This window comes from Hymenobacter sp. UYP22 (genome assembly GCF_040547285.1).
In the GTDB taxonomy this organism is placed as follows: domain Bacteria; phylum Bacteroidota; class Bacteroidia; order Cytophagales; family Hymenobacteraceae; genus Hymenobacter.
Genome location: NZ_JBEPPK010000014.1, coordinates 1 through 115,343, shown reverse-complemented (window position 1 = coordinate 115,343; position 115,343 = coordinate 1). Strand labels below are relative to the sequence as shown.

82 protein-coding genes and 3 pseudogenes (1 of these 85 running past the window's edge) are annotated in these 115,343 nt (G+C 58.0%); 44 read left to right on the top strand and 41 right to left on the bottom strand.

Going from position 1 to position 115,343, the window contains the following annotated elements; genetic code table 11:
* On the top strand, window positions 1–690 hold the 3' portion of the coding sequence (locus tag ABIB60_RS18385; RefSeq protein ID WP_354581941.1) for an erythromycin esterase family protein. Its footprint begins 603 nt before the window's first position; the window shows 690 of its 1,293 coding nt (coding positions 604–1,293); its start codon lies beyond the left edge, outside the window; the stop codon is at window positions 688–690.
* A 219-nt stretch (window positions 691–909) separates the two neighbouring features.
* Here ABIB60_RS18385 and ABIB60_RS18380 read toward each other — a convergent pair whose 3' ends face one another.
* Entirely contained in the window at window positions 910–4,527 is a 3,618-nt protein-coding gene (locus ABIB60_RS18380) for an ABC transporter permease/M1 family aminopeptidase (RefSeq protein WP_354581940.1), read from the bottom strand.
* Window positions 4,524–5,450: an ABC transporter ATP-binding protein gene (locus ABIB60_RS18375; protein WP_354581939.1), complete on the bottom strand. Its 927-nt coding sequence runs from the start codon at window positions 5,448–5,450 to the stop codon at window positions 4,524–4,526. Before ABIB60_RS18375 ends, ABIB60_RS18380 begins: the two co-directional genes overlap by 4 nt.
* A gap of 495 nt (window positions 5,451–5,945) precedes the next feature.
* Between ABIB60_RS18375 and ABIB60_RS18370 the strand changes: the two genes are divergently transcribed.
* The 3 genes and pseudogenes from ABIB60_RS18370 to ABIB60_RS18360 all read left to right on the top strand — a co-directional run.
* Window positions 5,946–6,725, top strand: a complete 780-nt coding sequence (locus ABIB60_RS18370) for a sensor histidine kinase (RefSeq protein WP_354581938.1) — start codon at window positions 5,946–5,948, stop codon at window positions 6,723–6,725.
* Window positions 6,694–7,422: a LytR/AlgR family response regulator transcription factor gene (locus ABIB60_RS18365; protein WP_354581937.1), complete on the top strand. Its 729-nt coding sequence runs from the start codon at window positions 6,694–6,696 to the stop codon at window positions 7,420–7,422. Before ABIB60_RS18370 ends, ABIB60_RS18365 begins: the two co-directional genes overlap by 32 nt.
* A 211-nt stretch (window positions 7,423–7,633) precedes the next feature.
* A pseudogene (locus ABIB60_RS18360) lies at window positions 7,634–7,927 on the top strand (DUF4172 domain-containing protein); the annotation flags it as partial.
* 189 nt (window positions 7,928–8,116) lie between these two features.
* On the opposite strand, the gene ABIB60_RS18355 reads toward ABIB60_RS18360, so the two are convergent.
* Together ABIB60_RS18355 and ABIB60_RS18350 are read right to left on the bottom strand one after the other, a co-directional pair.
* Window positions 8,117–10,720, bottom strand: a complete 2,604-nt coding sequence (locus ABIB60_RS18355; protein WP_354581936.1) for a DUF4132 domain-containing protein — start codon at window positions 10,718–10,720, stop codon at window positions 8,117–8,119.
* A gap of 18 nt (window positions 10,721–10,738) precedes the next feature.
* The gene (locus ABIB60_RS18350) at window positions 10,739–11,035 is read right to left on the bottom strand and encodes a hypothetical protein (RefSeq protein ID WP_354581935.1); all 297 of its coding nucleotides are present in this window, start codon (window positions 11,033–11,035) and stop codon (window positions 10,739–10,741) included.
* A 194-nt stretch (window positions 11,036–11,229) separates the two neighbouring features.
* On the opposite strand from ABIB60_RS18350, the gene ABIB60_RS18345 reads away from it, so the two are divergent.
* From ABIB60_RS18345 to ABIB60_RS18335, 3 genes are all read left to right on the top strand, one after another.
* A complete protein-coding gene (locus tag ABIB60_RS18345) occupies window positions 11,230–11,808 on the top strand; it encodes a hypothetical protein (RefSeq protein WP_354581934.1) in 579 nt (192 codons plus the stop codon).
* A gap of 10 nt (window positions 11,809–11,818) precedes the next feature.
* Window positions 11,819–12,604: a hypothetical protein gene (locus ABIB60_RS18340; RefSeq protein ID WP_354581933.1), complete on the top strand. Its 786-nt coding sequence runs from the start codon at window positions 11,819–11,821 to the stop codon at window positions 12,602–12,604.
* A gap of 103 nt (window positions 12,605–12,707) precedes the next feature.
* Window positions 12,708–13,442, top strand: a complete 735-nt coding sequence (locus tag ABIB60_RS18335; protein ID WP_354581932.1) for a DUF1963 domain-containing protein — start codon at window positions 12,708–12,710, stop codon at window positions 13,440–13,442.
* A 370-nt stretch (window positions 13,443–13,812) separates the two neighbouring features.
* On the opposite strand, the gene ABIB60_RS18330 is transcribed toward ABIB60_RS18335, so the two are convergent.
* The 3 genes and pseudogenes from ABIB60_RS18330 to ABIB60_RS18320 all read right to left on the bottom strand — a co-directional run bounded on the left by ABIB60_RS18330 (window position 13,813) and on the right by ABIB60_RS18320 (window position 14,871).
* Complete coding sequence (locus tag ABIB60_RS18330) at window positions 13,813–14,058, bottom strand: winged helix-turn-helix domain-containing protein (protein ID WP_354581968.1); 246 nt, start codon at window positions 14,056–14,058, stop codon at window positions 13,813–13,815.
* 207 nt (window positions 14,059–14,265) lie between these two features.
* Window positions 14,266–14,541: pseudogene (locus ABIB60_RS18325) on the bottom strand (Fic family protein); the annotation flags it as partial.
* Between the two features lie 24 nt (window positions 14,542–14,565).
* Window positions 14,566–14,871, bottom strand: a complete 306-nt coding sequence (locus tag ABIB60_RS18320; protein WP_354581931.1) for a Fic/DOC family N-terminal domain-containing protein — start codon at window positions 14,869–14,871, stop codon at window positions 14,566–14,568.
* Between the two features lie 348 nt (window positions 14,872–15,219).
* Here ABIB60_RS18320 and ABIB60_RS18315 point away from each other — a divergent pair, with 348 nt between their 5' ends.
* Window positions 15,220–16,383 (top strand): DUF8808 domain-containing protein, encoded by a 1,164-nt coding sequence (locus ABIB60_RS18315; RefSeq protein WP_354581930.1) that lies wholly within the window; start codon window positions 15,220–15,222, stop codon window positions 16,381–16,383.
* 855 nt (window positions 16,384–17,238) lie between these two features.
* Here the strand turns inward: ABIB60_RS18315 and ABIB60_RS18310 are convergent.
* Window positions 17,239–17,430 (bottom strand): hypothetical protein, encoded by a 192-nt coding sequence (locus tag ABIB60_RS18310; RefSeq protein ID WP_354581929.1) that lies wholly within the window; start codon window positions 17,428–17,430, stop codon window positions 17,239–17,241.
* A gap of 247 nt (window positions 17,431–17,677) precedes the next feature.
* Window positions 17,678–18,449, bottom strand: a pseudogene (locus ABIB60_RS18305) (IS5 family transposase).
* 89 nt (window positions 18,450–18,538) lie between these two features.
* On the opposite strand from ABIB60_RS18305, the gene ABIB60_RS18300 reads away from it, so the two are divergent.
* The 11 genes from ABIB60_RS18300 (at window position 18,539) to ABIB60_RS18250 (ending at window position 39,166) form a co-directional block, all read left to right on the top strand.
* Window positions 18,539–19,753, top strand: a complete 1,215-nt coding sequence (locus ABIB60_RS18300) for an MBL fold metallo-hydrolase (protein WP_354581928.1) — start codon at window positions 18,539–18,541, stop codon at window positions 19,751–19,753.
* Window position 19,754: 1 nt separating this feature from the next.
* Window positions 19,755–23,582, top strand: a complete 3,828-nt coding sequence (locus ABIB60_RS18295) for a S1 family peptidase (protein ID WP_354581927.1) — start codon at window positions 19,755–19,757, stop codon at window positions 23,580–23,582.
* 1,151 nt (window positions 23,583–24,733) lie between these two features.
* On the top strand, window positions 24,734–25,213 hold the full coding sequence (locus tag ABIB60_RS18290) for a very short patch repair endonuclease (protein WP_354581926.1): 480 nt from the start codon (window positions 24,734–24,736) through the stop codon (window positions 25,211–25,213).
* 141 nt (window positions 25,214–25,354) lie between these two features.
* Window positions 25,355–26,788 (top strand): DNA cytosine methyltransferase, encoded by a 1,434-nt coding sequence (locus ABIB60_RS18285; protein ID WP_354581925.1) that lies wholly within the window; start codon window positions 25,355–25,357, stop codon window positions 26,786–26,788.
* Window positions 26,700–28,901, top strand: a complete 2,202-nt coding sequence (locus ABIB60_RS18280; RefSeq protein WP_354581924.1) for an ATP-binding protein — start codon at window positions 26,700–26,702, stop codon at window positions 28,899–28,901. Before ABIB60_RS18285 ends, ABIB60_RS18280 begins: the two co-directional genes overlap by 89 nt.
* Window positions 28,902–28,920: 19 nt before the next feature.
* A complete protein-coding gene (locus ABIB60_RS18275; RefSeq protein WP_354581923.1) occupies window positions 28,921–31,941 on the top strand; it encodes a Z1 domain-containing protein in 3,021 nt (1,006 codons plus the stop codon).
* A 160-nt stretch (window positions 31,942–32,101) separates the two neighbouring features.
* Window positions 32,102–32,932 (top strand): PD-(D/E)XK motif protein, encoded by an 831-nt coding sequence (locus ABIB60_RS18270; protein ID WP_354581922.1) that lies wholly within the window; start codon window positions 32,102–32,104, stop codon window positions 32,930–32,932.
* Window positions 32,933–32,940: 8 nt separating this feature from the next.
* A complete protein-coding gene (locus tag ABIB60_RS18265; protein WP_354581921.1) occupies window positions 32,941–34,815 on the top strand; it encodes an AIPR family protein in 1,875 nt (624 codons plus the stop codon).
* Between the two features lie 1,294 nt (window positions 34,816–36,109).
* A complete protein-coding gene (locus tag ABIB60_RS18260; protein ID WP_354581920.1) occupies window positions 36,110–37,168 on the top strand; it encodes a DUF262 domain-containing protein in 1,059 nt (352 codons plus the stop codon).
* On the top strand, window positions 37,165–38,295 hold the full coding sequence (locus ABIB60_RS18255) for an AAA family ATPase (RefSeq protein ID WP_354581919.1): 1,131 nt from the start codon (window positions 37,165–37,167) through the stop codon (window positions 38,293–38,295). The genes ABIB60_RS18260 and ABIB60_RS18255 overlap by 4 nt, the downstream gene beginning before the upstream one ends.
* A 4-nt stretch (window positions 38,296–38,299) precedes the next feature.
* Window positions 38,300–39,166 carry a hypothetical protein gene (locus ABIB60_RS18250; protein ID WP_354581918.1) on the top strand — a complete coding sequence of 289 codons (867 nt, stop codon included), beginning with the start codon at window positions 38,300–38,302 and terminating at the stop codon, window positions 39,164–39,166.
* A gap of 178 nt (window positions 39,167–39,344) precedes the next feature.
* Here ABIB60_RS18250 and ABIB60_RS18245 read toward each other — a convergent pair whose 3' ends face one another.
* Window positions 39,345–40,325, bottom strand: coding sequence for a tyrosine-type recombinase/integrase (locus tag ABIB60_RS18245; protein ID WP_354581917.1), 981 nt, complete (start codon window positions 40,323–40,325; stop codon window positions 39,345–39,347).
* Window positions 40,326–40,666: 341 nt separating this feature from the next.
* Window positions 40,667–41,926 (bottom strand): Fic family protein, encoded by a 1,260-nt coding sequence (locus ABIB60_RS18240; RefSeq protein WP_354581916.1) that lies wholly within the window; start codon window positions 41,924–41,926, stop codon window positions 40,667–40,669.
* 476 nt (window positions 41,927–42,402) lie between these two features.
* Between ABIB60_RS18240 and ABIB60_RS18235 the strand changes: the two genes are divergently transcribed.
* The 3 genes from ABIB60_RS18235 (at window position 42,403) to ABIB60_RS18225 (ending at window position 45,207) form a co-directional block, all read left to right on the top strand.
* A complete protein-coding gene (locus ABIB60_RS18235; RefSeq protein ID WP_354581915.1) occupies window positions 42,403–43,170 on the top strand; it encodes a hypothetical protein in 768 nt (255 codons plus the stop codon).
* 387 nt (window positions 43,171–43,557) lie between these two features.
* Window positions 43,558–44,373: an oxidoreductase gene (locus ABIB60_RS18230; protein WP_354581914.1), complete on the top strand. Its 816-nt coding sequence runs from the start codon at window positions 43,558–43,560 to the stop codon at window positions 44,371–44,373.
* 6 nt (window positions 44,374–44,379) lie between these two features.
* The gene (locus tag ABIB60_RS18225) at window positions 44,380–45,207 is read left to right on the top strand and encodes a helix-turn-helix domain-containing protein (protein ID WP_354581913.1); all 828 of its coding nucleotides are present in this window, start codon (window positions 44,380–44,382) and stop codon (window positions 45,205–45,207) included.
* A 343-nt stretch (window positions 45,208–45,550) separates the two neighbouring features.
* On the opposite strand, the gene ABIB60_RS18220 is transcribed toward ABIB60_RS18225, so the two are convergent.
* On the bottom strand, window positions 45,551–45,931 hold the full coding sequence (locus tag ABIB60_RS18220) for a hypothetical protein (protein ID WP_354581912.1): 381 nt from the start codon (window positions 45,929–45,931) through the stop codon (window positions 45,551–45,553).
* 219 nt (window positions 45,932–46,150) lie between these two features.
* Window positions 46,151–46,471 (bottom strand): thioredoxin, encoded by a 321-nt coding sequence (locus ABIB60_RS18215; RefSeq protein ID WP_354581911.1) that lies wholly within the window; start codon window positions 46,469–46,471, stop codon window positions 46,151–46,153.
* A gap of 185 nt (window positions 46,472–46,656) precedes the next feature.
* Here ABIB60_RS18215 and ABIB60_RS18210 point away from each other — a divergent pair, with 185 nt between their 5' ends.
* Together ABIB60_RS18210 and ABIB60_RS18205 are read left to right on the top strand one after the other, a co-directional pair.
* Entirely contained in the window at window positions 46,657–48,270 is a 1,614-nt protein-coding gene (locus ABIB60_RS18210; RefSeq protein ID WP_354581910.1) for a sensor histidine kinase, read from the top strand.
* Entirely contained in the window at window positions 48,248–49,303 is a 1,056-nt protein-coding gene (locus ABIB60_RS18205; RefSeq protein ID WP_354581909.1) for a response regulator, read from the top strand. The genes ABIB60_RS18210 and ABIB60_RS18205 overlap by 23 nt, the downstream gene beginning before the upstream one ends.
* Window positions 49,304–49,462: 159 nt before the next feature.
* Here the strand turns inward: ABIB60_RS18205 and ABIB60_RS18200 are convergent, their stop codons facing one another.
* On the bottom strand, window positions 49,463–49,957 hold the full coding sequence (locus ABIB60_RS18200) for a hypothetical protein (RefSeq protein WP_354581908.1): 495 nt from the start codon (window positions 49,955–49,957) through the stop codon (window positions 49,463–49,465).
* A 173-nt stretch (window positions 49,958–50,130) separates the two neighbouring features.
* On the opposite strand from ABIB60_RS18200, the gene ABIB60_RS18195 reads away from it, so the two are divergent.
* From ABIB60_RS18195 to ABIB60_RS18140, 12 genes are all read left to right on the top strand, one after another.
* Window positions 50,131–52,593, top strand: coding sequence for a heavy metal translocating P-type ATPase (locus ABIB60_RS18195; RefSeq protein WP_354581907.1), 2,463 nt, complete (start codon window positions 50,131–50,133; stop codon window positions 52,591–52,593).
* Between the two features lie 12 nt (window positions 52,594–52,605).
* Entirely contained in the window at window positions 52,606–52,755 is a 150-nt protein-coding gene (gene ccoS, locus ABIB60_RS18190; protein ID WP_354581906.1) for a cbb3-type cytochrome oxidase assembly protein CcoS, read from the top strand.
* Window positions 52,756–52,910: 155 nt separating this feature from the next.
* Window positions 52,911–55,121, top strand: coding sequence for a cytochrome-c oxidase, cbb3-type subunit I (ccoN, locus tag ABIB60_RS18185; RefSeq protein WP_354581905.1), 2,211 nt, complete (start codon window positions 52,911–52,913; stop codon window positions 55,119–55,121).
* Between the two features lie 23 nt (window positions 55,122–55,144).
* Window positions 55,145–55,363 (top strand): hypothetical protein, encoded by a 219-nt coding sequence (locus tag ABIB60_RS18180; RefSeq protein ID WP_354581904.1) that lies wholly within the window; start codon window positions 55,145–55,147, stop codon window positions 55,361–55,363.
* Window positions 55,357–55,689, top strand: a complete 333-nt coding sequence (locus tag ABIB60_RS18175; protein ID WP_354581903.1) for a hypothetical protein — start codon at window positions 55,357–55,359, stop codon at window positions 55,687–55,689. The genes ABIB60_RS18180 and ABIB60_RS18175 overlap by 7 nt, the downstream gene beginning before the upstream one ends.
* A complete protein-coding gene (locus tag ABIB60_RS18170; protein WP_354581902.1) occupies window positions 55,686–56,558 on the top strand; it encodes a cbb3-type cytochrome c oxidase N-terminal domain-containing protein in 873 nt (290 codons plus the stop codon). Before ABIB60_RS18175 ends, ABIB60_RS18170 begins: the two co-directional genes overlap by 4 nt.
* 212 nt (window positions 56,559–56,770) lie before the next feature.
* Window positions 56,771–58,180, top strand: a complete 1,410-nt coding sequence (gene ccoG / locus ABIB60_RS18165) for a cytochrome c oxidase accessory protein CcoG (protein WP_354581901.1) — start codon at window positions 56,771–56,773, stop codon at window positions 58,178–58,180.
* 27 nt (window positions 58,181–58,207) lie between these two features.
* On the top strand, window positions 58,208–58,687 hold the full coding sequence (locus tag ABIB60_RS18160) for a FixH family protein (protein WP_354581900.1): 480 nt from the start codon (window positions 58,208–58,210) through the stop codon (window positions 58,685–58,687).
* A 73-nt stretch (window positions 58,688–58,760) separates the two neighbouring features.
* Window positions 58,761–59,495, top strand: a complete 735-nt coding sequence (locus ABIB60_RS18155) for a sulfite exporter TauE/SafE family protein (protein ID WP_354581899.1) — start codon at window positions 58,761–58,763, stop codon at window positions 59,493–59,495.
* A gap of 25 nt (window positions 59,496–59,520) precedes the next feature.
* Complete coding sequence (locus ABIB60_RS18150) at window positions 59,521–60,432, top strand: universal stress protein (RefSeq protein WP_354581898.1); 912 nt, start codon at window positions 59,521–59,523, stop codon at window positions 60,430–60,432.
* Window positions 60,433–60,494: 62 nt separating this feature from the next.
* Complete coding sequence (gene hemF, locus ABIB60_RS18145) at window positions 60,495–61,442, top strand: oxygen-dependent coproporphyrinogen oxidase (RefSeq protein WP_354581897.1); 948 nt, start codon at window positions 60,495–60,497, stop codon at window positions 61,440–61,442.
* Window positions 61,443–62,289: 847 nt separating this feature from the next.
* Complete coding sequence (locus ABIB60_RS18140; protein ID WP_354581896.1) at window positions 62,290–62,625, top strand: Dabb family protein; 336 nt, start codon at window positions 62,290–62,292, stop codon at window positions 62,623–62,625.
* Between the two features lie 148 nt (window positions 62,626–62,773).
* On the opposite strand, the gene ABIB60_RS18135 is transcribed toward ABIB60_RS18140, so the two are convergent.
* The 5 genes from ABIB60_RS18135 to ABIB60_RS18115 all read right to left on the bottom strand — a co-directional run bounded on the left by ABIB60_RS18135 (window position 62,774) and on the right by ABIB60_RS18115 (window position 67,186).
* Window positions 62,774–64,540, bottom strand: coding sequence for an ArnT family glycosyltransferase (locus ABIB60_RS18135; protein ID WP_354581895.1), 1,767 nt, complete (start codon window positions 64,538–64,540; stop codon window positions 62,774–62,776).
* Between the two features lie 47 nt (window positions 64,541–64,587).
* Window positions 64,588–65,625, bottom strand: coding sequence for a UbiA family prenyltransferase (locus ABIB60_RS18130; RefSeq protein ID WP_354581894.1), 1,038 nt, complete (start codon window positions 65,623–65,625; stop codon window positions 64,588–64,590).
* Window positions 65,600–66,325 carry an HAD family hydrolase gene (locus ABIB60_RS18125; RefSeq protein ID WP_354581893.1) on the bottom strand — a complete coding sequence of 242 codons (726 nt, stop codon included), beginning with the start codon at window positions 66,323–66,325 and terminating at the stop codon, window positions 65,600–65,602. Before ABIB60_RS18125 ends, ABIB60_RS18130 begins: the two co-directional genes overlap by 26 nt.
* A gap of 414 nt (window positions 66,326–66,739) precedes the next feature.
* On the bottom strand, window positions 66,740–66,856 hold the full coding sequence (locus ABIB60_RS18120; protein ID WP_354581967.1) for a hypothetical protein: 117 nt from the start codon (window positions 66,854–66,856) through the stop codon (window positions 66,740–66,742).
* Between the two features lie 9 nt (window positions 66,857–66,865).
* Window positions 66,866–67,186, bottom strand: coding sequence for a recombinase family protein (locus ABIB60_RS18115; RefSeq protein ID WP_502915137.1), 321 nt, complete (start codon window positions 67,184–67,186; stop codon window positions 66,866–66,868).
* A 1,575-nt stretch (window positions 67,187–68,761) separates the two neighbouring features.
* Here ABIB60_RS18115 and ABIB60_RS18110 point away from each other — a divergent pair.
* The 3 genes from ABIB60_RS18110 to ABIB60_RS18100 all read left to right on the top strand — a co-directional run bounded on the left by ABIB60_RS18110 (window position 68,762) and on the right by ABIB60_RS18100 (window position 73,885).
* Complete coding sequence (locus tag ABIB60_RS18110) at window positions 68,762–71,629, top strand: FG-GAP-like repeat-containing protein (RefSeq protein ID WP_354581892.1); 2,868 nt, start codon at window positions 68,762–68,764, stop codon at window positions 71,627–71,629.
* Window positions 71,630–72,109: 480 nt separating this feature from the next.
* Window positions 72,110–72,910 carry a helix-turn-helix domain-containing protein gene (locus ABIB60_RS18105; RefSeq protein ID WP_354581891.1) on the top strand — a complete coding sequence of 267 codons (801 nt, stop codon included), beginning with the start codon at window positions 72,110–72,112 and terminating at the stop codon, window positions 72,908–72,910.
* A 237-nt stretch (window positions 72,911–73,147) separates the two neighbouring features.
* Window positions 73,148–73,885, top strand: a complete 738-nt coding sequence (locus ABIB60_RS18100; RefSeq protein WP_354581890.1) for an SDR family oxidoreductase — start codon at window positions 73,148–73,150, stop codon at window positions 73,883–73,885.
* A gap of 393 nt (window positions 73,886–74,278) precedes the next feature.
* On the opposite strand, the gene ABIB60_RS18095 is transcribed toward ABIB60_RS18100, so the two are convergent.
* From ABIB60_RS18095 to ABIB60_RS18055, 9 genes are all read right to left on the bottom strand, one after another.
* On the bottom strand, window positions 74,279–74,956 hold the full coding sequence (locus ABIB60_RS18095; RefSeq protein ID WP_354581889.1) for a Rossmann-fold NAD(P)-binding domain-containing protein: 678 nt from the start codon (window positions 74,954–74,956) through the stop codon (window positions 74,279–74,281).
* The gene (locus ABIB60_RS18090) at window positions 74,957–75,247 is read right to left on the bottom strand and encodes a hypothetical protein (protein ID WP_354581888.1); all 291 of its coding nucleotides are present in this window, start codon (window positions 75,245–75,247) and stop codon (window positions 74,957–74,959) included.
* 115 nt (window positions 75,248–75,362) lie between these two features.
* Window positions 75,363–75,722 carry a hypothetical protein gene (locus tag ABIB60_RS18085; RefSeq protein WP_354581887.1) on the bottom strand — a complete coding sequence of 120 codons (360 nt, stop codon included), beginning with the start codon at window positions 75,720–75,722 and terminating at the stop codon, window positions 75,363–75,365.
* A gap of 3 nt (window positions 75,723–75,725) precedes the next feature.
* Window positions 75,726–77,708 carry a zinc ribbon domain-containing protein gene (locus ABIB60_RS18080; RefSeq protein ID WP_354581886.1) on the bottom strand — a complete coding sequence of 661 codons (1,983 nt, stop codon included), beginning with the start codon at window positions 77,706–77,708 and terminating at the stop codon, window positions 75,726–75,728.
* 141 nt (window positions 77,709–77,849) lie between these two features.
* Entirely contained in the window at window positions 77,850–78,425 is a 576-nt protein-coding gene (locus tag ABIB60_RS18075; protein ID WP_354581885.1) for a hypothetical protein, read from the bottom strand.
* A 79-nt stretch (window positions 78,426–78,504) separates the two neighbouring features.
* The gene (locus ABIB60_RS18070; RefSeq protein WP_354581884.1) at window positions 78,505–78,696 is read right to left on the bottom strand and encodes a hypothetical protein; all 192 of its coding nucleotides are present in this window, start codon (window positions 78,694–78,696) and stop codon (window positions 78,505–78,507) included.
* A 21-nt stretch (window positions 78,697–78,717) separates the two neighbouring features.
* The gene (locus ABIB60_RS18065; RefSeq protein WP_354581883.1) at window positions 78,718–79,719 is read right to left on the bottom strand and encodes an SPFH domain-containing protein; all 1,002 of its coding nucleotides are present in this window, start codon (window positions 79,717–79,719) and stop codon (window positions 78,718–78,720) included.
* A gap of 2 nt (window positions 79,720–79,721) precedes the next feature.
* Window positions 79,722–81,095, bottom strand: a complete 1,374-nt coding sequence (locus ABIB60_RS18060; protein ID WP_354581882.1) for a hypothetical protein — start codon at window positions 81,093–81,095, stop codon at window positions 79,722–79,724.
* Between the two features lie 119 nt (window positions 81,096–81,214).
* Window positions 81,215–82,393, bottom strand: coding sequence for a DUF4272 domain-containing protein (locus ABIB60_RS18055; protein WP_354581881.1), 1,179 nt, complete (start codon window positions 82,391–82,393; stop codon window positions 81,215–81,217).
* Window positions 82,394–82,620: 227 nt separating this feature from the next.
* Between ABIB60_RS18055 and ABIB60_RS18050 the strand changes: the two genes are divergently transcribed.
* The 4 genes from ABIB60_RS18050 (at window position 82,621) to ABIB60_RS18035 (ending at window position 92,613) form a co-directional block, all read left to right on the top strand.
* Window positions 82,621–83,961, top strand: coding sequence for an SWIM zinc finger family protein (locus ABIB60_RS18050; protein WP_354581880.1), 1,341 nt, complete (start codon window positions 82,621–82,623; stop codon window positions 83,959–83,961).
* Between the two features lie 127 nt (window positions 83,962–84,088).
* Window positions 84,089–87,091, top strand: a complete 3,003-nt coding sequence (locus ABIB60_RS18045; protein ID WP_354581879.1) for a DUF6493 family protein — start codon at window positions 84,089–84,091, stop codon at window positions 87,089–87,091.
* A 21-nt stretch (window positions 87,092–87,112) separates the two neighbouring features.
* Complete coding sequence (locus tag ABIB60_RS18040; protein ID WP_354581878.1) at window positions 87,113–90,118, top strand: DUF6493 family protein; 3,006 nt, start codon at window positions 87,113–87,115, stop codon at window positions 90,116–90,118.
* Window positions 90,119–90,891: 773 nt separating this feature from the next.
* Window positions 90,892–92,613 (top strand): M14 family metallopeptidase, encoded by a 1,722-nt coding sequence (locus ABIB60_RS18035; RefSeq protein WP_354581877.1) that lies wholly within the window; start codon window positions 90,892–90,894, stop codon window positions 92,611–92,613.
* A gap of 270 nt (window positions 92,614–92,883) precedes the next feature.
* On the opposite strand, the gene ABIB60_RS18030 is transcribed toward ABIB60_RS18035, so the two are convergent.
* The 13 genes from ABIB60_RS18030 to ABIB60_RS17970 form a co-directional block, all read right to left on the bottom strand.
* On the bottom strand, window positions 92,884–93,156 hold the full coding sequence (locus tag ABIB60_RS18030) for a hypothetical protein (RefSeq protein WP_354581876.1): 273 nt from the start codon (window positions 93,154–93,156) through the stop codon (window positions 92,884–92,886).
* A 281-nt stretch (window positions 93,157–93,437) separates the two neighbouring features.
* Entirely contained in the window at window positions 93,438–95,084 is a 1,647-nt protein-coding gene (locus tag ABIB60_RS18025) for a glycosyl hydrolase (RefSeq protein WP_354581875.1), read from the bottom strand.
* A 73-nt stretch (window positions 95,085–95,157) separates the two neighbouring features.
* The gene (locus tag ABIB60_RS18020) at window positions 95,158–95,664 is read right to left on the bottom strand and encodes a cupin domain-containing protein (RefSeq protein ID WP_354581874.1); all 507 of its coding nucleotides are present in this window, start codon (window positions 95,662–95,664) and stop codon (window positions 95,158–95,160) included.
* Window positions 95,665–95,696: 32 nt separating this feature from the next.
* Window positions 95,697–97,490 (bottom strand): carboxylesterase/lipase family protein, encoded by a 1,794-nt coding sequence (locus ABIB60_RS18015; RefSeq protein WP_354581873.1) that lies wholly within the window; start codon window positions 97,488–97,490, stop codon window positions 95,697–95,699.
* Between the two features lies 1 nt (window position 97,491).
* A complete protein-coding gene (locus ABIB60_RS18010) occupies window positions 97,492–100,356 on the bottom strand; it encodes a glycoside hydrolase family 2 protein (RefSeq protein ID WP_354581872.1) in 2,865 nt (954 codons plus the stop codon).
* Window positions 100,356–102,182, bottom strand: coding sequence for a DUF5060 domain-containing protein (locus ABIB60_RS18005; RefSeq protein WP_354581871.1), 1,827 nt, complete (start codon window positions 102,180–102,182; stop codon window positions 100,356–100,358). Before ABIB60_RS18005 ends, ABIB60_RS18010 begins: the two co-directional genes overlap by 1 nt.
* Window positions 102,183–102,194: 12 nt before the next feature.
* Entirely contained in the window at window positions 102,195–103,157 is a 963-nt protein-coding gene (locus ABIB60_RS18000) for a glycoside hydrolase family 26 protein (protein WP_354581870.1), read from the bottom strand.
* Window positions 103,158–103,245: 88 nt separating this feature from the next.
* A complete protein-coding gene (locus ABIB60_RS17995) occupies window positions 103,246–104,121 on the bottom strand; it encodes an SGBP N-terminal domain-containing protein (RefSeq protein WP_354581869.1) in 876 nt (291 codons plus the stop codon).
* Between the two features lie 13 nt (window positions 104,122–104,134).
* Window positions 104,135–105,610: a RagB/SusD family nutrient uptake outer membrane protein gene (locus ABIB60_RS17990; RefSeq protein ID WP_354581868.1), complete on the bottom strand. Its 1,476-nt coding sequence runs from the start codon at window positions 105,608–105,610 to the stop codon at window positions 104,135–104,137.
* Window positions 105,611–105,635: 25 nt separating this feature from the next.
* The gene (locus ABIB60_RS17985) at window positions 105,636–108,656 is read right to left on the bottom strand and encodes a SusC/RagA family TonB-linked outer membrane protein (protein WP_354581867.1); all 3,021 of its coding nucleotides are present in this window, start codon (window positions 108,654–108,656) and stop codon (window positions 105,636–105,638) included.
* 366 nt (window positions 108,657–109,022) lie between these two features.
* Window positions 109,023–110,249 carry an AGE family epimerase/isomerase gene (locus ABIB60_RS17980; protein ID WP_354581866.1) on the bottom strand — a complete coding sequence of 409 codons (1,227 nt, stop codon included), beginning with the start codon at window positions 110,247–110,249 and terminating at the stop codon, window positions 109,023–109,025.
* An 18-nt stretch (window positions 110,250–110,267) separates the two neighbouring features.
* A complete protein-coding gene (locus ABIB60_RS17975; RefSeq protein ID WP_354581865.1) occupies window positions 110,268–111,485 on the bottom strand; it encodes a glycoside hydrolase family 130 protein in 1,218 nt (405 codons plus the stop codon).
* 193 nt (window positions 111,486–111,678) lie between these two features.
* The gene (locus ABIB60_RS17970; RefSeq protein WP_354581864.1) at window positions 111,679–113,514 is read right to left on the bottom strand and encodes a sodium:solute symporter family protein; all 1,836 of its coding nucleotides are present in this window, start codon (window positions 113,512–113,514) and stop codon (window positions 111,679–111,681) included.
* 301 nt (window positions 113,515–113,815) lie between these two features.
* On the opposite strand from ABIB60_RS17970, the gene ABIB60_RS17965 reads away from it, so the two are divergent.
* Window positions 113,816–114,691, top strand: a complete 876-nt coding sequence (locus tag ABIB60_RS17965) for a helix-turn-helix domain-containing protein (protein ID WP_354581863.1) — start codon at window positions 113,816–113,818, stop codon at window positions 114,689–114,691.
* The last annotated feature ends 652 nt before the right edge of the window (window positions 114,692–115,343 follow it).

Genomic DNA, 115,343 nt, shown 5'->3' with positions numbered 1-115,343 from the left:
ATACATACCTCGGACTATTTCTCCAAACCAAGCCCCGCGGACACGCTGGTGTTAACTACCGGTCTGAAAGATATTCTGGCAGACCGGCACGCGGGGGCAGCCGGTACCACCAGGCCGCAGGAGGAGCTCTTTTGGCAACAGTTCTGCCGGAGCTCACTTGCCGAAGTCACCCGAAAGTTTTCCCAGACCCAGGTACGGGACCGGCAAATGGGTGAAAACCTTGCTGCCCTGCAGAAAGAGCTGTACCCCGGGGCCAAAATCATGGTGTGGGCCGCCGCTTCCCACCTAACGTACCAGGGAGTAAATATTGACCGGAAGTTTTACCACCAAAACCTGCGGTTAGGAGATTACATCAAGCAGGGATACGGGAAGAGCTACTACAACATCGGGTTTACGGGCTACCAGGGCAAATTCGGGAAGCTCTTGTTCTTCCACATACTTACCCTGAAAAAACACAAGCGAAATAGCATAGAGTATGTGTTAGGGCAGACTGAGAAGCCCTATCTGTTTGTTGATCTGACCAAACCTGATCTGCCACAGTGGTTGCAGCAGCCCTTGGTATCGAAAGTATTCGGGTACAAAAGCACGCTCATGCGCTTGCCCTTGGTTATGGATGGCCTATTCTTTACGCGGGACGTTTTTCAAAATCACTGGATTCCGCCAGTGGCAACGCCCGACCAAAAACGCTGAGTACAGGTAACCGTTCGGGCCGCTAAGCACGGTATCTCTGACAGGGAAACGGCTATTCTTAGTAGGTTGAAGACATCCAGCGACCTGACGTGGACTAGGATGTAATGACGTTCAGGTATAGCGCATTCGTCTGACCGCTAACAATTTCCTTAGGCAGGAAAACAGGCTAGATTCCCGGCCCAAAGCCAATTAGCTGCCACACCAACGGCTGAGTGCTCGCTAATTCGCCGCATGTACTGTTCGAATGTTATCCGTTGGTTTCCAATCCACTAGCAAAAGTCGGGGGTCCACCCCGGCAAGGGCTGGCTTACCGGGTACTGTCACCACGATGGTTTGCTGCCCGGTCCTGAGCCGGTGTCGTTGGCGGTAAAGCGTCCGGCCAACTGCGGAGCCCGGGCCGGTTGGGCCAAACACGCCAACTTCCACCCAATCCTGCAGGGGCAGCGGCGTTTCCGTGCCCGCACTATCTACCTTCAGTTTACGGGCTTGCACCGTGAGCTGTACCTGCCAGGCGCCGCCAGCCAGCGGGCGGGCGGTGGCGTTCTGCGTTGCCAGTTCCCAAAAGGTATTCGTCTTGAACAGGTCCCGGAGCAGGGGTTGGAGGGAGTCAGGGGTAGCCGTCTGCAGTTCCCGATACAAATCCAGGGACGTAGGGTAGGGGAGGGTGCCGGGGCGGTGATGCGCCAGCAGGTTTTGCAGGGCGCCGTTTACTCGGTTGCGGCCCGCGTATTGGCTGAGAGCATACAGCGCCAAAGGGCCCTTGCGGTAGTTCTGGTACCAGTCATTGGCCTGCAGCAAGGGCTGAGCAGCCCGGGTGCGCGGGGTCTCGTTTTCTTCGCGCAGAAAATCCAGGAGTCGCCGTAAATGCTCCGGGCCGTAGTTATCCTCCACTACCCCCATGGCCGAGTACCAGGCCAGGCTCTCCGTAATCAGACCCGCTCCCTCCACGTAGGCCTGCTTGAGCTGATTGCCCCACCACTGGTGCGCTACTTCGTGCGCCACGACGGCCGTGACCAGGTCAAAGCCTCGTTTGTCGGCCTTGGGGTTCAGCAGGAAAAATCCTTCTTCCGCCGTAATGTCGATGGGAGCCGCGTGGTGACCAAAACTGTAGCCCGGGTGCGTTACGAAGCGGAGTTGCCGGTGCGGATAGGGACCAAACTGCTGGCTGTAGAAATCCAGCGAAGCCCGGGCGCTGCGGATCATCCGCCCAGGATTGCCGGTAACGCCCGGCGGGTAGAAAACTTGAATGGCAACCTCCTGCCCCAGGCTGGCCGCCGGATTGCGCCAGCGGCCTTCCTGCAGTGCGTACCGAGCCGAGAAGATGGCGTACTCATTCCGGATGGGTGACTCCGTTGCGTATTGGAAGTACCGGCGGCCCGCCCGGGCCCAGGTGCGGCGCAGGGTGCCCGGGGCTACGGCCGTCTGGTCGGCGTCCGTGCCGATTGTGGCCTCGAAGGCAATCTGCTCGGCGAAGGGGGCGTACCGCCGGGCGGCTACGTCATAGAGTGAGTTGGTAACGGGGCGGGGGGCGAGGCCATAGGCTTTGCGTAGGCCGGCCTCATCCAGCTCCCGGTAGGGCTGGTAGCCCAGCACCGGCAGCCACTCCAGGTTGCGGAAGCTGCTGCCGTTTGCCTGCATTTGCTGATCGGCGCCGTCGTTGGAAAAACCGCGGACTTGGTGCCGTACCTCGAAGCTCAGCTGCAGCGAGTCGCCGGGGCGGAGCGGCTCGGTCAAGGCGTACATATGGTAACCCTGTTCCGCATCCACAAGTAGAGCTCTGGCCGGCCGGTCGAAAGCCAGGGCCGCAGTTTCCGCGCCCGTTCCCGTGGCCAGGTGAACCGAGTCGATGGGCGCGCCACTCTTGTTGACCAGCTGGTAGGTGCCCCGTATCGTTGCCGACTGCTGCTGGGGGTATATCTCCACCTGCAGCTTTACACCCGTCAGCCGCGGTTGAACGGCATTCCGATAACGGCCGTAGCGCTGTTCGTAGGCTGCCCGCTGCGCCGCCGAGGTAGCCGCGGACAGGTACTCGTGCCGCACGTTGGTGTTGTAGAACACATACCCACCGAACACTAGCACTCCCCCAACTGCGGTTGCCGCTACCCGGGGCACCGCACCCGTAAAGCGGCCACGGGCCAGTTTAAGCCGAGCGGCTGGGCCGTTTTCCCGGTTTCGCACCCAGAACAGTACCGCGACTACCGCCAGCAGCAGGGCCCACGCCACCCAGTACGCCTTAAACCACAGCCAGGGTACCAGCGTCGGGCCAAAGCCCGCCATGTCAGTATACGTCCAGCCCGGACTGGCCGTGAAGATGAGCAGCTTGTGCTCAACACCCAGGCTAGTGCCGAAGGCTATGAAGCCGTAAGCCAGCAGGGCTACGAGATGCCCCACAAATTTCTGGTTCACGAGCCCGTGCACCGTCAAAGTCAGCAGCGCGAAGAGGAGGTAATCTGCTAGCTGCAGCCCAAAGAAAGCGTGCAGATAGAGACCTATTTCCGGCGGCGGACCGCCCAAGGCTGCCTGCCCTACTAGGCCGGCCACCATGAGAAAGGCCACCCAGCTAACTATCATCAGGCCCAGCACCAGCAGACAACTCGTGAATAGGACCCATTCCGGGACTGGCGTGGCGTCAGCTATGTCGCTCAGGCCCGCCTCCCGCTCCCGCCACACCAATTCCCCGGCATAGAAAATGATGAGCACAGCAATAAGAACCCCGAAGAATTTCGGTTCGGTCAGGGGGGCCGTTAGCTGGTGCAGCACGACATCAGTTCGGGGCAGCAAAGGCGTTCCGCGGCCTTTCAGGTTGCCAGGCAGGGTAAAGCCCGTGAGCAGGGCCAGCAGGGCCAGTAGCGGCAGCCCGGATTTGCTTGTTGCCAGGTGCCGGAAGCCTTCCCCCGTGAGGAAGCGCAACTGCCGTACCTGCGTGGCAACCCCGTACATACCCAGAATGGGTGGCTGGGTTTGCGCTGTACCCCAGCTGGAGTAGTTTCGGGGCAGAGTATCGGTTACTGGCGGCTGATCAGGCCGCGGTTTCCGGCCCGTTTCCGGCAGCACAAGCTGAAACCGCGCGTAAGTGAGGGCCAGCAGGCCCAGTGACGCCCCGAACCAGAGGAGGCGGTTGAGTAGAAACAAGTTCTCGGATAAGACCAGGCGGGTAGTACGTTCCAGCGGGCTCCACTTGGTCTGGTAGCTCATCACCGCCGAAAAGCCCATCGGATCCACCAAATGCTGCCACTCACCGGTTTGGTGCAGCGCAAAGCTCAGCAGGTATACTATAGCCAGGAGGGCAGTTGCGCCCAGATAGCTGGCAATGGCCCGGCGGCTGAGCGTTGCTGCCGAGAACTGCGTGGCCGTGGCAAAAAATGCGTTGGGCAGCAGGATACAGCCAAAGGTGCTCAAATAAGCCGCTGCCCGAAACGGACCCAGCAGCTCAGCCTCGACCCCGGCGCCGTACATGCCAAGCAGGATGCCCAGCGGTACGGCCGATAAGATCAGGCCATTGAGCAGCAGGGCGGCCCCAAACCGTCCACCCAGGTAGACGGCCTTGCTGGTAGGAGTGGGGTAGGTGAGCAGGTACATGCGCGTCTGCACATCGCGGGCCGCCGCCTCACCCGCCACCGAGGCCCCGATAACCAGCCAGAAGTTGCTGCTGACTACCGCCACCGAAGCCAGAACGATGGGCGCATTCAGCAGGAAGTAGCCCTCCTGCGCATCGGAGAGAAAGTTAGCCGTTACAATCAGAAATGCGAGTACCAGCAGGGCTCCGAAGTAAAGCCAAGTGGGGGCCTGGCGTAATTGGTAGCGGAATTCCAGCGCAAAAATGGTTCGGAGCATCATGGCGCAACCGTCGATTGGGGCCGCTGATTGGCCGGGTGGAAGCAGCCGGTCAGGGCGCTGAAATACACGTCCTCCAAGTCCGGCTCCACTGCTTCAAACCCCGGAGCGGGTTGTGCCGGGCTATACACGCGCACCAGGCTGCGGCCACCCAGCAGCTTAGTTGAAATAACGCGGTGCTCCTGCTCCAGCGCCGGCAGGGCCTGTTTAGTGGTCAGCGTGCGCCAGATGCGGCCCTGCAGGGCGGCCGCGGCCTCCAGCGGGGCGGCCTCCAGCAAAATCTGCCCCTGGTTGATAATGGCCATGTTTGAACACAGCTCCGCCACGTCCTCCACGATGTGGGTGGAAAGGATGACCACGCTGTGCTCCCCCAACTCGCTGAGTAGGTTGAGGAAGCGCACCCGCTCGGCCGGGTCCAGCCCCGCCGTGGGCTCATCAACGATGAGCAGCTGCGGGTTGCCCAGCAGGGCCACTGCCACCCCGAAGCGCTGACGCATGCCCCCGGAATAGCCGCCCAGCTTCTGCTTGCGCTTATCCCACAGGTTCGTCTTCCTGAGCAGATCCTCAGTGGTTGCCCGCCGCGCGGCCCGGCTGGTAATACCCTTGAGCACGGCAAAGTAGTCGAGCATTTCCTCGGCGCTGGCTTTGGGGTACACCCCAAATTCCTGGGGTAAGTAGCCCAGCGTCTGGCGCACGGCGGCCTTTTGGGTGATTACGTCAATGTCGCCCAAGAGTATTTGTCCCGCATCCGGCTCCTGCAGCGTAGCCAGGGTGCGCATTAGGGTCGATTTGCCCGCGCCATTGGGCCCCAGCAGCCCGTACATGCCCGGCGGAATGGCCAGCGACACATTGTGCAAGGCCTGCACGCCATTCGCATACTTTTTGGAGACGCCTCGGATGGAGAGGCCCGCTGGGTTCTTTCCCATGTTATCGGTTCTGCTTCGGTTAATCGGGTAAGAGGAGCCACGCGTATAAGGTGCTTTCTCTGGTGCAAAACGAAGCAACGCCCGCCCAGCCGGAGCGCAAAACCGGATAGGCGACTGCGCCAAAGCAATCGACCAAGTGGCCGATTGCCGCCGCCAAACGGCTGGCCGATTGCTTTTCTCCGCCCGTAGATTAAAATCCGTAACTGGTAGAAGGGGCTGGGCCGGCTTGGCGGGAAGCAACACCTTTGCAGTATGGAGCGCGTCAAGAGAATCTTTCGGCTGATCCATCTGGTCGTCTGGGTCTTGTTCACCTTTTTGGTGAGCGTACAACTCAGAACCGATGACAGTGTCCACTGGGCAAGCACCACAACCGGGTTTGTTGCTACCTGCCTGTACGTTTTTTACAGCTACTTCCGTGTGTTGACCCGGTATGCTGGCCAGAAAAGGAACCGGGCCTACTGGCTCCGACTGGCGGCAATAGCGCTGACTGGGCCGTTGCCGTTTTTACTGTTTCACTACCAGCCGCTCAGCTTTAGCTACTACACCGCGCATTTGCTTACGACAGCCATTTTTTTGTTCCTGGGCTGGCTGGCCCGAATTACCGAAACCCTGGTGCTCAATACCATCCGCAAGGAGCAGTTGGAAAAGCAGGCGGCTGAAGCCGAGCTGCAGTATCTCAAATCTCAGATTAACCCCCACTTCTTATTCAATACCCTGAATAATATCCATACGCTGGTTTACAAACAGGCCGCTAGCGCCCCGGAGGCCGTGATGCAGCTGGCCTCATTGATGCGCTATATGCTGTATGAGTCCAATGCGGCTACCGTACCGCTGGCTCGAGAACTGGACTACGTGCGGGATTACGTGAGCTTGCAGCAGCTCCGTTACCGCAACAGCCCCGTAGTGGATATGCAGGTAGCCGGCGACCCTAACTCCTGTTACCTTGCTCCCCTGCTGTTCGTGCACCTGCTCGAAAATGCCTACAAGCACAGCCCGGCCCGACTGGAGCCCGGTGACCTGAAGGTTCGGGTGGAAGTGCTGGGCGACCGGCTAACCTTCAGCGTGCAAAATCCTACTGCTAAAAGGCCCGCCAATCTACTGGAAGGGCCGGGGGGCATTGGGCTGCCCAACGTCCGAAAACGCTTGGCCTTACTGTATCCTGGTCAGCATACGCTCTCCACGCAGAGTGCCAACGAGACATTTACCGTCGTGCTTACCATCCACGGCCTACACCACCCGGCGCATGAAAGCAACGCTCAGCTGCTGCATCATTGAAGACGAATACCTGGCCCAGGAAATACTGGAAGAGTACATCCGCAAAGTGCCTTTCCTGGAATTGAAAGGCGTGTTCTCGAGTCCCCTGGAAGCTACAGCTCAGCTACAGACTGAGCAGCCGGACGTGCTGTTCCTGGACATTAACATGCCGGACCTGGACGGGCTCAGCTTCATTCCGATGCTCAGCCCTAAACCCATGATCATCCTTACCACGGCCTATGATCAGTATGCGCTGAAAGCGTACGAGTTAGAGGTACGGGACTATTTAGTGAAGCCCTTTACATTCGAGCGGTTTTATAAGTCGGTGCTGCGCCTCTACCAGCAGCAGAGCCCCGAGCGGGACGTCCAGGCGCAAGTAGAACGAGCAGCGCCAAGTGGCGAGGCGGACTATATATTTCTGAAAGTGGGTCACCGCATCCAAAAGGTTGCGGTCCGTAACATCCTCTTCGTGGAGGGAATGAAGGACTACCTGCGCATTCATACCACGCAGGAAAAGCTGATGACCCTGCTCAGCTTTGCCCAACTGGAGGAGTTGCTGCCTGCCCGGGAGTTTGCCCGCGTGCACCGGTCCTTTCTGGTGGCCATCGCTAAGATTGAGCACATCGAGAAAAACCGGATTCAGATTGCCGATCAGCTTATTCCCATTAGTGACACCTACGCGGAGGCCTTTTACCGACGGCTAAGAGGTTTGCAATAGGGCTGCTTGGGCTAATGGCTAAACTACAGGACCAACCTGGACCTCATCCTCACAGTGCGTAGTGTAAACAGCAGCACAATGTGCCATTGCACTACACTGGTTTACTCGTAGCGTAGAGAACAGTGCGGAGAATAAGGGTTGTATTCACCGCAAATTATGCGGAGAATAAACTTACTATATATACTAGCGTCGGGAATGACCACATTTCCACTGGAATCATGCCACGTTGGAAACTATTCTGGGCGCTGTACGCCACCAGCAAGGGCATTTACTGGGTCTTTTGGAAACGCTTGGCTTGGCGTTACGTGTAGAAGCTGCCGTTGAACCACTGACCCTGGAGGTACTCAAATCCAGTGAGATTGCCTTGTCAGCCTCAGGGGTATCTACTAAATCTAGGTGCAGCGCCTGTGACTTCACCGTTAGCAACTGGCCGGCAGTGAGCTTGTTCGCTAGCTTGCGTAGCAGCATCCGCACACTGGCTGAGTCCAGGTTCTGCACGAGTTAGCCCTGAGCGGGCATCTCTAGCCAGATAATTTCACGCTGTGCCCCCTCCAGCACGCCAAACACGAGGCTTTTGGTTAGGCTGCCATTGACGCGCGCCTTCTGCATCACGGCCCAGGCGCCCTAGGTCACTCCCTAGGCCAACACGACGTCGGCGGACAGGTCGGCGAGGGTTTGTGGGGCAGGCTCGTATTCACAGCTGGCGCAGGATGGTTTCGTCGGTTATTTTATCGTCGTCCATCAGCAACAGCGCCTTGCTCAGGATGATGGACAGCACGGCGTCGCCCTCGAAGGGCAGAAACACGTCGGTGGAGCCGAGCTGCTTACTGGAGCGGTCCGGCACAATGCACAGGTACTGGTCGTTGGGCTCCATGAGGATGTTGCCCGAGCCCAGGTGGATCTTGTAGACGTGGCGGTGGCCCTTCACTACCAGAAAGTTGCCTTTGATTTCGCTCACCCTACCAATTTTCAGGCGGGGAACCAACCGCTCCAGGGCCAGCTTGCGGGTTTTGGCCACTTCACTCAAGTCACCAAAGGAGTAGCTTTCCCAGTAGGTACGGAACTGGGCCAGCCCGCCGTTGTCGCGCCATTGCGGGTCGTTGCCCACCGAGGCCACGCCCACAAACAGGTCCACATCGCGCATCACCTCCGAGAAAACCAGGGCCGGTATTTCCGGCAGCGGCACCGGCTCGTTGGCCCGGGTGAAGCGCACCTGGTCGGTGCTCACGTAGTTGTAAATGCCCGTATCGTTCCATTCTCCGTCGGCGTACACTTCGCTCACCCAAAACTCGGCCGTCAGGTCATGTATGGGCAGGGGTAAGCTCGCCGTTTCGGAGTCGTAGCCTTTGTCGTAAGCCCCGAGCAGGCGGTAGCGCCAGCCGCGCAGCTTGGCCAGGCTGTTGAACTGGTGCTGCTTGAGAATGTGGGCCGCCATGCGGTTGGAGTAGGTGCGGGTGCGCTCCTCGGGGGGCGTGAGCAGGTACACCTCCCGGAATGCCTGCTTGAGCGGCTGCCGTATCTGCCTGGTGTCCAGCATCCGCCGCCAAGCCAGCACCTCATCCGCCGAAGTCAGCACGGGGTGCCAGAGCTGGAGCTCCGTGCCGGGCGTAGGGGCGGGCACCACTTGGCCCAGGGCATCCTGCCAGGCATCTTCCTGAAAAATGGCATCCTGAAATGCGCCATCAGGGCGGTGCAGGCGCCAGATGAGCGGGCGGGCCAGCAGACTCAGCAGGCCGTGCCGGAAGTAATACTGCGCAAACCAGGGCCAGGGAATACGGCGCTGATCCACGAAGCTGCGGTCGAGCCGATCGCGCTGGGTGGTGTAGGTTTGCTGGGCCTGGGTCTGGGCGGCTTTCAGCTCTTTCAGCTCGTCGGGGTGGGTGGCTTTGAGGGCCGCGGGGGCGCTTTTCAGGGCTTTATCGGCCTTGAGCCACTGCACTTCCGCCTTGCCCTCGTGCAGGGTAAGCGTGGCAGTATAGTCGCCGAAGGTCTCATCTAAACGCCCATTCTCAAGCCCGGAATCCGGCACGGCCATATCCTCAATTTCAGCCGGGCTCACGCCCAGCTTCTGCGACTCCTGGGCGATATAGCGGGCAATGAGCTCCTGGGTGTTGGTCTGGCGAATGTTGGAGCGCACCCGCGCCAGAGCCGCCACGCCGGGCAGGCCGTTTTGCGAGAGAGCCAGCAAGCAGGCATTGCCCAAGCCCGCCGCCAGTGGGCCTTTCCCCGGAATCTTGCGGAAGCACTTGGCTGCGTAGCTGGTCAGCAGCGCTAGCAGCCGCTCGTTGGCCAGCGGGGCCAGGGTCCAGATCAGGCCCTTGGCCACGTTTTGGCTGGGTTCGAGCAGGTAGCGAATTTCGGTGCGGGCGACGCTATACCCTTGTGGGGTGATGGTGGCCGCAGCCCCATACATAGAGGCTAGCTGCTGAATCGTAAATGTTCCTGGATGTTCCGTTACCGTGGTTATTTCCTCAGGGTTTAGCGCGGCCAGTGTAGCCAACAGCGCCCCGCCCTGCGTGCGCACGTCTTCGGGGCCTACGGCGGCCACTGCGGCGGTCAGTTCCTGGCGATACTTGGCCGTAGGCTGGCCGCCGCTGGCGCGCTGCCACAGTTGCAACAGGTGCAGCCAAGGCATGGTCGTGGGCGCCTCCTCGGGCAAGCTACCCACAAACTGCGTCAGGTTCCGCCCAAAGGCATCGCCTTCGGGAAAGGATAGCACGGGCCTCACCGCCGCAGGCTGCTGGCTAAGAAGCGCTTGCAACCGGCGTTGTAGCTTAGCCACGTCGCTGGAGAGCCAGCCCGTCAGTTCTAGGTGGGTACCGGCCAAAAACTGCGTGAGGTAAGTGGCCAACGCCGCTGGTACTCCGTTTTTTCTGACAAATTTCTCGACCTGCCCCAGCGTCAGTGCCACCGGATAAATGCCTAGCGCATTGCGAACCGTCTCCGCGTTAGGCGTTTCGAACCGCAGGCCGTAGCCCTGAAAAAGGGTGATAAAATCGGCTTCGCCCAGGTCTACCGTGCTGCGCATCAACGCTCCCAACAGCTTCACCATGGTAGTAGCTACCCGACCGCTATTAGCCCGAATGGCCGCCAGGGCCGCTAAGGCTAACTGGCCCCGGTAGGCAGCGTCCTGCGTGCGAACGGCCTGGTAGGTCGGCAAGTCGCTGATGTTGCTGTGCCAGTTGGCCACCGCCGCGTCTTCCCGAATGAGTTGTTGCAGCACGGCCTGCTGGGCTAGCGCTTCCGGGCTGGTTTCGGCGGGTAAGGGAGCTAAAGTAAATTTCTCAGACGTTGCCATCTTGTTGCTGTTAAACTATTATTTCAGTGGAAGCTGTGTCAGACTGCAACCACCAACCAGCGGGGTAAGCTTCAGAAAGCTGGCCGTAGCTCCGCTGCCGAGCCATACTTCCTCGTCCAGACTTTCCACCTGCCGGTCATTCACGAGCACGAAGAAGCCGTTTTGCTGAAACGCCTCCAGCGCGTGGTACACCTGCTGCTCGGCGTCAATAAGCTCCTGGGGCCGTAACCGGTAGCAGTTAAGCACTTTCTCCAACTCGGTAGGCTGCACCAGCAGCTCTTGCTCGGTCTGGGCGGGCGGGAAGTAGGTGGCCATAAGCATGCAGGAAGAGGGACCTTTGGCCCCGAAGGGATGCAGGAAATAGGAGATGCTTGCTGGGCTTTACTTAGTGGCAGCCGGCAGGGTTGCTGGTAAGCCAACGCGGGTGGGGACGGGCCCGTACCTACTGGGGCGGGCGGCCAATCCAATGGCTATAGCCGAGTAGGCCGCCGTTATGTATTCTGTTAGTTATGCTGCTTGCTTACCTATTGAGCCTGCTGGTATCGGTCCGCCCGCCTCAAGCTGGGCGCGACCCAGCGCCGGCTTTGCCCGCCGCCCTTCGCCGGGCCCTACCGGCGGGTTATGCCGTGCTCGAGGCCGCGCAGGGCGACCTGAACCGCGACGCGCTGCCGGACTGGCTGGTGGTGGTGCACCGGCCCGATGAGGCCAAGGCCTCCGACGTGGTAAGCCACCCCACCAAGCGCCCGCTGCTGGTGTTCGTGGGCGGGGCTGGCGGCACTTTTGCCCTGGCTGCCCGCACCGACAACGCCGTGTACTGCGTAGATTGCGGCGGCCTGATGGGCGACCCGTTCACTGGCCTGGCCATTAAAAACGGCTACTTCACGGTAGAGCACTCCGGGGGCAGCGCCCAGCGCTGGACGCGCCACGTGACCTTCCGCTACGAGGCGGCCACCGGCAGCTGGCTGCTGCACCGCGACGGCCGGGAGCGGTTGCACGCCCTCGACCCCGAGCACGGCACAGCCACGGCCGCCACCAGCAAGAATTTTGGCCGGGTACCCTTTACCCGGTTTGACATCTACAAAGAGTAAATTAAGCTCCATGTCCTTGCTGCATTCCTGCCTGAAAAACCTGGCAATTGGCGCATTACTAACCAGTGCCGCCTGCCGGCCCGATGGTGCCCCAACCCAGCAGGCGCCCCCTGCCAATAGTGTGGCCGACACCGGCCCGCCGGCCCGCCCAGGCGACACCCTGCACCTGCCCGGCAACCAGGTGATACCGCTTCGCCCCAGCACCGCCGAGGCCTTCAACCAACAGCCCGGCAACGGTTTGCCGGAGATGGTGAACCAGCCCGATACTGAGCCGCTACCCTCTACCCAGGGCAAGGTGCGGCGCCAGGGGCTCGATTTGTTCTTGCGCCCCCTGCGCGGTAACGAAGTCAAGCTTTCCTCGTCGCCCGACGAGCAGTTCTTGCTGCAAAATTCGGGGGCAGTGCGGTATATATACTGGGGCAGCTTGCCGGCGGCCCACCAGTGGGTGGTGCGGGCCTGGTACCACGAGTCGGACGGCACGGTGCTCGTGGACCAGCGCACCGGCCAGCAATTGGAGGTGGTGGGCACCCCGGCTACTTCCGCCGACGGCCGTTTCGTGCTGCTGACCAGCCCCGGCCTGGGCGGCGGCGACCAAGTAAATGCCCTGTCCTTTGTAGAGATTGAAGACGCCGGCCCCCGCCTGGTCTGGATGCGCGAGCCCACCACCTGGGAGCCACAGGAAGCGCGCTGGGCCAATCCCGGCATCGCAGTGCTCAAGCTGCGCCACCTCAATGCCCAGGGCGAAATGCCCGACGATGCGCCCTCAGAATACGTGCAATTGCCGCTGCCGCGCTAAGCCGCGGCGGGCAGAGAAGCAGCGCATCAACGGTGGCTGTGGGGCCAGTATCGCTGCAGCCTGATGCGGCTGATGCATACCAAAGGCTTGCTAAAATCCGATTATGAGTACTAGACTAACCCTAGCCGAGGAGCTCCGCACCCGGCTGCAGGCGCTACTACGCACCAAACAGCAATTGCTTATTGCGCCGGCCGAGCGGCCGACTGAGTCGCAGCTGCGCTCGCACATCGGCGGCGACCCGTATTTCGAGCAGGGCGAAACCTGGCCCACCCACCCCGACACCGGCCAGCCGCTGGAGCTGATTTTTCAGCTCGTGAACGACGACGACCGTATGCCCTGGCCCTTCGAGGCGCAGGTGGTGCAGTTTTACCAGAACTACCACTGGGGCGAACTGCCCTATGATGACGGCGACCCGCGCGATTTTCGCCTAAAAATCTACCCGCGCATTCGCCCCGAACAGTTGGCCCGGGTGCCGCGGCCCACTGAACTGCCGCCCATCGGGTTTAGCTCCATTCGCCCGCAAGCCGCGCCCTCGTTGCCTGATGATGACGAGCTGGGTGACATTGCCCCCGAGCTACAAGCCCTCTGCGAGCAGTTGCGCCCCAAAAACTGGCGCAAAGCCTATAATGCGGCCGTCACGGAGCTGGCCGGTGAGCCCGACCTGGGCTCCTGGGTAGGCGGCTACGCGCAGTGGCTGCAAGGGGCTTACCCCACGGGCACGTTCTGGCTGCAATTCGACAGCACTGAGGAGTTTGCCTGGGGCGACTCCGGTCTGCTCTATTTCTGCGTCGATGGCAACGACCCAGCCACCATTTCCTTTCAATTGCAGAGCTGCTGATGAGTAAGCTTCTGTCACTTTTTGGCGGACTTTGCAGCGGTTTTCTGCCCAGCCTACATAAGAATGTCGCGCAGCGCTATGGGTACCAAGTGGCCGACAAAACCTACTTAAAAATTATCACTTGCTTCGTTGTCACTACTAGCGCGCTCAGGCCCCGGCTCAACCAGCATTTAACCTAGAATCTCCGCATTCCAGAGAAGGTGAGCTGACCTGCCAGATGAAGTTGGCCGTTCACTGCGATCAGCTTGCACTTCCAGCGCAAGTTCTGATAGCTTGCAATCGGAACCCACTCAACTATGATGATCCTTACTGCAGCAGCGATTTTACGCCAGCCTCCCTTGCTTGTCCAACTCAAGTAAGGACTCAAACTTTAACCTAGACGCGCAAGAAGTTCAAATAGCGGCTGATTCACGTAGTAATTCGAGTTTACCTGCTTATGCTTAACCAAGATGCCGTCTTCGGCTAGTTTATTTAAGTAGCTGGCAGCGGTAGGCCGGCTCACATTAAGTTCCTGCTGTAAGAATTCGATGCGGGTATAGGGGTGTCGGTATAAATTATTGAGAAGATCCTGGCTATAAAATTTATAGGTGCGCAGTTGTTGTTTAGTTTGCTGCATCAGACTGCGCATTTCAGTGATCAGTATGATACTTTCGCGAGCTGTTTGCTCAATGCCCTCGAGCATATAAAGCAACCACGGCTCCCAGGCACCGGTATCGCGCACCGCCTGTAGATAGTTGTAATAATCAGCTTTGTTATGCGTGATGAACCGACTCAAGTAAAGCACTGGAATATCCAGCAGTCCTTTAAGTACTAGGTATAGGATGTTGAGAATGCGCCCGGTACGTCCGTTGCCATCATAAAACGGGTGGATACTCTCAAACTGAAAATGCAGCACGGCCATCTTGACCAGTGGGTCGACGTCGTGTAAGGAATCATCGTTGAGATACTGCTCCAAATTCCCCATCAGGTCCAGGATGGTTGTGGGGTCTTGTGGTGGAGTATACACCACCTCCCCACGTTGATTTTTGAGTGTTGTACCAGGTAGTTTGCGGTAGCCCCCGTTATCGCGCTTCAATTCTTCCTGTATTTGGGCAATGTGATTAGCACTTAGAAACCCGAACTGCTATACCAGGCGCGTACCTAGGCGTAGGGCCGCCGCGTAGCGTTGCACCTCCTTGGCCGCCTGTGATACTCCTAGATTAAGCTCAGCATTAAAGAGTTCGTCGTGCGTAGTGACGATGTTTTCAATAGCTGAACTGTCCTTTGCCTCTTGCAACGGCAGTGTATCTAGCAGAATGCTCTCATTGGGGATTGCGGCGACCAAGCCCTTGAGCTCTGCCAAAGCACGGTGTGCAGCTGGTAGTTTTTTAAGTACAGCTCGTGTTTCCAGTTCTATCGCAGGCGGAAGAGCGGATAGTTGCCAGTTCATTTGCACGTCGGATGAGAACTAGCCAGGAGGGTATATAAGCTAGCTATGTAAAGAAACCTGATTTTTCTTTACATAGAATCGTGACCTATATAAAAGAACTGAGGGTTTTCTTGCCATAGGTAATACAAGCGTTCTTGCTTGAGGGATACGCTTATAAGCCCGAGCAAAAATCATAGGTTCACCCGTGAGTTCCAATAGATTGACACTCTAACCTGAATCAACCGCATCGGGGGTTAAGAAATAATGGGCAGTAATAAGTTGGTATTTAGCTAAGGTTCGTTGCTTCGGGGCACGGCTAAAAAGCATGATGAGTTTGACGCAGAGTAATCCAGCAAGCGCAGCGCTAGCATGAAAGCGTCTCACGGGGAGCAAATTATTGCTGCTATCCTCAAGCACGATAGCAAGACGACAAGCTACAAAATAGCGCTTCTTCGCTCTATCAACGATGTGGTGCTTATGTACCCTGATATGGCGCGTGGCGATTTGGCTATAGCCATCCCATTACGTCGGTTAGCAGAATTGTGGGTGGCCTATTATTGGCCTTTCGCGGATGAGTTCGCTCCAATTTACCAAGGAGCTCGCGCTGTTGTTTCCGGCAGTTTGCGCAATGATCTGGCGTTCCGTCCAGCCCTTACCGCACTGCAGCTTGAGTGGAAACGCACGGTGCAGTTAAGTGCTCAAGCAGGCGATGGATTCTTTTTGCAGGCCGAGATGCGTACTCCGCGTCGGAGAAAATCCTACAGCCAATCGCTTCAATCAGCCTACGATACAGCAGTTGCCGCCGCGGGCAAAGCCTTGCTTATGCCCATCAAATTTGCCGGGCCGGGGCACTGGTCCATCTTTGCTCAGCCTATCCGCTGTGATCAACTTCCGGGCTCCGTTCACGCTCTGCCCGGTACCCAGTTGAATGAACTCTGCCTGGTCGTACCAGGCGAATTGTGGGCCGCGTTTCACCGGCTTTCACTTTACGTCGAGGCCCTGTGCATCCACGAATGGTGTTTGTTCACTGAAGGGGTAACGCAAGATCCAGGCCGTAACGTTACCCGGGGTGAAGTTTACACGATGCTTACTACTCGCCCCGATAACCGTCGTCCGTTGTCCTGGGAACGCAACCAAATTGACATTTTGCTGCACGAAAATGTCCAGTTCACGTGCCCTTGGACGCAAAAGATCCTTTCCAGCCCCCAGCAGTACGATCTCGACCATTTACTACCGCTTACCATTTACCCCATCAATGAGCTGTGGAATTTATTGCCCGTTGATCGACAATACAATCAGCATACCAAGCGCGACCGGATACCCGATGCACCTAAACTAGCAGCAGCAGAGCCGTGGTTGAGGAAAGCTTACGCTAATTACCGGAAGCTAGCCACGCTACACAGCGCGGTGCAGGAGGATGCACTGCTACGCTTTAGTGGACTTGAGATGATAGACTTTGAAGCGCAATTGGCTAGGCGCGCAGTTCGCTTTATCGAAGAAGTTGCGACAGCTCGATTTGCTCAGCGGTTTTAATTCAGTAGTCAGCGTGGATCAGTCCACGGCGGTGGCATCGGTAATGGTCACTCCAACACTTTTGACTTCGCTGGGAACCTGCGTTTTCAATGTATCAATAAAGGCAGACAAATTGCTACATGCCGCCGTGCAGTTGAAGCAGCAGCCAGGAGTGGAGAAATGAGGAGTTGACGCACTAATAGTAAAGGCAATAAATGAAGCGGCGAAATGTATAAGTTCGCTGCGCCACACCCTATCGCCAATTCCACTTAATACAATAGTAAGCTGTGATGACTTCCGACTTAAGACAAGCTGCTAAGTTTTGATAGTAAGAACTGATAAAATGCTTACTTATCAGTCACCATCATAGGTTCCGATAACTTTTAATTATCGGAACCTACTCAACTTTGGTTGTCCTTGCAGCGGCAATTCCAGTTCTATTGCAGGCGGAAGGGCCTCAGGTAATTTGTACGCGGGAGGAAAATAGTTAGGAAGAATTCAACCTAGCTTCGAAAAAGAAACTTGGTTTTTCTTCACAAAGTATACAACCAATATAAAAGAAGGGTAGATTTTCTTTCTAAAGGTACTGTCATTGCTTTCGTTGGTGGACAGGTGTAAGCAATGCGAAAGCAAAATTATAAGGTCTACTTATTGGTCTCAATCTACTCAAGCAAAAAGAAATGCACTAAAACCAGTTTGTTTTTCGCTACTGTCATAGTGCAAGATATTCATCGAAGTTCGAAACTCGACCTAATGATGAATATAGCCTTGGGTGACATATATGCATTGTCCGTACGGTTTGGTGTTAAAAAAGAGAACGGCTAATAGTCGTCCTTTTTTTGGCCATAAACGAGCTAAAACGCACTTATTGAACAATCAGCCAAGAGTAAAGGGTACCGTGAGCGGCAAAACTTGGTAGGCGCCCAGGTCGGCATAGATGTGGGCAGAGCCGCGCTCCATGTCGATGCAAGCGACCTTGGTGCTGTCACTGGCTACTATCTGGTAGACGAGCAGCAGCGCACTTATGGTTCTGCTGGTTCCGCTGCCGCCCTGCTGTAGCAGGTGCATACGGCACTACTGACTACAGGCCGGATGAAGGGGGCATAACTCTGCAGCAGCCAAATGTCAATGATGTGACTCGCCAAGGTTTAAACAAGGCTGCAAATAGTGGGGGGGCCAAGTTGAGGTGAAGTACCGGGAGGTATCCTGTATTGTAGTTGTGCTCTCACTCATTAAATGCTCAAGTACTTTTTTGTATTTTTCTCCAGGCGGCTCCTTTTCCTAACTAAAATGCATCAGAAAGCAATCAAAGGTTCTAGGCTGTGTCTGAAAAGTGATGTTGTAGCATACGGCGAATGCACGCCAGCAGCGCCATGCTGAGGAAGTGTGCGTCGTGTTTGTCGTAGCGAGTGGCCACGCGGCGGTGCTCCTTGAGCGAACCGAAAAAGCGCTCCACGGCGTTGCGGCGGGCATATCGGTGCGGCTCCATGCGCGGTGGACGGCCACGTCGGCGGCAGCGCTGGCCTGATGCAGGACGGCGCCGCGGAATGACCGCAGGAATGCGGCGCCGACGCAGCCAGCGGCGGATGTGCTGAGCGTCGTAGCCGCTGTCGGCAGTCGGCAATCAGCTGGCGCGGCCGGCGGCGAGTGCTCACCTGCTCGCACAAGGGTTCGAACTGAGGTGCGTCGTGCCGCTGCCCGGCCGAGAGCAGCAGGGCCAGCGGCGTGCCCGCCCCGTCGCACACCACGTGCAGCTTGGTGGTCAGCCCACCGCGGCTACGCCCGAGGCACTGGGCTTTTTTTTCGTGCCGCCCGCCGCGCTTTTCGAGGCGCGCACCGTGGTCGAATCTACCAACCATGTGTCCAGGTCGAGCAAGCCGTCCTGATCAAGGCGTAGGCGCAAGGCGGCTAGCAAGCACCCGCCCGAACGTGCCGTCAGCGGACCAGCGCCGGAACCGTTCGTAAGCCGTTTGCCACGGGCCGTCGCGTGCCGGCAAGTCCCGCCACGCCGCACCGGTGCACTGCGGCGGCAATTCGGCGGCTACCACCGCCCATTGGGCATCATTTAACTCATATCGGGCTGCCATGCCCTAAGTTACATCCCCGAACTTTTCAGACACAGCCTAATCATTAGAGGACGTTATCACCGTTATTGCGTCTGAAAATTATCCCGCGTGTGAAAACTTCTATTACAATGTTTCCGGCCATGAACGGGGACTGCTTTCTAATTGAGATTGGCGATAAAATGCGAATGCTGGTAGATACTGGGTATGTGCATACATATAGGCACCACCTTAAACCATATCTAACTAAGATTGCCGCTGCTGGTGGACAGATTGATCTATGCTTGATCACCCACATTGATGCAGATCATATTAAGGGAGGGAGCAATGGGTTATTTATTGATAACAAAGCGAGCGATAATCCTCAGATCATCGGAATCAATCAGGTCTGGTTCAATGCTTACAGACACCTGCCTCAAAAAACAGCAAGCAGCGAAACGGAGCTCTCAGCAGTGGATGTAGCTTTACTTGCAACGATGTCAGCTCCAGAGATCGAGAATACTGATGAATTTGCTGACTCAGTGATTGGTGCACAGATGGGAATGTCTCTGGCCAAGCAACTTGACCTTTATTGTTACCTATGGAATACCTCTTTTGACGGCAATGCGGTAACAGCACCAGCTACGATAAATCTGACTAGTGAGATAACATGCCATGTACTTTCACCTTCACCAGACAAGCTGGAGGATCTTATAAAGAACTGGAAAAGAGATTTACGCCAGTACGGTTTCAAATCTGACGCAACCGATCCACTACTTTTTGAAGCCGCTTATCAGAACTGGTTAGACAGTAAAAAGGAAGTAGCCGAGGTCTTAGCAGATATTAGTCAACCTGGAGGCGATACGTTAGACGATTTCTTACGGCAACCATATGTACCAGATGATTCTGCCGCAAATGTGAGTTCAATCGCTTTTATCCTAGAGTATGCTGATAAAAGGTTGCTCTTTCTTGCCGATGCTGCAGCGGAAGTGGTTTTAGAACATCTTATACGTCTCTTCCCTGAAGCAAATAACACAGATCCGGTATGGTTCGATTGTATTAAAGTTTCGCATCACGGGAGCTTTAAAAACAATAGCCCTGACCTTATGCGTCTCACTGATTCCGACACCTATCTAATTTCTACTAACGGTCGCATTCATGATCACCCAGATGCGGAAACGATAGCCTGGATCGTATCCCGCCCCCGTCGTGATGGCACCATCCGCAAATTGTATTTTAACTACCACACTGCTACATCCGCCGCATTCGACCGACCAGATTGGAAGGCCGAAAAGGGCTATGAGGTTATCCATGCAACACCTGAAAGCTCTATCGAGATAAATATTTAATATGTCGTTTTCACAAACACAGCAAGCCACAGGCATAGTGACCGCAACACGGTCTAAACATTCTGAGGTATTAGCGCGCATATCCAAGGGTACTGCATTTTTCATCTCATCCCGTCATTTACTTACCGCATATCATGTGGTAGCCGAGGCAGAGCATCTTACTGTATCTTTCAACCGAGATAGCTTTCTCGGCGTTAGCGAGGAATTTGCTGTAAGGTGCGTAGAATATGATGGGGGTGAGGATGCTGCTGTTCTCGAAGTAATAGGTGAGCTCCCATTTCAAGTTCAGCCTTTGCCTTTAACTACTCAGATACTGAAGCCAGGTGACACGTGGCAGACGTTTGGTTTTCCAGTTGGCCGGCAGATGGGACAGACCATCCGAGGTCAAGTCTTGCAGTATGATGGTTCGCCCGCTCGAACCTGGGTCTTGGGTGCGGATGGTATTTCACCAAACGCACAATTGACTGGGTTATCAGGTGGGAGTTGCGTACACAACGGGTTCGTGCACGGAATAGCTCGGCGGCAAGAAGCACAAACCATCGTTGCTGTGTCCATTGCCAACATAGCCGTCATGCTGGCCAGGGTAGATATCGAAGTGTACCCTAACCCGATGGCAGTTGGTGATAGAGCTATCAAGAATGCCATACGGGTGCAGGAACAACCGCCATACGTAGACACGAATTATACAGATCGCGCAGAGTTTGGCGACCTGCTTAACGAGCTGAATGGTTCTTCATTTCTGCTGCTTAGCGGGGACTCCTTCTGCGGCAAGTCAACACTGGCAAAACGGCTGATGTATGAGTTTTGGGACCACGGATACAGCCATTTAACTACCAATGATCCACAGGCAGCTCGTCGCTTCCTCAGTGAACGGCCTTACTCCATCTGTCTGTTGGAAGACCCATTTGGACATAACATGCTTAATGAGGGCTATGTTGACTGGAGGCTAGTTGGAGAAGTATGCCGGGATATTCAGGGAAACAATAAGCTGCTGGTAACCTCTAAACGCGACGCAGTTCTTCAAGCGGCTAAAGCTTTCAAGCTTGAGGATTGTAAAATACAAGGCCGGGCTTGGCGTGATCTGACAGTCAACGACAGGAGCTTTCTGCTGGAGCTATGGGAGAAAATCCAGAACCAAGATCTCAGTCTTGATTCAGACGTAGTGATGAAAGTCAGAGATCATTTGGAGAGAGGCGACGGTGACTTACTACAACCAGGTCACTTAGCGCACTTGATTCATGAGGATCGTGAGCGGTTGTCGGGTAAAAGCTTTGGCCAGCTGCGCCACCTAGCGATGGCAGACGCACGAACTCTTAGCGCCGGATTCAAAGAGCGAGGAGATGAGTTTTGGATGGTAGCTGTGTGCTTAGCATTATCCTGCAGTACAACCAAAACTGTCAATGAGGATGATCTGAAATATATCCTTGGGCAGAGCGAAGTTTCACCCGATGTGAGCTTTATAGAAGAGAATATTATGTCAATTACTCCCCTGTTCGGAAGACATGATCAGGAGGAAGATCCCATCCGCTTACCCAGATATGGTAATTTACCTGATCTGTCTAAAGAGGCAATAGCAGCATTGCGCTTCTTTGAAGATAGATCATACGTGAGGAACAGAAGAGGAAGCCGGCAGTTTGCACATCCTCAGTACTATGAGGCAGCAACGTATGCTATGGAGGGCCTACGCCGGTTAGACCAAGTGGACGATCTGCTGGTTTACGTAAGAGGCTCCATCTCTTGTCTCAATGCAGATGCGGCTTATCAGTGTGCAGAAAAACTACCGTACCTGTACCATATCTTGTCTGACAGTGATCACAGAGATAAGCTAATCACCATTGCTGAGGCAGCTTTCTCGCAGAGCATCTTCTTTAAGGTGCGTACGAAAGCGCTCGTGTTCCTGCTCTCCATTTTTCCTGATCTGGACTCACAAGTTAAACGTAAAGTAGAAAACAGGCTCAGAACGGATACACTAAGTACTTCCAGTATCTTTTGGGATGAAGGTACCCCCTTCCTGACAGAAAAACTCAGATTCTGGTGGGATACACCAGAGATGGATGATGCCGCCCGGTCTGCATTAAGCAGCAAAATTGAAAACAATGAGGAAGTAGATGACGAGTCCACTTGGCAACTGCTGCAGTCAGGAGCATCCCTATCGCTGAGAGTGATCCGGCATGCGCTCAACTCGAACGAGGGATTCATTAGATCTCAGGCAGCAATCAGATTTTTCAGTGAATACCACCGTTTTGAGCGGACAGAACGTGAAACTACAGCCCGCATCATCTTCGATGATGAATACCCTTCTGTTGTAGTGGAAGCCATCAAAGCTGTTTTTGAGTTTGCGCTAAGATCCGCTGATGCTCATGATTCTGCATTGTTTACAGACTTGATCCGCAACAGCTTGACAAGCCAGTTTGTCGTCTTAAGATTACAGACGTTTCTGATGACATTCGGGATTGATTACGGTTCTGAGAGTATGGATTGGAAGCGTATAGTCGGACACGAGAAAGCCGCTTGGTCACTTTGGGGGGAGGTCTTCGCTGATTTTATGAATGTGTGCTCTACAGCGCAACTCCGCTTTACAACAGGAAGGTACTTGAGTACGCTTCGGGAGGCTGCTCCATTTGTAACCCCTGATCAGTGTCTTCGCATCAGTGTTTCTATCTGGGAATGGATTACGAGAACACTGGCCGTTCGTGGAATGGATGGGTACGAATTAAGCTGCCTAGACTTCCTTCTTTCAGCCTGTCCCACTAGTAAACGGCTACCACAGTTTCAGAAGTTCTTTACGCACCAAGACACTAACCTGACATGCTACAATCTCCGGCAGGCATTAGATTCGTGGGGCACTCTCTCGCTGAGAGAACAGCAAGTAGTCATTGGCCTACTCCAGTCTCAGCGGGATGATGTACGCTGGTTAAAAGCGTCTGCTGCCACCTACGACGGAGAACTACCAGCCCAGATACAACAGGTTTTTTATGGTGCCCCTGACTATTTGAGTCAGACAGCGGTGGAGATTGTACGACAATACCCACCAGAGTTCTTGCGGGATTGTTTACGTATGTACTGCGGAAGCCCCGGATTTCTGTCAGCGCATGGTAGAATGCAAAGCCGCGTTTGGTTCGCTATCAAAATGGTTATCCTGCAGGATCAACTGCCCGGTTTTGATATCTGCGTACCTGATCTGTTATTCAACGTAGTAAACGGTCCAGATCGTGACTGGGCTGGCTGGGTATCTATATGGACGAAGGCTTGTAATAACGCTTCGCTCAGAGACGGGCTGTTGATTCAACTGATCATTCAGACCGGCCAATCCACTGTAAATACAAGCTATACTAAAAAACTGTGGACAATCATCTGCGACGCATATGCGGCAGATGAGAGTCAAAAACGGTTCGCCAAGATAGTGGCCGAACACATGGACATTCTGGAACACACCGGAGATCCGGAAGACCTAGTGCAGATTATCGCGCCCAAGGTTTGGCGCGATCACATCCTCCAAGAGTTTCCAGAGGATTCATTGGTACTCAATTTTCTTGTGTTTCTAAGACTCAGGGAGACCAGCTTTTCAATAGAACTAACGGAAGCGGTTAACGAAATTGTTAAGAACCTAAAAGGTACCCCTGCAAAATTGTACTATACATGGTTTTGTGGAGGGCGGCTCATTGCTGACATAGGTATCCCGGAGCTTAAGCTAGAATCTTTACTTCCTGTATATAATCGCACGTTACAAATTGAAAGTAGTAAGCTCAACGAAATTGAGCGTAAGGAGATAGAATCAGTGGAGAACTGGGTGTTTACAACAGATCACGAAAAATACGAGCATGATTAAGTAAACCCCATTCCAGCTGGTAAGGCGGCTGTCATGAATCATCCACAAGAGTATTCGCGAGCTGTATCCTGCATATTTATTAAAGGCAAAGGAACTGGTTACTTAACCCAGAATTTGGGTTTCCCATGACCACTTGTTCACATGAAATTAACTATGTTGCAAAACATCGGTTCTTTCGCTAGAATGAGTTAGCTATATAGTGCACTTGAATGAGGAGGCACCTGAGGGATATAATCCGATTCCATACATTTACCCGCATTACTCAGCCTTCAAGCATGTTCTATCAAACAAAATATGAGGATGTAAAGACCCAACTTATGGAGTTAGTTATTTAGTGATCTTACACCCAATAAGTCGTCGTCAGATAGATGAAGTCCTTCTTCCTACCTACCCCAAGGAGTAAGTGCCCGCTTGAGCAAACGCACAATCACCTATTGTTTTGAGTGGCAGAGACTCTCTCACCTACTCGCGTTTAGTAACCTTTAGAAGAAACCTGTAGATGAACCACCATCTATGTTCTCCCATCAGTTTTTTCTAGAATATCTCTGCACGCTCAAAACCGTTCGTCTCTCCACTCGTTCCCATCAAGATACCACGTTGTTCTGTGGCCCGAGAATTTTAGCTCACATGCAAATGCGGCACGCTCGTACGCATCCTGATTTGAACACCCCACTACCATGAACTCCTCTTCCAGGTAAGGAAGAGGTCTGAACTCAGCAGGCAAATGGGGACCGTCTTCCCCTATAACCAGTACACGGTAAGGACGGTAGCCATCAGGTAGACTAGTGGTTGTGTGAACAAGGTGGTTGCCACAACTGCGACAGCGCAATTCGATGCGCATGTTTAAGTTATCATTAAGCACTAAGCGCCCTGCCGAATGAGGTGCAAGACCATTCTGACACCTGCAGTACAGCTGTAAAAATGTTCTGGGAGGATAACCAGAGCCAGTGATAGCGGGCAGAATCATGTCACATTAATGTTTAGCAGCAAATATATCGTAATACGCTCATTAGACCTGTGCAGGATTCAGTCTTCTGTTACACAAAGGGGTCCGTTGCCGTATTAGTACTGTTGCGGTGGAGAAGGCAGCCTGACATGCCTGATGAGCAATATAAGAGACTTGCCACGAGCTACTTTCATAATTCCTGCTGATGGAATTTGGTACACGATATGCGTGTTTGGAAAGCATGGCTGACGTCCACAGTGCCGCTACCCGTAGTTACAACATGTCCCGTATCAAGGGAAAGGACACCAAGCCTGAACTGGTGGTCCGTCGATACCTTCATGGGCAGGGATTTAGGTTTCGGCTTCACCAAAAGGAGCTGCCGGGTAAGCCGGACATAGTGCTGCCCAGGTATCGTACTGCCGTATTCGTTCACGGGTGTTTCTGGCATGGGCACGAAGGGTGCCGCTACTTTGTGACCCCAAAGACGCGTACAGACTTTTGGATGAACAAAATCGGACGTAATGTTGCTAACGACTTGAAGCAGCACGGAGAACTGGCAGCACATGGATGGAGAGTGATAACCGTCTGGGAATGCGAACTTAAGGCGCATGCAAGACAGGAGACTTTAGCTTCATTAGTAGATAATATCACAGGACCACCCGATTCAGCTGACCTTGCTACCTGATCTTACATTTTGCTACTTTGTAGACTTGGGGAGGAACGGTAAGTAGCTGCAGTCTGCATTTACTCCGATTTACCGCTCCATAGTTTACTGTTGGCGTTTGTTGAGAAGTTAAATCGATTTCGGGAAGGGGCTCCCCTTCGTGTGCTTGACCTGTTTTCGGGATGTGGGGGTATATCCCTGGGTTTTCACCGGGCTGGATTCACTATTGCCGGCGCAGTGGAGATGGACCCACATGCGGCACTTACTCATGCCCGCAATTTTCATAATGAGTCTCCTGAAGAAATGGAGGTTCATGGCCGCTCCCGTGATATTACCAAGGTTGATCCAGACCACTTATTGGATGAGTTAGGAATTGAAGGTCCTATTGACGAAGCTATTGATATCATAGTAGGTGGTCCTCCGTGTCAGGCTTACACCCGGATAGGGCGGGCAAAACTCAGGGCGCTTGCTGAGCACCCGGAAGCGTACCTGCAGGATACGCGTGGTAACCTATATCTACGTTACCTGGAGTACGTTGCCCTATTTAAGCCACTTGCGCTGGTCATGGAGAATGTGCCGGATGCGTTGAATTATGGTGGGATTAATGTAGCTGAAGCGACCTGTGAGGAACTGGAGAGTTTTGGCTATACGTGCCAGTACACGTTGTTGAACTCAGCATTTTATGGAGTCCCGCAGATGCGTGAGCGGATGGTCTTGATTGCCTACCGGACAGAGCTTGGAGTAGGGGTGACATTTCCCGAAGCTACTCACTCTATTCAACTTCCACGTGGTTATTTAAGTGCACGTAACGCCGCTCTTAAGCACGTTAGGGTAGACCTGTTCTCACGCCACTATGTGGAAGTGGGACGTTATAATCCAGCGTTGCCCCCAGCTGTTACTGCACAGGATGCTCTCCGTGATTTGCCGACTATTACTGAGCATCTGAGTGGCAAAATGAAGCGTGGAACTAAGACCCTAGAAGCCATTTGTCCTTATAGACCAGAGGTTGAGCCGGGAGCTTACGGAGCTATAATGCGGGAATGGGTTGGATTTGAGAGTACAGATGGTGTTAATGCCCATGTAATTCGCCGTCTGCCACGTGACTACAAGATATTTCAGCGTATGGCTGCGGGCGACCAGTATCCTCAGGCGTATATGTACGCCAATCAGATGTTCCAGGAGGAGCTTAGAAGACGTTACAAGCGGCCGCTTTCTGTAGATAGTGCACGCTACAAGAAGCTGCACAAGGAATATGTGCCACCCTACGATCCGGATAAGTTTCCCAATAAGTGGAGAAAGATGGAGCCGGACCAACCTGCCCGTACGCTGATGGCACACTTGGGTAAGGACAGTTACTCTCATATCCACTATGACAGCACACAGGCGCGTACCATATCGGTACGTGAGGCTGCCCGTCTACAATCATTCCCGGACGGATTCGTCTTCTGTGGTACAATGAATCCGGCGTTTAAACAGATCGGCAACGCCGTCCCTCCTCTACTTTCTTATGCAGTTGCCAGTGCTATATCCACTACTCTCGCCGGAGCTCGCGCCGCCGTCACGCAAGATTGCGCTAAAGTGCCTCAAGCACTCTGATCTGACGATATTCAAACGTTACTTCGACACTACCCCCCGCTCCAGCAAGCAGAAGGCCATTAATCTGGATGCAGCAGTACTGGTTCACCTGTTCTTCCCTGCATTACGTGGGGCCGATGCTTCCATACCGGTGCAGCTGAATGTACAGGGGCCTGGCGTAACGTCTGTTCACCAAGTGCTGCGTTATATCAGGAAGCAGTCGAAGAACTGGAGGCTTGAAGGTACTTTGATTGACGATCCTCAGAGTGGAGATTCTTCGCGCTATGGTCTGCTAAAACCTGACGATTTAGCTCTGATAGAGTTTGTTGACGGCCCGGATGGTATGCCTGTTCGTGTCGATCTCATACTTCTGAGTGCGACACATGACGATGATAAAGCGGTACATGCTGCATTGCGCGAACTTCTGATAAGCGGGGGTGTACGTGGAAGTATGGTGGGTGTAAGTCCAGAGACTTTAACTAAAAAGCTGGAGGGTACTCTTCCGGAAATCCATCCGGTTTGCTTGTTTTTATCGGGTAGCATTCCGGATGTGAATGATGAAAAACCCACAGAGGAGAAGCGCCAGCCGACCATCGGGCATTCCCTTGACGTAATGCAGCCTCACACACCGCCCTTTGTCGGGCATGTGAAGTCAGGAACATTTGCCGGCGTGGCTTATGAAGAAGTACGACCAGAAGCAGCAGCATTCGTTGAAACACTTCGTGCTATCGGATACTCGCCGGAAACAGCCGTTGCCGACCTGATTGATAACAGCATCACTGCCGGAGCATCGACAATTTCGGTTGACTTTCAGTGGGCAGGAGCTGATTCAGTTGTTCTGATTTCAGATGACGGACACGGGATGACGGAGCGCGGCTTGGTCAATGCCATGCGGCCTGGTTCCAAGAACCCGCTTCAGGAACGCAGCAGCAATGACCTGGGACGTTTTGGGCTAGGGCTTAAAACAGCGTCTTTTTCGCAGTGTCGTCGGTTAACAGTACTGTCCAAATCTGCTGAGGACGACAAGGTTAATTACAGATGCTGGGATCTGAACCACATTGCGGCAACTGACGACTGGCATCTGCTTACATGGGTATCAGATGATACGCTCGTCGCCCGGCTTGAAAGTCAGCTGCGTGGAACGATTGTCGTGTGGGAACTGGCAGACCGGCTGGCAGGCCGCATGCACTCCGACAAAGGCAAGGACCTGAACAAGTTTAATCAAATCATCGAGCGGGTACAATGGCACCTTGAGATGACTTTCCACCGGTATCTTCAGCAAGGCTTAATTATCAAGATCAATGGTGCCAAGCTTACACCATGGGACCCTTTTCTAGCTGGCCGGAAAGGTACTCAGCGCTTACCTGATGAAGAATTGGACGAGGAAGTGACTGTAACTCCTTACGTACTACCTCATCACAGAATGTTCGAGAATGATGAGGAGTGTGCCAGAGCTGGTCGTGTAAAAGGGTGGAACGGACACCAGGGGTTTTATATCTACCGTAATGACAGGTTGTTGGTGGCCGGTGATTGGTTAGGGATGTTTCCGCGCGACGAACACCACCGCTTAGCCCGTATTGCTATCTCTTTGCCTGCGAGTCTGGATCAGGACTGGCAGATTGATATCCGGAAGGCACGTGCGAGACCGCCGTTCTGGTTGCGCGAGCGGCTGCAGGCTGTTGCAAAAGTAACCCGTACACGGGCAGCTGACGTTTACCGCTCACGTGGACCGCGACTACAAAAACTCACCGGAACAAGCGATGATGTTTCTCCGGTGTGGATGTTGGAGGTCAAAGAAGGGCGTACGCGCTACCGGATAAACAGGGAGCACCTGCTTATTCAGTCTGTGCTGAATGAGCTTAACGGTTCTCCCGAGGCTAAAAAGCTGAAGGACATTCTGCGCTTGGTTGAAGAATCCATCCCGACTTCGCAGATAGCTATGACCGTATCAGAAGCTAATGGTGCGGAAGTGTACCCGTTTGACGATGATGAAGGAGAGGCTTTTGAAATGATGCTGCGAATTTATAAGCGCAAAAGAGCTGCTGGTCATACGCCAAGCGAGGCTCGGCAGTATGTATCTTGTATCGACCCATTCCATCGCAAGCCACACTTGTTGGAGCAACTTGCAGATTAGAACAGTTAACTGACTTTCTATGAATAGTAATGTCTACGAACAGGTTCGTAAAAGCGTCATAGGTGCTCTATCCGGAGAAACAGGACTTAGCGAGGAGTATATTCGTGAAGAAGTAGCATACGCAGCTTCCCGTAAGAATCTTTCGAGTGCAGACCAAGAGCGTATTATCGAGGAGCTTATGGCTAACTCGGTCGTCAGCAATCAGGATTACAAAATCCTTGACGGGGAAGACCAGCAACAGAGAACGTGGTTGTATGGTCGTAAAAACAGTATTGAATGGCGCTTCTGGCGGCGTTACCGGGATTTTCTAGAACAGGTTGTCGAGTTACCAACCGACACCATCAACAAGATGGACAACCTGACTGACGATGTACTTGATCGTCTGACAAACCCTGCTCAGCCGAACAGGTGGGACAGACGCGGTATGGTCGTAGGACATGTTCAATCTGGTAAAACGGGTAACTATACCGGGCTCATCTGTAAAGCTGCTGATGCGGGCTACCGCGTCTTCATTGTGCTGACCGGGCTGCACAGTAGCCTGCGTAGTCAGACCCAGCATCGCCTTGATGAAGGTTTCATCGGGCGTGACACTCAAACTGAGCGTGCGTGGATAAAGGGTAATGAGAGTAGTGTAATAGGCGCAGGGCGCTTCAGTAGTGAGATATCTGCTACTGCCTTTACAAGCAGTGCGGAAGACGGCGACTTCAGTTCGAAATCAGCGCGCAGCCTGGGCGTCAACGTCATAAACCAGGAGCACACCCTTATTGTAGTCAAGAAGAACGTAAAAGTACTCAATGCACTCCTCCGCTGGCTGGGTGCACAAGGTCAGCCGTTAAGCGAAAACAAGAAGATTATTCGACGGCTGCCCCTTTTGCTCATTGACGATGAAGCTGATAACGCTTCTATAAATGTGAGCAAAACCACAGCGTCGGCAATTAACCGTAACATACGTGCACTGCTTTCATTGTTCGAGCAGAAGGCATACGTAGGCTACACCGCCACTCCATATGCCAACGTATATATCCCGGACTTGGCACCTGCTGACTATGAGGGACAACAGCATAAAGTAAACGGCGCAGAGTTTATCGTTGGGCAGGACCTTTTCCCTCGCGACTTCATCGTTAACCTGCCGGCACCCTCGAACTATATAGGTGCAACACGCATATTTGGTCTGGGTGCCCCATTAAATGAGGACCAGACAGATGCCGCAGCAGCTAAGTTGTTACCCATTGTAAGAAGGGTTGACGACTACCGGCTGTACATTCCGGATCGTCACAAGATGCGGGACAAGCCGCCGACTTCGTTGCCACCGAGTCTGGAGCGAGCCATGAAATGCTTCATCCTGACTTGCGCTATAAGGCGAGTGCGTGGTCAGCAGAACCGTCACAGCTCAATGCTGATACATGTAAGCCGGTTTGTGTTGTGGCAGGATGCTATTGCAGAGCTGGTGGATGAAGTTCTGAAGGACATGAAACGCGAGCTGCGTTATAACAACGGCAGCCTTTTGAGCGAGCTGAAAGCGTTGTTCGAAGCAGATTATGAACCCACTACTGAACAGGTGGTGGAGATTTTGCATAACGATCCTCATTGGAGTGACCCTGCTGTTAAGCCGTGTACATGGGAACATGTATTACCAGCGCTTTTACCTGCTGCTGAGAAAATTGTTGTCCGGGTTGCGCACGGCGCGCCAGATAAATCTGGGGGAAACCCACTGCACCGGCCGATCAATTACGTTGATTACGAGAGGGTAGATCCAGCCGGTGGGGCCGAAGCTGGTCTCTCCGTTATTGCAGTTGGAGGCGACAAGTTATCCCGAGGACTTACACTGGAGGGGCTCTCCGTAAGTTACTTCCTCAGAGCTTCGCGGATGTACGATACTCTCATGCAAATGGGGCGCTGGTTTGGTTACCGACCAGGGTATGCCGATCTGTGCAGGTTGTATACCACTACGCAACTTCTCGAATGGTATCAGCACATTGCCCTTGCATCAGAGGAAATGCGCGACCAGTTTGATGAAATGGTGCAGCTCAACAGCACTCCCAGTAAGTACGGCATTAAAATACGTACCCTGCCAGGTATGCTGCAGATTACGGCTACTAACAAGATGCGTGGTGCTGTGAAGATGTACCTGAGCTACTCCGATAAGCTTATGGAAACATACAGCTTCAAGCGAGATGCGGCTATTGTTGCTGCAAACTATCACCTTACACGCGCCCTTATTGCAGCGTTAGGATCGCCTGGGGTTTTGCCAACGCGCACTGAGCGGGAAACAACTCCAAAGCAAGGTCTTTCGTGGCAGACGAATGCGGATGTCGTGATGGATTTCCTGAAGCGTTATAAAACGAGTCAGCCGAATATTGAGCCGAATAAACTGATCGAATATATTCAGGAGAAATCGGCGCATGGAATCATTTCCAAGTGGACCATCGTCCTGATGCAGCCAGAACGTAAGGAGAAATCCGACCTTGCTCCCGCGTTTCCGTTTATCATCGACGGAAAGCGGGTATTGGTGAACAGCACCATCCGGAGACATGAATTTCCAAGAGAGCACAGTAAGAGCGAAGGAGAAAAGAGAAAGAGGGTTGCCCTGCAGCCCCCGACAGAGGGGCCGTACATGGTCAGCCGCTCTCATATTATCGATCCCCGGCACGAGCTGTTAGATCTTACAGACGGTCAGGTCAAAGCGGCCTGTGATGCTCACCGGGCTGCAAAAGAGAAAGAGCAACAAGATAAGCGTATTCATGCACTACAGGTAGGTTTACCTGAACCTGACTTACCTGAAGTCAAAGTCGATGTTCCCGCAGGACGATTTATACGTACTGCGCGGCCGCAGACACAGGGGTTATTATTGCTTTACCCGCTAAGTCCTGTTGCTGCAGGTATGGGCACGGAATACCCGGTTATGGGCTACGCGCTCAGCTTTCCTAAAATCCTTGATGATGAGGGCATAGAGTACGCCGTCAACGAAGTATTCCAGCAGGAGTTCGAAACGGATTATGATGAGGTTGACCCAGACGAAGAAGCACTAGCAAATGGGTAGACTGGAGACTATTTGGCGTCAGCTTGAGGCGGACTCGTGCACCGACACGTTGTCGTACCAGAGTGCGGGAAGCCCCGGAGCTCAATTGCTGGCAGGAGTACGTCGTTTATCCACTGGAGGAAAACCGCAAAGAGCTTTATTATTACGGTTACCAGTGCATTTGGCGCGCAAGGTCGGGTCTACCGACCGGAACCAGGGGCTGCGCCTTGATCCGGTGGAAGATCAGAAATCATCGGGTTACGGGTTCGTGGCACTGGTGCTGACAAAAGACGAGCTACGCGATATTTTTACCGTGTTAGCTGCCGACATACTCGAAGTTGTTGGCCCTGTGACTACACCTGCTGACCAGCTCCGGACGTTTCTGAAAAGACTCAGTCGTTGGCAGGATCTGCTTAACTACTACACCCCTGATGGTATGAGTGCCCCTGCTCGTCAGGGACTTTTTGGAGAGCTCTGGGCAATGAGATGGCTGCTGGTTACCGGCAACGTGTCAGCTTCACACGTCCTCAATGCGTGGGTGGGGCCAGAGCGTGCGCCTCAGGATTTCCAGTTTGAGACTACTGCTTTAGAGGTCAAAACAACTTCGGGCAGCAGTAGCACACTTTGCATAGGTGGACTCTGGCAGCTTGAGTCAGCATCTGCAACAGACTTTTTTCTGCTGCATATTCCTATGGCTAACAGCGTATCCGGAGAAAGTCTGCCGGCACTTGTCACTGATTTGTTGCAAAGGTTTGCTGCAGATCCAGTCTTGAACAGGCGTTTTGAAGCATGTCTGCTGACGGCCGGATATCTGCATAGTCAGGCGGCTATGTACATAGACGAAAAGTGGATGGTGAAGCCCGCACGTCTTATGACCGTTTCAGAAGATTTCCCACGTTTGCGCATGCATGAGTTGCCGGCAGCTATCACAGCAGCCACCTATGAACTCAACGCGGCAGCACTCGACCCCTGGCTTTGCCATGAAAGTGTCCTTTTTACTTTACTGAATTAACGCGTGTTATGAGCGACATATCCGCTTACCTGGATCAACTGAATCAAGAAGTACTCAACCGTGCAAGCGTAGAAGAAGGAGGGGCATTATTGGAAGAGGTAGCTACCCGCTACATGTTGGATACGCTGCAGGACACCGGCTACATCAGCGACGCGTTGCTGTGTCATGATGCACGTGAGGATAAGTCTGGGCGGCGCATTATACACCGGATCAGTGCTTACGCCATTAACGGTGACGGCAGCTCCCTGGACCTTTTCATTACCAGCTTTTATCGTCCGGGCGGGCCTGAGGAAGGAGTGCGTACCTTCGGAAAAGCAGACCTGGAGAAGTCAATCTCGCAAGCGACACGATTTCTGGAAACGGCGGTCAAGGGTTATGTTGACCAAGTTGAGGATACTGCACCTGTATACGCTCTGGCTTACCACCTCGCAAAATTTGGAGGTGAACTAGTTAGAGTACGCATATTTATACTTACCAACGGCCGGGCCAGTTCACCTGAAGGGGCTGCGGAGAAGAAGAAGGTTGGTAGTGTATTAGTGAGCTATGAGTTGTGGGATATTGAAAGGTTTCAACGGCTCAGTGCGGGAACTGCCGACAAGGGACCAATAGTAATCGACTTCGATATCGAGCATTCTCACCCTATCCGTTGTCTGCCCATGCCGGTAGCCACCGAGGATTATCAGACGTGGCTGGCAATTCTGCCTGGTACAGTACTGGCTGAGCTGTATGAGCGTCACGGTCAGCGTCTGTTAGAGCGTAACGTCCGGGCATTCCTGCAGTTTAGTACGAAGGTGAACAGGGGAATCCAGGAAACGATCATGAAGACTCCCGAACGTTTCCTGGCTTATAACAACGGCTTGGCGGCTACTGCTACGAAAGTAGAACTGACCGAAGATGGGTCAGCAATCCGGCGGATACATGATCTGCAGATTGTGAACGGAGGACAGACTACGGCATCGATATACCAACTTCACTACCAGAAGAAGGGTACTGCTCCACTAGACCAAGTATTCGTGCAAATGAAGCTGACTGTGCTTAGCGAAGCACATGATACTGACCGTTTTGCGTCGCTCATTGCACAGTATGCGAATACCCAGAACCAGATCAAACAGGCGGACCTGTCGGCTAACGAGCCGTTTAACGTAGCTCTCCAGAAGATTTCCCGTAGTACATGGGCACCTGCTCTCACCGGAACAGGTAAACAGCAACGGTGGTTCTTCGAACGTGCGCGTGGTCAATATCGTGTGGAGCGTGCACGGACGATGACCAAAGCGAACATGAAGAAGTTTGATTCGGAGAATCCGCGTCGTCAGGTGCTCACCAAGGAGACAGTCGCCAAGTACAGGTTGGCTTGGGAGCATGCCCCACACATAGTCGCGATGGGGGGAGAGAAAGCTTATGCAGCATTCCGAGGGAGAACAGAAGACGGACAACTGCCGAATAATGCTTGGTTTGAAGACCTAGTATCGTTGGCGCTCCTCTGGCGCGAGGCAGATGCTGCCTACACTGCTGCCAAACGCGTCGGCACGAAGTTTCTTGCCGTTCCATATACTCTGGCGTGGTTAAGTTATATCACCGGAGAAGTAGACGGAGAGGGCAATGTGGCAACACGCCTCGATCTGCCCGGCATATGGCGTCGCCAAAGCCTGACTGCTGCTCAGGCAAAGTTGATTCGTGCTGCAGTACCTCTAATCGACGAGTTTATACTAAGCGCTGCTGTAGGCCGACTACCAAGCGAATGGGCTAAAAAAGCTGATTCGTGGAACGATGTAGTGAGCCAGGGTAGATTCGGGCTAGATATAATGCTTGCGGATGTCATGGCTGAACTACTCCCTGTAGGGGCAGTTGAGAGTCGGTATGCTCTCGCCGCGCTGCAAGCATGATATTTCAGAGACATTTTTAATCATGGCGGCGATGATTTCATGGTGTTTTTATGTAATATCAAATGTTCCATCCTGGAGTAGGGAAAGTAGGTAGTGACAGGCCGTCGAAGGGGCGATGGTCGAATAAATGCCAGACAAAGTATCCTGCACTAGCAGTACGTGTAGTAAGAGCTGGCCTTATTAAGTAGCTCCCATACTTTCTGCTGGGTGTATCGCGTAGTGGGGATCTGTGTTAAAGCAATGTCTTTGCACTGGTCCACGGCGATGTAGCCCTTTCAAACAGTTTATAGCAGCCAAATTCGCACAGGGGGACTAATATGTGCAGTTCTTTTTACTTATTGGCAGAATAGGCCGCACTCCGTTTGATATGGGCCGCCGTTAGAAAGGAATCAGGATACTCCTGGGTGCAAATTCCGCAGCTGATTGTAGTGCGGCGCCTAAGCAGATTACGTTTTATAAATACTTACTCGAGCCGGCGCTTGGTTTGCACAGCGGCATCCGTTTCATTGAGTGCCGAAATCTTGCCTTGCAACTGGTCATACGTTGCTTGGTCGACGGATTCAATACAGGTATCACTCCGCAGGCAAAGGTGATGTTGTAAGTTGCTGAGTGCTTACCGAACAGAATAAAGAATCGCCAACGGAACTCCAGTAACGGGTCGTTGACCTGATAATTCACAAGAGAAAGGTATTCTATTCAGCCTTGGCATATTTGGCTGAACATACACCTCATTTACTGATGCTGGGCTGAACAGCGAAACGAGCCCGAGGGATTTTTGAAGCGCTTTCGGGTGTGCTGCACAAAGAAAGGCCTCAAATCGAGGCTGGGGGCGTTAGTCGCACGGGCTAGGTTTGTTACCCTTGTGGCTGAATCAAAAAAAGTATATATATATCATTGGGCGGCACCAGGGTGTTGTAACTAAGCTTCCGTGGTGCACAGGATGGATCCGATTATTAACCCACTAAGTTTAAGTTGCTCATAGAAGACATTGCTCAACTAGAGGAGGTGCGGCAGGAGCAAGCACCTGCGTCATGTGGGTTAGTTTTAGTCCAGTGATGCCATAATGCTGCCGGGCATGTGGGATCGTGTGATCGTGCCAAATGGCTTTACATGACGTTAATGATGCTCGAAGTGAGTACTGTTCACAAGACAGGACAAACAAAACCCACCATATTATGCATCCAAACCTTTACCTTCAACCCTGAATACCTTGTTTTGGAGACCGGTATACTTGATTCTGCGTATTGAGTAAGCAGAGTAGCCAAACGCTTTAAAAGTCCAAAACATTAAATAAATGACTGACGAACAAGGTTTTGACAATAGGCTCAACCCGAACGAAATTGACATATCTGTACAACAGTTAAGTTTGTACTATTTATTAGAGCGCCTTAAAAATAATGAGATTGATTTATTCGCTGACTATCAGAGAAGTTGGAACGTTTGGGACCGAATTAAGCAAAGCAGGCTTATAGAATCAATTTTAATTAGAATTCCAATTCCCGCATTCTATTTCGACTCAAGCCAAGGAAGTAAATGGCAAGTTGTTGATGGACTCCAAAGGGTGAGTACTTTTTATAATTACATAATTGGGCAAAACTTTAAATTAACAGGTTTAGAATTCTTAACTGAGTTCGAAGGATATTATTATAGAGATTTGCCAAAAAATCTTCAAAGAAGAATTGAAGAATTTACATTGACTATATATATGATAAATCGCGGAACACCAGCCGACGTTAAGTATGCAATATTCAGCAGAATCAATACAGGTGGAGTAAATTTAAATAGCCAAGAATTGAGGTTTGCGTTAAACCAAGGCGAATCTACTAACTTATTGCAAGAATTATCAAGCCATACATTGTTTCGCAATGCAACATATAATAGTATAAATGGAAAGAGAATGGATGATTATGAATTAATAAATAGATTTATAGCTTTTTATTTAAATTATGACAAATATTCTGGCAATTTGGACACATTTATGAATGATGCATTAAACATCATTAATAAACAACATTATAATACAGATTATATAAAAGATGCATTTTTAAAATCAATGCATTATTCCATTGAGATATTTGGAGATAATAGGTTTAAAATACCATTACAGAAATATTCAAAAAATACTAGAGTGAATAAAGCGCTTTTCGACACAATTAGCGTCAATTTAGCATGGTTATCTAAAGATGAACTAGAAAATCTTGTTAAAAAAAGAGTGGCTGTCACTGAGAATCTATTAGAGCTCTTTAATGACTTTAACTTTTTGAATTCAATTAGATCATCTACAAATACAAAAAGCAAAGTCCAGTGTCGCTTTGAAATGGTTAGACACATCTTAAACTTCAACTCAAAATGATACAGAATCTTCATCTAGAAAATTTCAAAGTACATAAGTCTGCTGATTTTAATCTTAAAGGTTTAACCATTCTGACCGGTATGAATGGTATGGGAAAATCATCAGTAATACAAGCTTTGTTATTACTAAGGCAATCTTTCTTAATTCAAAAGAAATTTAATGGGATTATTTTAAATGGAGATTTAGTTAAAATAGGCAATTATCAAGATGCATTTTGCGAGTCTGGAGAAGGTGATGAAATATTATTTTCTTTAAATATGGACAATGGTACCATGTATGATTTATCTTTTGAAAGAAACGTTGACAAGAATTTTCTTCCATTAAAAAATAGTGTCAGGGAGGACGATCTTTTTGAGATAAATCTTTTTAAAAACAATTTCCAATATATAGCAGCTGAGCATTCTGCTGCACAGGAGTCCAATGATAGAAATACATTTTATGTAGAGCAACTTAATCAAATTTCTGAGAAGCATGGAGATGGAAAATACACAGTACATTTTCTTTCACATAACTCTAATAAGCATATAATTTCTAAAAAACTAGCACATCCTAATGAACAGGATATGAGTTTAGGTGCACAAACAGAAGCATGGTTGCAAGAAATATCGCCAAGTGTAAAGTTAAATATAAAAGAAGAATTATCTCTTAACACATTCACTCTCCGCTATCAATTTAAGACTAGTCTTGGACTTACTAAAGAATATAAGCCAGAGAATGTTGGATTTGGAGTTTCGTATGTATTACCCGTACTAGTTGCCATACTGTCCGCTGAGCCTGGGGCACTTTTATTAATAGAGAACCCTGAAGCTCACCTTCATCCAGCAGGGCAAGCAACTATGGGCAAATTACTTTGCTTAGCTGCACAATGCGGTGTTCAATTAGTGGTTGAAACACATAGCGACCATATTGTAAACGCAATTCTTGTTTTATTAAGAAAAGATATAAAACAAAAGGAGACCGAGATAGATTTAGAAAAAATACATGTGTATTTTATTGAAAGGAATAAGGAATCTCATATCTCGGATATATATCCAATCCAAATTCGCCCAGATGCCCGTATTACTAATGCACCAAATATGTTTTTTGATCAGTTCTCCAAGGACATGAAGTTAATTATGGGGTTTTAGTCGTATGAATATTTTTATTAATGAGGCAATTCATTTAGATGGATCTGAGTGGATAGCAGATGAAAAAACATTGCTAAATAGTAATATTATTGGTTTGCTCAAGGCAATAAAAGCTTTAGAATATATTCCTGACTCAATAATTCATTATTCAGGCGAAGGCATTAGAGAATTATTTGAACATTTGACATTACTTGACTCACTTAACGATTATGCTATGAGCAACCCAATATTTTGGATAAGGCAATTACTCTATGATTTAGGCGGAAACAATTGGAATGACAAATCTTTGCAACCTAGTCAAATAAGCTATTATCTCCAAATTAATAGAGGATCTAATACACCTATTAATATTAACAATTCAACTGTAGCGGAAATTGCAGAATATATTTATTTAAATAAAAAAGCTGCATTAGTCAATTTATTGTCTTCAGAATATAATACAGAAGTTCCAATTCATGTAAATAGGAGCAGGGATATAACAATGCCAGAAATGTCAATGATTAAAATTCACTGTTTTGCAGACTCAAAAGGACTAGTTAACCATATTAACCTAAATAGAATTCCAAGAATCTTTAACCTCAGTCCAAAGCATGGTCAGAATGGCAAAGGCGCTATATCTAATAACAAGGGAGTTGTCTCAGTTCTTGAATGCAGTAAAGAGGAAGCTCAGTCATTGCTATCATTTGCAATAGGCAGGAGGGATAAAAATGAATTGTATTCTTTTGATTCAGAACACGATAAGTTTATTGTGTTTAAGTTCGAAGGCAATAATCCACAGAACCAGCACCATGGCTATCATCCTGCCGATCAAAGTATAATACCTATTGAGATACGAGAATACTGGATTGAAGAATATAAATTCATTATATAATAAATAGTAATGAGTATTACGTAATAATATTTTGATAATAAAATACAATGATTATTATTCGACATTTATAGTTAGTATTTTTAATTTTTTGATAAAAAATGATAGATGATATTTAATCTGTTTAAATTTGTTACAGATTAACTTTGATCAATAGACACAGCCGCTGGAACTAGTTAATTTACAATCCCAGAAATTGAGCAGCATTAAACCTTTTAACATCATCCAAGCGAGCGTAGCGCTCAATCATAGCATCGGTTTTTTGTTTTGTTTGATTCTTAATAGCCTTGTTTGACTGTCCAGCCTCAACTGCGATTGTCACAAAGGATGCGCGTAAAGAGTGAGCCGAATAAATTGCGCCAAGATGCCGCTGTACTAAATCATTTACGCTTTGATCAGTTAACCGATGCTTGCTGGGCTGAGCGGGACTGTCTTTCGCACCCCGATTCATCCTCGTAAATAATGGGCCACTATTCCGGCCCATACATTCAATCCATTCTTGCACTGCGCGAACCGGACAAAAATCTACGCTAGGCGAGTAAAACACAGCTTTATCTTCCTCCAAACCATACTGGTTGGTTTTACTCTGCCGCAAATGAATTACGAGTGCTTGCCGCGTGAGCTCAATATCTTCCACGTTGAGGGCCACGAGTTCTGACCGGCGAAATGCACCAGCAAAACCAAGCAGCAGCACAGCTCGATCTCGAAGCCCGGTCGGCGTGGTCAGATCCATTGCCCGAATAGCCTGTTTCAACTCCGCCACCGTAAAAGCCGGGGCCTGACGCTGTCGTTTGCCAATTACTCGCGCTATTCCATCCAGCACCACGTTCAAGGCCTCGTGGTTCGTTGGCGATTGCTGGCCCGCGAGTTGGTGCAACTTGCTAATCGCCGCAACATGCCGACGAATGGTCGCTAACTTCAACCCACGATCTGCCAGCTCCGACACGTACGCCGCAACGGTCGTTACATCAGCCGGCAAGTGCACCAAATTATGGTGCTCACAAAAATCCTGAAAGCTCCGCAGGTCGGCCGCGTACCCACGTTTGGTATTCTCCGCGCCGTGGAGGCCTGCCTCGACGTACTTAGCCACCGACGGCGGCAGTTCCACCAAGGCGTGATTCCGGGTGGTTACGAACACCGCGAGCTGAGCCGACTTTTCCATGTGCCTATATAAACAAGAAGTAGGGACCAGATTTTACCCGGAAAATAGCGAAAATAACTTAGTACCGATAAGTAAGTATTATCGGTACTAAGGTGGCTTTGCACTTCAACTTGGGTTCATGCATAGGTTAGCGTAACGCTACATTGACCTACTTAAGAATACTTGCTTCAAAGCCGAAGTTGTTCGGTCAGTTAGTAAATCTTCCGGGAGTAGCGAGCAACCAAACTGCTGGAGATAAACTCGGTGACGTAAAAGTGGTTAGAGCGACGAGCAGGAGAAATGCTCAAAGTCTTAAAGAATAGGAGGTGTAAGTAGTGCTATCCGACTTGTCTTATCTGCACCTAGCGTGTTTCTGTTGTCCGCATTCCGACTCTTACAATGTCCGCCTCTTTGCTCGCAGGATAAAGCCCTGGAAACAACATAGGAGCATATTGAATCGAATAGGCTGCCCTATATGGATCCCTGTTGTTCGCTTCGTTTGTAGCCAGTAATCCCACTTTTATCAAGTTCCTCGCTATTGCTTTAGCTGTTTTATCCGACAAGCCTGTAAGGCGTATTACTTCTTCACGGGCAATACTGCCTTTCAGGAATACTGCCTCTAAAATGTAGTAGCTCTCAGGCCGCCATTTTTCCTTGATTCTCATCAACTCAACCAAGGACTTTAACCTGCCAAGCATGTCATCAATGGCTAACACTCTTGTCATGTATTCAATCTGATCTAGTGCCACTCTTAAAAAGAATTCGCAAAACATGATCAGATTGCTTTCAGACAGATTGCCCCTGCCATCGCCGTCTCCTTGGCGCTGAGCGTCAGCCAGTGTTAGTTTTTCCTTGTATTCTCTTTCATGGCGGGCTAATCCTCGTGACATAGACCACAAGCCGTTAGCATCTAACTCTTCGGCAATAAATGCGGCATCACTGAATAACCGCATCACTCTTCCGTTACCATCCAGGAAAGGATGTACCCAAGCTAAGCGGTGATGTGCGGCCCCTATTTGAACAATGCGGGCAAAACGATCATGCTCATAGCTCGGCTTATAGATGGATTCCATGAGGGTAGTGAATCCTTCTATCGCCTCAAATGCGGGCGCTATATGGGCTCCTACTCTCACATTGGTGGTCCTTATCTCTCCTGGTAGTACTTCCAAGAGTTTCCCCTCGTAAGACTCTACAAACCTAAAATCCTCTGGCAAGTGCTGATAAAAGGCGAAGTGCAAGCTTTTCCAAAAAGCCGCTGTATATGGATTATTACTATGCTCAGCTAGTAACTGCCGCAACTCCTGGTGGACCGCAATGTGGGCAATAGCCTCTACCTGCAGAGCATGGTTTTTGGTACCTGTTTGATACTCATTATGAAGAGCCTGAGCAATTGCCAATGGGTGAGTATCGTGCCCCTCTATTAGATTAGAATAGTAGCTGTTAGCTGGACGCAAAAAATTAGCAATTGCAGCCGCTGTCACTCCATGCAAAGACTTCGCTAAGCCAGCTGCGCCCTTCATTACTTCAATGGCCAAATCGTTGAGCTTTTTTGGCAGAGGAAGTGAGGGTTTTAGTGGCGAAATAGCAGCAGGATTTGTGTACAATTTCGTCTCGTCTATCATTGGCCAAAAATACAACACAAATTCCGGCTTCTATTCCGGCTTATAAATAGATGTATAACAGTATATTGTGCTGAAATTAACAAATGAATTTCCGGCTTCTATTCCGGCCCGGTCTATTTGTGAAACCATATAAGTAAAAGTCATAAACGGAACCTGGGCGGTTATTTCATAGCACGTAACACCTTCGTCCGTACCCTACCGAGTCAATACACCCTCCTAAGAGTCGCAATGGTGTGCTCTAATTCTAAATGGCGCTGTGGTCCTCATGGGCGGGTAGATTCAACCACCAGCACCTACTGCAACACTTTACGGCACCCAGCTACCGGGGAGTTACCGGCGGCGGACGTGGTACTTTCGGCCGTGAAAGGCAAGCGTCCTTCCCCGGTCAGGTAAGACAGCGCACGGGGCAGACCCTACTGTGGTTAACCTGGATACCCGCATTACTTTTACCCACTTACTACAGATTAGCTCAGACCATGAGAAACCGCCTAGTCCTCTGGCTGCTCCTGCCTTTCGGGTTGCTCGCGTGCGGGCAGGCCGCTACCTCAACGCCCGAGATGGTGCCAACGGATCTATCTACTCCCGGGTCAACTGGGCCGGCTGCCCGGCCACCACGAGTGGCGCTGGCGAAGACCCCGAATACGGACACCCGGTACGAGTACCCTGATTCAAGCGGAAATCAGGTGGTCATTGAAAACAGCCTGCCCAAGGGCGGGCTGAGATACACCGCTCCCAATGGCCGCAACTACATCTACGCAGTGTTCTGGACCCGAATAGTCAATACTACCGCAACGCCTTTTCACCTGTCGGTTGCCATCTCGGCGGACTCGTTTCGCCTAGCTGCTACGTCCCCTTTTCGTGCGGGGCGGCTCGTCCCGGTACCGGTGCAACAGGCGCCAGGTTTACCCGACAACTACCTCCGCTTGGTTTTCCCCTCCGAGGACATGACCCTGGACAAGGTGCCCTTGTTCAACTACGGGCTAGGAGATATGCGGGCGGTAATGAGCCACCCCTTGCCTTCCTCGGCCAGGCAGGTAACAACCGTTCCGCCGAAAGCCACCCGTTTTCTCTACGTAGTCGTCCTGTGTAACCGAGGAGTGCAGGGACCCATCCGCGCGGGGTTTCGCCTGCAGGGCGACAAGCTATACTACCGCGTCAACGGAACCGAGATTCCCTGCGGGTACGCTACGCTGAAAAACGTCACTCAACCGCCAGAACCAGATTCCGCTGCTGTATCGGGTTGAAACCGATGGGCCGAGCTCGGCAAAGACGCGGTTGACCCTCTCGTTTAGCTGAAAATCAAGCTGCAGTAAAAGGGAATATAGGGTAGCGGGCAGATAGTGGAGGGTAGTGCGGGTTCGCTGCCTGCACGGCTTGCTGTCCAAGGTGACCATCCGCCCCGTTAAGAAGTTCTGGCGGGAAGAGTACTTGCCAGGTATAATGCCAGCTAGGCCTTAGGCCAGCGGCGCAACGCGACGAGCCCCCGCAGTGCCAGCAGCTAGTTCAAATCTTTCCAGTGACGCGGGGGGGGACCTTTTCAGCACACGAACTTGGACGTTTCACCAAAACGCCCCCCTGGGCCTGACGCTACCTTTGTCCTATAGATGTTCCACAGGATAACTGGTAAACACATGAAAAAGGTAGCGTTAGTTACGGGTGCTTCCGCGGGAATTGGTAAGGCAACGGCCGTGTATCTGGCCCAGCACGGTTACACGGTGTACGGGGGAGCGCGCAGAACCGAAAACATGCTGGAGTTGAAGCGCTTCGGCATTACCCCGCTTGCGCTCGATGTCACCAACGAGGACAGTGTGGTGGCGTGCGTGAATCACATCTTTCAGGCAGAAGGAAGCATTGATATCCTAGTCAACAATGCCGGCTTCGGGTTGGAAGGGGCCATTGAGGATCTACCCCTGCAGGATGCCCGCTATCAATTGGAAGTGAACGTCTTCGGCGCCATGCGGTTGGCCCAGCTGGTGCTGCCGAAGATGCGCGAAAACCGCTACGGCAAAATTGTCAACATCTCGTCGGTCGGGGGCAAGATTGCCTTCCCCCTGGGGGGATGGTACCACGCCAGCAAGTTTGCCTTGGAAGCGTTGAGCGACAGCCTACGCAATGAAGTAAGGGAATTCGGCATTGACGTAATTGTGGTCGAGCCCGGGGCCACCCGATCGGAATGGGGAACGGTGGCAACGGATATTCTCCTGAAAGTATCGGGCCACACGGCCTACCAAGACCTGGCAGCTAAAACCCATACCCTGTTTACCCGCCTCTCGCAGAATGTGGCGGAGCCCGTCGTTATAGCTGAACTGGTTCGCAGGGGAATAGAAGCGCAACGCCCCAAGGCAAGATACACGACTTCCCAACTGGCTTCTTGGCTTTTGCTGGGATTAAAGAGGCTGTTATCCGATAGGCAGATGGACAAGCTAATTATGAGTCAACTACACTAGTGCGTCATGGACAACGTCTTTCTGCAGCACAATATTCTTTACGCGCGTGGTCACCAGAAAATGCAGCGCAGTGAGCATTACTTCCCGGACCACGCGCTGGGCATCATGTTGTCCGGCGAGTCACACTACTACTCCAACCAGGGTTCTTTCCTCATGCAAGCAGGCAGCATCTGCTTGATGCGACGGAATGAGTTATTCAAAAAACTGAAAAAAGCCGGGCCCGATGGGGAGCCGCCCTCGTTGATCAGCCTGTTCCTGGATCAAAAAACGCTGCGCCAGTACGCGAGCGAAAACAGTATTCCTACGCAGCAGGCCTACAAAGGTCAGGCGATGCTTGATCTAAGCGGTAATGCGTTCTTAAAAGGGTTTTTCGATTCCCTCCTGCCCTATATCGATCATCCGAACAACTTGAGTGCCAACCTGGCGGCGCTTAAAAATAGGGAGGCAATTGAGCTATTACTGCAGACCAGTGAAGTGTTCCGGTCCTTTTTGTTTGATTTTCAGGAGCCCCACAAGATCGACCTGGAAACGTACATGAAGCATAATTTCGCCTATAACCTTCCCTTGCCGGCGTTTGCTAAACTGGCGGGACGCAGCTTGTCCACTTTCAAGCGGGACTTCAAAAAAATATTTGCAACGACGCCCGAAAAGTGGCTGCAGCACAAGCGCCTGGAACAAGCGCACTATCTGTTGTCGGAACGAGAAATGCGGCCCTCCGAGGTGTATCTAGAGGTTGGTTTTGAAAACCTGTCGCACTTTTCCTTTGCCTTCAAGCAAGCCTATGGTCTCACGCCAACTGAGTGGGGGCAGCAACGCAAAACAACCAAGTGCTAACGAGCTAGAAGACTTAGCTGCTCATCTGCAACTGCCCGGCTTGCGAATTCCGCGGGCAGGCGTTTAACTCAATGTGCAAGAGTTTACCCCGCGTCACGAGCCTCTTACTGCTGGGCCTGCTTTTTCCGGTGCGGGAGGGCGCACGGGCGATTCAAGCGGAAGCCAACAATGTAGTAGGGCCCGGTTTTCGGTAACCGTCAGCTCTTATCCAGCTCTAGGTGTCGCCTTATAGGTTAGAGTTCCGCTACGGAGCATCGTGCTATCGTGCTAAGACTCTAGCTTAGCCTAGGCGGAAGCCGACCGTTGCCGGGACAGTAGGCGGCTTCCACAGTAGGCAAAGAGGTTAATTAAGCTGCGCAGCGTGGGTACGGAGTACTTCGCGGGCAATAGCCAGGTTGGTGTCACGGGCATTCACGACCAGGTAGATAAACTTGGTGCCCGTCTCCGTCAGCTTTAGCAGGTGCAACTGGTTGGAGAGGGTCACGAGCACGTCGTCAATGGCTTCGCCCTGCAGCTTCAGGGCCGCCATGGCTTTCTGCTTCTGCTTGATGACTTCCGTGTTGTAGGCGGCGGCCGTGTCGGGGTTGATGGCGGGCGAATTGGAGTGCGAAGCCAGGCTCATGCCCGAGTTGAGATCCACAACAGCAATAGCCAGTAAGCCCGGCAGGTCCGTCAGGACAGCATCTACTACTTTACCGGCAGAATTGGTAACTGAATACGCCATATCAGCAAAAACAAGAAAAAGGGAAGGAAGAATAGATTCGGTCCGCAGGGACAAGAGCAATGTCCTAGTGCGCCGGAGCCGTTGTTGATGCTGCAAAGCTCCCCGTTGCGGCGGCGGCGCAACATGACAAGGATCATCTTGCGCATCTGTAAGCAGTTACAGCACACTGAAACAAGCAGCATTGCTTTGTCAGCCAGTGGGTTAGATTTTATAAAAAATTCAGGAAAGCGTGTCCGGAACCAGCTTGCTCAGCAGCAGGGATGCCAAGTGCTCGCCTACGGGTAGGCCGTGCTGCCGCCACAGCTCGATGCCCTGCCGCACCAGCACACAGGCCGGTAGCTCGGCGGCCTGGAAGCTGCGCACCACTACCGGGTGGCTGGCCTCGTCAATTTTCAGCACCCGGATAGCCGGTTGGAGCTGCTGCTGCAGCGCATTCAGCCACGCCAGCGTGGGTAGGGCGGCGGCACCCGCCTCCAGGGGCAGCAACACCAGCAGCACGGCCGTAGTAGCAGGAGCAAGGGTGGGGGAAGAAACCGGCATCGACAGCAATAGGGCTAGTAAGGCCGTAAAAGTAGCGGCCCCCCGGGCGCTCCTGCATGACGCAGATCAGCAGGCCGGCTGATTTTGATCAGGAGGCCGGCGAGCGGTATCACCCGGTGCTCTGCCTACCTTGCAGGCTGAACCCGGGGGGTGCCGTACTGCTTTTCACCCTCTACCCACTCAAAATGGTGTCCCCGCCCTATCCTACTCTGCTTGCTGACCTTTTGTATACCCACGCCCAGGAGTTTGTGGGCCTTTACGACCTGACGCTGGACTGGTTTACCCAAGTGAATGCGGCGGGGTGGCAATTGCTGGGCTACCCTTCGGAGCAGGCCTTGCTTACGGATGCGGCCCGCCAACTGAGCCCGGCGGCGGGGCCCTGGCCCACCCTCTGCGAGCAGGCCCGCCGCCAGGGCCGCTGCGCAGCGGAAATAGAAGTCCGCCGCTATAACGCCGGGCCGCTGTGGCTGCAGGCGGAGCTAGCGTATTGCCAGCTGGCGGACCGGCCCTTTCTGTTGGTGCGCCTGCTGGAGCAAAGTCGCCTGCAGCAGGCCGAGCGGGAACTGGCCCACAGCGTGCGCCGCTTCGAGGCCGTGTTTGCCAGCGCCACCATTGGCATCATCGTCTGCGACCGGGAGGGCACCATTGTATCGGCCAACCAGTTTGCCCAGCAGTTGTTCGGCTACGCGCCCGGTACCCTACCAGGCCAGCGCATTGAGGTGCTGGTACCTACCACCGTCAACCACCGCCACGAGCACCTGCGCGCCTCCTTCAACGCCCACCCGCAAGTACGCAGCATGGGCCACAACCGCGACCTGCTGGCCCGGCGTCAGGACGGCTCGGTATTTCCGGTGGAAGTTAGCCTGAGCTATTTTCACCTCGATGAGGCGCTCTACGTGGTGTCCTACATCCTCGACATCACCTTTAAAAAGGAAGCGGAGCAGGAGCTCATTGCCCAGCGCCAGCGGGTGGAGCGCCTCAACGCCGAACTGGAGCAGAAAGTGGCCGACCGTACCCACGCCCTGCTCAGCACCTTGGAGCAGCTGGAGCAGCGCAGCCAGGAGCTGACCCAGGCGCTGCGGGCCGAGCAGGAGTTGGGCGAGCTGAAGTCGCGCTTCGTGAGCATGGCCTCCCACGAGTTCCGCACCCCGCTCACGGCCGTACTCACCTCCACGGCTCTGATTGAGAAGTACCCCGGCGCCGACCAGCAGGACAAGCGCCTCAAGCACCTGCAGCGCATTAGGGCCTCCGTCAACCACCTCAACGATATTCTGGAGGAGTTCCTCTCCGTAGGGCGCATTGAGGAAGGCCGCATTGAGGCCCGCCCCGTCGCCCTGGACCTACCGGCCCTGGTGCGCGAAACCGTGGCCGACGTGCAGGGCCTGCGCAAAGCCGGCCAAGCCATTGTCCTGGACCTGACCTGCCCCGCCCCCGTGCACCTGGACCCCTCGCTGCTGCGCAAGATTCTGGTGAACCTGCTCTCCAACGCCCTCAAATACTCCGGCGAAAACTCGGAGGTAGCGGTGCAGGCCCAGTGCCGGCCCGGGCAGGTAATCATTCGGGTGCGGGACCAGGGCGTGGGCATTTCTCCCGAGGACCAGCAGCATTTGTTTGAGCGGTTTTTCCGCGCCCGCAGCGTCACCAACATTCCCGGTACCGGCCTGGGGCTCTACATCATTGCCCGCTATCTGGAGCTGATGGGCGGCACCATTGCCCTGCAGAGCCAGCCGGGGGTAGGCACCACCGTTACCGTCACCATTCCTACCCTTCTTCCCGATGAAAACCATTCTGCTGATTGAAGACAGCGAGTTTATCCGCGAAAACACGGCCGAGATTCTGGAGCTGGCCGGCTACGCGGTGCTCACGGCCGAAAACGGCAAGCTCGGTGTCGAGCAAGCCCTGGCCCGCCGCCCCGATCTGGTGGTGTGCGACATTATGATGCCGGTGCTGGATGGCTACGGGGTGCTACAGATATTCAACCAGCACCCCCAACTCTCGGGTGTACCCTTCATCTTCCTGACGGCCAAAACCGAGCGCACCGACCAGCGCCGGGGCATGGAGCTGGGCGCCGACGACTACCTGACCAAGCCTTTCGACGAGACGGAGCTGCTCAGTGCCATCCGTGGCCGCCTGGGCCGCTTCCGCCACCTGCAGCCCAGCTACGATTTGCAGCAGCCCGGCGCCCTAACCGAGTTTCTGGAGGATGCCGCCGCCGTGGGCCAGCTCCACGACCTGGTGGCCGACCGCCGGCCCCACTTGCTGCGCAAAAAGCAGGAAGTATACGAGGAAGGCGACGAGCCCACGCGCCTGTACTTTGTGCAGAGCGGGCGGGTGAAAACCGTGCGCCGCACGCCGGCGGGCAAGGAGCTGATTACGGGCGTCTACGGCCCCGGCGAGTTTTTCGGCTACCTGCCTCTGCTCCAGCACACCCCCCACGACGACTCGGCGGTGGTGCTGGACGAGGCCACCCTGCTCTACATCCCGCGCGAGGACTTCGCCCAGCTGCTGCACCGCAACCCCGCCGTGGGCCAGCAGTTTATCCGGCTGCTGGCGGGACGCGTGAGCGAGCGGGAGCAGCAGCTGGTGAGCATGGCCTATAACTCCCTGCGCCGCCGGGTAGCCGATACGCTGCTGCGCATGCACGAGCAGGCCGGCGCCGCCCCCGAAACCCTCATCCAACTCTCCCGTGACGACATGGCCGCCGTGGTGGGCACCGCGCCCGAGTCGCTGATCCGGACCCTGAGCGAGTTCCGGCAGGACGGCCTGGTGGAGCTGACCAGCAAGGGCATCCGGGTGCTGCAGCCCCAGAAGCTGCGCCGCCCCAACTGGTAGCCCTACCCCACTCCGACGCCGCAGGCCGTCCGACCGGTTGCCACCCGCGCCGCCAGAACGACAGCCGCCTACCCCTTTTTCCGCCCAAGCTCTTCCGGCGGAAGTCAGCACGAAGCCAAGCGGTCGGCCACTGCGCCTCGGACCGCTTGGCTTCGTGCCTCAGGCGGTGTGCTGGGTGGCCCGGTGGTTGAGCACCTGCCCGCGCGCTACCCGCAACGACCAGGCGTGCACCCCCGCCCCGGTGAGCAGCAATAGCAGCAGCTTCAGCACTTCCAGCCCGATGTACACCAGGTGCAGGGAGCTGGGCGGGGCCGGGTGGCCGGCCAGCAGCGCCAGGGCCCGCACATCCAGAGCCGGCAGCAGCCAGAGCGTTTGCAGGGCCAGAATGGTTACCACTACTCCTAGCGCTCCACCTAGGCGCACGGGCACCCGCAGGTACAAACTACTGGCCACGGCTATAGCGGCTAACATCAGCTCTACCTTGTTTAAGGCGGCAAATACGATGCGGCCAATGCCCAACCCCAGCGGAATGGTGATGCGGGGTGCGGTGAACTTGAGCGGGGCTTCCAGAAAAGAAATACCGGCCACCATACCGGCCCAGACCAGCAGGGCCAGTACCAGCAACAAGGAAGCCGTAGTGCGGGAGCGAGACATAGATACGCAGTAACGACAGCTCTGGTAATCAGAACACGGCCCCAAAGATGCGGGTTTGAGCGGCGGCCGGGGGTAGAGAAAGGCTGAGATGAATCAAGAAGGCGGCTGATTTTCGTCAGGGGCGAGGCGCCGGAACCGGGGGAGCTTTGGGCCTATATCAGCTGCCTGAACCTGTGCCGACTCTTGCCCCCGCCCCTACCCCCGTCCGTGTGGCCTGTGCCCACTGCGGCGACAACTGCCCCGACCAGCCCATCCGGCTGCCGGCCCGGCCGGAGCAGCCCTTCTGCTGCCAGGGCTGCCGGGCCGTGTACGAGCTGCTCGACCACAGCAACCTCTGCACCTACTACCGCCTCGACGACAAGCCGGGGCAGAAAATACAGGACGTGGAGCTGCCCGGTCGCTTCGACTACCTCGATTCGGAATCAGTGCAGGGGCAGCTGCTGACGTTTCAGTCGGAGACGCTTAACCGGCTCACTTTCACTATCCCGCAGATGCACTGTGCCTCTTGCATCTGGCTGCTGGAAAACCTGTTCAAGCTCAACCCCGGCATTACGGCCTCGCGGGTCAACTTCCTGCGCAAAGAACTTGCCGTCAGCTACAACCCCGCGGCTACTACCCTCACGGAAGTAGTGAAGCTGCTGGCCTCGGTGGGCTACGAGCCCCAGATTACCCTGGCCGAGCTGGGCGCCCAGCCCCACCATGCGGGCCGCACCCTGTACTACCAGCTGGGCCTGGCCGCGTTTGCCTTCGGCAACGTAATGCTGATGGCCTTTCCCGATTACTTTTCCTTCACGGAGCAGCTGCAAGCTTCCTTCGGGCGGTTTTTCGGGGAGCTGAGCCTGGCGCTGAGCTTGCCGGTGCTGCTGGTCAGTGCCCGGGGCTTTTACCGCTCGGCCTGGCAGGGGCTGCGCCAGCGCCACATCAACCTCGATTTCCCCATCAGCCTGGGCCTGACGGCCCTGTTCCTGACCAGCCTCTACGACATTGCCACCGGGCGCGGCCCCGGCTACCTCGATTCGTTTACCGGGCTGGTGTTTTTCATGCTGATTGGCAAGTGGGTGCAGCAGCGGACCTACGACGCCCTGCGCTTCGACCGGGACTTTACTTCGTACTTTCCGGTAGCCGTAACGCGGCTCAGGCCGGGCGGGCAGGAGCAGTCGGTGCCGGTGCGGGAGCTGCGGGCGGGCAAGCGGATCCGGGTGCGCCACCAGGAGATTATTCCGGCCGACGCGGTGCTGCTACGCGGCCAGGGCCAGATTGACTACAGCTTCGTGACCGGGGAAAGTGTGCCCGTGGCGCGCACCAGCGGCGAAACCGTGTACGCCGGCGGCCGGCAGCTGGGAGAGGCCGTGGAGCTGGAAGTGGTGCGCGAAGTATCGCAGGGCTACCTCACCCAGCTCTGGAACAACCCGGCCTTTCAGAAGGAGGAAAAAGCCTCGCTGGAAACCTACGCCAACAAAGTAGGCCGCTACTTCGTGGCCGTTACGCTGCTGCTGGCCCTGGGCGCCGTAGCGTACTGGCACCTGCAAAACCGCCCCGACATGGCCCTGCGGGCCTTTACCTCGGTGCTGGTCATTGCCTGCCCCTGCGCCCTCTCGTTGGCCACGCCCTTTGCCCTGGGAGCCGCGTTGCGGGTACTGGGCCGCCGCAAACTCTTCCTCAAAAACTCCGGGGTAGTGGAAACCCTGGGCCGCGCCGATACCATCGTCTTCGACAAAACCGGCACCCTGACGGACGTAAAACGCTCGGCAGTGGAATACGTCGGCCCAGTTCTGACCCTGGCTCAGCAGGAAGCCCTGGCAGCGGTAGTCCGCCACTCCACCCACCCGTTAAGTCAGCGGCTAGCAGCCGAACTGCCCGTCAGCCACCTGCCGGTGCAGGAGTTCCGGGAGGCGGCGGGCCAGGGCCTGTGCGGTAGGGTAGCGGGGCGGGAAGTGCGGGTAGGTTCGGCCGCTTTCGTGGGGGTAGGAAATCCCGCCCTGGCACCTGGAGCGCCCGCAACGGCTGAGTCAGCCGCTACCACGGATGGGTTGCAGTCCCGCGTGTACGTTAGTGTGGAAGGGGTGCAGGGCTGCTACTTACTGCGCAACGTGTACCGCGAGGAGCTGCGCCCTGTTCTGACCGAGTTGAGCCGGCACTACCACCTGGCCGTGCTGTCCGGCGACAACGACACGGAGCAGGACCGCCTGCGGGAGCTGTTTGGCCCGGGGGCTGAGCTGCACTTCCATCAGTCGCCCCAGCAGAAGCTCGACTACATTGCCCGCCTCAAGCAGCAGGGCCGCACCGTCATCATGGTCGGCGACGGGCTCAACGACGCCGGGGCCCTGCGCCAGGCCGACGCCGGCGTGGCCCTCACCGATACGCTTACCAACTTCTCCCCCGCCTGCGATGCTATTCTGGATGCCAGCAGCTTTGGGCAGCTCAGCACGTTCCTGCGGTTTTCCCAGGACTGCTTGCAGGTAGTGTTGGGCACCTTTGTGCTGTCCTTCTGCTACAATGGCATCGGGCTGGGCCTGGCCGTGCAGGGCAAGTTCACGCCCATCGTGTCGGCTATTCTGATGCCCATCAGCTCCCTGAGCGTGATGGTGTTTGCTACTCTGCTGGTGCGCTACGCCGCTTACCGGCGCCGCCTCTAACCCCGCCTACCCATGAATATTATCTTTCTGCTGATCGGCATCAGCCTGCTGGTAGCTCTACTGTTTCTGGGCGGTTTTCTCTGGGCCGTGCGCTCGGGCCAGTACGAGGACGACTACACGCCTTCGGTGCGCATGCTCTTCGAGGATGAAGAAATAGAGTAAAGACCGACTTCGTGCCGGTGGCCCGTTCCTCCGGTCTGATGCCTCCGGCATCCGACCTGCCTGACATCAATCAACCCTACACCTGACTTTCGTCATCTTTTCTAATCCGGCCTCGCAGGACCTTTGGAGTACAAAATCACTCACTCCTGAAGGCTATGCAAGTCGAAGCCCTACCGCCGGTTGCGGCGCCCAAGTCGCCGGCCGCCCCCTACGTTCCCCCACGGGCGGTGGACACGTTTTTCTACGATAACAAAATCGTCCGTGACTTTGGCATCGCCACGGTAGTATGGGGGATTATCGGCATGCTGGTGGGCATTCTGGCTGCTTTTCAGCTGGCCCGCCCCGAGGTGAATATGGGCACCGCCTACACCACCTTCGGCCGCATCCGCCCCCTGCACACCAACGCCGTGATTTTTGCCTTCGTCGGCAACGGCATTTTTATGGGGGTGTACTACTCCCTGCAGCGCTTGTGCAAGGCCCGGATGTTCTCGGGGGGGCTGAGCAAAATCCACTTCTGGGGCTGGCAGCTCATCATCCTCTCGGCGGTAGCTACCCTGCCCCTGGGCATCACTACCTCCAAGGAATACGCCGAGCTGGAGTGGCCCATTGATATTGCCATTACCCTGGTGTGGGTGGTGTTCGGCTGGAACATGTTCGGCACCATTGCCCGCCGCCGCGAACGGCACCTGTACGTGGGCATCTGGTTTTACATTGCCACCTTCCTGACCGTGGCCGTCCTGCACATCGTCAACTCCATGGCTTTGCCGGTGAGCTTTCTGAAAAGCTACTCGCTGTACGCCGGCGTGCAGGATGCCCTGGTACAGTGGTGGTACGGCCACAACGCGGTGGCTTTCTTCCTGACTACGCCCTACCTGGGCATGATGTACTACTTCCTGCCCAAGGCCGCCGAGCGCCCCGTGTACTCCTACCGCCTGAGCATCATTCACTTCTGGTCCCTGATTTTCATTTACATCTGGGCCGGCCCGCACCACTTGCTCTACACTGCCCTGCCCGACTGGGCCCAGAGCCTGGGGGTAGCCTTCTCCGTAATGCTGATTGCGCCTAGTTGGGGCGGCATGATCAACGGCCTGCTGACCCTGCGCGGGGCCTGGGACAAGGTGCGCGAGGAACCGGTGCTCAAGTTTATGGTGGTGGCCGTGACGGCCTACGGCATGGCCACCTTCGAGGGGCCCATGCTGAGCCTCAAGAACGTGAATGCCATTGCCCACTTCACCGACTGGATTGTCGCCCACGTACACGTAGGGGCTCTGGGCTGGAACGGCTTCCTGACCTTCGCCATCCTGTACTGGCTGTGGCCCCGCATCTACCGTACGCCGCTCTACTCGAAAAAGCTCGCCAACACCCACTTCTGGCTGGGCACCCTGGGCATCCTGTTCTACGCCTTACCCATGTACTGGGCCGGCTTTACCCAGGGCCTGATGTGGAAGCAGTTTAACCGTGAGGGCATGCTGCAGTACAGCAACTTCCTCGAAACCGTGCTCCAGATTGTGCCCATGTACTACCTGCGCGGCATCGGCGGGGTGCTCTACCTGAGCGGCGTGTTCTTCATGGTGTTCAACCTGGTGAAAACGGCCAAAGCCGGTACCCTGCTGGCGGAAGAGAAAGCCCAGGCCCCGGCCCTGGTACCGGCCGAGCTGGTGGAAGAGCACCAGGGCGGCCACTGGCACCGCTGGATTGAGCGCCGCCCTGTGCAGCTGAGTATCGGCGCTACCGTGGCCATCCTCATCGGGGGCGCCATTGAGATGATTCCGACTTTCCTGGTGCGCAGCAACGTGCCCACCATTGCCTCCGTGAAGCCCTACACGGCGCTGGAGCTGCAAGGCCGCGACATCTACATCAAAGAAGGCTGCTCGAACTGCCACACCCAGATGGTGCGCCCCTTCCGCTCCGAAACCGAGCGCTACGGCGAGTACAGCAAAGCCGGCGAGTTTGTGTACGACCGACCCTTCCTGTGGGGCTCCAAGCGCACCGGCCCCGATTTACACCGCGTGGGCCAGAAGTATCCGCACTCTTGGCACTATAACCACATGCTGGACCCTACCAGCATGTCGCCGGGCTCGATTATGCCGCCCTACCCCTGGCTGTTTGAAGAAGACATCGACTACAAGATTCTGCCCGCCAAAATCAAGGCCCTGCGCCACCTGGGCACCCCCTACCCCCAGGACTACGACCAAGTGGCCGTGGACGACGCCCGCCGCCAGGCCCAGGGCATTGTGCAGCAGCTGAAGAAGGAGGAAATCGAGGTGATGCCCGACAAGGAAATCGTGGCCCTGATTGCCTACCTCCAACGCCTGGGCACCGACATCAAAGTGAAGCCCGAACAGGCCACGGCCTCGGCCCAGTAGCCACCAGTAACTGCTACCCCCTTATGGAAAAGAAAGTGCTGCAATCCATTGCCGGGATTGAAATCTACCCGCTCATCTCCCTAGCCATTTTCTTCTTTTTCTTCCTCGGCCTGCTGGTGTACGTGCTGAAAACCAACCGTCAGCACCTGCACGCCATGAGCCACCTACCCCTGCTTTCGGAAGACGAAACTACCTCAAACGAAACCCTTTCCTACCACCTTAAACACGACGTGTTATGCTAACCAACCGCGCTTTCCTGCTGACTATCCTGGGCCTGCTGACCGGCTTTGCTGCCAACGCCCAAACCGCTGTTGCTACAGGCCCTGGCCCCACGGATATCCTGGGCTGGGTGGCCGGCGCCCTGGCTGCAATTGTGCTGGTGATGGGCCTGATGACGGGCGTTTCGATGGCCTCTGTAGCAGCGGCCAGCTACCAAACTGATGGGGCCGCTACCCCCGCCGAGGAAGCCCAAGCCCCAATGGCGGCTGTTGCGCCCGAAGCCCCGGTAGCTGCTCCGGCCCCGAGCATTGTGGCCTCGGTTCTTACCTCCGAGCCCGTAGCCGCATGAGCCGATTTCATTTCCTTCTGCCGGGGGCAGGGGTAGCGCTGCTGAGCGCGGCCCCTACCCTAGCCCAGGCGGCCGAAACCACCGCGCCAGCCGCTTCTGAGGGCCAGCTGTTTCTCTTTTGGGTGCTGCTGGGCCTGCTAGGGGTAGTATTGCTGCTGTTTCTGGTAGTGTTTGGTGCCATTGTAATTCAGCTGCGGCCCCAGCTGCGCCGGGTGTATGAGTTGCCCTCGGTGCGCAATTCCGGGAGCGGCCAGGTGTTGGGCCTGCTCGTCGGCGACCCGGTGCTGGTGCGCGGGGTAGTGCGCGACGAAATGCTGGACCACGACTATGATGGTATTCAGGAGTTCGACAATGACCTGCCGCCGTGGTGGAAGTACGGTTTCTACGTGACCATAGTGTTTGCCGTGGGCTACCTGGCCTACTACCACGTAGCCCAGGCCGGTGAGCTAAGCCATGCCGAGTACGAAACCGAAATGCAGCAGGCTGCCTTGCTCGTCTCGCCCGACGCCGACGACCCCAACCAGCTCACCACCTATCAGCCCCTCACCTCCCCGGTCGACCTCGGCAGCGGCAAAACCATCTTCGCTAGCAACTGCGCGGCCTGCCACGGCCCGAATGGCGAGGGCAAAGTTGGCCCCAACCTCACCGACGAGTACTGGCTGCACGGCGGCGAGGTGAACCACGTCTATAAAACCGTGAAGTTCGGGGTGCAGGGCAAGGGTATGGTGGCCTGGAAGGGCAAGCTCTCGGGCAAGCAGATTCTGCAGGTCAGCTCCTACATCCTGAGTCTGCAGGGCAGCAAACCCGCCGGGGCCAAAGAGCCCCAGGGCGAGAAAGAAGCTCCCGCCAAGCCCGTAGCCAAGCTATAGGCTGGCTCACCTCGTGCTAACGCCCACCCCGGTCCGACGCCTCCGGCGTCAGACCGGTTGATACCCGCGCCGCCAGAACGACGTCGGCCTACCTCTCGTGTCCGCCTGAACCCTATCGGCTGGCAGTCAGCACGAAGCCAACCGGTCCGACGCCAGAGGCGTCCGACCGGGGCCCTGGAGCCGCAGTTTCACCTTTCGCAGTACCCCGTTCCATGTCCGTAGCTCAGTTCAAACCCGACGATTCGTACCGCGACTCCATTGCGACGGTGGACGCGGCCGGGCATCGGGTGTGGTTGTATCCTAAGCAGCCGGTTGGGCGGCTCTACCGGCTGCGCTCCTGGCTGAGCTACGGGTTACTGGCGATGCTATTCGCGGGGCCCTGGCTGCGCGTGGGCGGCCTGCCGGTGCTGATGCTGAACCTGCCGGCGCGGCGCTTCATCATCTTCGGGCAGATTTTCTGGCCCCAGGACTTCTTTATTCTGCTGCTGGCCTCGCTCACGTTCCTGGTGTTCATCATCCTGTTTACGGTGGTGTACGGGCGGGTCTTCTGCGGGTGGGTCTGCCCCCAGACCATCTTCCTGGAAATGGTGTTCCGGCGCATCGAGTACTGGCTGGAAGGTGATGCGCCCCAGCAAAAAGCCCTTGACCGCGCCGCCTGGACCTGGAACAAAATCTGGCGTAAAACCACCAAGCACGCGCTGTTTCTGGCTATTTCGTTTCTGATTGCCAACACCTTCCTGGCCTACATCATCGGCGCCGAGGAGCTGCTGGGCATCATCACCGACTCACCGAAGGAGCACCTGGGCGGCCTGACCTCGATAACCTTGTTCACGGGGGTGTTCTACGCCGTGTTTGCCCGGTTTCGGGAGCAGGTGTGCACCATTGCCTGCCCCTACGGCCGCCTGCAGGGCGTGTTGCTCGACAAGGATAGCCTGGTGGTGGCCTACGATTACCGCCGGGGCGAAACGCGCGCGAAGCTGCGCAAAAACCAGGTGCGCACCGCCGGCGACTGCATCGACTGCCACCAATGCGTGCAGGTCTGCCCCACCGGCATTGATATCCGCAACGGGGCTACTCAACTCGAGTGCATCAACTGCACGGCCTGCATCGATGCCTGCAACCGCATGATGGACCTGGCCGGTCTGCCCCAGAACCTGATTCGGTACGCCTCCGTGCATGCCATTGCCGAGGGCACCCGCTTCCGCCTCACGGGCCGGGTGAAGGCCTACTCGGGGGTGCTGGTGGTGCTGCTGGCCGTGCTGACGGGCTTATTGGTATCGCGCGCCAACGTGCAGGCCACGGTGCTCCGCACTCCGGGCCAGCTGTACCAGAAAACCGCCCAGGGCACAATCACCAACCTCTACAACATCTCCATCATCAACAAAACCAACGCCCCCTACGCTCTCACCCTGCGGGTGCTGGAGCCCACTCAAGGCCGCATTTCGCTGGTGGGCAGCCCGGCCCTGACGCTGCCGGCCCAGGGCCTGGTGGAGGGCGTGTTTTTTGCTGAGCTGCCCCGCGCGGCCTTGCACCGCACCAACCAGCCCCTGCGCATCGGCCTGTTCCGCGGCAACCAGCTGGTGGCCGAAACCAGCACCAAGTTTCTGGGGCCAGTGCAGTAGCCCACCTAGTTCAACAGTACAGCTCCTATGCCTATCAGAACTTCTCCCGCCCCAAAACGCACGCGCTGGCCCTACGCCATTGTAGCGGCGTTTGTGCTGTTTGCCAGCTTTATCGGTTACCTCGTGCAGCAGGCTATGCGCACAAGCGTGGAGCTGGTCAGCCCCGACTACTACCAGCAGGAGCTAACTTACCAGCAGCGCATGGAAACCGTGGCCCGCACTGCCGCCCTGCCTGCACCAGTGCAAATTGAGCCCGATGCGGCTACCCGGCGCCTGCGCCTGCAGTTACCGGCCGCCATGGCGGGCCAGCCGGTAGCAGGTACCATTCACTTGTTTCGGCCCTCGGATCAGCGCCTGGATTTTTCCCTGCCCCTGCGCCCCTCCACTGCCTTGCAGCAGCAGGTCAGCACCGCGAAAATGCCAGCGGGCTACTGGCGCGTACGCCTGGATTTCACGGCGGGCGGGCAAGCCTACTGCGTGGAGAGAACTATCACCCTTCCCGACTGACTTTCGTCATGTTGGCCCCGGCCCGGGTGGGCGTACTTGCCCCAGCATTCAGGCACGCTTTTCTGCTTTTTCAATGCTTTGGGCCGGTTTTATTTTTGGGTTACTCGGGAGCTTCCACTGCGTGGGCATGTGCGGGGCTATTGCTCTGGCGCTGCCCGGCAGGCCCGGAGCCTCCCTGCTGCGCGGGGCCAGCTTTGGGGCCGGCCGCCTGCTGTATAACCTGGGGCGCACCACCACCTACGCGGCCCTGGGGGCCTTGGCGGGGCTGGCGGGCCACGGCCTGCGGCTGGCCGGTTTGCAGCAAAGTCTGTCCGTTGCCTCGGGCTGCCTGATTCTGCTGTTGGTGGCCGTGCCGGAGCGCTGGGCGGGCCCTGGGGCTGGGTGGCTGGGTCTGGCGCGGCCCCTGAACCGGGTAAAACTGCTGCTGGCGGGGCTGTTTCAGCGTACCTCGGGCTGGGCGCTCTACGGTGCCGGCTTGCTGAATGGGCTGCTTCCCTGCGGCCTAGTGTACCTGGCGCTGGCGGGGGCCTTGAGCGCACCGGGGATACTGGGCGCGGCGGGCTACATGGCGTGCTTTGGGCTGGGCACTTTGCCCCTGATGCTGGCCTTGTCGCTCACCGGCCAGCTGGTGCCGCTGTGCTGGCGCGCCCGGCTCCGGCAGGTAGTTCCCTACGCGGCCTCTTTGCTGGCAATCCTCTTCATCGTGCGCGGCCTGGGCTTGGGCATTCCCTACCTCAGCCCGCCGCTTACGGCCTCCCCCGTGGCTGCCCCCTCCCCCCACCGTGCCAGCCGCCACTTGTGCCACTAATTTCTTTACTGGACAACCTTCCTCCATGAAAACTATTCTTGTTCCGCTCGACCACACCGCTGCTGCCGAACACACTCTGGCCTACGCCAACAAGTTGGCCGTGCGCTGGCCCGCGGAAATTGTGCTGCTCTACTGCCACCCCGGCGCCGGACCCTGGCAGCCGGCCACCAACCTGCCCGCCCAGCAACAGCGCCTGTGCAGCCTGGTGGAGCGCCTGCGCTACCAGCAGCTCACGCGCCAGGATGGCCGCCGCATCCGCTACTACTACCGCGTGCTCGCGGGCTGCCTGCACGACCACGTCACCGCAGAAGCTGCCCGCTGTGCCGCCGACCTGGTCGTGATGGGCCTGGAGCACATCGACTGCAACCGGCAAGCGCCCCCCGGCAACCACGCCGCCGCCATTACCGAGCTAGTGAGCTGCCCGGTGCTGGTAGTGCCGCCCGGCCGCCGTACTCTGCCCAACCGCCTTGCTTTTAGCACCGATTTCGCTACCCTCCCCCTGCACGTGCTCCCCCGCTTATCGGCCCTGCGCGAGGCATTTCCGGCTCCCCTGGATTTGGTGCAGTTCTACTCGCCCGCGCAGCGGCCCCAACGCCGTCAGCTCAAGCAAGCAGTACTTCAGGCTGCAACTCAGCTTACCTGGCCGCTCACTACCCCCCACCTGCTAGAAGACGACGCCCCGCTGGAAGGCAGCAGCGAGTTCTGCGCCCGCACCCAGGCCCAACTGCTCATCATCGCGCCTGGTAGTCCGGGGCAAGTGCTGCAGTACTTCGATAGGTGCTACACCACTACCCGCGCCTATCACACCCAGATTCCAATGCTGGTCCTGCGGGCTGCCGAGCGCCCAACTGCCGGGGCCTGCTGCGAGAAGTGCGCCGAGCGGCTGGAGCGTGAGCAGCGGGTTCGGCTGCTGCCCGCCTGGGCGGCGGAGCACTAGTGGCGGAGCACTAAATGCAGCCCACTTACATTTCTGTTTTCGCTGTTTTTACCGTTTGCAAAATGAGTATTTCCGAGCCTCTACCCTTGGTTTCCCGGCGTACTGTGGTGGAAGAATGGATGCGCCAGTTTCAGGACTGGCTTTGTCAGGAACTGGAAGCGGCCGATGGCGGCACCGTGCGCTTCCAGCAGGATGCCTGGCAGCACCCGGGCGGCGGGGGCGGCCGCACCCGGGTATTGCAGCACGGGCAAGTGCTGGAAAAAGGCGGGGTTGCGTTTTCCGCCGTGTGGGGCACTATGAGCGAACAGGCCGCCCAGTTGCTGCTGATGCCCGACCCGGGCTACTTTGCCACGGGCGTATCGGTGGTGCAGCACCCGCGCAGCCCGCTGGTACCCATTTCGCACATGAACGTGCGCTACTTCGAGGCCGCCAACGGGGAAGCCTGGTTTGGCGGGGGCCTGGATTTGACGCCCATTTACGTGGATGTGGAGCAGGCCCGCTGGTTTCACCAGCAGATCGAGGCCGTTTGCGCCCTCCACAACCCCGCGTATTACCCCCGTTTCAAGCAGTGGGCCGACGAGTACTTTTACCTGCCGCACCGCCAAGAAACCCGGGGGGTGGGCGGCATCTTTTTCGACCGCCTAATGGTGGAGAAGGATGGCTCCTTCGATGCGCTATTTGCCTTTGTGCAGGCCGTAGGCCAAGTATACGGGCGCAGCTATTCGGCCATTATGCGCCAGAATGCAGACCTGCCTTACACCACTGAGCAGAAGCAGTGGCAGTTGGTGCGCCGGGGGCGCTACGCCGAGTTTAACCTGGCCCTTGACCGGGGCACCCGCTTCGGGTTGGAAACCGGCGGCCGCACCGAAAGTATCCTGATGAGCCTGCCGCCGCAGTGCCAGTGGCACTATAACCAGCAGCCCGCCCCCGGCTCCCCGGAGGCAGCCACCCAGCAGTGGCTGCAGAAAGGCATTAACTGGCTACTTGAGCCGCCTATTTCCACGTGCTAGCCCCGCCTTCTACCCTGCCGGAGGTCTAATATCGTCGTATCTGCCAACACAGCGCATTCCTTGCTCACGCAGTTGGGGGATTCACGAATACCCCACCTTTATATTGGTGTACAAGGGCAAAATACTCTATAGTGGCTTGGGAGCACGGGGGCTTCAGGAATTGACGCAGCGCCTATCTAAACTGCCCTAGCTGGCATTTAACAATCTACTTTGTACCTACGGCAAAGTAGATCCAACAAACGATGCTGCCGTAAGGTCATGATAACCAGTATTTTCAGGATCGTATAGCTCGGGTACCACCTCCGGCTTGTAAGCCGGAGGTGGTACCCGAGCTAGTTCACAACCCCCATCTTTGTGCGCACTCTGTTATTATTGCTTCTCAACTAGTTCTACCTGCCTACATTCATCAGCGAAGAATATGGGACGTCTCATGCACCACATTGCGCAGTTTTTGATAGCTCTATCGCGCAGTATTGCGTGTAGTATGGGGATCCATCCGTAGCTAGGCTGCCAACTCTACTGGAACTACCCTACGCCGAAACTTTGGAACCTATCATATTTCTGCTGCGCGACTGGGGCTCCCAGCACCAGCAGCTACTGGAAAGCACTGCGCCCGCCAGCACATAGGTGGCCCGGCGGCTGTAAGTGCTGGCCAGCTGTCAGCCCCCTGAGCCAGCAGTAATGATCTGGGGTGAGCATGTAGCACCCTGAGGCTTGGTTCAAAGGACAAGTGGGACCGTAGCATCTCCAGGCGACACCAGCGAATTTCTCGGCCCCTGCCGAGGATCTTGTCCAGATCCGGCCCATCTTGCCCCGGAATCGTTTTCCCTTCCACTGCCCCAACCTCATGACTGCTGCCGCCCAACCCGCCCTTTTTGTGCATCATGTGTTGTTTTACACGCCCGCCGGCGCCAGCGAGGCTGACAAGGCTATCCTGCTGGAAGGCCTGCAGAAGCTCGCGCGCATCCCCGCTATCAAGCTGGCGCACATCGGCACCCCGGCCGACACGACCCGCGAGGTGATTGAGCGCACGTATACCTACTCCTGGCTGTGCCTGTTTGACAGCGCCGAGCAGGAGGAAGAGTATCAGCGGGACCCCATCCACGATGCCTTCCGGCAGCACTACGCCGTCTACTGGGAGAAAGTGGTCATCTACGATGCCTTGGGCCCCGTGCTGCCGTAACTAGGACCGGCGCGCCAGGAGTTGCACCAGCCGAGCACTGCCGTCTGCTTGCCTGATTCCCCCGTTTCCCTCTAAGCCTTCTTGGCAGGCTCCACCCTACCCCGGCTCCTGGTTCGTTGGGCAGGTTGGCACCGTACTGGTCCGGCGCTTAGTTGGGATAACCCATTAACCAGTGGGCTTTAACTTGCCCCTGCGCACGATGTTGCTCAGGGTTCAGCTCGTACAACACGGCGGTGTGGGGGTAGTGGTTGTAGGGCTTGCTGTGGTACTCCTCTACCCTGCGGCCCAGCTGACCCAGCTGTCTTTGCACCTCGGTGGTGGCGTAGAAGTACTGGGTATGGTACCAGGCCGGCTGCTGCACATACTCCCCGATGGTGTTGCGGTTGAGGTAGTCGAAGACAAACCAAACCCGCTTGTTGCCCCGCAAGGCGGCCAGTTCCGGCTGCATGCGGCGCAGAAAGTCGGCCGGGCCAGTGGCCTCGTTTTTGAGGTTGCGGCCCTGCCGGGCGGTGTAGCGTAGGGGATAGGCCGCCTTGTAGTACTGGTAGGCATGGGTCATGTTCCAGAACACGTAGACCACGTCGCCAGGCTGGTAGTGCTGGTTGATGTAGAGCAGCGGGCCCCGGTTGTCCTCGTAGTTCATGAACAAGTCCCGGTCGGCCAATTGGCGGCCGGTGTTGACAAGCAGGGGCAGGGCCAGCAGTGCGAGCACCGCCCCGAACAGTTCCCGCCGCCGGGCCAGCAGCTTGCGGAGTCCATCCACCCCCTCCCCCAGAAACAGCAGCAGGGCCGGGGCCAGAAACAGCGTGAAGCGTCCATAGAATGGGTAGGCCCTCATTCCCGAGGCTAGCAGCGTCAGCAGGAGCGGCAGCAGCAGGCAGAAAAACAGCGGGCGGTGCCGCCGCAGCAGCCCGGCCAGGCCGCCCAGCACCAAGCCCGCCGGCAGCCAGCCCAGCTTGAAGAGGTAGCGCCACGGGCTGCTCTGCCAGGCCGCCAACTCCCCGTCCAGGGTCAGCAGCAGGCCCAGCGGGTGCACCAGTAGGTTGTAGGGCCGCTGCCCGTACCACTTCAGTTCGGCCAGGGAAGTCGGCGGCAAGGGCATGAACCCGTCGTAGACCTTGGCAAAGAAGTCAATCAGCCAGCCCGACTGCGGATACTTGCTGATAATAAAGTAGTACTGCACCGCAAAGCTGATCAGCCACAGTGAAAACGGAATCAGGTACAGGGCCAGCTTCCGCCAACGGGTAGTAAACAGCCAGCGGGCACTGATGACACTAGCAATACTGGCCAGCACAAAAATGGCCGAAAACGAAAACCAGAGCACTGCGGCCCCCAGCACGCCCCAGGTCAGCAGGGCCCCGAGGGAAGTGCGGGCGTGAAACTTCCAGTAGAGCCACAGGGCCAGGGTGGCCATCAACAGCTCGGTGCTGTACTGCTTGGCTTCCACGGAATGGTAGATGATGGGCGGGGAAAGAGCCAGCACGCCCACGGCTACTACCGCCCCCCAGGTTTGCAGGTAGTGGCGGGCTAGGCTGGTGAACACCGCCAGCGTGCCCAGGCCGCAGAGCAGGGGAAACAGGCGCAGGGCCATTTCCTTTTTGCCCAGCAGCAGCACGCACAGGCGGGTGGCCCAGAGGTAGCCGATGGGAGCCTTCTGCTCGTACTCGAACGGCCGGGTAGCCAGCTCCCAGAACCCGAGCTTAATGGTATTGACGTTCAAGTAAATTTCGTCAATGAAAAAGGAGCGGTTGTCGAAGTAGTGAAACAGGCGTACGCCCACGCCCAGGGCCAGCACCAGGGCCAGCAGTAGCCGGGCGGCATCCGGGCGGCTGCGGGGGAAAGAGCGTGAGGCCGCCGAAGCGGGCCGCCACGCGGGCAGGGTGGCAGACGAGGTCGACTTGAAGTTGGCCAGCATAGCAGCGGGAAAGGAAGGGCCGGGAAAGGAAGGCAGCCGGGGTGCCCTTAGCCGTTAAGCTTGAAGTGGTCCTCGAGCAGAGTATGCAGGCCGGGCAGATCCACGAACATGAGGGCCGTGAGCATCACGCAGAACAGGACCACATACAGCATAAACCACTTGCGGGTGTAGAGCTTCTCGGAGCCCTGCACGGGCGAGTCCTGTAGCAGGCCGATACGCAGGTACCAGGAAAAGAGCAGGGCAAAGAAGGGAAAGCTTATCAGTAACTCTACCCGATTCTTAATCAGGAAAATACCCAGGAAAAACGCCGAAGTGAGGGCGTAGAAGAACATGGAAATGAGCAGGCTATGCTCGGTGTAGAACTTAAATGAGCGGCGGTAGAGGCCAGCCCGCTCCGGGTCCCCGATGAGGCGGTACTCGGCGAAGCGCTTGGTGGCCATCAGATACGCCCCGCCCATCCAGTAGGCAATGATAATGCTGGTAGGCGGAAAGGAATTGAACAGCTGAGCGGCGTCTACAGTGGCAAAGGCTAGGGCCGGGGCCACCGTAAACCAGCCCAGGGCAAATCGGATGGGGTTGTTAACTGACTCCGACAGCACATCAATGTAGGGTCGCTCCTTGGTGCGGAAAGGCCGCACGTTGTACATCACCCCCATAAACAGCAGAAACGCCGACACGCACAGGAATTGTACGCTGATGGAATAGGCAATGGCTAGGCCGGTGGCCGCCAAGCCGAACCACTCGGAGTACACCAGCACCGGACTGACTACCCGCACCACTGAGGTGCGCTTTTTCTTCAGGGGGTGAAACTTGTCGAATTCTGCGTCGAGGTACTCATTGATAACGTAGTTGGCCGAGGCTACCAGGCAGGTGCTGACTATTCCCAGCAACATGTTCAGCACCAGCCCGCTGGTAAGGGGCATGCCGAATACAATGAGGGCGAACAGCATCCCGGGCACCATAAATACGTTTTTAGCCCAGTTATCGGGACGGGCAATGGCCACGTAGTCCTTAAGCTTGGCCGGGAGCAACACCAGCGGCTGCTCGGTACCTTCGGAGTCAAGATGAACGGATGTTTGATTCATACCGTGTAGGATTGAAAGTAGTAGAAAGATGACGCGTAAGCGAATCGTAGAAGGTGAAGGCTGAAAAAGGCTGCTTCTCAACGAGTAGGAAGGGCATGTCCGCCGCCGCGGCGCAGGCTCCGTCCAGTTCGGGCCGGTCGCCAATAAATAAGCACTGCTGAGGGGCTAGGCCCAGCTGCCGGGCAATATGCAGCAGCCCTTGGGGGTGAGGCTTGAGGCGGTTGATGGCCGCATCCGTGGAGCTGATGACGATATCGGCTTCCAGCCCGAGAGCGGCCAGTTTTTGCTGGGCCGGATAGTCAGAGTAAATGCCGATACTGATGCCGCGGGCCCGCAGAGCGGCGAAGAACGCGCTTACGCCCGGGTAGCAGCAGGCCGGCAAAAACTGATTGGGGTGCTCCAGCATCCAGTGCCGGACCACGGCCCGTACCCGCTCCACGGGGTAGCGGCTGCCCTGGGCTACCCAGGCATATTGGTCAGCCTCCAGATTGGGGCCGGCATAGGCCGTCTGCGTTTCCCGTTCGTGGCGGAAGCGCCGTAGGATCAGCAGATCCGCAGTTTTCCAGGGCCGTATGCTATAATGCTGGACTAGGGCTCTCAGCATAGATCTGCGGAGCTTGTCTTGCGCGTATAGCGTTCCATCTACATCAAAAATTACGCATTTAACTTCATCCCACCGACTCCGTATCGTTTGTTGCATACCGGTAATATGAAAATATATAATGTTTAAATGCAAATTAAAAATCCATTAATACTATTTCCTGCTTTTTGATGGTGGAGCTTGGTTTCAGCCTTTGAAGGGCCGTTAATCATGATTATCAGTTGTATATAGTTTAATAAGTTTAAAAAAATATTATTTTAATACAAAAAAATAAAGGATGAGTAGCCGTTGTTATGTCAATTTTGTAAATGAGTCAGTTGGTTAAGCACAACGGGATAATCCGGTCTGAATAACAGGTAACTAGGGGACGTATGCTACTCTTGAGGGAAGCCCAAGAGTAGGAATTATAAAGTATCAGCAGGCTAGTTCGCTAACCACGTTACCTAAAAGGTGCTAGTGTGCGCAACAAAACCATCGTGACGGGGACCTATACTATATACTATAGGTATCAATCTAGTGGCGTGGCGCGGCGTGCCGCAGCAGCAGCCGGCGCACGGCGGTAGCATCAAACTCCTTGCCCCGCCGGGTTCGGAAGTCACCGTGAGCTAGCTCCTGGGCAATCTGTTGCAGGGTGTGGCCCTACTGGCGCAACAGCACAGCCAGCCGGGTTGCTTGTCGGTTCTCTTTGTTATCCCGGGCATTCTGCTGGCGCACCGCCTGCCCCTGCTGAATAGCCGCGGCCGTTAGATTCGCTGGCCGGCCCAGCGTTACGCCCCGGCTTTTGAGAGCGGCTAGGGCTTCCTTAGTTCGCTTGCTGATCAGTTCCCGCTCGTGCTGGGCCAGCACGGTAAAAATGCCTACGGTTAAGGTATTGGCGTCGGGCATGTTACAGCAGACGAAGTCCACGCCCGAGTCGCGCAGGGCAAAGATAAAGCCCGCGTTGCGCGAGAGCCGGTCCAGCTTGGCAATAAGCAGGGTGGCGCCAGCCTGACGGGCGTTTATAAAATGCCAAATCGAAGGAGTACATACTAGTCGTGGTAGAATAGGGAGTATGTAGTGCCTGATTCAAGAGTATGTTTTAGTATAAAGTTTATATGAAGTTTGTGCTAAAACATACTGATTATCTTTTGGCGGTAATACCCATTCGATACTCACTTCGCGAGGTCATCAACCGCTTCGGTATGATGATCTAAAACCACTATGTGTAGCAGACGCTGCAGCAGTAATAGTCTACCATTGTAGCCCTGCACGCCGGAGATGCGCACATCACGGGCTTAGGCTTAATTATTATGGACCAAGAAGACATATACACCGTGCATCAGGCGACCTCATAGGCCACGCTTATCGCCCTGCATCTGCAAGTTGCAGACCACGCAGGATTAACCCAGCAGCAACTCCAGGTCTTCACGCAGAAGAAGGGCACGGCCCGTCAGTTGCCTCAGCGGCAGGATAGAAAGTCTGACTCCTTATAATAGACTAGCCACCCCAAGCTACTCAAACGTCAGGTGGCGCGTTGGCTGAGTGCTGAAGTCCTGGGTGATCTGCACAAAATTGCGGGTGTCGTGCAAGCTAGCGCTAGATAGGTGAATGCTGGGCGGAAAGTCGAACTGTTGCTGCAACAATTCCACGTCAAGCGGGTGGGCAAACCCATAAGTGCCCAACCCGTCGCGGTTATACTCGAACGCGTCGCCCGTGGAGGGCTCGTTGCCCTGGGCTTTGAGAAAGTCAATGACAGGCTGCAGGTGCGCTGTGCGCGAACCGTCGAGCTTGGCCGAAAATAGGTTCTTTAAGGAATGGCTTCATAAGTGTTCAAGCTATAGTGAATAATCGGCGGCGCATTCGGGGCTAAGTAAGTGGAACCTCGTACGCTGCCCCTGTGGCGGGGTACTCGTGCGCGTAATAGTCCTGCGTACGCTGGGAAGGGAATTGGTGGGCATAGGACACTGGGCTATAGAGCATAAAGGATACCTACCCTCGTACGAGTAAGTCCATTAGCGTGTCCAGCAATGGCGTGTCTTCCTCGGCTCAAAATGAAGGTTTCTTAGGGAATCTTTGCCTACTAATAGTACGTCCAATATGCTAAAAAAGCCTACTATCAGGGCTTCTTTGGTCAAAATATACTATGAAAGTACCCAACAGGCTGATTTTTCATAACCTGCTGCTACACGAACACTTGCGCCTCGGCCGCTGCTGTTCGCATCCATCGGTAGGTGCAGCAACTGATCATAAACAGCCGCAACACAATCTCTCCAACGCCAGCTGACTGGTACGTACTATTCCGCTGATTTTGAACTAGTCGTTACCCATAAAAGCAAGGTGGTGCGTATCGCGCTGGGCAATGCTAGTTTTGCAAAACAGAGTCTGAAGCCCAGGTATGTTACCAACTTCAAGACCATGTCCAATGTGCGCCTGACTACCTATACCTTCACGTCCGGACGGCAATCCTTGTGTATCGATATTGGCAGTATGCTTTCATTTTGCTGGTCTGCCTATTTCCTTTGCCCTATTCATTGGTATTCACTATCCTTTTGCTGCATGACGTTATTCTCCTCTTTGATTGGTAGCATGCTGAGTTTACTGCTGACTACCGGGGCCTGCGCCCAGGCACTTTTTGTCCAGCAAATGGAGCCCCGGGCCAACGCCGTTGCCGCCCCCCGCAACGGGCCGCTACAGCTCACCCTCTCGCATCCTATCAGTGCCCAGGCGGCCACGCCCGAGGCCGTCCGCATCATTAGTCAGTGGCGAGGGCGGGTACCCGGTACCTACTCCGGGGCGGGTACACCGACCTTGACCTTTGTGCCCACCCAGCCCCTGCTCGCGGGAGAGCCGGTCCAGGTGACCGTAACTTCCCGGGCAACCAGCCAAACCGGTACCGCGCCGGCTAGTGCGGCCGCCTACCAATTTACCACGGCCACGGCGGCTTCCGCCGGACGCTTTCTCGACGAAGAGGTTACTGTCGGGTTTTCCCCCCAGTACCTGGCCACCGGCGACCTCAACGGCGACGGCCACCTTGACTTTGTGGCGAGCAACACGCCCAGTTCCCGGGTGTACGTGCGCCTGGGAGACGGGCAGGGGGGCTTCATGGCCCCGCCGGCGCCCATTCCGGAGTACGCCAGCACCGCCTCCACAACTACCCACAACGTGGCCCTGGCGGATGTCAACGAAGATGGGCGCCTGGATTTGATTGCGTTGAACGTCACGTCGGTGGGCGGGATGCTGGTGGTGAATCTGGGTCAGGGTACGGGCGCTTTTCCCGCCACGGGCGGCCAGCGCCTGAGCCTGGGCAGCGGGCCCCGGGGGCTGGCCGTGGCGGACCTCAACGGCGACGGGCACCTGGACCTGGTCACCACCACGCAGCAGCAGCGGGCCGCCCTCATCTATCACGGCGACGGCAAAGGGACGTTCACCCTGGCCCCGCTGGTGGCCGTCAACCCGGCCCCCGTCTCCGTGACGGCCGCCGACGTGAACCGGGATGGCCGGCCCGATCTGCTGGTGGCCTGCAGCACCCCGCAGGGAAGCCAGGTAGCGGTCCGCCTGGCCACCAGCGCCGGCGGCTTCCAGGCCGCGGCCGTACCGGAAGTGGCCGTGGGGCTGGGGGCCCTGGGCGTGACGGTGGCCGATGTCAACCACGACGGCCAGGTAGACCTACTCACCGCGAACGGCACCACCAGCACTACCAGCACAGTTTCGGTGCGCCTGGGCGACGGCACCGGCGGATTTCGGGCCGCCCCCGCCCCGGAGGTGAGCGTGGGCGTGAACCCTTCCAACGTGGTGGTGGGGGACCTGAACCGCGACGGTCACCCCGACTTTATCGCCGCCAGCAACAGTGAATCCGTGGTGCGGGTAAGCGTGCACGTGGGCGATGGCACCGGCCGGTTCCAGGCCGCCCCCGTTCCAACCGTGCGCGTGGGTCTGGCGCCCTGCGCCCTGGCGTTAGTGGACCTGAACAAGGACGGGCAGCTGGATTTGCTCGTGGGCAACAACGGCACGCGCCGGACCGGCAATACGGCCAGCGTCAACTCCGTGTCCGTGCGCCTGGGGGATGGGGCCGCCCAGTTCCACTCCCCCTCGGCCCGGCGCGTGCCCGTCGCAAACGGAGCCCTGGACCTGGCCGTGGGAGATATAAACAACGACGGGTTCCTCGACTTTCTGCACCTGAGTACCACGTACGCCGTATCGGTACGCCTGGGCAACGGCCGCGGCGGCTTTGCTCCCCCGCCGGCCCCGGCCCCGGCCGAGCTCACTAGCTTGGGCCGGTATCCCGAAGCTCTGGCCCTGGGCGATGTCAACAACGACGGGAACCTGGACTTTGTCATTCAGGTGACCCGAAGCTTCACCAGTACCATTCTGGTGTATTGGGGTGATGGCCGGGGCGGGTTCAGCCCCGCCCCGGGGGAGGCCGGCACGCTGACGGGCACCGCCAAGCGCCTGGTCCTGGTCGATGTTACGGGTGACGGCAACCTGGACCTGCTGGCCGCTACGGAATACACCGCGCAGGTGCGCCTGGGCGATGGGAACGGGGGGTTCCGGTCCCTGGCCGGGGCCATCTCCTACTACATCTCCGACAACCCGATGGCCCTGGCAGCCGGGGACGTGAACAACGACGGGCACCTGGACCTGCTGACGGCCAATTATCAGGAATCGGCCTCCGTCCGGCTGGGGAACGGGTCGGGGGCGTTTGCGGCCCCGGCGGTGCCGGAGGTGCGGCTGCCGGAAATGAACGCCCGCAGCCTGGCGCTGGGGGACGTGAACGAAGACGGAAAGCTGGACTTCGTAGCCTCCAGTATGGAAACCGCCAACGGGGCCGGCGACGACGTGGCCGTGCGCCTGGGCACGGGCACCGGCGCGTTTACCGCCCCCGCTGGTGGCAACATTGCCGTAGACTTCGACCCGACGGCCGTGGCCTTGGGCGACGTGAACGGGGACGGTCACCTCGACATCCTCACCTCAGGCTCGTATCGGGGAATGCTATCTGTCCGCCTGGGCGATGGCCGCGGCAACTTCGCGGCACCGGCCGTGGGGGCCGACGTAGGAGCCGGCAGCTACCCAACGGGGGTGCACTTGGCGGACCTGGATAACGATGGGGATCTGGACGTATTGCTGCCCAACGGGGGCGACGTGAGCGTATCCGTGCGCCTGAATGGGGCCTTCTCCGGTACCGTCCTGCCGGTGCGCCCCTCCGTGCCGGCCGTTGCTGCCGGCCTGACGGTGTACCCCAACCCGGCCCGTCAGACCGTGTATATTCACGGAGAATTGCCGCCGGGCCCGTACCGCCTCCTGGACCTGGCGGGGCGGGAAGTGCGCCGGCAGCCGGCGGGCCCCAGCTTTCGTGTCGCCGGCCTGCCGCCGGGCCTGTATCTGCTCCGGTGTGGTCCTCAAACCGTCCGCTTAGTAGTCGAGTAGGGGCCAGACCGGCCGGTCCTGGTCCGGTAAGCTCCCGCAATCCAGTTCGCGGAGCCTGCACCCGCTTGGCTTCCGCCAGACGCAAAATACTCGTGAGCAACCCGCAGATTTGCTTACGGTAGGCGCCGAACAGGTAGCACGTCGTGAGTGGAATAGTTAGGGGCACTTGCTCGGGAACCGTGTGCAGCACCGATGATAAACCCAAAGCGGTGTCGGAAGGGCGGTTTAAGCTACCGTGTAGTATTCGATAACTCACTTGCGGTGAGTGGCAGGTGATGGAGGTAAAAGTAGTTAGCAGAGAGGGGTGCCAAGTGGGCTGGCGGCCCGTGGAACAAAGCAACTTTGGGCTTTTGAGCAAAGTACCGCGGTACTAAAGCGGCCTACTTTTGTAGAGTCAACTAAGCATCTCTCACCGCAGCCACCCGGCTGGCTACTGTTTTTCCCTCCATGATCGGCAAGCAGCTGAACCCTTACGCAAACATGGTACTGGTATGCAACGGCGACCGGCGCTACGGGGGTGAAGTCACCCTGACCGACCACGTTTTGGTAGGGGTATTATCCGGGGAGCTGAAAGTGGTGCAGGCCGAGTGTACGCACCACGCCGTTGCGGGCGACACGCTGCTCCTGCCCCGGAATCAGCCAGCTACCCTGCTGAAAGCCCCTAAAGACGGGGCCACCTACCAAGCGCTGGTGCTCACGCTGCCCACTGCGTTGGTGCAGGCCTACTACGCGCAGCAACTGCCAGCACCTGCTCCGCCGATAAGTGCCGAGCCCATGCTTTTTGCCGAAAATCCGCTCCTGCAGGGCTTGTATGCCTCCTTGTTGCCGTACCTGGAGCTCCAGCAGCCGCTACCAGCAAAGGTATTTACCGCAAAGCTGACGGAGGTGCTGGAAATCCTGCGCAGCCTTAATCCGCTCAGCGACCGGGTGCTGGCTAATTTCGCCGAGCCGGGCAAGGTGAATCTGGTTGAGTTTATGGAAGCTAACTACCGCTTTAATTTACCCCTGGCGACGTTCAGTCACTTAACCGGCCGCAGCCTGACCACCTTCAAGCGCGACTTCCAAAAGGCCTTTCACCTTAGCCCCCAACGCTGGCTTACCCGGAAGCGGTTGGCGTTGGCGCACTACCAGCTAGCCACGACCACTCGCAGGCCCGTGGAGCTATATCTGGAAGTTGGCTTCGAGAACCTGGCGCATTTCTCCTTCGCTTTTAAAAAGCAGTTTGGCTACTCTCCGACTGCTGTGGTTAGTGCCCGAGCAGTCTCAGCGGCCAATCCGTAACTTACCGCGACGCACTCTAAGAACTTAGTAATTAGCGCCTAGTGAAGTTAAGCCACGGATCATTCGTCCGGCGGCCAGGCGCAGTGTGCCCCAAAGGCACCGGGGGTAGCCAGTGATTAAAATTGGTTACCAGCGAGCATTCACCGCTTCTTTCCAACCGGCAATACGCATGGTCACGCAGTGCTGCTGGCAGACTTCCGACAACTCTTTTTCTCATCCATTTTCTCCTAGTTCAGTATGCAGTATGCCCTCGTAACCGGCGCCAACAAAGGCATTGGCCGGGAAGTCGCCAAACAGCTGGCCCAGCAGGGCTTCTTCGTATTTCTCGCTAGCCGGGACCCAGGTAGCGGACAACGGGCCGTGCAACAACTTCGGGCAACCGGGCTGCTGAATCTGGAGGCCGTGCAGCTTGATGTTACTGACCCCGCCTCGGTTCGAGCAGCCCGAGCTGTAATTGGCGCCCAAACACCCGTGCTGGATGTACTGGTCAACAACGCTGGAATTTCCGGCGGCACTGCCCAATCGGCTCGCACCACCACCTTCGAGCAGTACCAAGCGGTATTCGCCACCAATGTATTCGGGGTGGCTGGTGTAACCCAGGCATTTTTGGATTTGCTGGAGCAGTCTTCGCAGCCGCGCATTGTCAATGTAAGTACCGCCATGGCTTCGCTCACCTTGTTTGCCGACTTTGACAATCCTAGCTCCGCGTACCGGTTGCCGGTGTACCAAGCTTCCAAGGCCGCTTTGAACATGTACACTCTTAATCTGGCGCACGAGCTGCGCAACACCCCTTTTAAAGTGAACGCTGTTTGTCCGGGCTACACCCAAACTGACTTTACAAACCATCAGGGCACCAGCACAGTTGAAGATGCCGGCAAGCGTATAGTCAAGTATGCTGTACTGGATCCGGATGGCCCCACGGGAAAGTATTTCAGCGAAGTATATTTCCCGGCTCCGGCAACGTGCCCCTGGTAAATTAGCCCAGCATCCTCTGAGCAGGGATTCAGCTGCTGAATTGCATGTCGTCTGCTCAACCCGTTGTCGGCTCCGGATACCCGGCTTCTCCTGGCGTGTCAGCAGCCCCTGCACCGCCGCCCCGGCCGGCTGATATTCTGCCCAGCACCCAACGAAGTAAACCAACCGTTGCGCGGTACACTCGTTGGGGCGAGTATACCCTGCAACTGGTGCCTACCCCAGAGCATACTGCAGCGCCGGATTACTGGACTTGGTTAGGGCTTAGCTTACTGCTGTGCGTATCTTGAGCACTTCCTGGTGGTGCATAATCGGGTAACCGAGTCGGTATTTGCGCCTGCCTGGCGTGGATTGAACCTCATTATTTCTGCCTTGCTAATCCCGCTGAAGGGGCTGTCAGGTTCCCGGGAAATAGGCAGTTCTCAGGTACTCCCGCAACGGTACGGGCTTGCGGCCTACCAGGGGCTCAACGGTAGAATGCGGCTCAGCCAGCATACCGTGCTGAACAGCGGCGCCCCACTGGGCAAAGTAGTTGGCAACAACTTCGGGGAAACCGGAAGCTACTTTTTGGGCGAGGTAGGGTGCCAGTTCACTAGTTTTGAAGACAATAGGCCGGCCGGCTAACTTGGATAATTCCTGGGCTACATCGTGAAATGAGTAGGCCTCGCTCCCAGTCAGGGTATACTCTTGGTTTTCGTGCCCTTCGCTGGTAAGCAGGGCCGCCGTGGCGGCGGCCAGGTCAGTGCGCTTGACAAAGGCAATTTTGCCTTCGCCCGCCGGAAAGCAAATTTCCTCCTCCGGCACCTCGCTCCCAATCAGGTAAGCCAAGCCTTCCAGGTAGTAGCCGTTGCGGAGAATGGTAAAAATCAGTCCGGATGCTTTAAGGTAAGCTTCCGTCGCCAAGTCACTTTCGGTAACTTCCGTTAACACAAAATCGGAGCTGCGCTGGATGCTAGTGTAGAATAAGTGTTCCGGACCGTCGCCCGCCCTGGGCTTGTTGTGATTGGCAAAATCCAGCGGGGGGTCTTGGTTTTCGCCCCGAGGCACGGGCGGGTAGCCAGCCACCGTGCGCACCTACCCGGCCGACGTGATGCAGCGGATGGTGCTTTGGTCGGCCACCCACACGTTGCCCTGCTGGTCCACGGCCAGGTCGCGCAGCTGCACAAAGCGGGCGGCGGCCCCGCGCCCGTCGGCGTAAGGGGCGGGAGTAGGATGCCCGGCCAGGGTGCTGACAACCAGCGGCCCGACCGGCAGGCTGGCCGGCGTGGTGGCCGGCACCGCCGGCTGCGCCTGGGCCCGGCGGCCGTTCAGCAGCAATACGGCGGCGGTGGCCAGCACCAGCAGGGCAATAAGCAAGTAGTTCATAGCGGATAATCGAAGTACGGAAGCTATTATCAAGCCGATAATTGGATGTATTTACTGCTGCGGCTCAGTCCGCTAAGCCTAGAGGATGTTGCCCAACTGAGCCGAAAGCGTTACGCTAGCGAGTGTTCACGAAGGCCCGCCACAGCAGCGTGCCCAAGTCGCGCCGGTCAAGCTGGGGGTAGGCAGCCCAGAGGCGGTCGTAGGCTTCCGCGCCAACTAACCGCTCTTGGTTCACGCGGCAGCCCAGGTCGGTGGCCATTTCCTGCAGGGCCAGGAGCTGCTGCTGCACGGCCTCGGCCTCCGCAGTCGTCAGGCCCGGAAAGGCGGCTTGCCAGGTGCCGGGCAGCGCGTCCGGGCCGTCGGGCGGTGGGTAGAGGCAATAGTGGAGCGCGTAGTCCAATGGGTTGGCGTAGGGGCGGGGCGGTGGGCCGGCCGTCCCGCGCCACCAGGCGCGTAGTTGCGCGAGCCAGCTCATGACTTAGTGGGCCAGGGCCTGCTGAGCCAGGTAGGGCACGTGGTCGTCGGACGCATCGGTGAGGCTGGCCAGGGTCGTCAGGTCGGCGCGCACGGCTTCGCGCAAGGGCGCGTGGGCTTGCAGCTGGCCCAGCACTTTTACGGCCCAGCGGTTCACCATGCTCCAGTTGGTGTAGTGCAGGACCAGGTCCATCAAAGCTGCCTGAAACTGCACCACCAGCGGCAGCGGCAGCGCCGTTAGCGCCCGCAGAAACGCGGCGGCCCCATCGGGCTGCGCCTCGGCCACCGGGTCGAGCGGGCGCAGAAACTTGCTGTCCGTCTCCAGGGCCAGTAGCACCCGCAACTGCTTGACCCCGTACACGAAATATTCCACGTACGCCTCGAAAGAGCCGAAGTAAAAACGGGCGGCTTCCTCCGTGAAGGCCAGCGGCAGGGAGGGCGAGTGGTGGTAGCCGTTGTACCAGTCGAGCAGCACCTGATTAGCCTGGCGGCGCGCACCGAGCGGGGCCGCCTCATCCCAAAGCACCCCACGCAGGAAGGTGTGCAGGGCCTGCTGCTCAGCAGGCGCGCCGGCGGCCAGCTGCTGATGGGCCAGCCCACGCAGCCCCTGCAGCGAATCGGCCGGGGCAGTGCGCCAGTTTTCGGCCACGAAATCTGGCGGCAGCGGCGGATACGCGTTGCCGGGCAGGTTGTGCGTGTTGAACAGATTGAGGGCCACGTATTGCCGGTACAGCTCCACCCGTTCCGGGGGCGTGAGGACGGGGTTTTGCAGGAGCCTGGCCCCGAAGCGGCGGTCGGGGTTCTCGCGGAGCATGCGCACGGCATCGCCGGGCCGCAGGTCGAGGGCCAGCAGGTCGCGGATTTGGTCCTGGCTGTGGTTGCGCCGGGTCCGCTCGCTGGTAAGCTCGGCCGTGAAGTAAGCCCGCAAGGCCGGCCGGGGCCTCCCCTGCTGGGTTAGAGCCCGCAGGATGTGGTCCACTTCAAGATCCGTGAACGTGGGCAGCAGCGCGGCCAGCTCCGCGTCAATATCGGCGCCGGCTTTGGTGAGTACGAAGGCGGCGGCGTACTGGCGGCGGGGCACGCGCAGGGCGGCCAGCAGCGGGTCGACCGTATAGTTGGCCAGGGCGGCGGCGAAGGCAATTTCCTGGTTTTCCGACGCCAGCGCCTCGGCGTACACCGCCTGGGGTTGGCCCTGCCAGTAGGACGCCATCAGGGCCAGGCTGGTGGCCGCTTCCAACACCGCCGGCCCAGCCAGGGCCTCCCGCAACGTCGATTCAATCTCCGTTTTTCCGAAACTTGCGCCGTTGATGCCGAAGCGCCAGTGACTCATGGTCAGGGCTACTTCCAGGCGCACGGCGGGGTTCGGGTCCTTCAAATAGGGGAGCACCAGCTCCACATCGGTGCCCAGGCCCGTCTCGGCGTAGCTGAGCGTGTTCATTTGCCAGATGCGAATACGGCCCAGCGCGGCCAGCAGCTGGCTGATGCCCAGCGGCGACAACTGCCGGATTTCCAGCAGCTTTTCCAGGTCGGTGGTGCCCTGGGCCGGCGGCATGGCCAGGGGGGCCAGCTCCTCGTCCTTCATGGGCAGCAGCGGCAACAGGGCTTCCTCCCACTGGCGCGCCCAGCCGCGCTGCCGCGCAAAGCTTTCCGCGTAGCCCAGGTCTCTCAGGAGGCGCTCCACCACAATGGCTTGCCGCTGGTAGAGCCGCGTGAAGTGGGTCACCTGCTCGGGGTCCATGGCCGCCAGCCGTTCGGGCAGGGCAAACTGGTCGGTGCCCAGGTACTTAAGCCAGCGGGCGGCGCCGTACTGCTCATCGGGCACCTGACCGGCCCCGCAGTGCCGGCAAAACTTGCCGTCGGGGGTCAGCTTCACGCACCAGTGGCAACGCTTTTCGCGCCGCACTACGTGGCCGCAGTTGCCGCACAGGTCGCCGGGCTGCCAATCGGGCGGCTGCACCTGGCCGCAGGTTTCACAAGTAGCTCGCATCAATACTGGCTGATTGGATAGTGGTAGATATGAAGTAGAGTAGCACAAGCCTTCAGGCCGCGCACCAGAGCAGCCGGCAAGCGGCGTCGGTGCGCTTCCCGAAGGTTTGCGCTACGGTATTTGCCTGGGGCGTTGCGCCGACTAGATTCTGGCGCGGCGCACGCGGCCCCAGAGCTGCTCCTTTTCTTCGGTGGAAGCCTCGTTCAGGCGGCGCGGAATCTCGTCCTTGGCCAGGCCGTCGCGGCGCAGCAGCAGGGCCAGCGGCAGCTCAGCGGTGCGCACGAAATGGGCGCCGCAGTTGCGGCAAAACTTGCCGGGGCCGCTGGCGCCACACCAGAAGCACTGCTCAATGGGCTCGGCCTGCCGGCCGCAGTTCACGCACAAGTCGCCGGGCGTGTAATCCTTGGGCTGCTTGTGGTGGCAGTTGGCGCAGAATACCACGTCCGAAGAATCGACCACGATGGTGGGCAACGGCGCATCAGGCGCAGCCAAGTTGGCGGCCGCAGCCGGGGCCGCGGGCAAGGCCCACTCCAGCACCCGGGCCGCCACGGCGGGGTCGAGGTCGGGCATGAGTTCCAGCAGGGTCACTACGGTGCCAATCTGCTCAAAGTCGCTGCGGCTCTGCACTCCTAGTTCTCCCAGGGCGGCCAGTGTTTCTTCCGTCAGCCCTTTCGCCTTGAGAATGTTACGCTCTAAAATCGAAAATTCAGTTGCCATTTTTCAGGATAGTCAGCAAGATTGAAAAGAGAGTATTAAGGGAATCTACTACCGGTGTCGGCTCAGGCGGCGCGCCCGGCTATTCCCGCTCCGAGAGCCCGCCCGGCTCGCTGCCGGCCCGGGGTTGGGCGCGCCGGATGGGCTGCCGGTCGTAGCCCGCCCGTGGGTCTTCGAAAAAGGCAAACCAGATGATGGTGAGCACCACTAGGGCCAGCAGCACCGCCAGGCCCGCGCCCAGCAGCAGAATCAGTCCACCAATTATCTGTTTCATAACTTCTGATGCTTAGTCCGATTACAGCTTGTCCAGCCAGATTTTCTTCTTGGCCTCAAATTCCTCCTGCGTGATGATGCCCTCGCTGAGCAGCAGCTTGAGCTTCTGCAGCTGCTGCACCGGGTCGGGCTCGGCGGGGGCGGCAGTCGGCTGGTCGACCTGCGTGGCGAATACCCGGCCCAGCTCCGCGCCCGCGCCCAGCTGCAGGCCCGCCCCCGCCAGGCCGCCTTCGGTGCGGGCGGCGTCGCGCAGGGCCTTGAGCTTTTCCAACTCGGCGTAGTTGAGCCCCCCGGCGGCGGCGGCCTGGGCCCCGGCCGTCACGTTCGATATCTGGGCGATGCGCTGCTGGGTGCCCTTGTCAAACACCGTCCCGGCAATGCGGAAATCGGTCAGCTCCAAGCCCAGCGGGACCAACTCGGCCCCTAGCTCTTCGCGCAGGGCCGCCGAGAGTGTGCCCAACTGCGCATCCAGCTGCTGGTAAGAGAATTGCGCGCCCGCCAGCTGCGTGGCCAGCACCTGGCCCACGCGGCTTTGCAGCAGCAGCTTCGCCTCCTGCGTGGTGTACGCATCCTTCAGGCCCGCCACGTTGGTTGCAAACTGCTGGGCATCGGCCAGCCGGAACGAGAAGTTGCCGTTGGCCCCCAGTTCCACCGGAAACTGGTACACCGGGTCCACGTACTTCACCGCCGACGCGGTGCCCCAGGGCTGGTTCACGTTTTCGGCGCTGCGGAAAAAGTACACGCGCAGCCGATGCTCGCTCTCGAAACCCGTGCGCAGCTTGGTCAGGGTGGTGATGAACGGGTGGTTATCGGTTTCCAGGTTGTAGATACCCTCGGTGGTGAGCACCTCCACCACGCGGCCCTCGTACACCAGCAGCGCCCCCTGGCCGGGGCTCACAATGAGCTTGCTGGCGTCCTTGATTTCGTCGTTGGCCGTGGGGAAGCGGTAGAGCAGCACCCCCGGCTGCTGATTGGCCCATTCAATGATGATGGACAGCTGATTGCGAAAAAAGCTAAAGGCCATGGCTATGGTTTTTCAGGGTCGAGGTGGGTAAGCAAGCGTCCGTCCGGGCTAATGACGTAGGTGTCCTGGTCGCCACCCAGCACGAAACCCTTCTTGGTGCGCAGGGCCTGATCGAGGCTGCCGTTGGCCTCGGGCAGCGGCAGCGTAAAGCGGATGGCCGCCGTGCGCGCATCCAGGCCCTGCGCCCGCAGCGGGCTGTTTTCGGCAGCCGTCGGGCGGAACGTGATGAGCACCACATCCGCATCGTAGTACTGCACGCGGGGGTTGAAGTAGAGCCGGCCGGGCGTGAAATCGGTGTACGAGAGCACCCGCGACTTGCGCATGGCGCCGGGGGTAGTAAGCACCTTGCGGTGGGGGTCAGCATCGGTAAAAATGCCCGACCCGCCGTAGTCGTCCTCCCACTCAAACTCGGGCGCATCCTGCGGCCCGCCCACGTTGTCGCGGAACTGGTACTTAATCAGTTGCAGCTTGTCTTCGGGGTAAGTAAGGCCTTTGGTGCTGAAAACAAACGCCGTTTTGGTGGGGCTGCCCGGCCGCAGGCTTTCAAAGCCCGTCTGGGCCGCGTACACCTCGTCTTTGCCGTACACCTTGTGAATGAGTGGGTAGTAGCTCAGCGTGCGCCCATCGTTGGTGAACACCTCAAACCCGTCGCCCTGATTTTCGCTGATGAATTCCACGCTGGCCACCCCGCTGGCCAGCTCCGGCTGATTGCGAAACAAGCGCTGGCTTACATCCTCCACGCGGTGCGAAACGGGGTCGAACTGGTACACCGTGGTTTTATTCAGCAGCACGTAGAGCGCGCCATCGGCAAAGCGCCGCAGCTTGAGGTCGGGCGAGGAGCGGCCGGCCGGCCGGGGTAGCGGCTGGCTCCGCAACTCGGCCCCGGTGCTGGCATCGTAGAAACTGGCCACCAGGCTGTCCCTGGAAATGCCCCGCCCACTGTAGCTGCGGTTGCCAACAATGATGCGCTCCGGCCGCCCGCCCGCCCCCGGGTACAAGACCGTTTCGGTAGAGCCCCAGGTATAGGTGAGCGGCTGTTTGTCGGTGTCATCGGGGCTGCCCGCCACCACCGAGCCGCTGGGTACCGCCACCGGGTAATAGGCCACCGGGTCGCGGTGAAACAGGCTGCGAATACCGCCCACGACCAGCAGCGAGGTCACTGCCACTGCCCCTATCACCACGGCCCGGGTTGTGCCGGCCAACGACCCACCAGGCGCCGGCGCGTGCTGCCGCACCGTGTAGTTAACGTTGATATCATCGTTATCCAGATAATACTCCGTCCCGCACCCCTCGCACTGGAATACATCCGGCCGAACGGCCGTCTTTTGGGTGCTGCCGCACTTCGGACACTCGATTGCTTTGATTGATTTGGCCATGATGCCGGCGCGGCAAAGCGCTGCCTGTGGGTCGTGTTGGGTATACTACAAATAATTTCAGCTTAGCTGAGTTTAGGCTCAGAATGCGTAGGGCCTGCCCTGCATCGTTTCGAATTTGATCAGGTGTCGGTGCTCACCTCGTCCCACTCTTCTTCAAACCGGGAGGTCAACCAGTTGAGAGCATACAGGCGCTCGTGCACTACACCACTCTCGAGGCCGGCGGGCGCGGGCCGCTGGTGCAGGCGGGCATCTACGCAGGCCCAGGCGTAGCGGTAGGTAAGGTCGGCCGCGTCGAGAATTTCGCCGGTCGTCCGCAGCCGGGCCCGTTCCCGAAACTCCGCCTCGCTGAGCGGAGCCAGCAGTCCGATGTCGGCGCCAGGGTCACAGATATGGTCGGGATAATCCAGCTCGGACACGTAGCCCAGCGCCCACAGCAGCACGTGCAGCGCCTCGTAGCGCCAGGTAGCGTTCATGCGGGCCTGCTCGTCGGGGGTCGGGTTATCAGCAAAAGCCTGCTCCAAGGGGCTGAGGTAATTCCGCGCCGCGTAGGCCCGGTCAAAGCCCTCCAGCGAATCGGCTTCCAGCCCTTCTCCCTTCAGGGCCACGTAGGCCAGGGCCAGCGCGCGGTCCACCACGGCATCCCGGGCGCGCAGGGCCACCGTGGTATCGCTGGCTACCGGCGGCAGGCCGGCGGCGAAGGAAATGCCCCGCCCCTGCAACGCGGCTTCGGAGCGGGCCTTGCGGGCGAGCTGGTCGGGTAGCGGGTCGAGTTCGTCGTAGTATTTGCTCTCAATGCTGACGGGCAGCTCAGCCGCCGCATCGCCGGCGCCGCGTGTGTCGGTCAGGAGCCGGCCGGCGGGGTCGTAAAACGCCTGTCCGGCGGCCGGATACAGCGAATTTTGCTCCGCGAATACCAGCGCCTCGTAATGGGCCAGTACCGGGGCCAGCCAGGCCCCGAAACCCGCCGGAAAACCCGACTCGGCGGTGATGGTCAACTCCGTATTCAGGGTGGTGATTTTGGTGAGCAGCCGGTTTTGCAAGTCGGTCCTGGCCATCGGCAGCTTTTGCACGAAGCCGTACATGCCGGCCAGATTCTGGGTGAAGTCGTCGGTTATCTCGCGCAGCTGGTAGTCGGGCTGGGTGCGCTGGCGGCCGTGCAGGCGCAGCGCGGGGGCCTCGGCCGAGCCCGCCTGCCAGTCCAACGGGCCGGTTTGGCGGAGCGGCCCACCGTGTTCGGCCAGCTGCGTGGTAAGATAGGTGAGGTCGGTGGCGTGGGTGTACAACGTCAGGCGTTCCATCAGGCAGCGCAGAAAGGAAAGGAAGGTACTAGCTCAACGGCCAACGGCACCTAGGGTTGGGACCGTCGAGCGGGTTTATCGTGGTAACGCTATTTTTTGCGTAAAATTTTAGCCGTTCGCCACCACTATTTGCCAATAATGTTAGCAATGATATCAACCTTACTCCCATATTTGCAGCAGAAACTGCTGACTACTTATTTCCTTCCTCCATCCTTATTCGCTTACCTATGTCCGACCTTGTGTATGCCTACGCCCAGCCTTCGGCCCTGACGCACTCACCTGAGGGCGAAGCGCTGCTGCTTGCCGCCTATGCCGAAAACACTCCGACCGGCGGGGCCGCCAGTTTTTTTCGGGGCCAATTGCGCGACGCCTGGCTGACGGCCCGGGGACTAACGACGTTAGCCAAAGTCGTAGCCTCGCGCTTCGTGCCGCAGAGCGCCGCCCTGCGTGACCCCATCGTGACGGCCGGGGCCGAGCGGCTGCGCTTCGAGGCTTTTTCCTCTTGCAACGGCGTGTACGCCCGCCTCGACCTTGGCCCGGCGGCCCTGGACGGGGAAATTGTGCAGAGCGGCACCACCAACGTCGATTTCAACGAACCGATGGTGAATGCGCTGAGCCGCATCAGCCGCCACGAGCCGGTGCGCCTGAGCGTGGGCCAGCAGGAAGTGACGCTGGAGCGCGCCGCCGGTCACGTGACGGAGCGCAAGGTGACGCTGCCCGAACGCTGGCTCAAAGGCCTGGCCGGTGCGCAGGCCTACCTGGCTCAAATGGAGGAAAAGCTCACCTTCAGCCGCCTGCAGGCCACCCAACTGCTGCACTCGCTGCCGACCGGCGCGGCGCGCGGCGCCACCTACCTGGTGGTGCGCGGGGGCCGACCGGCGCTGGTACCGGTGGCCGGGCCGGGCGCGGTGCGTATCGGCGGGGCGCACCGCCTGCGCCTGCTCGACGGCCTGCTGCCGCTCACGGAAACGCTGCGTCTCTACGCCACCCCCGACGGGCAGGCCAGCGCCGTGGTGCTGGAACTGGGCTCTGGCCACGAGTTTCTGCTGGCGCTATCGGCGGAAGTTAACCGGGGCTTTTCGGGGGAGGGCAACCAGCTCGATGCGCTGGCCGAAGATCTGCCGGCCGAGTGGCTGACCGGGGCCAACAACCTGTTTCACAGCAACGAGGCCTTCAACCCCACCCTTTTCGGCCTCGCCCACGACCTGGAACCGGCCACGGTGGCGCGGCTGTGCGCCAACCTGGCCGCCATGGGCCTGCTGGGTTTCGACCTGCGCGAAAACCAGTATTTCTACCGCCGCCTGCCTTTTAAAACGTCGCGCATTCTGCAGCTCAACCCCCGCCTCAAAAATGCCCGTGCCCTGCTCGAAAATGCCGACGACGTGCAGCTGGTGGCCGTAGGACCCAGTGGCCGCACCGAAGCCCGCGTGCGCGGCACCGAAGCCTGGCACACCGTGCTGGTCGGTGGCGCCGAGCCGCCGCGCTGCACCTGCCAGTGGTTTAGCGCCCACCAGGGTCAGCGGGGGGTGTGCAAGCACATTTTAGCCGCGCAGCTACGGTTCGGGTAGCCCAGCTGCAATCCGGACCTTTTGTCCGGGACTGCCCGGCACGCATACGCGCGGACCGAGAGTCCGCGCTATCACTGTGCTGTCCAAAATTATCTATTCTCTATTTACTTGGTTATCCTTACCCCGCATGCCCAACACCCTCGAAACCTTTGAGCAACTAGTGCGCCACCGCACCGTGAAGGAGCTGCTGCCCTTTCTGCTGGCCCTGGATAAACGCGATGTAGTGCCCGTGCGGCAGCGGACGCTGAGTTTGGAAAAAGAGCTGCAAAACAGCTTTGAGCCCACCGGTCAACCCGACCAGACGCGCAGCCAGTTGACCGCGCAACGGGCACATTTGCTGTTTCTGGCCGGACTGGCTACGTATTCGGCTAAGGAGTCGCGGCGGCTGAGCCCCTGGTACGGGTTCGACCTGACCTTGCCCGATGACTGGTCCGCGGAAGCCGAGGCCCCACCGTTTCTGGCTGTTATCCGGCAGTTTAAGCCGGCGTGGCTGGGCGAGTGGCTGGCGCGCCGCACCCGCGAGAATGGCTGGGCCGCGCCGCAGTACAGCTTCGTGCGCGAGCTGCTGGCCACCGAGTTGATTGCCTACGCCCCCTGGCTGACGGCCCAAAGCGTGGCCATGCTTCCCAACCATTACAATTGGCGGCGTAACCACGCGCCGGGCGGCGACATTACGGACCTAGACCTGATCATGTTGGCCGACATGCGCGCCGACGATACGCTGCTGCGGCGCGACCTGCCGCTGCTGCTCGACTTCGACACGATGGTTGACTCCAGTAGTGCCTGGTCAGGTAAGGAGCGCAAGCCGGTGACCTGGCAAACCCTGCTGGCCGAACTGCTGGCTGGCGGCCACCTCGACCGGGGCGAATGGCTGACTCACTGTCTGCTGGCCCTGCGGCGGGATTTCCGCCGGCCGCTGCTGACTTGGATTAAAACCCTGTATGCTAACCTAAAGCCTACTCCTGAAGAGCTGCTGGCCCGCCAGAGCGAGCTGCGTGAGCTGCTCAGCCACCCGCTGCCGCTGGTGGTTAATTTTGCCATTGACCAGCTCAAGGAAATCTGGGGGCGGCCGGCGTTCGACCTAGCCACCCTGCTGCCCTTGGCCGAAGCGCTGCTGAGCCGGCAGGACCTGAAAACCGGGCTGCGCACCCTGCTCACCGGCCTCGACCGGCTGCTAAAAGCCGATGCCGCGCAGGCCGCCCCGCTGGCCCGACTCTACGCCAGCGCCCTGGCCCACGCCGACGCGGGCGTGCAGGAGCGCGCCGCCAAAAGTCTGGCTGCCCTGCTCGGGGCCAAAAAGCCCGTACTTAACGCCGCCCAAACCACCGAGGCCACGGATACCATTGGGGCCTATGCGGAGCTGCTGGGTCCCCCGGCCCGCGCCGCGCTGGCCCCGTGGCTGACGGCCGCACCCGCCGCGCCGGTGATTCCAGGAGCCGCCGAGCGCTATGAGCCGGTGGCAGATTTTCGGCCGGAGCTATCGGCCACAACGGCGGTGGCACCGGTAGCGGACTGGCACGAGCTGCTGTTTCTGACCGGGCAGGTGCTGCGCCATGACGACCCGCTGGCCCTGGAGCGCTGGCTGGAGGGGCTGCTGCGCCTGCAGGCCGGGCTGCCAGCCGATTACGCTGGGCAGCTGCTGCCCTACCTGCCCCAGATAATTACCTGGGGCCGCGAAGCCGGTCAGCCCCTCACCGCGGAGCAGGCCCGGGAAGTGGTACGTTTGGGTCAACAGGTGCTGGGGCACACGGGCCTAGCGGAGGCAATAATACTAAGCTGGATGCTGGATTTTGCGGAGCCATTGGTGCCGCTGGTAACGGCCGGGCAGTACGCCGACTTCGACCCGTTAGTGAGGGCCGAGCAGCAGCGGCTAGCCTTTGCCGAAACGCTGCTCCGCGCCCGCCGGGCCCTGCCGCTGCTGAGCACGCCCACCCACGCCCCGCACTGGCTGGCTCCTACGGTTCTGGTGCAGCGCCTGCTGGCTTACCAGGCAGCCGGCCAGGAGCCCGACTCCGCCGACCTAAGTATCGCTCTTGCCCGCCTAGTCTGGGCCAATGCGGAGGATAGGGCTGCCGCCACCGCAGAGCTGTCTCAACTTAAGCACGATGGTTTGCGCGAGTTGATAGTCTGGTTGCTGGCGCCGGGCATTACCCCCCTGCCAACCTCGGCAACCGAAGCTCCTGACCCCAGCAAAACCGCCGCGCCCGCGGGCGCGACGCTGACCGAAACATTGCCTTGGCTGTGGGCGGTGGCGGCCCGCACCCGTCAGCCCGCCGGCGAATTTCCGGCCCTGGCGGCCCTCACGCCGCCCGACTGCGCCAACGTGGTGCGGCCCTGCGCGATGAACTGGGAAGTGGTGGCCGCCTCACGTACCCACAAAGTGAGCTGGAAGCCCGGTATCACGGAGGAAACCGAGCACTGGCTGGAGCTGCAGGTGCGGCCGCTGGCGCCGGTGGCCGCGCCGCCCGCGTCGGTGGCCCTGTATTCGCTCTACACGGCTGCCCCCGTCAACCCTAAATACTGCTGGAACGACCTGGCCGCCCTGGGTGCTAACTACCCCTACCTGGCGGGCCTGCTACCGCAGTACCCGGCCCCGCTGCACTGGCGCCCCTTCACGCTGTCCACCATGCGCGACACGGGCGAAACGGGCTTTCGGCAGATACTGAGCCAGGTGCTGCGCGGGCTGCTGGCGCCCGGCCCGGCCCTTGATGAGCCGGCCGCGCTGCATCTGGCCCTGGGCCTTACTTACCCGCAGCCGCCCGTCCGGGCCCTGGCCCTGGAAACCCTACTGGCCACCATCGACCACGGCCGCCTGGTACCGGCCACTCTGGCCGATGCGCTGGGCAAGCTCGTCTCGGCGGGCTTTGCGCCGCTGCCCCGCCTCACGGGCGGCCTCGTGCAGGCCCGCGCGATTAGTCCGCGCACCGACGACGCGCTGCGCCAGTTGTTGGAAGCCCTGCTCCCCGCGCTGCCGGCCACGCCCCCGCGCCAGACCAACGCCCTGCTGACGCTGTACCTGGACCTGCCCGGCCGCGCCGGCCACCCGGTGCCCGCGCCGGTGCAGGCCCGCCTGCGCGAGTGGAGCGCCTCGGCCAGCCTGAAAAAACTCAGTGCGGCGCTGCTGGCGTAGTCATTCTTATAGCTTACTGAAATGAAAAACGCGGTAGTAGAGCAGTTCGACGAACTGGTGAACAAAGGCACACTGGCGGACATGGTGGCGTTTTTGAAGCAGCTGCCCAAGACGGAAGTGCTGGCCGTGCGCGCCCGAACCAAGCAGCTGCTGCGCACGATAAATTGGTGGCAGAGTGACCCCGTTCTCGACCGGCTCTTTCTGGCCGGGCTGGCCACCTATTCCAAAGCGGAGGCGCTGACTCGCAATTTCGCGCTGCCCCCCAATTTTGGCTACTACAATGCCCGGCACCAGCTGGGCCACCAGCAGTTATTCAAGGAAGTGGTGCTGCACAGCCGGCCAACCTGGCTACTGGCTTGGCTGCAACGCGAAGCCCGGCAGCAGGGCAATCAGCCGCCGCCCTACCGCCTGCTGGGCGAGCTGCTCGACGCGGGCGGGCTGGAGCACGACGCCTGGCTGTTTGCCCAAAGTACCGCCAACTGGCTGAGCCGCTACAACCGCGACGGCAACAGCCACGCCCGTGAGTTCGAGGTGCATTTGCTGCGGCAGCTGCAGGCCGATACCACGTTACTCACCCGCGACTTACCGCTGCTGCTCGACTTTGATACGCCTGTTGACTCAGCCACCATCTACCGCGGCAAGCACGGCGCTGACATCACCTGGCTTACGCTGCTGCCCGCGTTGGTAGAATCCGGCCACCTCGACCGGGCCGAGTGGCTGACGCGCACGCTGCTGGCTTTGCGGCGCGACTTCCGCCGCCCGCTACTGACTTGGCTCAAGAATCTATTTTTAAGCCTGAAACCCACGCCGGAGGAACGGCTGGCGCGGCAGAGCGAGCTGGTGGAGCTGCTGGCCCACCCGCTGCCGCTGGTAGTCAATTTTGCGCTCGAGCAGCTTAAAGACCTGTGGTCTAACTCCGGCTTTGCCGCCGGCCCCCTGCTGCCCTACGCCGAAGCCCTGCTGGCGCGCCACGACCTGAAAACCGGCCTGCGCACCCTGCTGAGCGGCCTGGAAAAGCTCCTGAAGCGCGACCCGACCCTGACCGCCCCATTGGCCATAGCCTTGACCACTGCTCTGGCAACGCCCGATGCTACCGCCCAGGAGCGCGCCGCCAAGCTCCTGGCGGGCATTTTAGGCGCTAAGAAGTCCGTTCTTACGCTTACCGAGGTTGAAGACGTGCAAGCCAGCGTGGCGCTTTACGCCGACCTGCTGCCGGCGGCTGCCCGCGCCACGCTGGCCCCGTGGCTGGCCGTGCCCGCCGCTACCGGCCCCCAGGACACCGCCGAAACTTACGCCCCTCAGGCGGCCTTTCAGCCCGAACTGACGGCGGACACGGCCATTGCGCCGGTGGCGGACTACCACGAGTGGCTGTTTCTGACGGGCACGGTGCTGACGCGCGACACGCCCACCGACCGGGAGCGGTGGCTGGAAGGCCTGTTGCGGCTGCGGCCCCAGTTTCCAGTTGATTTTGCCCACCAGCTCCTGCCCTATCTGCACCAGGTCTTATCCTGGCACCTGGATGGTAAAAACGAAACGCAGGTCTGGCAGCAGCTGGCCGCCTACCAGACGGCAGCCAATAGCCCGCTCTCGTTGCCGCTGGCCCTGCTGGCGAGCCAGCTGCCCGGCTCGGTGGGGCAGCGGGTGGCCCGGGTATCATTGGCCGGTTCGGACCACGCCAAACCCGATCCGCTGCTGCGCCTGGAGCGCCAGCGTCTGGCGTTTGCCGAGCGGCAGCTGGCGGCGGGCCCCACCGCCCTGCCGCTATTGAGCACGCCCACCCACGTCCCGCACTGGCTGGCTCCTACGATTCTGGTGCAGCGCCTGCTGGCCTACCAAGCCGCCGGCCAGGAGCCCGACTCCGCCGACCTGAGCATTGCTCTGGCCCGCTGCGCCTGCCACGCCCCAACCGAGGCTGCCGCAGCCCGCGCATTACTACCCCAGCTCGACCACACGGCTTTGCGTGAGCTGGTGGACTGGTTTCTGGCCCCGGCCGGGTCACCCCAGCCGCTGCCCGAGCTGGCGCAGCGGCAGTCGGTGGGCCAGGTGCTAGGCGGTTTGCTGCGCCGGTTGCTGCCCATTGGAGTCGGCAATAGTAGCTCGGGCCCGCTGACCGAAGCATTGCCCTGGCTGTGGGCGGTGGCGGCCCGGACGCGCTACCCCGAGGCCACATTTGAGGAGCTGCGGCCGCTGGCCGACTACCCCGGCGTGGCGGCGCCCTGGCAGCCGGGCTGGCATTTCGAGCCGGTGACGCACGTGTACCAGCAGCGCTGGAACAAGCAGCAGCCCACCCGCACCGAATCCTGGACGGAGCTGCGCGTGCCCACCGAGCACCCGGGCCAGCAGCCGCCCTCGCCGCTGCTATTGTATTCGCTGCACGCCCGGCTCCACCAAAAGGGCAGCCGCAGCTACTTGTGGTCATTGGTGGGCGGAGTGAATTTTCTGCTTTCCCTGGTGCCCGCCCACCCGGGCCCGCTGCACTGGCACCTGGTCCGCACCCTCTACAAAACCAACGACACCTACTCCGAGGAGCGCAACGTGCAGCAGCAGGTTTTGCACACGCTGCTGCTACCCGGCCCCGCCTTTGCCGAACCCACCACGCTGCTGCTGGCTCTGGCTTTAGTTCAGGCTGACGCCCCCGGCCGGGCGCTGGCCCTGGAAGTCCTGCTGGCCGCCATTGAGCACAGTCGCCTGGCTCCCTACGCCCTGGGGCGGGCGCTGGGCCGGCTGCTGGCCGCCAGCTTCGCCCCCGTCCCCCGTCTAACCGACAACCTGGCCCAGGCCCGCGCCCTCGGCGCCCGCCCCGATGACGCCCTGTGCCAGCTCCTCGAAGCCCTGCTACCCGAGCTGCCCGCCACCCCACCCCGCCAAACGGCCAAGCTGCTGGCTACCTACGCTGACTTGGTGGCCCGCACCCGCCGGGTGGTGCCCGCGGCAGTACAAGCTCGCTTGAGCGAGTGGAGTGCGTCCGCCGCGCTAAAGAAGGCCGCAACTGAGTTGCTGGGCAGGAGTCCAGCTGGGAGAATTTAGGCCGATGGGCCTAGCAAGGGCTGGGATGGGCAGTGGGCCGGAAGTTGATGGATGCTGGGTCACTGGCCGGTCATGGTTGAGCTCACCGGACCCATTATGGGCGGGCTGCTGGTGGGTTTTACCGGCACGTAGTGCGTCTTGACGGCAGCTAACGTCCGCGCGGCACAGTTGCCCGGAGCTGCTGCCACATAGTATTGCTCAAATGCGGCAAAGCGAGTGAGTCTGCCCCGGCAAATATCCCCTGGTAGCTACCGTTGGCAGCGCGCACCCTTGATTCGTGCAACTGCCCACTAGTTCCGCGTTGAGCTGCCTCCCCCGAGGCCCAGGGTGGTTATGCTACCGCAGGAAGTGCTGGCCAAGGCAAACGGGATGAGCAGGATAAAAACGCAGAATGGGGGTAATAACTCCCTTTTTAAATGATAGCTTAGGAATACCCCGGTGTGACTAACGTGGCTATAGTCTATTCCTCACGCCCGATAATGGAGCTGTCTTCCCTGCGCACGTACCACACTGATTGTCAATAGGAACATTGGTTGACCAGCCAACGGGAGCAGTCATATCGGGCGACCACAAATGCAACTTTGATGCAAATACCAGCCCGTTGCCTACCTTTGCAAGCAGTTGGCCGCGAGTTGGCTACTCACCAGCAACTTCCCCCTGAGCCGCAGTAGGAGCTTGCAACCTTTTCCGTTTTGAAGATGATAAGAACCAGCACCGGTTACCGGACGCGCATGCTAGCTGCGGCATTGCTGTGCGCCGGGTCCACCCCTCTGATGGCCCAAGACGTAGTAACCCTGCCTCCCGTACGGCCGTGGTCGGGCCAGAGTGAGCGGCTGCTGGCCAAACCGTCGGACCCGTGGATTACGCCGGCCGAGGCGGCCAATTTTCAGACCACACCGCGCTACGCCGAAGTACGCACCTGGTTGGAAAAGCTGGACGCGGCCTCGCCCCTGCTCACGTTACAGTCCTTTGGGCGCACCGGGGAAGGCCGCGACCTGCTGTACGTGCGCGCCAGCAAGGGCGGCCCGGCCAAGCCGGTGGTGCTGGTGCAGGCGGGCATTCACGCGGGCGAGATTGACGGCAAGGACGCCGGGCTGATGCTGCTGCGCGATATTGCCCTGCGCGGCAAGGACAACCTGTTAGATCGGGTAGATCTGGTATTCGTGCCCATTTACAACATCGATGGGCACGAGCAGCAAAGCGAGTGGAACTTCGTGCATGTGCGTGGCCCCATTAGGAAGGGACGGGATGCTAATGCCCGCAACATCGACCTGAACCGGGACTACGGGAAAGCGGACGCGCCCGAAACCCGCGCCATGCTGGGGCTGCTGCGCGAGTTAGACCCCATCCTTTACGTTGACTGTCACGTCAGCGAGGGCTTCGATATGCAGTACGACGTGACTTTCACTTACGCCGGCTGGGGCACTTATGCCCGCCACCGGGCCACGGCCGATTGGCTGGAAGGGCGCTTCGGACCGGCCGTGACGCGGGCCCTGACTAAGGCCGGGCACACGCCCATCAAGTATCCCAGCCCCCTGGACACGCGCGAGCCGACCAAGGGCATTCGCTACAGCCCCGAGGGCCCGCGCTACTCCACCGGCTACGGAGACTTTATCGGCGTGCCGACCGTGCTGGTCGAAAATCACATGCTCAAGCCCTACCGCCAGCGGGTATTGGGCACCTACGTGCTGCTGGAAGCGGCCCTGCAGATTGCCGCGCAGGATGCCGGCCGAGTTGCCGCCGCCAAGGCCCAAGACCGGGCAAGCCGGCCCACCGAGCTGCTCACGCGCTGGACCCCAGCCTCCCAGCCGATTGGCTGGATCGAGCAGTTTAAGGGCATTGCTTTCGAGCTGTATCCCTCCCCGGCGTCGGGGCGGCTGGAGCAGCGCTGGCTGGGCCGGCCGGTTACATTCCGCATGCCCATCATCGGGCAGCAGCCCACGCAAACTGTCCGCCTGCCCAAGGCCTGGTGGGTGCCCGCCGCGCACACCGAGGTGCTGGACCGCCTGCGCCTGCACGGCATTCAGTTCGAAACGCTGAATGCCCCCCGCACCCTGCCCCTCGACCAAGTGCGGCTGGTAGACCCCAAGCTGCTACAGCCCAACGAAGGCCGCGTGCCACTATCAGCTACTTTCCGGCACGAATTGCAGGAGCAGGTGCTGCCCGTGGGTAGTGTGCGCGTGCCCGCCGACCAGCCCAAGGGGCTGCTGGCGGCCGCTTTGCTGGAGCCGGAAAGCCAGGATTCGTTTCTGGCCTGGGGCTTTTTTCCCGAAATGCTAGCCCCGGCCCCCAACACCGACGCTTTTGTGCTGGCCGCGCTGGGCGAGCGTCTGCTGGCGACCGATGCAGGCCTGAAGGCGGAATTTGAAGCCAAGCTCCGCGCCGACCCTGCCTTTGCCACCGACCCCGATGCGCGGTTAGCTTGGCTCTACGCGCACGCCGGGCCCGGTCATCCTTATCCTTTCCGCTACCCTATCGCCCGGGAGCTAAACTGACGCAGGAAGGTGCTACACTCTCAGTTGCTGGCATTGTCGGCGTTGCACTACCTGTTTGGGCGTGCTATGTGAGCTAGTACAAGCACAGTAAGTTGCGGGGCGTGGTACGAAATTTTCTTTGTCTCCCCACTACCCACCTGAGTTGCCCCTTCTGGCTGGCAGCCCCTGGAAGCATCCTGCTTTGCTATTACCAACCCAAGGTTGCCGCACCAATGGAGCCGGTGAACCATCGATTAAACCCAGGATAAGTATTATGCAGGCAGGACTTGCTCAATACAAGAAAGTGATATTCACTCCCGCGTTAGTTTTCCCCGCCGCATCCGGCCACTGGTGCATTGTGTCTTGAAGGATGGCTGAATCCAGCGCCAACTGCATAGCGGGTTGATTATCGACACGGATATTAACTACCGCCTTATCTGTCCCCCGAGGGGCTACAAAATTCACGGATTCGATATCCTCAAAATACACGCTTGCGTAGAGTGTTCGGCTGCGTAGTGCGGCTTTTTGCCAAGTTGAGGCATTGATTGGGTTCAGGTTACCCATGCCAACGCTGGTTGCCGTCAGCACGGGTTCACTGAGCAGCACATCCGCTTAGCAGCAACGAATAAAGTATCTGTCTCATACAAATTGGGTCGCGTAATAACAGCCAGGCCCAAACTGCTGAACTAACGGCTACGCCAGCGCCGGCACATTATGGAATTGCCCAAACGAGTACTACTACCTCAGGCAACTACCTGCTGGCCCTGGACGATAGCGTGACCCTAAACCTGTGGCTGAAAGACTTGAGAGTGACTGGCAAACCTCTGCGCTTTGCGCTACTCCAATTATTTCTTGAGCAGTAACTGACGAACCTGTTGCTGACCATTGGTCAGCAATAAATGGTAAACTCCCTCGGCCAAAAAAGAAACGTTAACCTGCGTCGTGCGACGGTTAAGATGATATAGCGCTACTGTACGGCCCTGACTATCTTGTATGGTCAGTTGCCCTATAGTGGACCATGTCTCGGGCAAGTTGATGTACACAGAGTTAGAAGTCGGATTGGGAAAGCCGACTGCCATCTGCTCCCGCCTGGTCGCTACTGCCAGCGGTCCGGCTGGCGCGCCATACACTTCCAGCTCCAGCAGAGAAAAGCCGTAGCTGGTTGCGCGGGTCAGGCAATTAAGGCGCACGTAGCGGGCGGTAGTGTTCAGGTTTGTCAGGTTATCCGGGGCGGCGGACGATTTGCCCTGTACCGTGCGCATGGTAGTCCAGGTGGCGTTATCAGCGGAAACCTGCACCTGGTAGCTTTGGGCGTACGCCGCTTCCCAGGCCAGGTACACGCGGCTGAGATTGTAGGCGGCCCCCAGATCCACGGTAATGAACTGATTGTCGGCGTAGGCACTGCTCCAGCGGGTGCTCCGGTCGTCGTCCACCGCCAGGCTGCCAGCGTGAGTGCTGTTCTCAGCAGTAGATACCGTGACGGGACGCCGGTAGGCCAGATTGACGCTGGTGCCCCCCCAGCCCGGCATTTCGTCCCGCGTCACCACGTTGCTGGCCGTGAACAGACTTTGCATACTGGCCGCAGAGTTGCTGTTGAATACCAGCTCGGCCCAGCCCATAAAGAAGGACCAGCGTGGCTGAGCTGCTAGTACGGTGGCCGAGGGCAGCACCTCACACTCGCCAATAGCAATGGGCTTGCTGCCGGCGGCGTTGAGCAGGGCGTTGTACTTGGCCATGGTGTAGCCCTGCCCATCGGAGTAGTACATATCTAGGGCCAGCACATCCCAATACGCGTTGCCCGGGTTGTAGCTCAGCAGGTCCGCCGGCAGCGTTGAAAAATCCTGCACGTCCCATACCCAGATCAGGTTGGTCAGCCCTTTGATATTCTTTAGGTAGTCGTGGGTGAGCTGGTAGAGCTTGGCGGTACCAAAGGGGCCGGGCCGGCCACCCCACCAGAAGGCGGCCTGGTTCATTTCGTGGAAGGGCCGGAACATCACCTCCACGCCGCTGTCCTCCAGGTCCTGCAGATACCCGGCAATACCGTCGAGGCGGGCTTTCCAGTTGTTGTTCAGCGGGGTGCCATCGGTAACCAATTCCTGCCACTGCGCGTCGCTCAGGGTGCTTTGCACGCCCCCACTCCACTGGCAGGGCTCCGGCTGGGTGGGTGGGCAGGTGTGCCACATCAGGTTGATGAGGGCCCCGCGCGCCCACTGGGCTTTGGCCTCGTTGATCATCGTCCAGCGGCTGCTCACGTCACTTTGCGCAAACAGAAAGTCGCCGCTCCACAGGCCCGGGTATTTGCCGGTAGCGGCGTATACTCGTTTAGTTTGAACTGCCGGGGCGGTATTTGGCTCCCGGTTATGCTCCCCGGCTACAGTTTGCCGGCCGGAGACGCTATACAGATAATTCAGGCTGGTGAAGGGGGTTTGCGCCTGGGCGGCCGCGGCAAGCAACCAGGCCACTAACGGGAGTACCCAACGGGAGTAATGCATATGCAAGGAGTGTAATGGGGGCGGGAGGTGAGTTCCGGCGTTACTACCGGCCGGCTTGCTGGGGGCGACTGGCTTAGCGCCCGAAATCGTCCTGCACGCGCACAATGTCCTCCTCGTCGGAAGGGTGGTGCGCCGCAGTGTGCTGCCATATTTCGGCCAGAATCCCCCACGTATCGAGGCCCACGAGGCGGTGCCGCTCCCCCTGTTGCAGGATAATCTGCTGCCCAGGGCCGTAGGCACGCAAAGGACCTTCTTCGTCGCTGGGACTAGTGACTACTCCCACCGGCCCCGCTACCACGCGCCAGATTTCGGCCCGGCGGTGATGATACTGCCACGAGAGGCGCCGTTGCGGGGCCACAACTAGAATTTTGGGGCTGAGCTGGCCAGCAATGCGCAGCGAGTCCACGGCCAGACCATCGAAATAGATATCCGCGAACTGCTGCGCTTGGTCTTCGGCAATGACGAAAAACCCTCCCCAGGGCCGGCCGTGGTCCTGCCGCTCAATCGTGAAGCCTTGCTGGTGGAGTTGCTGCGCAACCTGCGCAAATAGTTCTTGGCCGGTAAGTTGTGTCTCTTGCATGTAGCAGAATGAAGTGAAAAAGCAGATGTCTTTTACTGATGTGCTGCCTGATCCAGGAACAGATACCGCTCCCGGTGCGGCTCGGACTCCGCGCCCGTTTGCACGTTCAGGCGCAGCACCTGCTTGGCCTGCCCACTGGCAGTGGCCGCCGGCCAGACCGGCAGGCGGCGGCCGTTGGGGTTGCCGGTTTTAATGAAGTTGATCAGGTAGGCCTGGAAGTGCGCCGATACCTGGTAATCGGCCTTTTCCCAGGCAAAGGCCGGGCTGAGCGGCAAGTTGCCCAGCGCATACTCAATCTCGGCCGCGTGCACCGCCCCACGGGCAAGTGGGGCGGCTGGTTTTTCGCCGGCCGGATGCCGAATGATACCACCCGCCAGCCCGGGCGTAGCGTGGCGCAGCTCGGCTACCAGCCCTGGGCGGGGACGCTCGAAAATGTAGCGGTAAACCGGCTGGTTGCCGGTGCGGCCGTGCAAGTCGGCCCACTTCCAGGTGCCGTAGACCGTGAACCGGTCACAGGCCAGGTCCGTGGCGGCCTGCTCGGCCTGCGCATCGGTAGCGGCGGGGTACAGGCGCAGGATTTCGGCCGCCCGCGGGCCGTACAGACGCTGCACGGCCTGCCGGAAGGCAACCACAGTGGGCGGGGCCGCGCCCAACAGAGAATGATACGTGACTTCCTGGGAGTTCCAGCCCACTAGTAGCGGCACCTGAGCCTGGGCACCCGCGGCGAAAACGTCCGCCGGGCTTTGCGTCAGGAAACTACCATCCAGCACTGGGCCGAAGCGTGGGGCATCAGCTTGCCCGGCAGCCTGCAGTAGTTGAGTTGCCGGCAGGGCCCGCAACGCGGCCAAAGAGGTGGCTTCCAGACTAGTGCCGAAGGCTGCTCCTTTGCGCTCCGCCGGAGCCAGCAACTCCGGGCTGCGGGCCTGGCTGAGCATGGAACCACTCTCGCCGATGGCCCGCACGAACAACCCCCGGGAGCCGGGTGCGGCCATCTGGGCGCTAACGGATACTGAGCCCGCCGATTCGCCGCCAATTGTAACGCGGGCGGGGTCGCCGCCAAAGGCGGCAATATTCTGCTGTACCCAGCGCAGGGCCGCCTGCTGATCCAACAGTCCATAATTGCCGGACCCGGACGCGCCGGATTCCGCCGTCAGCTCCGGGTGGGCCAGAAAACCGAACACCCCCAGGCGGTAATTGACCGTGACGCTCACAATGCCCGCGCGGGCCATGCTTGCACCGTCGTAGCGGGGCTCCGAGCCGTCCCCGGCCACGTAGCCGCCGCCGTAGAAGTACACCAGCACCGGCAGCCGCTCCCGGCTGGTACGCGCCGGCGTCCAGACATTCAGGTACAGGCAATCTTCCCCCATACCAGCGGCGCGGGAATTCATATCCCCGTACACGGGCAGCTGCATGGGCTTGGGGCCAAACGCGCGGGCCGACCGCACCCCGGCCCAGCTAGCGGCAGGTTGCGGAGCCCGCCAGCGCAAGGAACCTACGGGTGGCGCGGCAAACGGAATACCCCTGAAAATATGGATGTTCCCGGCTCCCGCTTCGCCTTCGAGCAGGCCGGTAGCCACCTGCGCCCGATGGTTACGTAAGTCGGCCGCCGCATCCTCAGCCCACACGCAGCCAGGCGCTTTAGCTGCCGGGGGCAGCATTGTGCTGGTGAAAGCAAACGCAACAGCCTTCCGCCCGGCCGGAGTGGTTTTACTGACCATAGCCCCAGGCTTGGGGGAGTTGGCCAACGCGGCTATACTCAGTCCCAGCAGGGCTGTGGTGAGCAGCCGGCTCAACCTACCAGGAAGGGAGAATAAAGTACATGACATATCAATGGTTGTAGGCTTCGGCGCGTAATTGCAGGCTGGCGGCGGGTTCCGGCCCGTTCAGTTGGATGGTCACCGTTTTTCGCTCCCCGGGAAGCAAGGTGAAGTAACCGGCCGAACTGGTAGCGGGCAATATTGCCTGGCCCTGAGCGTCGTGCAAACTGAGCGTCACAGCCACGGCGGGCACGATACCAGAGTTACTGATTTCGTACGTCAGTATGTCGTTATCAGCAGTAGAAGGCAGCAGGCGGGTTTGTAGCCGCGCGGCAGGCAGAGCATTGAAGGTCTGAAAGTCTGCTCCTACCGCGTGCTGCCAGTACTCGTTCTCTGACACCACCTGGCCCTGCTCGTTAAGTAGCCGTAAGCGCGTCAGGTACACGGGCGGCAAGGCAGTAGGCCGCGCTGGGGTGAATACCGTTGTCAACTCATTGGCCGGGGCCCAGGGTATTGCGCGGGTTTCGGTGCTCAGCGGCCGGCCCTGCACTTCGTAGCGGGCGTACTGCACCTGAGCGTTTCGTAGCGGCCGCAAGCTCGTGTTGATGATGACTACTTGTCCATCATCGAGGTTTTGCTGAATATGCACCGGCTCGCAGGCCTTTTGCGCCCCGTAGTACGCCCCGTGGGTGGAGTAGTCGCTGGAATAGAGTTGCCAGATCATACTGGGCCAAGCCGGGTGACTCATCCAGAGCAGTACGCCGCTGGTAGTACGCCACAGGCGGCTGTTCCAGGCCTCGAAAATAGCGCGGTGGCTGTCGTAGTTGAGCAACTGGGCTTTCCGGGTGAAGTCGTCGAGGTTGGCCGATGGGCCGTAGCGCCGGGCTATGTCGGCCAGGTAGGTGGCTTGCTGGTGCTCGGCGTGCAGGTCGTGGTAGTACCAGGCATCCGTAATGGGCCACTGATCCGGGGGCGGCAAAAACCGACGGATGGCGGCGGCCCCGGGCACGGAAAACGTCCCGATTTCGGTGGTGAAGCCCCGGGCATTGGTCCGGAAGTAGTCAGCGGGGTTTTGGAAGTAGTGCCAGGGGCCGCTGGGGCGCAGGTTGAGGCTGCGGGAGTTGGGTTGGTAATAGCGGGTACCATCATCGGTAGCTACGAGCAGCGCCAGACTGTCTTCCAGGGCCGGGGGCGCGTAGCCCTCGTTGCGGGGGCACCAGAGGGCTATGCTGGGGTGGTTGAGAAAGCGGCGCACCACGTCGCGGGCGTTGGCCAGAAACAGGCCGTTGTCCACGGGCTCCAGGTTGTAGCCTTCCGTGGAAAGCCAGAAGTCGTTCCAGATGAGTTGCCCGTATTCGTCGGCCAGGGCGTAGAAGTCCTCCTCGGTACTCTCGCCGGTCCAGTTGCGGATCATATTCAGTCCGGCTCGCTGGTGCAGTTGAAAGTAGGGTTGCAGCCGCTCGCGCGACACGCGCTTAAGCGCATCATCCATCCCCCAGTTGCCACCCCGGCAGAAGATACGCTGCCCGTTTACCTTCAGCACCAGATAAGGCGCGGCCGTCGGCTCAGCCACGGGCAGCAAGGCCTGGGAGCTGGCTCCCGGCCGCAAGCGGGCCACAAACACCTCGGGCTCGACCTGCCGGCGGTGTACGTTATCGAATAGCAGTTGCCCAGCCGGGGCGCGCAAGGGGTCGTATTCCACCCGCTGGCTGGTGGCGGAGGGCGTATCCACGGTCATTTCGTAGCTCAACTCCCGCACCCCAAAGCGCACTGCCTGCGCATCGGACGGGGTGCCGTTGGCTTCCGTAACGGTAAGCGGCAGCGTGTACAGCGCGGGACGGCCGTAGCCGTTGGGCCACCACAGCCGGGGCCGGGCTAGGCGTAGGGCCACGTAGTCGGGGGCGCGGAACGTCACTGCCTGGCGAGCTCCGGCGGCTACGGTCACCTGCTGGCTGAAGGTGCGTCCGGCCAGCTGGCCCGCTACCGTCACGCGCTGCGGGCGGGCGCTGGCGTTGTGCAGAGTGGCGAGCACCGTTAACTCGGCGCGGGTGGTGTCCGGCAGCGGCAGGTCGGTAATAATCTGCGGATCAAGCAGCGTTACGGAGCCGGTGAAGCGCAGGCGCACGGGCTGCCAGAGGCCGGTATTCCGGTCCCGGATGCCGGGCATCCAGTCCCAGCCTTCCGAGGAAATGAACGTGGGCCCGTCAGTCGCCAGCACGCCCCCGTTGGGTCCCTGCCCGCTCCGGGCCGATTCCTCGTGGGGCCGGCCCGGGTGCGGCGGGGGCTGCACGCGCACGGCCAGCACGTTTTCCCCCCGGGGGCGGAGCAGACGCGTTGCGTTGAAGCGGCCGCGCCGGAACGCCCCCGCCGTAGTACCCAACCGGTGGCCGTTCAGCCAGATTTCGGCGGCGTAGTTGATGCCCTCAAAAACCAGCCAGGCACTTCGGCCGTGCTGCCCTTCGGGCACCCGGAAGCTCAGACGGTACCACCACGGCTGGCGGCTGAGCGTGTCGGGAATGGCCAGATTGTTCAGGCCGATATAAGGGTCGGGATACACGCCCTGCTCCACCAGGGTGGTCAGTACGGTGCCGGGCACGGTGGCATTGTACCAGCGGCTGGTATTCAGACCCGGGCGGCTGACTTGCCGGCCCGGAGCAGCTACATCGTTGCCGGAAGCCAGTTCCCAGCCCTGATTAAGCTGATACTCACCTTCCGCCACCGGCGTCAGCACGGCCCGCGCGGGCACTTTGGCTTTGCGCGTGGGCGGTACTACGGCCGCCCGGGAACGGGGTAGCGTAGCCGGGTCCTGCGGCGCGGTCAGGCCGTAATTGAGCTTGGCTTGCTGGGCCTGAGTAGGCGTCAGCAGTAGCCAGCACGCCAGCAGCCCGAGGCCACGCCACCAGGCGTTGCAGCGCTTGAATGATACCGTGCCCATTAGCGTGCAGCGGCGGGGCCGCTGTTCATACCGGCAGCCGGCACGCTGGACCCGGCAGTGGGCAGCATCGGCGTAGCGTTATCCCGGGTAGGCTGGCGTGGGTATTTACCGCTGGGGTTGGCTGTGATGATGAGTACGCACTCCTGCTGAGGGGCCAGGGTTAGGGCCGGGAGCATAAGAGTACTGCCCTTGCGCTGCAGTCCGCTCACGGCCTGATACTGCAGGCTGACAGGCTCGAAATACTGCGCCCTGAGTCGCCCGGCGGCCGGCACCGCCAGTGCGGGACTAGCTGTCACCGGGCCTGGCCCAGCGTTAAGCAGGTATACAAAATACTGATTGCCGCAGCGCATCCCAAAACTCTGCAAGCTGCCCGCCGACACGGCAAATGGCGCAAACTCACCCTGGCCGGCCGCCAGCATCCGGTCGCTGATGGCCCGTACGCCCCGGAAGTAGGGCGTCATCTTCTGGTCGTCGAACAGCTCCCACCACCACGTCATCGGCAGAATGGGCGTGGGGCTGAACAGGCCGTACCAGAGGCCGCGCCGGTAGTCGTAGTTGAATCCGTCTTTATAGGCTGGATTAGCGTCTTCCCAGCGGTAGCCAAACTCTCCTACCACGTAGGGCTTGCCGTACGTCTGGATGTAGTTGGGGTAAATGGCCGGAATCTTTTCCGTGTGCTTGTAGATGTGCTTCTGGTGGAAGTCAAAGTACGCCACCGAGTTCAGCCCCAGAATGTCGCGGTGCGAGATGCTGGTGGTCACCAGGTGTTGGTAGGGGTCAATATCCTTGAGGTAGCGGCTCATCTCGCCGTGCCAGAGCGTAATGGCGTCGTGCGGAATCAGCACGCTATCCTGCTGGGTAAAAGCGGCGTTATCTACTTCGTTGAAGAATTCCCAGGCGGCAATATTGGGGCTGTAGCCCCAGCGGGCTACCACGTAGCGCAGCTTATTCTTGTACTTCTCCCGGGAAGCGGGAAGCGTAAAGAACTCGGTGGGCGTGCGGGCCGGGCCGCCGTTGCGCTGGTTGTAGGCGCTGTTTTTCCAGCCGCCCTGCTCCATCAGGTGCCCATGCCAGTCAAAGGTGAGCATGAAGTACAAGCCCAGCGAATCGGTCAGGTTGACCAGCTCATCCATGCGCTTGATAGCACCCGGGTGAAAGTACTCGGTGCTGTTGGTGTACCGCTTGGTGGAGCTGACGCGGGGCCACTCCAGGGGCAGATTCCAGTAGCACATCCAGGTGCGAAAGAAGTTGGCCCCGTTTTGCGCCAGCGTGGGCAGCAGGTAATCGTAGGTGAACTTCTGATCCTCAAACGAGCGGGACTCCCAGGCCACGTTTTCGCCTACCCCCCGAAACAGCGTCCCGTTGTCGAAGCGAAATGTATACAGGTTGTGGGGGTGCAGAAAGCCCGGCTTGACGCCCGCCGTAACGGTGAAACTGCGGCTCCCGGCTTCCTCCGTACCGGCAGGGGTGGTCACCCGAAAAACGCCGGTGTACGGCCCTAGTTCCTGGGGCGCAAACCGCACTTTCCACCGGCTCCCCTGCGCCTCGTTGCGCGCAAAGTAACCGGGCACCACCACGGGCCGTCCGGTCGGCGAAGTAAGCACCAAGTCCAGGGCAACCTCGCGCTGGTTGTAGGGGTTCTGAAACTGCCGGCTGAGGGCTATGTCCCACTCGGCTTTGTCGTACTGGCGTACGTCAGTGGTGAGCAGCGTGCTGCCGGCCAGCAGCTGCTGGGCCTGAACCGCTACCGAGGCCAGCAACCCCAGGAGCGCAGCAAGCAGCCCTCTCCCACCGCGCGGCCGGAAAGAAAAACCAGAATTCAGCATAGCAGCGGGTGTTTACCGTTTTGGCAGTTCGTCGCGGGTTAGTACGCGCGGGGCGCTGTAAATGCGCCGGATGGCTTCTACCGAGTTCTTTTCCTGCACTAGCTCCGCCCAGGCCATGAAGAACGTCCAGCGGGGCTGTTGGGCCAGGATTTCCGGGGTGGGCAGGGCGGCGCATTCCCCAATGGCCATCGGCTTGTCACCCACAATGGGCAGGATGTAGTTGTACCACGACTGGTCGTAGCCCTGGTCGTACACGTCGAAGGCAAACACGTCCCAGTACTTTTCGCCGGGGTTATAGGCAGCAAAGTCCCGGCTCATATCCTGCATGTCCCACACCCAGATCAGGTTGGTAAGGCCCTTGGTGTTTTTGAGGTAGTCGTGGGTGATTTGGTAGAGGCGGGCGGTGCCGTTAGGCCCCGGGCGGCCACCCCACCAGAACTTGCCCTGGTTCATTTCGTGCAAGGGGCGGAACAATACTTCCACGTTCTTCTCCTTCAGGTACTGCAGGTAGCGGGCAATGTCATCCATGCGCACTTTCCAGGCCTTATTCAGGGGCGTGCCGTCGGTAATCAGCTCCGTCCACTGCGCGTCGGTCAGGAGTTGGTTGAGCAGGCCCGGGTCCCAGCCGCAGGGCTCCCCGGAAACGGGCGGGCAGGCGTGCCACATCAGGTTTACCACGGCCCCCTGCCGGTACTGCCGCTCGGCCTCCTTGATCATCTTCCAGCGGTTGTCAATGTTTTCCTGCTGAAACAGGAAGTCCCCGCTCCACAAAGCCGGGTAGCGACCGGTGGTTTTGTGAATGAAATCAGTCCACTTGGTAGGCTCGGCGTTAGGCTCTTTGTTGTGCTGACCAGCCAGTATCTGCTTCCCCGAAATGCGTTGCAGGTAGGGCAGCACCTTGGCAGACTGCGCGGTGGCGGAGCAGATGGTACCGCCGGCAAGCAGCAGGCCAGCGAGTAGTTTCGTAAACGTCATGCGGAAGGAAGGAGAAGTAACTCAGGACGAGTGAGAGCAGACAGTAGTAGCCCCAGCAGCCGAATAAGCTGCCGGGGTGCTTTGTAACTTACAGTTTGCGAAACATATACCAGGCGAATTTTGCCCCGCCCAATTCCTGCTTGCTGCCGCTCCCGTTCCAGTCAATGTCGTAGGGCTGGACGTTGAAGGGCATTTTCAGGGTACGCTTGTCGGCACTGAATTCCAGAGCAACAGTGCGCGCCTGACCAGCCTGGCCGTTGTTGAAGGTGATGGTGTTGGTGGCGAAATCCCGCAGCCAAGTGCCCTGATTGCGGGGCAGTTTCCGAAACTTGTAGTTGTAGTCTACCGCCCCGAACATAAAGTTGGCAAATACCCCGTCCGGGCCGGGGCTGTGGGTGAACGTGCCGGTTACTTTCCCATCCGCCGTTACGCCGGTGGTGGTCATTTCCAGGATGTTGTCGTTTTCCTTGGTGGCGTCCGGAATATTAGCCGAGAGGTTTTTGGTGCCGTTCCAGCCCCAGCTTTCGCCTTCCCCGATGAAGTACTGGAACTGCAGGTTCGTTACCTGCCAGCGTCCGTCCAGGTCCGATTCGTAGTCCTTCACTTCCACTGTCCATTGCCGCGCCTCCCCCGACTCAGAGGTAACCGTGTAGGTGTACGTGCGGTTGTTGGCGCTCAGGTTCACGGGCTGCCCCGAGCCGGGCGACACCGTAGCCTTGTAGGAGGTCTGGATAGTGGGTACCACGTTGGAAAGGTCGGTGCCGCGCACGGCGTACACCACTATTTTACCCGTTTCCGGGGTGCGGGTGATTTCCGCTACTCCAATCTGGCCCTTGTCGAGGGTAAAGGCCGTAATGGCGCGCTCGTGGCTTTCGATGTCCTTGAAGGGGTCCTGGGTACAGCCGCCCAGTAAGCTCAGACCCAGCAGCGAGCCGGCCCAGATAACAGTAGTGCGTGGTAGCATGGTGGCGGGAGAATTACAGGTTGGGGTTCAGGTCGGTTTCGCGGGTTGGGATGGGGAAGAAATACGGGTCCCCCTGAATGGTTTTGCCGTACTGCTGCACCAATACCGATTCCATTTTGTGGGTGCGGCGCAGATCAAACAGGCGGTGTCCTTCGAAGGCCAGTTCCCAGGCCCGTTCCTGCACCACGGCGTCGCGGAAGGCCGTAATGCTCAAGCCCGGCGTAAGGGCCGGAATACCGGCCCGGGTCCGGATGCGGTTAATGGCCGCGTAGCCGTCGGCGGTTGGCCCGCAGGCTTCGGCGTACGTCAGCAGCACGTCGGAATAGCGCAGAATGGGCGTATTGGCGCTGGTTTGCTGGCCTACCTGGCCGGGGTCGAGGTACTTGCGGGTGAAGGGCCGGCTGTAGTCATTGATGCCCAGCGTCACTTCCCGGCGGCCGATGTAGGCCTTATTGGGAATCAGGTCGGTTTTACGCTTATCGGCCGCGTTGAAGCTGTTATACAGGGCGGGCTCGGTAACAAAGTGGTTGAAGCCGGATATCACACGGGTACTGTCGGCCAGCTTGAAAGTCGCGCCGTCGATGTAGGGAATGAACATCAGCGGCAGCTTGGAGTAGTTGCCCTCCGACAAGCCGCTGCGGTCCACGGCCGCGTCAAGCAGATGCTCGGGCCCGCTCTTCTTGGTCACGTCGTAAATGGCCTTCAGGTCCGGATCGAGGCCGTAGCCGGAGGTGTTGGTGAGCACGTAGCCCCCGTAGGTTTTGGCCTGCTCGTAGAGGGCATTGGCATCCGTCACGAACTCGTAGCCCGGCGAGCCGGTTGCTTTGCCCGAGGCCTGGTTCAGGTATACCTTCGCCAGCAGCCCCCAGGCCGTCACCTTGTTGGCGCGGCCGTCGCGGCGGGTGGCGTCGGTCAGGTCAATGGCCTTACGCAAATCCGATTCCATCAGGGCGTACATCTGCTGGATGGTAGCCTTGGGCGCGCTTACCTGATCCAGGGAGGTCACCGGCTTCACGGGCATGGGGGCCGCCCCAAACAGGCGCACCAGGTTGAAGTAGTGCAGGGCCCGCAGGATGTAGGCCTCCCCTACCAGCTGGTTGCGGGTGGTTTCGCTCATGGCCGCAATGCCGGGTACGTTCTCGATAACGGCGTTGGCGCGGTTGATGCCAATGTAGGCGTAGCGCCAGGCCGTGGTCAGCTCGGGGTTGTCGGGGCGCACGGCCAGGCGGTCAAACTCGAAGTTGCTGGCGCCGGCGTCGGGCTTGAGCGTGATGTTCTCGGTGGGCAGCTCCGTTACCAGAATGAAGTTGCGCGAGTAGTACTCGATTTCCGGCAGAATGGCGTAGGCGTAAATCAGCGCGGCGTTGGCGTCGGCCTCCGTTTTGTAAAAGTTGGTGGTGGAGGGGAAGCCGTAGGGTTCTTCCTGCAGGGAGCAGCCCGCCAGCAGAGTTGCCGCCAAGGCCAGGCCCAGAGTTTTGGTCAGTTTCATGGGTTGGGGAATTTTGCGGGACTACTTAAATGCCGATGTTCACGCCCACCGATAGGGCACGGGGCCGGGGATACGAACCCCACTGCTGCCCGTTGCCACCCACCTCGGGGTCGAAGCCGGTGTGGAACTTGGTGAAGGTGTAGAGGTTGTTACCCGAGAAGTATACCCGCAGCGACTCCACGCCCTTGATCAGGTTGGACTTGAAGTTGTAGCCCAGCGTCACGTTCTGCACCCGCAGAAAGGAGCCGCTGGTCACAAACCAATCGGAGCCGTAGTACGCGCGGTTGGAGTTCACGCGGGGAAACTCGTTGGTGGGGTTATCGGGCGTCCAGCGCTGCAGCTGCCCGCTGGGCGAGAATTTGCGGAAGTCGAACACGTCGTTGCCGTACACGCCGTAGAGCTGGGTCGACAGATCGAAGCCCTTGAAGCGCAGGCTGGTATTGAAGCTGTAGAGAAACTTGGGGTTGGGGTTGCCGATGATGGTGCGGTCATTGTCGTCCACTTTTCCGTCCCCGTTCAGGTCCACGTACTTCAGCTCGCCGGGCTTGGCCATGTCCCCGGTCAGGCCCGAGGCTTTCCCTTCCTCCACCGTCTGAATTACGCCGTTGGTTTTGTAGCCGTAAAACACGTTGATGGGCTCCCCGACAATGAAGGCGTTGAGAGGGGCGCGCAGCATTTCAATGTTGCTGCCATTCCACACAAACTTGTCGCTGCCCACGCTCAGCAGCTTGTTGCGGTTGAGGGTGAAGTTGCCGCCCACGCTCCACTGCAACGGACCGTTCAGGATTTCAGCGTTCAGTCCCAGCTCAATACCCTTGTTCTCAATTTCCCCGTCGTTCACCCACAACCGGTCGTAGCCCGAGGAAGGCGTGATGAACGTCTGGCGCAGCAAATCGTGGGTGCGCTTATAGTAATAGTCCATGCTCAGCGTCAGGCGCTGGTTGGCAAAGCCCAGGTCGAGGCCGGCGTTAAGCTGGGCGGTGGTTTCCCACTTCAGGTCGGGGTTGGGCACGCCTTCCCAGATCTTGTTGAAACCGTCGTAGCCGAAGATGCCCGGTCCGAAACCAGTCTGGAAGGCGCCGCCGGTGTAGTAGCGGCCCGTGCCCAGGCGGTCCAGCGTCTGGTAGGGACTAATGCCCTGGTTGCCGGTCAGGCCGTAGCTAACCCGCAGCTTGGCCTCCGAGATGCTGGGAACGGCCCGCAAAAAGGCTTCCTCGTGCAGTTTCCAGGCCAAGGCCGCTGAGGGAAAGAACGCCCACTTGTTGTTAGCTCCGAACTTCGAGGAGCCATCGGCCCGGCCGGTAAAGGTGAACAGGTACCGGTCGCGGAAGGTGTAGTTAACCCGCCCGATGTAGGAGTTGAGCAACGACTTGGTGAGCCCGTTAGTCACGAATTGGGTTTGGGCGGAGTTCAGGCTTTCGTTGCGCAGCCCGTCGTTCACGAAGCCCCGGCCCTCCAGCCGCGAGGTCCGGACGTTAAAGTTCTGGGTAGTGTAGCCCAGCACCGCGTTGAAGCTGTGCACGTCGCCCAGCATTTTGTTGAGCGTGAAATAGTTCTCGTTCAGCAGCTCCGTACCGTTGTAGTTATCGATAACCCCGAAGCCGTTGTAGAGGTTACCGGTACCGGTAATGGCGCGGGGCTCGTATACGTCGCCCACCGAGTTGCCGTACTTGCTGCTCACCTGGGTGCGGAAGTTCAGCCACTTGGTCAGGTCCCAGCTCACGTAGAGCGTGCCCAGTACGTCAATCGTTTTGCTGGTGTTAAGCACCTCATTGGCGTAAGCAATGGGGTTGCCAAAATCCAGCGGCCCGGTGCGGAAGTAGGTACCGTCGGGGTTGTAGATGGGAAATACCGGCGAGCGGTCGGCCGAAAGCCCTCCACCGTTGCGGCGCGTGTGGGTCAGGATGAGGTTGACACCAGTAGACAGGTTATCAAATAGCTTCTGGTCGAGGTTCAGGCGGCCGTTGTAGCGCTCATAGTTGTTCTTGATGGCCAGGCCTTCCTCGTTGTAGTAGTTGCCCGAAATCGAAAACTTGGTGCGGTCCGTGCCCCCGTTGGCCGTGAGCGTATAGCTCTGGGAGAACGGGTTGCGGTACACCTCATCAGGCCAGTACGTGCGGTACGGCCACTTAGGCTTGGTCGGGTCCTGCCCACGTAGCTCGGCCACCGAGGGGTAGTACGTGCCCAGGTAGTTCTGGCCAGTGAACAGCGGCGTCAGACCCGCGTTGAGGCGCGCCTCATTGTCAATGGTAGCCACATCTACCGGGTCCGACCACACATCCAATTTGCTGGGCAGGGTAGAGATGGTGTTAAGCGTGCTCAGCGAAACGCGCGTTTTGCCGGCCTTGCCCTTTTTGGTGGTTACCAGGATTACCCCATTGGCCCCGCGTGAACCGTAAATAGCTGCCGCCGAGGCATCTTTCAGCACCTCAATGCTTTCAATATCGTCGGGGTTGATTTGCTTGAGGTTGCCAGCCTCCCCCCAGGGGTAGCCGTCCACCACCAACAAGGGACTGTTGGAGCCATTAATGGAGCTGTTGCCCCGGATGCGGATGGTGGCCCCGGCCCCCGGCTCGCCGGAGGGCACAATCACCTGCACACCGGCAATCTTACCCTGCAGGAGCTGATCCACCGAGGAGGCCGGGGTTTTGTTTAGGTCACTGCCTTTCAACGAAGCTACCGAGCCCGTCACGTCGCTCTTGGCCACGGTACCGTAGCCGACTACCACTACTTCCTCCAGGCTCTTGGTATCGGCCTTTAAGTTGATATCCACGGTACTTGCGCCTTTCACCGGCACATCCTGGGCTACGTAGCCCACCGAGGAAATAGTCAGGATGGCATCAGCGGTGGGAACAGTCAGAGAAAAGGAGCCATCGGTAGCGGAAGCGGTGCCGTTGGTGGTGCCTTTTACCAGCACGGTTACTCCCGGTAGGGCTTCGCCGGTAATGGCATCTTTCACAACGCCCCGCACCGTAGTGGTTTGCGCCAGGGCCAGCGCCGGGGCCAAGGTCAGGCCCAGAAATAAGAGGGGGTAGCGGTGTCTCATGGTAGTAGTAGCAAGCAGGTTAAAAGTCGAGTGGGAAGTGGGGCAGAAAAGCTTGGCTAGGCAGCAGAAAACTTGAGACAAAGAAAAAGTCAACACCCCGTTATACCGGGTATATAATCAAGCACGGGCATTGAAATAATTACATATCACATTGACCTCCGCGCTCCATCGCCCAGAGAATAAAAGCTAATTTCTTCTTGTAAATAGCTTATACAAAGCTATTCTCTTACTTACCTATTTGATAATACTTTTTTAACAATTACTTATCCATTGATACCTCATTTTTGGCAGGTAGCTGGCAACGTCTCTTCCAGTACTATTTGTTAAAAGGGGCACGTATTAACCACATATCTATATTCTACTCCGTTACTCGGTTATGTGTACATGACTCACTAAAGTCGAGTTTGACATTAATCCATTTTTGCACCTCCGCAGAATTTCCAGGCAGGCGCGGGAGTTATGATAAGGGCATTTCCAGAAGCCGGCCTTGTCCTCATCCGGCATAACATCCAACGTATGCGTAACGCCCCAGTACCATTCTCCCTCGTTGGTGTCGAGCAGGTAACGGCGCGTGAAGTCCCACACGGCCTGGCACTGAGCCAGCAGCTGTGGCTGCCCCGTAAGCTGGTAGGCGTTATATAAGCCTACCACGGCTTCAGCCTGCACCCACCAGTGCTTTTCCCGGTTCCAGTTCTGGGTAGCAGGCTCATACTCATAGCACAGGCCACCGGTGGTGTCCAGCCCCTCAGCAGCGGCCACCGCCATGGCCACGGCGGTGGGCCGCAGCCGTTCCAGCAGCTCTTCATCACCCAACACCTCGGCCGCTTCCAGCAGTAACCAGGCCGCTTCGATATCGTGGCCAAACGAAATGGCCGTGGACTTCACCCGCCACTCCTCATCCAGGAACAGGTGCAGGTGGTGGGTACTGGCGTCAATGATATGGGCCAAAAACACCTCCAGCAGTTCCCGGAGCTGGGCTTGCAGCTGGGCGTCGGGCCAGTAGCGGTACAGGTTTGCGTAGGCCTCCAGCACGTGGAGGTGCGTATTCATGGTCTTCTTCTCATTGGCATCCTTGTGGCTCAGGCGCAGGTCGGCCAGGGAGCTCCAGTCGCGGGCAAAGGCTTCCAGGTAGCCCCCGTGCTCGGCATCAAAGCTGTGCTTCTCGATGGTGTGAAACAGGGCCTGAGCGTGCGCCAGCGCCGGCTCGTGGCCGCTGGCTGCGTAGTATTCACTTAGCCCGTACATGGCAAAAGCCAGGGCGTATACCTGCTTTTTCGTATCCAGCGGCTGCCCCAAATAGTCAACCGACCAATACACTCCTCCGTACTCCGCATCCAAGAAGTGCGCTTCGATATACGCATACGCCCGCGTAGCCAAAGCCAGAAGTTCCGGATCCGGCTGGTGGCGGTAGGCGGCCGAAAACGTCCACAGAATACGGGCGTTGAGCACGGCCCCTTTCGGCGCCTGGGGCACCACTTGGTTGTCGGCCGCAATCTGCCCGTAAAAGCCTCCGTGCACTTCATCGGGCATGCGGGTGCTCCAGTAGGTCAGAATGCGGTTGAGTTCCTGCTGAAAGTCGGCGGCGAAGTCCATAGCTGGCTGAATAGCAGGTTAGGCAGTTATTGCGTTACTCGAATGCACCATATCCGACCCGGTAGTTACGGCCTGGTTATGGTCAACGAGGCGCTGGATGGCCTGTACCGAGCTAGCCGAGGTGAAACCGTCGGCGGGGGTGTGCTGCACGTAGTCCAGCAACTGGGCTACCGTGGAGGTAGCCACGTGCATGCGTGTGTCGGAGGAAGCATAGTAGATGAACACCCGGCCGTCGGCATCGGCAATCCAGCCGTTGCTGAACACCACGTTCGATACATCCCCAATCCGCTCCTCCCCTTCCGGAGCCAGGAAATACCCGGCCGGCTTATGCGTAACGCGGGTCAGGTCGTGCTGGTCGGTCAGAAACAGGTAGAGCACGTAGCGCAGGCCAGCCGCCGTATTACGCACACCGTGGGCCAGGTGCAGCCAGCCCTGCTCGGTTTTGAGCGGGGCCGGACCCAGGCCGTTTTTCACTTCGTACACGGTGTGGTAGTGCTTGGGGTCGAGGAGCACTTCCTCAGTTACCACTGCCTGCTCGATGCTGGCCGATAAGCCGAACCCAATTCCCCCGCCCGAGCCGGCATCAATGAAACCATCCTGGGGACGAGTATAGAAGGCATACTGGCCCTGCACAAACTCGGGGTGCAGCACCACGTTGCGCTGCTGGGCCGAGCGGGTTTTCAGGTCAGGCAGCCGCTCCCAGGTCACCAGGTCCTTGGTACGGGCAATGCCGCAGCTGGCTACGGCAGCTGACTGATCGGCAGCGGGAGCGGCCGGGTCGCGGCGCTCCGTGCAAAACAGACCGTATACCCAGCCATCCTCGTGGGCCGTCAGGCGCATATCGTACACGTTGGTATCGGGCTCGTCGGTTTCGGGCAGGTGAATGGGCGCATCCCAGAAGCGGAAGTTGTCGATTCCGTTCGGGCTTTCCGCCACCGCAAAAAACGATTTGCGGTCGGCGCCCTCCACTCGGGCCACCAGCACGTACCGGTCCTGCCACTTGATAGCGCCGGCGTTAAAGACGGCATTCACCCCGATGCGCTCCATCAGGAAGGGGTTGGTATCCGGGCTGAGGTCGTAGCGCCAGGCCAACGGGGCGTGCGCGGCCGTCAGCACCGGAAACTGGTACCGCTCGAATACGCCGTTAGAAGTTGGCTGGGCCCCGTTTGGGCGCTTGAGTAGCGCCTCGTGAGCGGCCGAGAGAGTACGCAGACGGTGGTCGAAGGAAGGATGCATTCGCGTGAGTTATTGGAGTGCCCGTAGGCATGGAGTGGCAGGAAAGTGAGTGGGAAGGCCGCGGGCAAACCGGCCTGCCTCGCCCCAAGCGGACAGGCCGGTAGCTGAAGAAGATTCCCACGGCTTCTTCAGCCGAAAACTGTCCCATCTCAGACAGCTTCCCTGCGCCAGCATGGCAGTTAGCCGGCGAGCATTAGTACTCGCCCAACCGATTCCACCAGGTGCGTTTCAAAATCAGAATCAGGACCAGCAGTAGGCCAACCGTTACCAGCAAGGGCAGTTGCTGATGCAGGATCAGGTACATGGGCAGCAGCGTTAGGCAGAGTTGCGCCAGGATGCCGAGCACCACGTTAAACATGTTCAGCCGGAAGTTGCGGTTGGGCTGGAAGGTGGGGTCTTCGGCTACGACCAGGTCGTTGATGGGCTTCCAGAAACCCCAGGGCCGCACGTTTTTGTAAAAGGCCTTTAATACTTCCGCATCGGTGGGCGGAGCGGCGTAGGTACCGGCTACCGAGCCCGCTAAGGACAGCAGGAACAGCACGGGGAAGAAGTACAGGAACTCTACGCCCTCGAAAAAGCGGGTGAACACCAGGGCCGACACAATGCCCGTGAGCATGCCCCAGAAAAAGCCCGAGGCATTAAAGCGCCACCAGTGCCACTTTAGCACATTGGCTGCCACGTACCCGCCGTAGAGCGCCGATACGATCCACTGCAGCACGCTGTTCACGTCCTTGGCCAGGAAGCCCAGCAGTACCCCGATGGCCACTACCACCACGCCGACTACGTAGTTTAGCGAAATCACCTGCCGGGTGCTGGCGGCGGGGTTGATATACTTGAGGTAGATATCGTTGACGATGTAAGCCTGGGCCGCATTCACAGTGCCGCTGAACGTACCCATAAAAGCGCCTAATAGGCCCGTAAGTACCAAGCCCAGCAAGCCAGTGGGCAGGAAGTTGTTGATGGCCACGGGCAGAATCTTCTCGAAATCAGCCCCGCCGTCGGCCCCCTGAATGTTCATTTGCCGGTAGTAGAGCAGGCCCAGTACCGTCAGGCCAATCACCAGGGAGTAGCGGATGGGCAGCAGGATGATGGACACAAACCCGCTCATTTTGCTGGCGTCCTCCGGCGAGCGGGTTGAGAGAATCTTCTGCATGTCGTAATTCGGCGCGGGGCCGGCCAGCGAGGCGAAGATGCCCTTGAACACCATCATCATGAAGAAAATACCGAACAGGGAGTAGCCATCGGCCTTGATTTTCTGGTTTACCTCGCTGATCAACCCCGACCAGTCCAGCTCCAGCCGCGAGCCGAAAAACGGGTTGTCCCAGCCCGCCGGCACCGGCAGCACCTGCCCACCCTGCATCTTGCCCCAGGCAATCACCCCAATGGCCACGCAGGCCACCGTCATGATGGCGTACTTAATCACGTCACCGAGCACGATGCTGTGCATACCCCCCACGATGGAGTAAAACGTGGCGAACAGCGTAAAAATGATGCCGTACACGTGGGGCACGTACTGCGGGGCCACCGTGAAGGGCACGTAGCCCTGCACTACCTGCCAGGGCACGAAAATCTCAATGAACTTGCCCAGCCCCACGAAGCCGTAGGCCAGAAACCCCAGACAGCTCAGCAGCGCGAAGGCAATAACCACCTTGTGCGAAGCCCCTACGCCTGGCCCGGAATTGCCGAAGCGCGTAGCCAGCCACTCCGCCCCGGTGCTAGCATTGGAGCGGCGCAGCCAGCGCGAGAGGTACATCATTAGGAACACTTGGTTGAATACCGGCCACAGCCAGGGAATCCAGATGCTTTTCAGGCCATACACGAAGCACAGGCTCACCATCCACATCGTGCCGCTGATATCGAACATATCGGAGGCATCGCTTAGGCCCAGCTTGTACCACGGCAGGCTCTTGCCCCCCAGCAGGTAGCTGTCCTTGTTCTCGCGCGCTTTTTTGCGGTACCACAGACCAATAAACACGGTGGTCAGGAGGTAAGCACAGATGATGAGAACGTCGAGTAGCTGAAGCCGCATGTGAACGAAATAGGAGATGAGCAGAAGCGTGGAGAAACAGGGGCAGCTGACGAGTGACAGCAAGGTGCGTGAGCGGTTAATCACCGGTTGTTTCCAACGATTCAAAAGTACCGGCTTTGCCCAGCGGGTAGTAATGATTTTTTATCAATGTATTGTACTTATTATGCTGCCCTGCTTACCCACAGCCATGAACATGCGCTCTATGGCTGTTTTTGGCCTTTTCACGTTTTATTGCACTGCCGTTGCACTAATACTATCTTGACACATAAACCTATATTTATTGTCTCATCCCATTCAGACTATGCATCAGGATATTATGCGGGAGATAACCCCGCTTACCCAAAATGACTGCTTCATGCTCTTCACCCGGGTGAAGCAGGAATTCTCCTTTCCCCTACACTACCACGAGGAGTTTGAGCTGAACCTCATTATCAATGCTGCTGGGGCCAAGCGCATTGTGGGCGACCACCTGGGGGTAATTGAGGACGTGGAATTGGTGCTCATCGGGCCCAACCTGAACCACGCTTGGTTTACTCACCAGTGCCAGAGCCAGGAAATCCGGGAGGTAACCATTCAGTTTCACAAGGACTTGCTGGATGAGCGGTTCCTGCGCCGCAATCAGCTGAACTTCATTCAGAAGATGTTCGAAAATGCCCAGCGGGGCATTCTGTTCTCCCGCGAGGCCACGGAGCGCATTATGGACCGGATTCTGCAGCTGGAGCGCAAGACGGGTTTCGACTCGGTGCTGGAGCTACTCTCCATCCTGCACGATCTGTCGGCCTCGCGCAACATGCGCATCCTCTCCGACTCTTCTTTCACCAACGACCGGCTTCATTATAACAGCCGCCGCATTGAGAAGGTATTTGAGTACATGAACGACCACTACGGCCACGCCATCACGCTGGCCGAGGTAGCCAAGGTGGCCAACATGCCCGAGGTATCGTTTAGTCGCTTCATTAAAAAGCGCACCGGTACCACGTTCATCGACAGCCTCAACGAAATCCGGTTGGGCCACGCCTCCCGCATGCTCATTGATACCACGCACAGCGTGGCGGAGGTGGCCTACAAGTGCGGGTTCAACAACATTTCCAATTTCAACCGCATCTTCAAAAAGCGCAAGAATTGCACCCCCAAGGAGTTTCGCCAGAGCTTTTCGGGTACGCGGCTGTTTATCTGACGCTTGGTCTTTCAGACCATTTCTTACAGTCTATTGACTGGTTACTAACTCATTACTATCATTTTGCGCTCAATTTTTAACGAATAGCTGCGCATCCATTTTTTTGTTTTTGCTTGGTGTGCTTGGGCACGTGCCAGGACCTTACGGAGTGGCCGAATAGCTCTCCGTCCGCTACCGGTATGCCGTAGCTGCACCGCTAGTTCAAATAGTGCTTTGCTTGCGGGGCGAATGTTTTCGCCTGGGGTGTACCAATACTGGCCTTGGTTAAAAGTTTGGTACAAAGGTTAAACGGACGGAATACTGGGCACGTATTACTGTGCCCCGGCCGGCCGCACCATTCCCGATCCTTCCTTTTCTAAGCCACCAACCAAAGTTCCTACTTCACACGTCAAACTCCTCGTGACGCAGGTTGTCATTAGCCTGCACGCAGCAGCCCAAACCCGCTTTTAAAGCATAAACTATATATACTAACTATTTTATATAGTAAAGTACTACGATTCTGAGCGACTAGGCTAAGAGAAAAACCTACCACTTTTCCGAGGCGAGTCCAAGAGCAAACATTATGTCAATCAACTTTTCCAAGAACATCAGCTTACCAAGCTTTTTACAAAGCCTTCAAGTAGTACAACACAGTGCTTTCTTAATTACTCAA

What these genes read in the sequence shown, in the direction of transcription:
- ABIB60_RS18275 (WP_354581923.1), top strand. Translation starts at nt 28,921, where the DNA reads ATGAATAGTAATGTCTACGAACAGGTTCGTAAAAGCGTCATAGGTGCT.
- ABIB60_RS18160 (WP_354581900.1), top strand. Translation starts at nt 58,208, where the DNA reads ATGCCTATCAGAACTTCTCCCGCCCCAAAACGCACGCGCTGGCCCTAC.
- ABIB60_RS18255 (WP_354581919.1), top strand. Translation starts at nt 37,165, where the DNA reads ATGATACAGAATCTTCATCTAGAAAATTTCAAAGTACATAAGTCTGCT.
- ABIB60_RS18140 (WP_354581896.1), top strand. Translation starts at nt 62,290, where the DNA reads ATGACTGCTGCCGCCCAACCCGCCCTTTTTGTGCATCATGTGTTGTTT.
- ABIB60_RS18135 (WP_354581895.1), bottom strand. Translation starts at nt 64,540, where the DNA reads ATGCTGGCCAACTTCAAGTCGACCTCGTCTGCCACCCTGCCCGCGTGG.
- ABIB60_RS18320 (WP_354581931.1), bottom strand. Translation starts at nt 14,871, where the DNA reads ATGAACTGGCAACTATCCGCTCTTCCGCCTGCGATAGAACTGGAAACA.
- ABIB60_RS17985 (WP_354581867.1), bottom strand. Translation starts at nt 108,656, where the DNA reads ATGAGACACCGCTACCCCCTCTTATTTCTGGGCCTGACCTTGGCCCCG.
- ABIB60_RS18365 (WP_354581937.1), top strand. Translation starts at nt 6,694, where the DNA reads ATGAAAGCAACGCTCAGCTGCTGCATCATTGAAGACGAATACCTGGCC.
- ABIB60_RS17975 (WP_354581865.1), bottom strand. Translation starts at nt 111,485, where the DNA reads ATGCATCCTTCCTTCGACCACCGTCTGCGTACTCTCTCGGCCGCTCAC.
- ABIB60_RS18315 (WP_354581930.1), top strand. Translation starts at nt 15,220, where the DNA reads ATGAAAGCGTCTCACGGGGAGCAAATTATTGCTGCTATCCTCAAGCAC.
- ABIB60_RS18035 (WP_354581877.1), top strand. Translation starts at nt 90,892, where the DNA reads ATGGCCCAAGACGTAGTAACCCTGCCTCCCGTACGGCCGTGGTCGGGC.
- ABIB60_RS17990 (WP_354581868.1), bottom strand. Translation starts at nt 105,610, where the DNA reads ATGAAACTGACCAAAACTCTGGGCCTGGCCTTGGCGGCAACTCTGCTG.
- ABIB60_RS18330 (WP_354581968.1), bottom strand. Translation starts at nt 14,058, where the DNA reads ATGCAGCAAACTAAACAACAACTGCGCACCTATAAATTTTATAGCCAG.
- ABIB60_RS18060 (WP_354581882.1), bottom strand. Translation starts at nt 81,095, where the DNA reads ATGGCCAAATCAATCAAAGCAATCGAGTGTCCGAAGTGCGGCAGCACC.
- ABIB60_RS18200 (WP_354581908.1), bottom strand. Translation starts at nt 49,957, where the DNA reads ATGTCTCGCTCCCGCACTACGGCTTCCTTGTTGCTGGTACTGGCCCTG.
- ABIB60_RS18335 (WP_354581932.1), top strand. Translation starts at nt 12,708, where the DNA reads ATGAGTACTAGACTAACCCTAGCCGAGGAGCTCCGCACCCGGCTGCAG.
- ABIB60_RS17980 (WP_354581866.1), bottom strand. Translation starts at nt 110,249, where the DNA reads ATGGACTTCGCCGCCGACTTTCAGCAGGAACTCAACCGCATTCTGACC.
- ABIB60_RS18030 (WP_354581876.1), bottom strand. Translation starts at nt 93,156, where the DNA reads ATGGGTAACCTGAACCCAATCAATGCCTCAACTTGGCAAAAAGCCGCA.
- ABIB60_RS17995 (WP_354581869.1), bottom strand. Translation starts at nt 104,121, where the DNA reads ATGCTACCACGCACTACTGTTATCTGGGCCGGCTCGCTGCTGGGTCTG.
- ABIB60_RS18215 (WP_354581911.1), bottom strand. Translation starts at nt 46,471, where the DNA reads ATGCCGGTTTCTTCCCCCACCCTTGCTCCTGCTACTACGGCCGTGCTG.
- ABIB60_RS18040 (WP_354581878.1), top strand. Translation starts at nt 87,113, where the DNA reads ATGAAAAACGCGGTAGTAGAGCAGTTCGACGAACTGGTGAACAAAGGC.
- ABIB60_RS18225 (WP_354581913.1), top strand. Translation starts at nt 44,380, where the DNA reads ATGGACAACGTCTTTCTGCAGCACAATATTCTTTACGCGCGTGGTCAC.
- ABIB60_RS17965 (WP_354581863.1), top strand. Translation starts at nt 113,816, where the DNA reads ATGCATCAGGATATTATGCGGGAGATAACCCCGCTTACCCAAAATGAC.
- ABIB60_RS18090 (WP_354581888.1), bottom strand. Translation starts at nt 75,247, where the DNA reads ATGAACTACTTGCTTATTGCCCTGCTGGTGCTGGCCACCGCCGCCGTA.
- ABIB60_RS18220 (WP_354581912.1), bottom strand. Translation starts at nt 45,931, where the DNA reads ATGGCGTATTCAGTTACCAATTCTGCCGGTAAAGTAGTAGATGCTGTC.
- ABIB60_RS18005 (WP_354581871.1), bottom strand. Translation starts at nt 102,182, where the DNA reads ATGCTGAATTCTGGTTTTTCTTTCCGGCCGCGCGGTGGGAGAGGGCTG.
- ABIB60_RS17970 (WP_354581864.1), bottom strand. Translation starts at nt 113,514, where the DNA reads ATGCGGCTTCAGCTACTCGACGTTCTCATCATCTGTGCTTACCTCCTG.
- ccoS (WP_354581906.1), top strand. Translation starts at nt 52,606, where the DNA reads ATGAATATTATCTTTCTGCTGATCGGCATCAGCCTGCTGGTAGCTCTA.
- ABIB60_RS18310 (WP_354581929.1), bottom strand. Translation starts at nt 17,430, where the DNA reads ATGCACCTGCTACAGCAGGGCGGCAGCGGAACCAGCAGAACCATAAGT.
- ABIB60_RS18235 (WP_354581915.1), top strand. Translation starts at nt 42,403, where the DNA reads ATGAGAAACCGCCTAGTCCTCTGGCTGCTCCTGCCTTTCGGGTTGCTC.
- ABIB60_RS18265 (WP_354581921.1), top strand. Translation starts at nt 32,941, where the DNA reads ATGAGCGACATATCCGCTTACCTGGATCAACTGAATCAAGAAGTACTC.
- ABIB60_RS18280 (WP_354581924.1), top strand. Translation starts at nt 26,700, where the DNA reads ATGCAGTTGCCAGTGCTATATCCACTACTCTCGCCGGAGCTCGCGCCG.
- ABIB60_RS18080 (WP_354581886.1), bottom strand. Translation starts at nt 77,708, where the DNA reads ATGCGAGCTACTTGTGAAACCTGCGGCCAGGTGCAGCCGCCCGATTGG.
- ABIB60_RS18000 (WP_354581870.1), bottom strand. Translation starts at nt 103,157, where the DNA reads ATGACGTTTACGAAACTACTCGCTGGCCTGCTGCTTGCCGGCGGTACC.
- ABIB60_RS18050 (WP_354581880.1), top strand. Translation starts at nt 82,621, where the DNA reads ATGTCCGACCTTGTGTATGCCTACGCCCAGCCTTCGGCCCTGACGCAC.
- ABIB60_RS18210 (WP_354581910.1), top strand. Translation starts at nt 46,657, where the DNA reads ATGGTGTCCCCGCCCTATCCTACTCTGCTTGCTGACCTTTTGTATACC.
- ABIB60_RS18075 (WP_354581885.1), bottom strand. Translation starts at nt 78,425, where the DNA reads ATGGCAACTGAATTTTCGATTTTAGAGCGTAACATTCTCAAGGCGAAA.
- ABIB60_RS18380 (WP_354581940.1), bottom strand. Translation starts at nt 4,527, where the DNA reads ATGATGCTCCGAACCATTTTTGCGCTGGAATTCCGCTACCAATTACGC.
- ABIB60_RS18170 (WP_354581902.1), top strand. Translation starts at nt 55,686, where the DNA reads ATGAGCCGATTTCATTTCCTTCTGCCGGGGGCAGGGGTAGCGCTGCTG.
- ABIB60_RS18355 (WP_354581936.1), bottom strand. Translation starts at nt 10,720, where the DNA reads ATGGCAACGTCTGAGAAATTTACTTTAGCTCCCTTACCCGCCGAAACC.
- ABIB60_RS18175 (WP_354581903.1), top strand. Translation starts at nt 55,357, where the DNA reads ATGCTAACCAACCGCGCTTTCCTGCTGACTATCCTGGGCCTGCTGACC.
- ABIB60_RS18290 (WP_354581926.1), top strand. Translation starts at nt 24,734, where the DNA reads ATGGAATTTGGTACACGATATGCGTGTTTGGAAAGCATGGCTGACGTC.
- ABIB60_RS18375 (WP_354581939.1), bottom strand. Translation starts at nt 5,450, where the DNA reads ATGGGAAAGAACCCAGCGGGCCTCTCCATCCGAGGCGTCTCCAAAAAG.
- ABIB60_RS18350 (WP_354581935.1), bottom strand. Translation starts at nt 11,035, where the DNA reads ATGGCCACCTACTTCCCGCCCGCCCAGACCGAGCAAGAGCTGCTGGTG.
- ABIB60_RS18100 (WP_354581890.1), top strand. Translation starts at nt 73,148, where the DNA reads ATGCAGTATGCCCTCGTAACCGGCGCCAACAAAGGCATTGGCCGGGAA.
- ABIB60_RS18155 (WP_354581899.1), top strand. Translation starts at nt 58,761, where the DNA reads ATGCTTTGGGCCGGTTTTATTTTTGGGTTACTCGGGAGCTTCCACTGC.
- ABIB60_RS18230 (WP_354581914.1), top strand. Translation starts at nt 43,558, where the DNA reads ATGAAAAAGGTAGCGTTAGTTACGGGTGCTTCCGCGGGAATTGGTAAG.
- ABIB60_RS18150 (WP_354581898.1), top strand. Translation starts at nt 59,521, where the DNA reads ATGAAAACTATTCTTGTTCCGCTCGACCACACCGCTGCTGCCGAACAC.
- ABIB60_RS18345 (WP_354581934.1), top strand. Translation starts at nt 11,230, where the DNA reads ATGCTGCTTGCTTACCTATTGAGCCTGCTGGTATCGGTCCGCCCGCCT.
- ABIB60_RS18085 (WP_354581887.1), bottom strand. Translation starts at nt 75,722, where the DNA reads ATGAGCTGGCTCGCGCAACTACGCGCCTGGTGGCGCGGGACGGCCGGC.
- ccoG (WP_354581901.1), top strand. Translation starts at nt 56,771, where the DNA reads ATGTCCGTAGCTCAGTTCAAACCCGACGATTCGTACCGCGACTCCATT.
- ABIB60_RS18045 (WP_354581879.1), top strand. Translation starts at nt 84,089, where the DNA reads ATGCCCAACACCCTCGAAACCTTTGAGCAACTAGTGCGCCACCGCACC.
- ABIB60_RS18070 (WP_354581884.1), bottom strand. Translation starts at nt 78,696, where the DNA reads ATGAAACAGATAATTGGTGGACTGATTCTGCTGCTGGGCGCGGGCCTG.
- ABIB60_RS18180 (WP_354581904.1), top strand. Translation starts at nt 55,145, where the DNA reads ATGGAAAAGAAAGTGCTGCAATCCATTGCCGGGATTGAAATCTACCCG.
- ABIB60_RS18055 (WP_354581881.1), bottom strand. Translation starts at nt 82,393, where the DNA reads ATGGAACGCCTGACGTTGTACACCCACGCCACCGACCTCACCTATCTT.
- ABIB60_RS18245 (WP_354581917.1), bottom strand. Translation starts at nt 40,325, where the DNA reads ATGGAAAAGTCGGCTCAGCTCGCGGTGTTCGTAACCACCCGGAATCAC.
- ABIB60_RS18010 (WP_354581872.1), bottom strand. Translation starts at nt 100,356, where the DNA reads ATGGGCACGGTATCATTCAAGCGCTGCAACGCCTGGTGGCGTGGCCTC.
- ABIB60_RS18105 (WP_354581891.1), top strand. Translation starts at nt 72,110, where the DNA reads ATGGTACTGGTATGCAACGGCGACCGGCGCTACGGGGGTGAAGTCACC.
- ABIB60_RS18250 (WP_354581918.1), top strand. Translation starts at nt 38,300, where the DNA reads ATGAATATTTTTATTAATGAGGCAATTCATTTAGATGGATCTGAGTGG.
- ABIB60_RS18125 (WP_354581893.1), bottom strand. Translation starts at nt 66,325, where the DNA reads ATGCAACAAACGATACGGAGTCGGTGGGATGAAGTTAAATGCGTAATT.
- ABIB60_RS18205 (WP_354581909.1), top strand. Translation starts at nt 48,248, where the DNA reads ATGAAAACCATTCTGCTGATTGAAGACAGCGAGTTTATCCGCGAAAAC.
- ABIB60_RS18260 (WP_354581920.1), top strand. Translation starts at nt 36,110, where the DNA reads ATGACTGACGAACAAGGTTTTGACAATAGGCTCAACCCGAACGAAATT.
- ABIB60_RS18340 (WP_354581933.1), top strand. Translation starts at nt 11,819, where the DNA reads ATGTCCTTGCTGCATTCCTGCCTGAAAAACCTGGCAATTGGCGCATTA.
- ABIB60_RS18065 (WP_354581883.1), bottom strand. Translation starts at nt 79,719, where the DNA reads ATGGCCTTTAGCTTTTTTCGCAATCAGCTGTCCATCATCATTGAATGG.
- hemF (WP_354581897.1), top strand. Translation starts at nt 60,495, where the DNA reads ATGAGTATTTCCGAGCCTCTACCCTTGGTTTCCCGGCGTACTGTGGTG.
- ABIB60_RS18025 (WP_354581875.1), bottom strand. Translation starts at nt 95,084, where the DNA reads ATGCATTACTCCCGTTGGGTACTCCCGTTAGTGGCCTGGTTGCTTGCC.
- ABIB60_RS18240 (WP_354581916.1), bottom strand. Translation starts at nt 41,926, where the DNA reads ATGATAGACGAGACGAAATTGTACACAAATCCTGCTGCTATTTCGCCA.
- ABIB60_RS18020 (WP_354581874.1), bottom strand. Translation starts at nt 95,664, where the DNA reads ATGCAAGAGACACAACTTACCGGCCAAGAACTATTTGCGCAGGTTGCG.
- ABIB60_RS18130 (WP_354581894.1), bottom strand. Translation starts at nt 65,625, where the DNA reads ATGAATCAAACATCCGTTCATCTTGACTCCGAAGGTACCGAGCAGCCG.
- ABIB60_RS18015 (WP_354581873.1), bottom strand. Translation starts at nt 97,490, where the DNA reads ATGTCATGTACTTTATTCTCCCTTCCTGGTAGGTTGAGCCGGCTGCTC.
- ccoN (WP_354581905.1), top strand. Translation starts at nt 52,911, where the DNA reads ATGCAAGTCGAAGCCCTACCGCCGGTTGCGGCGCCCAAGTCGCCGGCC.
- ABIB60_RS18295 (WP_354581927.1), top strand. Translation starts at nt 19,755, where the DNA reads ATGTCGTTTTCACAAACACAGCAAGCCACAGGCATAGTGACCGCAACA.
- ABIB60_RS18110 (WP_354581892.1), top strand. Translation starts at nt 68,762, where the DNA reads ATGACGTTATTCTCCTCTTTGATTGGTAGCATGCTGAGTTTACTGCTG.